The organism is Bacillus sp. SIMBA_008, assembly GCF_046535495.1.
Lineage (GTDB): Bacteria > Bacillota > Bacilli > Bacillales > Bacillaceae > Bacillus > Bacillus subtilis.
Genome location: NZ_JAWRWL010000007.1, coordinates 173,015 through 275,810 on the forward strand (window position 1 = coordinate 173,015; position 102,796 = coordinate 275,810).

Sequence of the window (102,796 nt, forward strand, 5' to 3'; positions counted from 1 at the left end):
GCTGAAATCATTATTAATTTCAACCTTCGATTTCGATGTTCATTCATATCCATTTCCCCTGCCTTTATTAAGAATACTTAATAAGCTCTTTCAGTGTGGATATTGAGTCAAAACTAAAGTCATCTCTATCTTAGATTTTCGCCTCTGGATTTGTAACCGTTTACATTTTTAGTCAATAGAATAAACCTAAGCTATTAATTGTTATGTTGTAGTAATGTTTTTGTCACATCATTGTCATTTCTCATATTATCATAATTCCAAAAGCATTTTCAGTCAATATTATTTTCAGGATTATTTATTTCCGCTATGTGATGGTGATGTTTTGATCATCTCGTTGTGAAGTTAACTATTGGCAATTTGAGTGTTATAAGTTCCCTTGAAGTTTTCCATTCACAAAAAATGTCCATATCGTTATAATGATGATGTTTAATCGCGAAAAGAGAAAATGATAAAGAGGGAATCAATATGAAGAAGATTTTGATCAGTATGATCGCAATCGTTTTAAGTATTACTTTGGCAGCTTGCGGATCACATCACGCAGCCAAAAACCATTCAGATTCTAATGGGACGGAGCAAGTCTCTCAAGATACTCAATCTAATGAATATAATCAGACAGAACAAAAGGCCGGCACGCCTCATTCAAAAAAGCAGAAGAAATTGGTCAATGTTACATTAGATAGAGCAATAGATGGAGATACGATTAAGGTTATTTACAACGGAAAGAAAGACACAGTTCGCTACTTGCTCGTTGATACACCTGAGACGAAGAAACCAAATTCTTGTGTTCAACCATACGGTGAGGATGCGTCGAAACGAAATAAAGAATTGGTCAACAGCGGTAAGCTACAGCTGGAATTTGATAAAGGCGATCGCAGAGATAAGTATGGAAGACTGTTAGCATACGTTTATGTTGACGGCAAATCTGTTCAAGAGACATTATTGAAAGAGGGATTGGCCAGAGTAGCATATGTATATGAGCCTAACACAAAATACATAGACCAATTCAGACTAGATGAGCAAGAAGCAAAATCAGATAAACTGTCAATTTGGAGTAAGAGCGGTTATGTGACAAACAGAGGATTTAATGGCTGTGTGAAATAGAAAAACACTGTTCGTTAAAAAAAGCAGCAAACCTAGCAGAATGCAGTTTCCAAAGAATGAGAAAGAGATGATGGCGTGTCTAGTTTCCATTCTGCTTATCAAGCTAAAATCATCAACTAGCCTGTAAAATTTCCGCTGTATAGTAACAATAAAAAACACCCCTTCACGTCAATGTGAGGGGGTTATTTGTGTGTAAACATCCTTCCTATTTCATCATAAATCAAGAGATCCCTCTACCGTCGTTAGCGCGGTTTCATACATCTTACCCATTGGCATTCCTAAGCTTTCCCACTTCTTGAAGTGTTCGCTGACAGAATACGGTTCCGCTCGTTCGTTTTGTCTGCTGGACACTCCAATACTGTTTAAAGGTTGCCATACCTTATTCTCACCATCTTTTCAAAAGAAGGCAGCCATGTCATCAAAGGCCTTTAATGATGATTGATCATTAATTGTTCTTCGGTTGATCTCCAGACAATAACATCATTAGTTTTTTCGAAAGCTCTTCAAAGCTGTATTGAGATCCTTTGTGTGAGTGTAAATGTTCTTATACAAATCAAATAGTGTTTTATATTTTTGTACATTTTGTGCCTTTGGATAAAATGCAGCAGCCTCACGAATGAACTGCTCTGCACATTCTTCAAGTGATTCAAACCAACCGCTTCCAAAAGCAGCCAGCATTGCAGCCCCCATAGCTGGCCCTTGTTCATTTTCTAACTTAATTACCCTCGCATTGAAAATATCAGCTTGCATTTGCAGCCACGTATCATTTTTAGCTCCCCCACCAATAGAAACAACAGTATGAACTGATTTTCCCGCTTTGCGGAATAGCTCAATTGATTCATCTAAAGAGAATGTGATACCTTCCATTATTGCCCTCAAAAAATGCTTTCTATTATGGGCTCCATCCATTCCGATCAAGCTTCCCCGAATAGAAGAATCAGCATGCGGCGTTCTTTCACCAACCAAATAAGGAGTGTATAGCAGTCCATTGGCTCCTATCGGAATAGCTTCCACCCCCTGCAATAATTGCTCAAACGATTCGTTTGGTGCAAACGTTCTTTTAAACCAGTCCAAGCTGTATCCTGCAGCGAGCGTGACGCCCATCGTATAAAAAGAATCCTTTTTTCCATGATTAAAAAAGTGGACTTTCCCTTTAAAGTCTCTTTCTTTTTCTTCTTCGTAGGAAAGTATGACCCCTGACGTCCCAATACTGCATAATGTTTTTCCGGAAGAAAGGATACCTGCTCCAATAGCGCCGCAAGCATTATCTGCTCCCCCAGCGTACACTTTTGTTTTTTCTAATAGCCCGGTCTTGGCGGCAACGTGCGGAAGCAGCGACCCTACACAATAATGAGATTCAACAAGCGGAGGACAAATATCTGCAGAAATACCAATTTGATTGCAAATATCATTGCTCCACTCCTTGCGAGTAATATGTAAAAGTAAAGTTCCTGCTGCATCGGAGTATTCGGTGTGAATGGCACCGGTCATACGGAATCGCACATAGTCTTTCGGAAGCAAAAACACAGCAGCTTTTTTAAAAAGTTCAGGTTCATGTTCCTTAACCCATAACATTTTAGGTAATGTAAACCCTTCTAAAACACGGTTTTTTGTGATGTCAAGAAGATGATCGCCAAATTTCTCGGTCATCCTTATACATTGAGGCGTTGTTCTGGTATCATTCCAAAGAATTGCATTACGTAACACCTGACGATCTTGGTCAAGCAGTACTAATCCATGCATTTGTCCCGAATAGCTTATCCCGTCAATATCCTTGGCTTGAACATTGGATATAGAAACCAATTCAGCCAATGCTTCAATTGTTTGCTGCACCCAGTCTTCAGGATTTTGCTCACTATATCCCGCCTTCTCTTGGATGAGCGGATACCTTTTGGACGTTTCTGCACAAACCTTGCCGTTTTGGTTAACTAAAATGGTTTTAACAGCACTCGTTCCAAGATCTATTCCAATGACATACTTCATTTTTTCACTCCTTGCCCTTTTAAAAAACCATTCACTCTAAATAAATCCTAATTATAGAAGTTACCCGTCATAACAACAAGCAATAGGAAAGGAATCATGACGGGTAATTCAGTGACTTGGTATTGATAGCAGGATCTGGAGCTTATCCTGTTATACTTCTAAAATGTATTGGTTCAATATCGCTTTTAATTTCTCCTGTCTTCCAGATTCGTTTTTAATTGATTTATGATTTAGCGCATATTGCTCAAGTGTGTGGAAATTAGCTCTTCCTTCTATAATTTCAAGACCAATCCCTTCAGTAAAGCTGCGGTAACGATGTTGAATCACATCTTCAAACACACGATCTTCGATTAATTTGTGGGCAACTTTCAATCCTCTTGCAAATGCATCCATCCCTGCAATATGGGCATATATTAGATCATCAGGCTCGAAAGAAGATCTTCTGACCTTCGCGTCAAAGTTTAATCCGCCGCTTCCAAGGCCGCCATTTTGCAGGATTTCGTACATTGCTAATGTCGTAGAATATAAATCCGTCGGAAATTCATCCGTGTCCCAGCCTAAAAGAGGATGACCCTGGTTTGCGTCAACAGAGCCAAGCAGACCATGTACTCTTGCCATGCGTAATTCATGTTCGAATGTATGCCCGGCTAATGTGGCATGATTGGCTTCAAGATTTAATTTAAAATGATTGTCTAAGCCATATTGCTTCAAAAAGGCAATGGTTGTTGCTGCATCTGTATCGTATTGATGGGTGGTCGGCTCTTTTGGTTTTGGCTCAATCAAAAACTGCCCTGTGTACCCGATTTCCTTCGCATAATCCACTGCCATATGCATAAATCTAGCCAAATTATCAAGCTCAAATTTTAAATCGGTATTTAACAATGTTTCATATCCTTCACGGCCGCCCCAAAATACATAGTTCTCAGCGCCAAGCTCTTTTGCTGTTTCTAACCCTTTTTTCACTTGTGCTGCAGCATACGCAAACACATCTGCATTGCAAGAAGTCGCGGCACCATGGACGAAACGGGGATTCGTAAACATGTTTGCGGTATTCCATAATAGCTTAACGCCGCTATTTCTCATGTAATCTTTAATCATGCCCACGATCATATCTAAATTTTGGTTTGTCTCTTTTAGCGTACTGCCTTCTGGTGCAATATCCCGGTCATGAAAAGCAAAGAATGGTGCATCTAGTTTTTCAAACATCTCAAATGCTGCTTCTACTCTCATCTTCGCTAGATCCATGCCTTTATAGTGATCCCATGGTCTTTGCATCGTAGCTGCTCCAAAAACGTCTGTTCCATCAGCGGTAAATGTATGCCAATAGGCAATAGAAAATCGCAAATGCTCTTTCATCGTTTTTCCGCCGATTACTTCTTGAGGATTATAATATTTAAATGCTAAAGGATTAGTCGAATCTTTCCCTTCGTAAACCACTTTGTTTGCGCTTCCAAAATAGTTGATTGAACTGGAATGAGATTGAGCCATGTGATTTCCCCCTTAAAAATAAATTCATTCAAATACAGATGCATTTTATTTCATATAGTAAGTGACCTGTTAGTTTGTTGTTTAAACAAACTAACTTATTTTCATCTTATATAACCTCATCAGTATTTTCAATATTTTTTTTAGTTTTTTATGAACACATTAGATATAATAAAGGGAAGATTCGCTATGTACTATGTTCATACTTAATTTAAAGATTAAACAAATGGAGTGGATGAAGTGGATATCGCTGATCAAACCTTTGTCAAAAAAGTAAATCAAAAGTTATTATTAAAAGAAATCCTTAAAAATTCACCTATTTCAAGAGCAAAATTATCTGAAATGACTGGATTAAATAAATCAACTGTTTCATCACAGGTAAACACGTTAATGAAAGAAAATCTGGTATTTGAAATAGGTCAAGGACAATCAAGTGGCGGAAGAAGACCTGTCATGCTTGTTTTTAATAAAAAGGCAGGATACTCCGTAGGAATAGATGTTGGTGTGGATTATATCAATGGCATTTTAACAGACCTTGAAGGAACAATCGTTCTTGATCAATACCGCCATTTGGAATCCAATTCTCCAGAAATAACGAAAGACATTTTGATTGATATGATTCATCACTTTATTACGCAAATGCCCCAATCTCCGTACGGGCTTATTGGTATAGGTATTTGCGTGCCTGGACTCATTGATAAAGATCAAAAAATTGTTTTCACTCCGAACTCCAACTGGAGAGATATTGACTTAAAATCTTCAATACAAGAGAAGTACAATGTGCCTGTTTTTATTGAAAATGAGGCAAATGCTGGCGCATATGGAGAAAAAGTATTTGGAGCTGCAAAAAATCACGATAACATTATTTACGTAAGTATCAGCACAGGAATAGGGATCGGTGTTATTATCAACAATCATTTATATAGAGGAGTAAGCGGCTTCTCTGGAGAAATGGGACATATGACAATAGACTTTAATGGTCCTAAATGCAGTTGCGGAAACCGAGGCTGCTGGGAATTGTATGCTTCAGAGAAGGCTTTATTAAAATCTCTTCAGACCAAAGAGAAAAAACTGTCCTATCAAGATATCATAGACCTCGCCCATCTGAATGATATCGGAACCTTAAACGCATTACAGAATTTTGGATTCTATTTAGGAATAGGCCTTACCAATATTTTAAATACTTTCAACCCACAGGCCGTAATTTTAAGAAATAGCATAATTGAATCGCATCCTATGGTTTTAAATTCAATGAGAAGTGAAGTGTCGTCAAGGGTTTATTCCCAATTAGGCAATAGCTATGAATTATTGCCATCTTCCTTAGGACAGAATGCGCCGGCATTAGGAATGTCCTCCATTGTGATTGATCATTTTCTGGACATGGTTACAATGTAATTTTAATGGAATGGACAGCTCATCTTTAAAGATGAGTTTTTTTATTCTAGGAGTATTTCTGAAGCAATAGTGACATAGGCACCTTCTCATATGAAAAAGGAGTTCTAAAATAGAAATCTCCTTTTTCATGTGCAAATTATTTTTCTTTATAACGAAAATATCTAAAGTCGGCCGGAATATGATTACCACTGGTATCTTGGCATTGCATCCCTACAAAGGCCCCTGTGAAGAATCCTCCCCCACGGATGTAATCATCTGATAATTTTTTCGATTCCAGTGCAATGTCAATTTTGTGCCAATCTTCTTTGTTAAAAGAATAGAAATAATAATATTTGTCCTTTTCAATATTTACTCTTAAATATACATACTTTACTTCACGAGGAATAACAATTTTATTGTGTAATGGCTGTGAAAAAGAAAAGTTGTCACATATTGTTAATTCAAGAATGCGGCCAAGTTCTTCATCATGCGTGACTTGAAGAGCCGTCCAGTTCTCTGTATTGTAGTAATTCACTAATCCAGCGGCTTGTTGAAAATTTTCCGGATAAAACTCAACAGCAGTTTCGGCTTCAAAATGGAGACTTTGCCAGCGTCTGGCTACAAATGCCTGAGTAAATGTCGAGGTCAATGATTCATGACCGAATAATCGTAAATGATTTGGCGCTTGAGTCAATGAACCTAATTCATTCGTGAATGGAATCCTTAAAGTTTGAAAATTTATATTTAATGTTGAATCCTCAAATTCATCAACTTCCGGGTACGTTGCTTCAAATATTGTTTCGGGTATAGAAGGTGCATCTACCTCCAAGCTTCCTTCTTTTCCACCTACTACATAGGGCCATTCATCTTTCCAGTAAAGTTTTTGAATAGCTGTTTCTCTGCCCAAAGGACAGTATCCTCTCTGCTGAAAAATTGAATCATCGTCAGGATGAATAGGACGTCCCGTTAAATGAGCTAAATACCACTCATCTGTATGTGTTTGAACAATGGATGCATGACCACATTTTTGCAATGAATTTCCTGGGTCATGCCATGACGTTAAAATTGGATTATCGGGATGAACTTCATATGGCCCCTCTATATTTGCAGAACGGGCAATTGTAGCAGCATGTTCGTACCGTGTTCCTCCTTCTGCAGTTAATAAATAATAATAGTTCCCGATATGATAAAGGTGCGGAGCTTCTGTCAGTTTTCTATCCGTTCCTTCAAATATGACTTTTGGTTTACCGATTAATTTTTGCTCTTTATCAGAATATTCCTGTATAACAATTCCTCCAAATGAGTGCCGATCAATACGGTGATCCCATAACATATTTAATAAATACTTTTTTCCATCCGTATCATGGAACAAAGAAGCATCAAACCCCGAGCTATTTAATTTAATCGGCTCACTCCAATCACCATTAATCGTTTCACAAGTAACTAAATAATTGTGACAATCTTTCCATGCGCCATCTACTACCTTAACATCCGTATAGATCAGCCAAAACTTCCCATCACTATAGCTTAAACATGGTGCCCAAACCCCACCTGAATTTGGATTTCCTTTCATGTCTAATTGTGAAACTCTCTGTAATGGATGTGCAACTAAGTGCCAATTTACTAAATCTTTTGAGTGGTGTATCTGGACTCCCGGGAACCACTCAAATGTAGATACCGCGATATAATAATCCTCTCCTGCCCTACAAATACTTGGATCGGGATTGAATCCTTTAAGTACGGGATTGATAATTTTCATATGGAATTCCTCCTCAGTTTATTTTCTTTTTTAAGCCTTGAAATCGTCAATATGATCCAAATAAACTTTGTCTCTATTTTCTAATTCTCGAACCATGTTTTTATATTTTTTCTCATCTAAGTTATAGAAATTAATATCAATTAAAGCTAGAACAAGCAAGAACACGGGAATAATGGTTGTTGTAATTAAAATCCCCATTAATGCCGTTGGGGTTTGTGCCTGATTTGCTACATATCCAAACTTATCAAGAACCAGACCCGGAACAACTCCTCCTAAGGCCATACCAAACTTAAAGAAAAATCCGATTATAGCGTAAATGAGCCCACCCATTCTTTTCCCAGTCCTGTACTCTCCATATTCTATTGTTTCAGGAATAAGCGCCCACATATATCCCCCGGCAGTGAGACTTCCAGCAGCAGCGATTAATCGACAGAAAAGTATGAGGTAAACATTACTTGGCGGAACAAACAGTAAAGCTAAGAGGCCGATAATATTCAGTAATAATGCATAGTTTAGTAATTTCTTTTTCCCCAAAAATTGATGAAGCCTTGGAATAAACGGTAAAATGACCAAAGCGGGCAAACTTCCTATCAAACCGTACCACTTCACCAAATCCTCTCTTTCTAAGTTATACGTTACGTAGTAAATGCCAACCGAATTACTGATGGAATTCACTCCAAAAATAATAATAAAGAAAATACTTAATACAACAAGTGGCCGATTAACACGAAACTGCTCAAATATATCCGTAAATTTAATTTTTTCTTCGGATTTTTGAAGAGTGACCCGCTCTTTTGTGCTTTTAAAACAAAAGATTAAAAGGCACCCGCCTATCATTCCCAAAATACCCATGGTTAGTTGCCAGCCAAGAGACTCGTTGCCGGAAGTATCGCTTAAATAAGCAGCCAGTAAGGGAACAAAAAATGCAACGACAAGTCCCCCAAGATTCGCAAATAACATGCGAACAGAAGTTATACTAACCACTTCTTGATTATTTCTAGTCATTGCAGAAGTTAACGCGCCATATGGAACGTTTATCGTTGTGTATGTAAGCGACAAGCCAACATAGGTTATATAGGCATATATTAATTTCCCCATATCCGTAAAGTCTGGTGTTGTAAAACAGAGTATTGCCAGTATGACAAATGGAAAAGCTCCGAATAAAAGATACGGTCTAAAACGTCCAAATCTGCTGTTCGTTCTGTCAACTATTGTTCCAATAAAAGGATCAGCGAGAGCGTCGATTATTCTAACCACTAAAAACATAGTACCGGCTGCTGCTGCCGATAAACCAAAAACATCTGTATAGAAGAACAAAAGATACGTAGACACTGTTGCATAAATTAAATTACAAGCAAAATCTCCAGACGCATATCCAACTTTTTCAACCATGCTAATCTTCTTTACATTTTCACTGAGCATGATTTCTCCCCTTTTCGATCCTTTAATATGGAACAGTGTGAAACGGTATAACAATTTCTCGAATTTACGGTCAGTAAACTTTTATAAAAGCGCTTTCAAAACAGTGCGAAAAAATATGGTGATCAGCAAGCAGAAAATTCATCTTTTTTCGTCATACCTTATATACCTGGAAAAGGATAAAAGCCTCATTCTTTCGTTTCTTATATTGTTTAGCTCCATTAAATCGATCCTCTTATCCCCCTTCCATCCATATTCAGTAAGACCTTATCTTGTGGACAATGAAATTTTATCTTATTAGTTTGTTGATCGAACAAACTAACTTGATTTAATATTATAAAATCCTTTCAACTTTTTCAACATCTTTTTCAGATAGTTTAAACAGAATGAATTAAATATTGATTTTTGACTGTTTCGTTATATTCAGTGTCTCAAATATTTGCGAATGTCATGTATCAGTTAACGACGATCAGTCCGAAAACAGATTCTTGTGTAAACACATGACAAAGATGATCTATGCGAAATAAAGAATTGGTTAGTGGTAAGTTGCATTTAAGAGTTTGATAAAGGTGATCACAGGATGTATGGAGACTGTTAGCCTAGATTTATGCTGATGGCAAGCCCGGTCATGAATTGAAAGAACAGGAATGGCCAGAATAGTTTATGTTATAAGTCCAACCCTACATACATATATCAATACAGGAAAGATAAATAAGAAGCAAAAATTGAAAAGCTTTCAACCGGAGTAGAAATGGCTTTTTGACTGTCTGAGGATTAATGGTTGTGTTAAACACTATGATTTATCCTTTCAAACTTATTTTAATCTTAAAAATTTTAATTGAGACTGGAAACAAAAGAGAATACAGAAATTAATTCCGTATTAATTTATTCAATATGTTAATTTTACTTTGGTCTTTATGATTCTTCTTCCTTCTTCTATAACCATCTAATAAAGACTTTTTATAAACCTTGAGGTAATCATCAATCGTTAGCAAATGATATTTCGCTCCGCCATCTTCAAAAACCTCTAGATTATTATAGTCTACATCTGCAAATGGTTTTAAATCCTCAATGTAAGCAATGCCTATTTTTGTATTAGTTTTCTTAAATTCATGCTCATGTAAATCAACCATTTTGTATCCATGCAGTTCCATCACTTTTTTTAGTTTTTCCCACTTTTCCTCTAAAAAAATTAAAGGAATAAGGATATCAATATCTTCTGGGGAAAAGTCTAACCCAGTTACCTTTTCAAGACCTAAAGATCCATATAATAATGGAATGATGTCTAACTCTTTATTAAACGTTTTAGCTATATTGATAAATTCATTATACAATTTCATTTTACATCCCCATTATTTGGTGATTAATTATTAAGATTCAACTAGTTCTTGAATTTTCATAAGTCCTTCAATACTTTCATGTGGTATATATCTCAAAGGGTTATTTTTTCAAACATCCTGAAAGTCATCTGTACAATATCTAAAAAGCCTTGAAAACTGAATTAAAGAAAAACATCAAAATGATAATGGCTAGCACAACAACAATTTCAAAAGTATGTGAACTGCCATCTTCTTTTTCTCGTTCTTTCTTCTCCCTCATTTGTTCCCTATATTTTCTTTGTATTTCATCCTTTTTCCTATCCACCTTACTCGACCCCTTTCAACATAAAGTAAAGCCAAGCAATTCTGAAGTTTTTTTATTCCTTCTTTTGACAAGCTCGAAAATACCAATGTATAAGCGTAATGCCTAATGGATTTTAAACTCCAAAAAACAAAGTCCCTCCGATAAACCAGAAAAAAGGAAATGGAAACATAATTGCATTTAAGACAATCCCATATACAGCACACCGTTTATTTGTCTTTATTGAAACGAACGCTAAAATGATTCCTATAGGAGAAAGTAATAATGGAAAAAACACCGGCATTCCTTGCCACGGAATTGACATAACTCCCGTAAAAAAATTAATAATTAAAATAGCTGAGATAATTGGAATCGTGATTGAAAAAATAGCTGCAGCTTTTCTAATATTCATATTGAAAGCAAGTCTCCGTTCTCCTTAAAATTGTAGTTTTATTTAGTCTTGAGAAAGTTTGTCAAAATCTCTTTCTTTCATTTCAGGCAGAGTTATATCAATCCCTAACATTTTTATTAATTCTTGTACGTAGCTTTTTATTTGCAAGCATATTAAATGGGAAATCGAAATCAAATTCCTCTTTAACGCTTAGAATATCCATTGCATACGAACAGTTATGCTTCATACCCAAAAGATCATCATTAAAGCTTAATACATCTTTATACGATTGATCAGATAACTCAAAGTGAGTAGCTAAATAAACACTAATATGGTTTCCACCTTGAGAATCAAAATCCACTAATCTTTTATCAACTACTAATAAAAATGCAGATCTCTCATCATCACATAATACCAACTGAAAAAATTCTAAGTTTCTCAGTTTCAATAACCGTTTAAATCTTGTATGTAAGGCCCTCATAATCTAATTCTGCCTTTCCTGATATAAATCGTTTTTAAAAAAGTATTACATTCACTTATACTCTTCTACCCAGTCGTGATACTTTTCATAAAGGTGACGTATTCGTTTGAAATCATGAGCTATGACTTCGCATCCGCGGTCATCATAGATAAAGAAAATAATGTCTTTTGTAATGTTCACAAAGAAAACATCAGGGTAATCAATAGAGTAACCTCCGAATTTCGGTTTTTGTGGAAAATCCTCATTACTGGCTGCTTTAAGTAATTCAGTTACACGTAAGTCTCGAGGTTTGCATAACAGGGAAAATTGTTGCATCTCGTATTCTTCAGCTTTATTGATTTCGAAAGGGTAGGGATATGTCTTCACCATAATTTGATTCAAATGATTTTTACATTTTAGAAACGGTTGATACACCTTTAATTTTCTTATACATTTCTCTTTCTTTTTGTGCTTATACATATTCGTCACAAGGAATATGTCATCATTTTGTTCAAATAATTCATTAAAAATGATTGAGGTTTGTTCATATACAACCCGAAACATCTTTAGATTCAATTCTTCATTTGCTTTGAGTTGATAGATATTTTCCCCAAGACAAAAATGGATTCCTGTGCCCCATTGATTATAGATGCTAGGAATTAATTCGAGGTTTTGAAACCTTTCCTCCATATACTCCATTATCTTCATTTAGACATTCTCACTTTAGGAATATGATCTTTTTGGAATATCAACAACTCATGCAGTTCGATGTTTTGATAGGGCCAGACTTTATCAAACAGCTCTCTCGGATACCGCTCCATTTCGTTATTATATAGCTTTCTGACAGTTGGATACTCATGATCAATATCTCTGGAAAGTTTCCGGATACTGATCTTTCTTTGGTCTATAATCGTTTTTACCTTTGATTTAATCATATTCTCACCTTTTAGTTATTTTTGATCACTTAAAATGATCATTAAGTTTATAATGGATCCTTGACCTCGCTGAATTTAATAATCCCGCTCTTCATGTTCAAATCCATAAGTACCTTTTATCCACACATCGCCGAAGCCTGAACTTTTTGTTATTTCCAACTGATCACCTTCTACTCGATCTGCTGCACTGTAGTCCAAATAACTTCCTGGAATTCTTTCTCGCTCCTTGAAAATATCCATCAGTTAGAGCTATTCTGCTAAGTTTCATATTTAGAGTACAGTCTTTATTATTGTGTATTGTGAATTTATAACCAAGTGCGGTCGGAATTCCGGTCGAAATTATCTGCCATGAAGACAATTGTTGATTCCTCGCTCAAAACAAAGTCTACATTTGTTTAATCCACCGTTAGCTTTGCTTCAGCATTCGGAAGATTAAAACTTGAGACTAAGCCTAAGCAAACCAAAGTTAAACGATTAACCCTTTTCATCCCTCTCTCCCTTTACCCGTTTATGGCGTAATTCGGTAAATGAAAGAGCTTTTTGACCGTGCATAAGGAAAAGGATTGTGATGATTTAAGCTACGCTGCTACCCTCCCAATGTTTTGCAGAAAAACCGAGTCCCAGATCCAAAATATTACAGCAAATGAGACGCTAAACAAGTATATTTCATATCCCATCAGAAAGTTTAAGGTGTTTTTTGGATCAGTAATGAAAGCGAAGAATAACCATACTAAGAAGGAAAAGAATATGTATATGAGTAAATATTTCGCGTTAAACCTTTTTGGATTGCGATTTAAGAAATATTGAACAGGTGCAGCAAAGATTAAATAAAAGATAAAGAGAAGAACACTTATTAGGAAGTATGGTATGTAGCCGTCATAACCAATGCCAAAAACATAAACAACAGCAGCTGATAACGCGGACAAGACATGAACAAATATGATCCTTAAAACTTGCATGTTTATAACCTCTTTCTTAATGAATGCTTCTTCAACATTGTCTAGATCCTCCTTAAAATCATTTTAAAACTACTGTTCTACTTAGAAATTAAACATCTTGGTCGCATTTCTCATTCTTCCGCCATTGAATAGTATTTCGGCGAGTTATCGCAACAGGTATTAAGAGTAGAGTACCGACAATAAGCAACATAAAAAAGATCACAAACAGCGCACCTGTTCCCGGAACAATTTCTTCATAGGTAATAAAGCGCTCCTTCCCCTGCAGGACGAAGAACCGAGAATTTTCGAGAAAGACCAGATGAAAAGCGATAGACGTCCATAAGCTTCCTGTTACAATACGCAGGAGTTGAAGGATGTATCCAAAAGTCAACAATAAAACGATGTAATCTAATGTGATAGCAGGTGATTCAATTCCAGCTATATATTGCAAAACACTTACAATTATTGGTGCAAGCACAAACAGGATTGGTTGTAGGAGTAAGGCAATAAAACAGTTCCAACGCTTATTTAGAGCATAGTACACCGTCCCCCGAAAAGTTAATTCCTCTGGAAAAGCTTCATAAAAGAAAGCGATAATCATATTTAAGAGCAATGCTGTCACTAAATGGACAGAGAAGTGAAATTGTGTAACTTTGATCCAGCCTAATAAATGGGCGATAGCGAAACCAGACCCGGATAATACAATCACATATATTGCTCCTATTATGGCTTTCGGAATGGCTTGCCGCCACCCAGACAGTCCTATAGAATAAAAGGGTCTACTAGACATCCGTTTAAGAAGAATGTAGAGCAACGGGACAGTTATTAATGTGACTAAACCTGCTTGGATGCCTTGCTTCAAAAGCTTAGAAGCTCCTGCTTGGCTAGCCATTGAACCGACTAAAGTAGCAAAAAACAAAGCAAATACGAATGTTCCCCAACTGAGCAAGACGGTTCCTAACCATTTGTGATGATTGTCTAGTTTTTCGCTTTTGGTAAGATGAATTTGCATTTGTGTATCCCTCTCACATCATTCATATTAAGCATTATAAGCCCTACTATAAACTATACGTTCTATAACTGTTATGGTTTCAATTTCCTGCATTACCCCTCTTACAATCCCACTCTTCCTCTAAAATAGCGTAATAATATTCATCCCACCATTCATTGCCTTTTGGAATACATTTTTTAAAAAATCCTTCTCTTCTCATTCCGATCTTCTCCATAACTCGGTATGAAGGAATATTCTCAGGTTGACACGTAGCTATAATCCTATGTAAGTTCATTTCTTTAAATCCATATTCCAAGATAGCTTGGGCTGCCTCAGAAGCATACCCTTTATTTTGATAATTGGGATTAAACACCCACCCGATTTCATATGTATGTTCACCAAAATACTTATAAAAAACAATATGACCTATTAGAAAGTCTTCATCTTCTAGTATGACAGGGAATTTTTCAGCGTTATCACCTTTGTTTTTATTTACAAATGCCTTTGCATCTTCTTCAGTAAAAACCCCTTCTGGTATATACTTCATCACATTACTATCTGATGTATACTCATAAACAGCCTGCCAATCTTTGAATTCAAATTTACGTATCAATAACCTTTTTGTTGTGATGTGCATTAAAGCAACTCCCCTCATGCTTACTTGATCTTTATTTCGATATTAAGACAACAATAACCTCTTTAAAACTATCCTTATTCAACAATATTGCCTCTTGCTAGAACAACTCAAGGATTTCTGACTATGAAGAAGCAAAGGAATATGATTCTCCAAAATAATTCCCTTACCCTTCTCTTAATTTAACAGGAGGCTTTTTTGTTTTTTAATATAACATTAGTCTTCCATATTCATTTAAATATGATAAAATATTACATATTTAATATAGGAGGGCTTGTGTTGGAGCAAATGATCTCTTCTTCTAAAGTTTGTGGATTTGCGACGCATCTCAAATAGTCTCGATAGCAATTCTTTGTTAAATTCAAGTGCCTCATAGACTAGAAGATCTAAATATATAACTCCTAATTCACCATTTAATACAGAAAGAATTAAATATAACTTTCATACAAACTGGTTAAGGCAACTTATCATCCCTATTTCCCTGAATTCCCCAACCTTGTTGATCCCCTTAAGGGAAAACTAAATGTAAAACAAATTCATCGAGTTTTTCTTTAAAAAACCATTCACATTTTTACGTTTAAGCAGCATTCTCCTTTTTACAGGAAAGAATCATTCCGTCTGAACATTACGATATACATATAGTATCCGAATGATATGGCGAAGGGCGGAGGTTATAGTGAAAACGAGTATTATTGTTCTGACTTATAATCAATTAGCTTTAACAAAACAATGCTTGGAGAGCATATGGAAGCATACGAATAATGACTGTATAGAAGTAATTGTTATAGATAACGGCTCTCATGACGGTACACGTGACTACCTCAAACAGATAACTTCAATTAAGGCGATTTTTAATAAAACGAACGAAGGCTTCGCAAAAGCCTGTAATCAGGGTCTTGAAGTTGCCTCAGGGGACAATATTCTTTTTTTAAACAATGATACTGTTGTAACAAATCAATGGCTGGAGCCAATGATCAAGCTGCTTTATCAGGATGATAAAATCGGCATGGTCGGGCCTGTAAGCAATTATGTCAGCGGTCCGCAGCAAGTTCCCGTTAACTACACAAACGTTGAAGAAATTGAAGATTTTTCTCGTCTTTACTGTTTGCAGCAGCGAGGCAGATCAAAAGCTGTATTGAGGCTGGTCGGATTTTGCCTGCTTGTCAAAAAGAAGGTGTTGGATGAAGTCGGCGGTTTTGATGAACGTTTTGTAGGCGGTTCATTTGAGGATGATGATTTAAGCCTCCGCGTACTGCAAGCGGGGTATCAGCTAAAAATCGCCCTTGATTCGTTTGTCCACCATCACGGTCATGCCACGTTTACAGGCAATCCAGATTTAAGCATCAGTCAATTATACGAAGAAAACCGGCAACGCTTCATCGATAAATGGAAGGTGGATGTAACAACATTCTTTGACTCCCAGCCCCAGCTGACAGCACTTGTGCCAGCGGAAGCCGACTCTATCTTACATATCGGTTGCGGCACGGGAGCTGCGGGGACAGAGCTTTTGAACCGGCAATCCTGTTTATTGTATGGGATTGAAAAGGATGAGTTATTGCAGACCATTGCAAGCCCCTATTACGAACAAGTCATTTCGGCAGATGTGGAAACATGCGACCTCCCTTACCCTGAGTCCTTTTTCGATGTCATTTTGATCGGTGACCTTTTAAACTGCTCAAAAAATCCCAGACATACAATTGAGACTCTTGCCGTTTATCTAAAGCCTTCTGGCTCGCTGATTTGCAGCATCCCAAATACTGCCTATGCAGATACATTTTTCTCTTTATTATGTGGTGCATCGACGTACACACATTTCATCACACCTCGCAACGTAAATACCCTATTTCCTGAATATCTTTATGACATAAAATCCATCACCTCCCATTCCTCCGATACTGAATCAAACATACAGCTCTTTTTACAAGAACTTCAATTCCTTGCCGGGCAATTTGGTTTGTCTTTGGATCACTTGTCAAAACATGCCCATATTGATTACATGTTTGTCCATGCCATAAAGAAAAAACAGAATAAAACGGAGGTGGCGATGTGATTTCAATCAGTTTATGCATGATTGTAAAAAATGAAGAGGCTGTTATTGGCCGATGCTTAGATTCTGTGCAGGAGATAGCTGATGAGATCAATATTGTGGATACCGGGTCAGTTGACAAGACGAAAGACATTGCTGCTCGCTATACAGACCGAATCTTTGATTTTAAATGGATTGACGATTTTGCGGCAGCCCGAAATTTTTCGTTTCAGCAGGCGACATCCGACTATATCTTATGGCTTGACGCCGACGACGTGTTTACCAAGAAAGATCAAGAGCTGTTATTGGATTTAAAAAGAACGCTTGACCCGGATATAGACGCGGTCTCAATGAAATACCATTTGGCTTTTGATGAAGAAAATAACGTCACATCCAGCTTAAGGAGATACCGGCTCGTAAAACGGGAAAAGAGCTTTAAATGGATCGGCGCGGTTCATGAATACCTAGAAGTATATGGGAAACTTCACCACAGTGATGCAGCGGTTTCTCACCTGCCACTTAGCCGTGACGCAGATCGCAACCTCCGAATTTATGAAAAAATGGTCTCGTCAGGAAAGGGTTTTTCTCCAAGAGATTTATTTTACTATGCGAACGAGTTGTGTGATCACGGAAAAATGGAGCAAGCGATTGAGTACTATTTACGTTTTTTACAAACGAAGCAGGGATGGGTCGAGGATAATATCAGAGCGTGCAATAAATTAGCAGACTGCTATCATTCATTGGGACTGAAGGAAAAAGAATTAAGCTGGGTGCTCCACACGCTCGTCTATGGACCGCCTAGAGCAGAAACCTGCTGCAGGCTGGGATACTCTTTTTTAGAAAAAAACGATTTTCAGAGTGCGGTCTATTGGTATGAAAAAGCAATAGAAAACAAAGGAGCAGAAAACCTGGCTTTTCAAAACCGCGCCTGCGCGAGCTGGCTTCCCCACCTGCAATTAGCCGTCTGCTACGATAAACTCGGCCAGCATCAGCTTGCCTATCAGCATAATGAATCGGCATTACAATACCGCCCCCATGATTCAAGAATGCTAGCCAACAAAAAATATTTTGAAGATATTCTAAAGATGCAGAACGGCTCCGGGGGTGAACATCATGGAAATCAATAAAAATTCACTTGCTGATTCTATGAAAGAGTATGAGCTAAAAGATAAAGAGTATTACAAAGGCATCAACTGGCAGCTATTTGATCTGATAGAACCGCATGCGAAAACCATTCTTGAAGTTGGATGTGCTGAAGGCTTGTTTGGCGCAGCTGTGAAGAAAAAAACGAATTGCTCCTATTATGGGATCGAGTCTTATCCACCAGCTTCCGAAAAAGCAACACATTATATTGACGAAGTAATAACGGGAGACATTGAAACACTGAAGCTGCCTTTTCAAAAAAACACATTTGATCACATTATCTTCGGTGATGTTCTGGAGCACTTAATAGACCCGTGGGCAGTTTTAGGTAACATCAAGCCTTACGTAAAAGAAACAGGGAGTATCTTGGCAAGCATCCCGAATATCGGACATATCTCGATTTTCGAAAGTCTGCTGTCCGGCAAATGGACGTATATACAGGCAGGGCTGCTCGATAAAACACACTTCCGTTTTTTCACCTTGGAGGAAATGAAAAAGATGTTTCATGAAACAGGCTACAAGATCAGCCAAATCGAGCCTATTGTTTTTACGACTCATTATTATGAAAAAATGATCAGCAAACTTGCTTATGTCAGATCATGCATGGGAATTCACCATGCAGATCTTGAGGAGGAGGCCAGAGCCTATCAATATGTCATAAAGGCAGAGAAAAGATGAATCAGCATACAAACGAAAATTCAATTAGCTTCATTACATGTGTGAATGACGATACCCTTTATGATCTCTGTCTAAGACATATTCAGTCTCTTTCTGTACCGCCGCATATGAAGGTAAAATTAATCAATATCCGAGACGCAGACAGTATGGCGTCCGGCTACCAGGCGGCAATGGAGGACTCTGACTCAAAATATAAAGTGTATTTACATCAGGACACATTTATCATCAATCGTTCCTTTATTTATGATATTCTCCATGTCTTTCAGCAGAATGATCAGCTTGGCATGATAGGCGTCATAGGAGCTGAAGAAGTGCCGCAAAGCGGGATTTGGTGGGAGGCTTCTAAAAAAGCCGGAAAAGTCATTGAATACCGCAGTACGTACAACTATTTATTATTTGATGAAATAGATGAAACTGTGAAAACAGTTCAAGCATTGGATGGTTTATTGCTAGCTACTCAGTACGATGTTCCATGGCGAAAAGATATTTTTGACGGATGGCATTTATATGATACTTCTCAATGTTTTGAGTTCAGAAAAAAAGGATATATAGTGGGCATCCCTCATCAGAAAGAGCCTTGGGTCTTACATGCATGCGGCAACGAGTTTGATACAAACCAGTATTCTTATTACCTTAAAAAATTTTTGGAGGAATATTCCGAGACATGATAAGATTTCAATACCACGACAAAGAAACCTACTGTTTAAAAGTAGGTTTCTTGTTTCATATGCTTGAAATTTTTTAAAAAAGTGATTTTTTAATTCTCTATTATTAAGGGAACCTAATAGCATTTATATCTAGGTTTAGTGCGTTGCTGCCACTCACATTACTTACTGTTGTGAAGATTATCCTAATCTCATAAGAAGTCGTGCCTGTGACCGTTGTAGCATCTACATACGTTGTAGCAATTGGAAATCTTGACGTAATTGCAGCGTTGATATTTCTTTGGACGGAGCGTGTATCTACTAATACTCCGTTTCTATAAATTCTGGTTTGAAAAGTAAAGTTTGAGTTAGCTGTCGTTGTAACATCTACAGAAATGGCAAGGTCTAATTTTATTAATTGTCCTGCGACTGTTGGCACACTTAAAGTACCAATCGACGTTTCAGTACCGTTAATAGCAAGCGGAACGGGGCCTGCTATTTCACTGTAAAACAGCTGTGGATTTGCCCCGGTTGAACCGGTTGCTCCTGTTACTCCAGTTGGACCGGTTGATCCTGTGGCTCCTGTTGGTCCTGTTGCTCCTGTGGCACCTGTTGCTCCGGTTACTCCGGTTGATCCTGTTGCTCCCGTTGCACCTGTTGGTCCAGTCGGTCCAATTCCCCCAGCAGACTCTATTAAAGAAACATCATCAATTAGAACAGACCCAAAAGTAGTTTTGCTTATTACCACTACTGCGTTTACTGCTTCAGCGGGGGTTTCAATTGTTCTATATATTTCATTCCATGTATTAAATGAGACATTTGGCAAATTTCCGGAAGCAATGATAATTTCCTGTCCGCCTTCAATCTCTTCGCCTTCACTGTTAACAAATAAAATTTGTATAGTTACTTGGGGACTTGAATTGTTTCCAATTCTCCCAAGCGAAACGATGAATATCAGAGATTGTCCAGAAACGACAGGCACGATCTGCCCTAAAAAAGCATACGGCTGGTTACTGAAAAACTGTGCGGAATATCTTCCAGAATGGGCAAAAGTATTAATAACGGACGTATTTGCAGAAGCCCAGCCCGTCAGATTGCCTGTTTCAAAACCTCCATTTACAATCACATCATTCACTCAACTTCATTCCCTGCCTTTTTGAATAGTTCCAGCTATTATATGCAGGAAAAATGCCATCGGTCTTTCACTTCGCTAGCTGAAATAAAAAAAGATGAATGCCCCGAATCACTTTTTCTCCCAGACACTGTAAAGACCGATACATGGAACCTGAAAAGAAGAAGCAGTAAATTAGCTTCTTAGACGGCCGAGAGAATGAAGTTTGGACTTGATTTAAAGACAGAAAAAGCTTTTCGGGAATTTGCAATGCGATTGAGGATTTCACATATCCTAGATTGAGAAGCGGACGCTAATGAAGAAGTTTTATCAGACTAAGAAAGAGCAACTCAAAGTCAAAAAAACGTTTTATAAAAGTTGCTGGCAAGGGTACCAACAGCTTAGCTACTATTATCACAAGATTGCTATTTTATTTATTTAATTAAAGTTGCGCCTAACAAATCTTTGCTTGTCCCATTTCTTATATATTGGTGACTAGGAGATATCATAGTTCTTTCCCCTATTAAACGGGACATTAAGGTTTTCTCTCTGGATTATCAAATGGATATAATTTTAAGTATAGACATAGTTATCACTAAACCTGAAAACAAATACTTAAACATTCATTTGGATTTTTAAATCTTTTGCAAGCGTTTTGGAGCCTAATAGCCCTTTTAAATATTTCAATTCCTACTTTTTTATCCTCTTAAGATATTTATTCAATTCTTTCATCGTTTTCTTTTGTTCAGACATATGAATTTTGATTTTGTGTAATCGTTAGCCAGCTCATGTTTTAAAAATGACTCTTCTATGTAAGTATCTTACATCTTTGCATCTACAAGTTTTGCAGAAATGATGCTTAAGAAAGCAATTTCCATGTCAATCCGATCGATACATTGATCTGTAATGCCGGCATGATCATGATAAAATGCTTTAATGTTGTCTGCACCCTTCCCGGAAAACTCGCTGTCACCCAAGTCAGCTAATTCTTAAACGCTTTTCTTAGCTTCATCAGTTGATTGAAAGCTCTTTGAGGCTTTCTTTTTTATTTCTCGAATTGTTTGTCATTGAGTAAAAATATTAGCGCCTCTTCAATTTCTTTTTCTAAGTCATTATTATTTAAATCGAATAAAGTTCCACAACCCGTCCCTTTATATCCACCGTAGTAATACCACAAATCCATTGTGAAACAGTCTAATTCTTCATCATCACAGACTATCGCAGGTTGATAGTAATTAATTGCTATTTGTGAACGGTACTCTTTTTCAAAACATCTCTCAGCTGTAAAATCATTTAGCACATCTCCATCTATGTCTCTACAAATTTTGATGCTAAGGTTTGGTTTACCCTGTGCTTCAAAAACATCTATATACTTATTCTGCAGCTTTTTCGATACTACTTCCCCCTGGCTCTCCAACTCAAATATCATTTGTTTTAATTCTAGATTAAAATCCTTTTCTGGAATCTGTATATAATCTTCATCGCTTGGGCTTTGATTTTTCTGTTTCTTGAGTAATTGACTTAAAGCTTTCCACACATTGTTGTCCTCCTATGATAGCTTCTTTAGACGTGCCTCTATGAAAATGGTCATTTGGTGATCAGCTTCACGAAATGCCTCAGCAAATGTTTCAATTCCGGTATCCTAGAGATATGGCGTTCGATAATCATGCCCACGGATACCCCAGCTGTGTGGTCCAGTTGCAAGCATAAGCGTTCTGCCCCTAATTCCATTGTTCAGATTCATCACCGACCTTGTCAAAGGGATGCTAAATAAAAAAGAACCTTTATTTTACTATTGGCTTACTTTTGAAAATTTATAAATTATTATTATATTGAACAGTGTTGGTATGATGTATATAAGACCAGTTCCAAGTAGACCTATTATTGAACTAGTAATTAATAATATGTTGAAGACTGGTTTATTATTTGTCTGGATTGAAGCAAGCATGGTTATAATTCCCGCCAAAGCACCTAAAAACCATAAATTCCCCAAAGTGTAAGAGTCATCTATAACCGCAAACAGTTGAGCCAGTACAGAAAAAACCGCTCCTAATCCCTCGGAAAAGATAGTCAATTTTTTCATAGAAATCTCCTTTTTGAAAATTGATTTAGATTTCAACATAATTATGGATTTATTTGGTTATAGTGTCAATGTTCACTCATCTATTGCTGGTAGAAGTATTGAACAAAGAAACTACCACAGAATTTGTCGAATTATTTATGCGTATTGCTTTCCTTAAGCATAAAATTATTTTCCTACTTGAAAATTTAGTACATTGTCTTATTAGTGACATAAATAAAAGTGACCTGCTTTTAGCAGTGCCGCTCCATAATATATTACCTATTAACATAAAAAATCCCTTGACACCAATAGTGCCAAGGGATTAAAAGATTAATACTGAGACATATACTGTTCGCGTTCTAAAGGATGTACTTGCGTGCGGAACATGATTCTTTAGATAAAATAGCTAATCTATAACAATCAAAACCCTTACTTATCAAGCGTCTCAGCAAATTCATTCGTTTAGATTTGTAATACATTAAGTATGATTAGTTAATTTTTTTGGTCAAATTTTGGTCTTAATTTTGGTCAAAAGCATGTTTTATGAATAATATGCTTACTACCTAGGAAAGAGTATAGATACTCTTTATAACAGTGATTTAATAGGAATGATGACTATTATTGTGCAAAAACATATGAGTTTTTTGTTATTGTGTATTTATGGTTGCAGCAAAAAAGCTCTCTAGATATAATTGTAATTAAATGCACCTGAGTTTTAAGAAAGAAGTGAATATAAATGAAATTAGTATGTGATGCGCCAGTAGCTATATATTACATTCTTCCTGTTGGTATGAGATGAGAGTAAAGAAGGCAGAAAACACAAGAGCATGACAGATTTCGAAGAAAGTTATATCAGGTTTTTGTTAATTTGCGTCTTTATGGGAAAAATCCGACCTTCCTGAACTCAAAAGAAAAACCGGGAAATGCGAACAGGAAATACGTGAAACCATAAAAAACCTTATCCGAAAAGGTGTTCTTTCTTGGGATAAAGAATAGAGAATATATGGATTATCTAAAAAAGCCCAGCTCATATGAGCTGGGCTCCTCTTTCTTTAACGAAACAAAAGAACAGCTAATATCCCTAGATTAATTATCCCTAAAAGGAAGGAAACGACCGCTATCCCTTTGTTTTTCTGCATAAAATAAAGACCGTTTATAATCAATATACAGCTGATCAAAGCATCAAATAATCGGAGAGCCATAACGTTAAAATCAACTTCAGGTTCAAAAAAGCTAAATACCGATACTGCTATTAAAAAGATTACTGATACTGTGATATAAATTAACCAGTCCCTAGATGCATTGCTCTTTTCAGTTTCTTTTTGAATACTGTTCATGAGTTGTTCAAAACCACCTTATAACAATATTTCCTAAATCTTATAATATGCACCTGATCATTTTCAATGCATCTTTATTACAATAAAAAAGAGGGTATTTCTTCCCCCCTCTCTTAATTATCCGCAAATTAATTTTATTGCTTTGCTTTTTGAGTTGTTCTTAATAATAACACAAACTGTTCCGCAACCAATGCCAATTGCTAGATTGATGGCCGCAATTCTTAAGCAAGAAAGAGCACAAGAGCCTCCATTTGCTATATCATATAACCAAGATACAGCCGTTCTGCAGCTCATCATAGTTGATGCTTTTGTTTCTTCCGTAGAGTCTTTTGAATCCTTTAAGTAATCTTCTACAGAAACTTCTGTTCCATTATCCAGTTTGACTTTTCCGCCTTCTGTTAAGTTTACATCTTCGACAACTTTACCAGATTGTTTTATTTGTAAATTAAGAAGTTTTTCTGATTCATCAAATGTAATGTAAGTTTCAATGGTATCGAATATTTGTTCAGTTTTCAGATCAACAAAATATTGTGCTGATGTTAATCCAGACTCCATATCATCAACAGGAATTGTTACCACAGCCATGCCTTCTTTTACATTTACAATCTCTTCATCTTGTTCATTTGAAAGTCTAAAGAAGCTGTTTTTTGGTTTTTTCACCAACTTGTTTTGTTTAAATTCCTTTGAGGCATAGACAATTTCTTTTGCTTTTTGTTGATCTTCTAATGGTCCCGATGACTCAGGAACCCCTGATTGGCATGACGTACAATTTGTTTTTACATTCCCTAAAACATTTGAGTTAGCTTTAACACTAGTATTAAAAGAGAAAATCGTTACTAATGTAAGTGTGAAAGCCATTAACAGTGAAAAAAAGCCTTTCTTCCCCATATTAAATACCTCCTACTTTTCCATATTTTGGGTCACCCCATAAAGAATGTAACTTATTTCTAATGTGAAATCAACAAAAAAACAGATAATTCTATTGAATTATCAAAAAATGTCTCTTTAAAAATAAGTGGACTTTATTTTCACTGTCAAAAAACTGTCTAATTGCACTTTCTTTTCGTTCATAAATACAATTACAGAAATCCCATACATCAGGTGAAATTGTTGAGATATCGGGCCTGTTTCAAAACAAAAGATCGCAATAGATAAAATGACACGGAACAAATTGATCATTTCACACTTTTGTATCACATCTAATCTATTTCTTCATTTTCCCATGGTAAAATCTTGTTGGAGCTATTCTAACGAAAGGATATGATCATGAAAGTATTTGAAGCCAAATCGCTGCTTTCCGAAGCAAATAAACGCGCAAAAGAATACAAGGAATTAAGAAGTCAGATGGTCAATCTAAAAAAGGCTTTTAAAGCTGTAGCTGATTTAGATGACAGTGAGTTTTCCGGCAAAGGCGCTGACAACATTAAAGCATTTTATCAAGACCACGCAGGTGTAGCTGACAATTGGATTGACTTACTTGATATGAAAATTGCTTTCTTGACGAGCATTTCAGGCACTTTAGAGGACGCCAGCTTATCTGATGCATATATAGAAGAATCCTTCTTAGAACACGAACTGGCTAACGCCTACACAAAATCAAAATCCATAATGTCTGAACAAAAGAAAGCGATGAAAGATATCTTACATGATATCGATGACATTCTCCCACTTGATTTGTTCTCGACAGAAGACTTTAAAGACGAACTCGCCGATGCGGAGGACAAACGCAAAAAAACAGTCGATAAACTAGGCAGCGTGGACGAAGCACTTGTTACTGAATATGCCCAGTCAGAACCAAACGAGCAATTCATCAAGAAGGACTTTCAAAAGCTTGAGGAATCCACAGGCAAAGGCAAAAATGCTACGCCCATTCATTACAACGCCAAGGCGTACCGCGAAAGTGACATACATAAGAAACAAGGCGATATTGAAAAACAAACTGAAGCTTATTTGAAGATCAAGAAAGATGCAGCGAAAGAACGGGAAATTAAAGATTTAAAGAAAAAGCTAGCTGACGGAGTGACTGACCCGGATGAATACTTAAAAATTGCCAAGAAGGTCGGCTATGAGAATCTTACCCCTGCACAGCTTGAATTTGTTTCATTTCTTGAACTAGCGTAAAGCTTTCATGGATAACGGAAAAGAAGTGTTGCGAATCATAGGTGATAGCGCCAAGGGTGCGATTGTTGGTATATACGATCTTGCCAAGGATACCGGTGAAGGAGCCATTCAATTCGGATGGAATATCGGTTGGACAATTGACAATCTTAACAAAGATCCTCAAAACGTGCTGGAGACCGTTTTGGAATACGACTATCAAGCTGCCTTTCAAAGTATGGTTGACACATTGAAGGATAATTGGGATACAAAAATGATTCACGGGGATGCATACACACGGTTGCACTACGTTACTTACTTGGGCGGAAGTCTTCTGTTATTGAAAGGTGGAAAGTCCTCTGTCTCAACAGGCTCGAAAGATCTTGCTAAAGTTGGGAAAGCAGCTGGTGGCACAATTAAGAAAGGTGGAAAGTCTGTAAAACAGTTTGTCAATTCTCCTGTAAATCGATATACTCCTGCATTAGAAGGAATCCTTCAAGATGCTGAGAAAACCATTAACGTGAAAAATACTCCGCTGCTAAAAAGTATTGCGGAAGATAAAAAAGAGAGTGTTCTCAGAAGATCTGAAAGTTCTAACAACATGGGTACAGGTAATGTTAAACAAGGTGATAGTACCCCTCTCGCACCTGGCGGCGGATTAGCTGCTCATGAAGCAAAAGGCGGGCATCTTATAGAAAGACATGTTGGGAAGACTGATGGCGGACTATTTCAACGTTTAATAAAAGATACAAAAATCTCTGGGTCTTCTTCATTTAAAGATAGAGCTACTGCAGAAAAAGTCGCCAGTTCAGTTCTAAGTGATCCAAAAAACATTACTAAAATAAAAAATGGCTCTCTAATCCTAACAGTAGACGTACTCTTCCTTTAAGATACAAAGGTGATGGAGAAGTTCTCGGCAGAAGAGTAGAAAAAGGTTCAAATGTTGCTAAGGATGCTACCAACGCTACAATAGTATTGAAAAAGAGTAAAAATGGGGAATTTATTTTAACTGGCTATCCTACAAAATAAAAGGAGTTCTGAATAACAATGTACGAGAATTATGATACTCTGGAAGAATTAAGTGATTTTTTAGAAGGAACATTTCATCAGGACATGGGTTCACCAGAACAAGCTCTGAAAGAATTTATAGCTGAATCAAGTAAAGAATGCTTAGTTTTCACAATAAAATTTTGTGAAGAGTTTTTAAATGAAAACATATCTGATCAAGAGAAAGAAAGTTTTATAAAATCATATACGGAGATTTATTTTCCGGCAATCGATTTAACTCCTTTACAATGGTTGAAAAAAGTAATTATAGAAATAAAAGAGGCTATATAAGCAATGATTGAAATTAAAGTTTCTGATCCTGTATTTAGATTTCTCGGCGGACATTTCCACCAAGATATAGAATCTCCTGAAGATGCTCTTAATGAATATCTAAATGAAGCATCACAAAAATTAAAAGAAAGAGATTTAATAGACTAACTGAGTTTTTAAATAGTGATTATTCAGAAGAAGACAAGAATGAATTTATAGAGGAAGCAGCGGATGGTATATACTTTCCTGAAGATGATATAACACCCTTGGAATGGCTTAAGCAAGTCACTGAACAAATTAGAAAACACCTTAAAACAACATAGCTAGAAAAAGAGCCCTCTTTTAAGAAGGGCTTCTTTTATTAATTCAATTTCGCTTCAATTTTCGCTTTAGTCTTAGGTCCATAAATACCGTCAGCAGAAAGGCCACATACTGACTGGAACCGTTGGACCGCGTTTGCTGTTCTCGGACCATACACGCCGGCAATGCCGTTATTCTTCGCCCTTTTGTCTGGTGTTACATGATCTATATTAAATTATTAAATTGTTTAATTAATCAAAAAATCCCCTGACACCAATAGTGCCAAGGGATTGAAAGATTAATACTGAGACATATACTGTTCGCGTTCCCAAGGATGTACTTGTGTGCGGAACATATCCCATTCGATTTCTTTTGCTTCGATGAAGTGTTCGAATAGGTGCTCGCCCAGCGCTTTGACCATGACTTCGTTTGATTTGAATTCTTCTAGTGCTTCCGCAAGTGTTGCTGGAAGGTCAACGATTCCGTTTTCCATGCGCTCTTCTTTGCTCATCACATAGATGTTGCGGTCGATTGGAGCCGGCGCTTCCAGTTTGTTTTTGATTCCGTCTAATCCTGCAGCAAGCAATACGCTAAGTGCAAGGTATGGGTTTGCAGCTGGGTCTACGCTGCGTACTTCAACACGTGTGCTGATGCCGCGAGAAGCCGGGATACGGATAAGCGGGCTTCTGTTTTGCGCGCTCCATGCTACATAGCAAGGTGCTTCATAGCCAGGAACAAGACGTTTGTAAGAGTTTACTGTCGGGTTTGTTACTGCTGTAAAGCTTGTTGCGTGCTTCACGATACCTGCGATGAAGTGTTTCGCTGTTTCACTTAACTGAAGATCTGCGCTTTCATCAAAGAATGCGTTAACACCATTTTTGAAGAGTGATAGATTGCAGTGCATACCTGAACCGTTCACACCGAACAATGGTTTTGGCATAAATGTCGCATGCAGGCCGTGTTTGCGGGCAATTGTTTTGACAACTAGTTTAAATGTTTGGATGTCATCACAAGAGCGGACTGCTCCAGCATATTTAAAGTCGATTTCGTGCTGACCAGGTGCTACTTCGTGGTGAGACGCTTCGATTTCAAAGCCCATCTCTTCAAGCTCAAGTACGATATCGCGGCGGCAGTTTTCTCCTAAATCAGTTGGAGCTAAGTCGAAATATCCGCCTTTGTCGTTTAGTTCAAGCGTCGGCTCGCCTTTTTCGTCCAATTTGAATAAGAAGAATTCAGGCTCAGGTCCAAGGTTAAAATCACTGAAGCCGAGGTCTTCCATTTCTTTCAGAATCCGTTTTAAGTTGTTTCGCGGGTCACCTTCGAAAGGTGTGCCATCCGGATTGTAAATATCACAGATGAAACGTGCTACTTTACCTTTTTCAGCTGTCCATGGGAAGATAACAAATGTATTTAGATCTGGATACAGGTACATGTCTGACTCTTCGATACGAACGAATCCCTCAATAGAAGAACCGTCAAACATGACTTTATTATCAAGCGCTTTTCCAAGCTGGCTTACAGGAATCTCAACATTCTTGATTGTTCCAAGAATGTCAGTAAATTGAAGGCGGATATACTTCACGTTTTCTTCTTTTACTAATTTTTCGATATCTTCTCTAGTGTACTTTGCCATTTGGTAAAATTCCTCCTCTTAAAAGGTAAATGTATATAGCAAAACAGTTGCTAACGGATTAATGAAAGAAGCGGGACATGTCGCCTTGACGGAATGTATTCCCTCTTTGAAAACGGCCGGCTTGCATGAGCTCGTTTTTCAGGAGTTGTCTCAGTTCGTCATCGGACAGATCATGTTTCATTGGTTTTTTCGTCTTCTCGCTTTGTTTTTGTTCTGGCTCGGCTTCGGCTTTCGCCAGAATCTGTTTAATTCCTGCCATGTTTACACCTTGTTCTATCAGGTGCTTGATTTCTAACAGTTTATCTACATCATGAAATGAAAATAATCGTCTATTCCCTTCACTTCTGGCTGGAAATATCAGTCCATTTTCCTCATAATATCGAATTTGTCTTGCTGATAACTCAGTTAACTGCATGACAATTCCTATTGGAAATAAAGGCATTGAGCGGCGAATATTATCACTCATCTCAATTTCCTCCTTTTCTTAACTTAGTTTCATTATAGGTGATGTTATATTTTGTGTCAATAAGATGTAAGGATTCTTAACATCGAATCCAGAGAAATTTTTAAAAAATTTAAATTAATTGCTTTTCCATCAATGAATCCACTGCACTGCATATGGCATTCTTCACATGCGAATAGGTTAATCCTCCCTGAACATACGCTACATACGGCGGGCGGATAGGGCCATCAGCTGATAATTCGATGCTTGCTCCTTGAATAAAAGTGCCTGCTGCCATAATGACATCATCTTCGTATCCCGGCATGTAGGCTGGATAAGGCGTCACATGAGCATTGATTGGCGATGCAAATTGAATAGCCTGGCAAAAAGCAATCATCTTTTCTCTGTCAGAAAACTCAACGGATTGTATCAAATCCGTTCTTTTCGCATCCCATTTCGGGTTTGAAGTGAAGCCCAGTTTTTCAAGGAATCTCGCTGTAAACACCGCTCCCTTTAAACTTTGAGACACAACGTGAGGCGCCAAAAAGAAGCCTTGGTACATTTCTTGGAGCGAGTAAAGAGATGCCCCCGCTTCTCTGCCGATGCCTGGTGACGTCATACGGTATGAGCAAGCTTCAATCCATTTCGCTTTCCCGACGAGGTAGCCGCCTGTTTTCGCAAGGCCGCCGCCCGGATTTTTTATGAGAGATCCCGCCATCAGATCGGCTCCAACATGGCAAGGCTCAAGCTCTTCCACAAATTCTCCGTAACAGTTGTCCACAAAGACGATCAGGTTTTCATTGATTTCTTTTACAAAACGGATCATTTCTTTTATTTCACTAATTAAGAAAGAAGGGCGATTCGCATATCCTTTTGAGCGCTGAATGCCGATTACTTTTGTCTTCGGATTGATCGCAGCGGCGACTGCATCATAGTCTATCTTTCCGTCTTTCGTCAGATCAACCGCATTATAGCCGATTTGAAAATCCTTTAACGAACCAGCGTTTTCTCCACCCCTGACGCCCACAATTTCCTCGAGTGTATCATACGGCTTGCCCGTGATATAAAGGAGCTCGTCCCCCGGTCTGAGGACACCAAACAAAGCAATCGAGATGGCATGTGTTCCTGAAATGATTTGCGGCCTTACAAGCCCCGCTTCTCCGCCAAACACATCCGCATATATGCTTTCAAGCGTGTCTCTTCCGATATCATCATAGCCGTATCCAGTAGACGGCGTGAAATGAGTGTCGCTTACTTTGTGTTTTCTATAGCTTTGAAGCACTCTCCACTCATTTCGCTCGCTGATTTCTTCTATTTGTTTATGAATGCCGGCAATGTCCGCTTCCACTTCCATTGCCGTTTTCTTCAATAATTCTCCGTGTGTTAATGTGTCAAACATGTCTTTATATTTCCTTCCTACATATACTTCTTTAATTCACCGATGATACTTTGCTCTTCTTGGACATAGCCGGATATGTCATACTGTTCATTTTCTTCATTAAAATAGAAGCGGTCTACCATCGTTTCCGATTTGATTCTGGAAAGGAGCTTCCCTTCACTTGCCGGCACATGTGCTTCAAAAGACGTTAACAGTTCTTCGCGCAAATAGCGCTGAATCGCTTCTTTAAAGGCTGCAGCGTCGTCCTCAAATTTCGCACTGACCATAATGTGATCCCTTCCGGCGGTCGGTATAAAATCAGGCAGTTTTTGATCACGTTTATTGTAAGCCGTCAGCATCGGGATATCATCTGCTTCAAGCTCCTCAAGCAGCCGAAGCACTGTTTTTTCATGTCCCGCATAATCCTCATTTGAAGAATCAATTAAATGCAGAATTAAATCCGCTTCTTTTACTTCCTCAAGCGTTGAGCGGAATGCAGCAATCAATGTCGTCGGAAGATCCTGAATAAATCCTACTGTATCTGATAGAAGAACACTGTAGCCGCTTGGCAGGACCATTTTTCTGGTCATCGGATCGAGCGTGGCAAACAGGAGGTCTTCTTCATAGCTGTCAGCACTCGTCAGACGGTTGAACCATGTTGATTTCCCTGCGTTTGTATAGCCGACAAGCGCAATTTGAAGCACACCGTTTTTCTTTCTTCTTTCACGGTATCGGCTTCTATGGCGAATGACAGTGGAAAGCTGTGTGTTGATTTCATGAATGCGATTTCTGATATGGCGGCGGTCGGTTTCCAGTTTCGTTTCCCCGGGACCTCTTGCCCCAATTCCACCGCCTTGCCGGGAAAGGTTGATCCCTTGTCCCGTCAGACGCGGCAGTGCATATTGCAGCTGAGCCAGCTCAATTTGAAGTTTGCCTTCTCTCGTTCTCGCCCGCTTTGCAAAAATATCTAATATCAATTGCGTGCGGTCAATCATCTTCACTTCAATTGCTGTTGCCAATGACTTCAGCTGACTTGGCGACAGTTCATCATTAAAGATGAGGAGATCAGCTTCAAGCTCTTCCACCAGTGCCTTCAGCTCTTCTACCTTCCCTTTTCCTATATATGTAGCGGCGTCAGCCCTGTTCCGTTTTTGTGTGACGCTGGTCAGTACTTTTCCGTCTGCTGTTTTCGTCAGAGATGCTAGCTCTTCCATAGAATTTTCAAAATGCTCATCCGTGATATGCGGCAGCTGACATCCGACTAAAATGGCTTTCTCCTGAATCGTTTCTTGTTCGTTCAAATGGATGTTCCTTTCTTTTGCATATTGGGCAGTAGTATTATCATACCAAACCCTGCATGTGTATACCACAAATCGATTGCTTTGAAAAGCGGAAATACGAGCAAAAAAACAGACCTCTCAAAAACTGAGAGGTCTATGCAGATCCAGATGCTTCTTCTTTAATGGAAAGATCTTGGCTTTTGATGGTCATCAAGTCGCTTTTTAAGTATTGGTCTCCCATTAAAAGCCTCATGGCTTGTGCTCTGATCGATTTTTCGATCACATTTCTGACAAAACGTCCATTGCTGAATTTAATGGGACTTGTCGTGCTTTTCACTGTCATTAAGTAATCTTTCAATTTCCATTCAGCTTCTTGACTGAGCTGGTATTCCCTTTCATCGATCATTCGTTTCGCAATCTCCATGAGCTGGGTCACAGAGTAATCCGGAAAATCAATGGAGATGGGAAATCTTGATTGGAGACCGGGATTTAACGAGAGAAAATGATCCATTTCCCGTGAATATCCGGCGAGTATCAAAATAAACTCATGCTGTTTGTCTTCCATATGCTTGAATATGGTTTAGTCTTTTATGCGAGTTTATAAACTCCCCTCCCTGCTCGCCGTTAAGAAAATCCACATGGCTGTTTTCATTATTAAGTGAAGAACTTTTCCATACAACTTCCATGTGATCATCATCAAACAGAGTTACTTTTTCAATGAAGAAATCAAGGAATTGCCGTTTTTCTTCTATTGTAATTTCATTTTTAATCATTTTAGAGAACGAGCCAATATACTCGATCATTTTTTGTTTTTTGTCTTCAGTTTGTTTATTTGCAGCCAATTGTGAATTAATTATTTTAATCTCATTCTCAATATGCTCTTTGTTCTGTTCCAATGGCTGAGACAGTTGGTCGAACATACTTTCTTTAATTTTCCCTTTCCCAAAAAGAATTACATAATTTGCTATTTCTTCATCTATCTCACCGAGTTGTTTTTCTAGTCGACTTGCTTTTGCTTTGAGTTCATCGATTTTCTTTTGATCAGACGCTTCCTCTAAAAATGATTCTAGAAATTTCTCTGGATTCTTCAGGAGTTTTATAAACCAGTTCCAAAAAACTTCATCAACGATATCGACTCTCCAGTTCTTACCTTCACATGAAACAACTTTCTTGCCATTTTGATATCCTTTTGCAGTCTTTGCTCTACAAGAATAATACTTATATACGCCTGATTTAGTTTTAGAAGTTATTCCTGAGCCACATGCCCCTCCACAACGGCCGCATTTCGCCTTGTTTTTCAGCAAATAGTCTTTAGTAGCTCGACTTCTTCCCTTAAAGTTGCTCTTCAATCGCTCAATGATTTGCTCTCGTGTAGCTTTATCCCACATTGGAGGAATCTTTATCAATATCCATTCGTCTTTGTTTGTCGGCACCTGTTTCTTCTTACCGTTAATTTGAACAACTTTTGACTTTCCATAATAAAAATCACCTGTGTAATCTTCATTCTGCAACATTCTACTTACAGTTGCCTGATACCAAGTCTTTCCGTTAGGAGCAGCAACTCCCCTTCTTGAAAGTTCTTTAGCAATTTCATTCGAGGACATTTTTTTGTTTAAGAGCATATCCTTCATTTCAAGCAATATTTCTTTTTCTTCTTCGTTATACTCAGGAAGATCTGTCACTGTATTAAATTTGTACCCATACAACCTTTTAAATGAAGGAAATTCACCTTTCTTTGCTTTAGCCAATCTTCCTCGCTTTGAGTTAGCATGAATTTTCGCCTTATTGTACTGTGCAATTGAACCTTGAATGTTGTACATCAGCATTGATTCAGGATCATGAGGATTTACTTCAAATTCAATAAACTCGATATCAACACCCATACCCCATATTCTTCTTGATACCACACCCTGTAAGGTGTTATCTCTAGTTAGACGATCTGGGTGTAATACTATGAATTTTTTTCCTAGTCCTTTTTCTAATAAATATAAGGCGTGATTAAGAGCTGGCCGGTTTGGATCATCTCCCATGCCCCCCGGTTCAACTAACGCAATTATTTCGCTTTCCTTGTATCCAAATTTAGAGATTGCTCTTTCTTTACACCTTTCTATTTGTGACTCAATTGAAAAACCCTTATTAGCTTGATCTGTTGTTGATACTCTGGCATAAATCAATGCATTAATTTTGCCAATCAAATGCATTATATTGTCCGTACTTAGCTTTTGATCTCCCTTTAATATAAGCAATAGATCATAACCTCCATATTGCTTTATCTTTTATGTCTGTATATAAGCACAAGTATACCATGGGAAAAACAGGTATACTTGTTTTACCTTATGCTTTTTTATACTTGTACATTAATGTAGCTGCAAAATCATAAAATTCTTTAGTTGATATCACCTCTTCAACCCAATTTTCTACATCCTGATTAATAACTGTGGTTACCTTATAGTTTTCTGCGCATTCTCTTCTTTTGCTCATTGATGCACCACTCCCATAGATGACTTGTCATCAATGTATGAATTAAGTGGTTTGTCCAATAACTTGGATTTCTTTATCAATTCATCGCAAAGTTTGTTTAGATAATATGTATAATTCACTTTCTTTTTCATCCAGCGCACTTCTGTACCGATCTCTTCACAAATTGCTATCGGGATACTGGACTTGTTAACTTTATTATTATATGTGTGTTCTAACTGCTTTTCGGCTATGTTTTTGTATTTCAAAAATTCATCAATATGTACGAAATAAACCTTGTTCTCAGGCTCTCTAAACTGAAACAGAAAACCAGGAATTATGTTTGGGTACTGTGCTGCCTCTTTTAAATGTTTAATCTGCTGCCCTTTTATGATCTTCTCACTGAAGGAAATGGACTTGTTCTTTGTCGACTTAAGCTCAAAGGGGAACAAGTATCCATTAAAATGCAGGAAACAGTCATATTTGTTTTTTGATACTGATGCTCCTCTTTTCAAGAACATCGGATTAACGTCTTTAATCCGGTAGAAGAATAACTTCTGATCTATTGCAGATTTTTCAATATTCGTTTCAAAAACTTTCCCTTGATTGTTTGCTCCCAATCAATCACTCTCCTAATCTATATTGAAGGTAAATTCTGTATGTGCTAAAATCGTTGCTGAAAGAGGTGTACTAAGTGAAAAAACAATGGAAACCAGTTGATTCAAGACTCAATGAGCTCATGCATGAACATAGCGTTTCAATTGATGATCTTGTTGAACGTACTGGATTATCAAAACAACTTATTAATGATTATGTAGTTGGTTTTAAATCAAATATGAATATTGGAACTGCAATGACAATTGCTGATGCTATAGGTTGCTCTATCGAAGAGCTTTATGTATGGAACTTTAAAGAGCGCAGACAATTGGGTCAAATAACTTACAAGGTGGTTCCCTTTTTGATCCACCTGATTTCTTGCATTAATTCCTCATTATTGTCAGCTAAGTTAATTAAGTTACGGTGCGCTCTTTGCAAATCTTTTTCTTCAATGGCCTCCTTTACGGTTTTCATTTGTCTATCCATTTTGTTATACAGTGTATGAATTGAATGATAAGTCTCGTTAATTTTTCTCACTTCTTTCTCATATATACATTCACAAGATTTCTGACCTCACTCCTTATTTGATTGGATTATAATTAAATGTGTTATGTACATGAATGGATGTTTCATGGCTTTTTGCAAAAAAATATTCTTTAATTGGATTAACTTTATTTGCTGGTGATTCTTGATTTTCTTTAATATAGATACCGACTAAAGAATCTATAGTATCAGCACAATAATTAGATGCACCACTTTGTAAATTGATTAATTTCAGCATTTTATTTTTATCTTTATAAATCAGATAAGGTGTTTGAGTCCCATTCTTTCTAACAACAAAAAAGATATCATTTGGTTGCACCGAGTATGTCTTTTTGTAGCGACTTTCATCAATATTTTTTAAATTCATTTGACTCTCCTTTTTAAATTAAAGATTTATTATGGTATCAATATTATGCATTATGTATATCGTTTCTTGATTAGTATTTGTCTTTAATTAGTTAATGGGCAACAAGTATATCAGGCTCATTCACTCTATATGGGAATTCTAAGTGATCATCAAAGTAATGTACTGTGGTATGCGGACTATGGAAATTTCTATTATAGTCACTAGTTCTCATTTTTATTGTGCTACGGCTATACATCTCTTCCCACTTTAAATAAGCAACTTTATTGTTTACAGTGTCAACTAATGCTAGAACATCAAAACTATTTTCTGAATACACATTGTTAGATCTTCGAATATCAAATACCAACTTATCATTTAAAATCTTATTAGAAGCTTTTACTTGAATTTTAAAAGATTTATCATTTTTTATAGCTACAATATCAATTAAACTTCCGTTGTTCATTGGTGCAAAAAGCTCAAACCCCTTTTTAGTTAAGTCATATAAAACTAGAAACTCTCCACAATCACCAGTTTTTCTTTTTTCATCTTTTAACATCCCCACATATTACCTCCACTAATTTTATTTTATATTTGTATAAAAGACCGATTTTATTTAGTTGTTTGACTTAACTCAACTGGCTCATAATTAGTCAATTCATGAAATTCTTCCTTCTGATGTTGGCTCATTTTTATTGGTTTTACCCACTTCATCTTTGAAGGCTTAATCTTGTAGTCGCTGCTTACATCTTCTAAAAGTTCATGTTTACCTCCTTTCATTGAAATAACCCTCCCCAAATTACTCCTGCAGCTATGGCAGCTATAAAAACAGAAACGAATTTCAATATTATGAAGAACTTGATATGCTTTGTTTCATCTTCAGTTAAGTTCAAATCTGATAAAGCGAATAAACCAAACATAATCAACAAAATCCATGCTGTAACAATCATCTACTTTGAACCTCTTTCGACTGTATGTCCGCCGGTAATGTCATTTAAGATCGTGCTACTTGAAGAAAGCTTGTTGCTCTCACTATCTTTATTTTTAGTGTAATTAATAAAATCATCGAACTGGATCAAATACACTCCGTAAGCTGTGTTATTCAATCTTTCAATGGTATCTTCACTAGGTTTAGAAAACCAGCTGTCAGTACCTTGGCCATACACTTCAAAAATCTGAATTATCTCGTCCTTATACTCAAAGTAAGCCAGTTTATTTTCAAATTCACATTCCTCATCAACTGGATTCCCCACATGATTTGTCGCATATTCCATCATTGAAGTAAGCATGTAACCTAATTCAACGTCCGAGAAACTTAGTTGAGGCTTAGGTGTTCCATAATAAATATCAGCCTCATTTAGAGATCCCCTCTGATTAACTTCTTTCATGATCTCTTCGATAGCAGTGTAGCCTTCATGAATAATAAAATCTCTTCGCATCTCGTCTCTTCGTTTATATTCCTGTAAGAAACTTGTTATCTTAAACTCTGTATTCTTCATTTAACTCCTCCTTGTATGAACCGATTATTTCTGGTATCCGTTGAAAGAAAGTAATAATGCAATCCCTAGCATCAAAGGGATATTCGCAATCAATTTCAGCACTGGATATGTAGTTTTCGTATTCGATGCTCGATATTAGTTTAGGATTATAGGGTAACTCGAATTGCAAACACCTTTTCAGTATAGGTAGTTGCTTATTGATAAAATTCAAGAACTTCTTCTCATACTCAGGAACCTGTTCATATAGTTTGTTTACAAGCTCTTCAATTGTATCTGCTTGCACCTTGTAGAGATTCTCGAACAGTTTTTTGTTGATGTCCATCAATTGGTATAAAGTCTTAACTGTTTTATACTTACCAGTTAAAGTCACTCCCCACCAATCAAACCGCTCAACTGCGTTCTTCATATACGCAACCCCTTTATAAAATTAGGCAACTTCTATCTTAATTTTCCCACCCTTATAAAACCCAGAATTTTTATAAGATCTTCTTTCAACCTCTAATTGTTGCACAGTTGGATATCCTCGCCATATCCCTTCCAGAAAACATCGTTTATGAAAAGGCGATAGTTCCATTTCAAATTGCTCCAACTCCTTTTTCAAATGAAATCAACATTTTATTTAAACTATTCTTAAACAACCTAGCTCGCTTGATCAGATCCCCTTACAATCTTTACTGCTGTAGTTAGTTCATTACGATACTCCTCTTCTTGTACAAACTTCTTTCTCACTAAATTCATAAATTTGTTGAACTCACTTTGCCCCTGACTCCCCCACTTAAAGTCATTTAATAAGTGTGCATTTGTTCTTGATAAATAATCATCTAATTTAACCATCGTTACCACCCCTCTTTCTTTTTTAAATAAAATTAGAATTTTAATTCCTCTTACCTTAAATTAATAACATCAACTTTTGGTATGTCTCTTAACCTTGATACGCTATCGTGATAAACAACTCCAACAGTTTCACCTTGAAATTGCTTTCCAATGAAATCTTCAACCTTCTTGAGTGCCACTCTAAAATTTCCTTTACGCAAAAAGCGGAATTCGATTTGTCTTGAACTTACAGTTAGAAATAAACCGATGTCTTCCTGTATCCCAGAGGAGAATCCCAATACTGGTTTACCCAATTGCATCTTGAAGTCAATTTCACAAAGTTTAATTAACATTCTTAAGGGAAGCCTCTTGCTAAGAACTAATGAAAATGAATGTGGCAATATGTATCCCCCTATCTAAACCTATGATTCAGTCCATGCTAATTTATGCTCCATGGCCAATAGACATTAAAATCACCCTCTCTTTGTAAAAACGTGTATAATCCCTGAAAAAGTCTCCATAATATGATTCAAACAAGCTTGTTTTCATTACACTTTAGGAGATGAATAAGATGGCTCAACAAAGTAGATCAAGATCAAACAACAATAATGAGTTATTAGTTCCTCAAGCAGCTTCAGCTATTGAACAAATGAAACTTGAAATAGCTTCTGAGTTTGGTGTCCAATTAGGTGCTGAGACTACATCTCGTGCAAACGGTTCAGTTGGTGGAGAAATCACTAAACGTTTAGTTCGCTTAGCTCAACAAAACATGGGCGGTCAATTCCATTAATTTATGAGGGGAATAATTCCCCTCTCTTTTTAAGTCTCTCTTCTAAACCATACAGAACTAATGGTATTGTTTACACCCCTTTTTATGTTGCTACTATTATTAAGCTCCTCGACTTGCACTGTATAATGTCTGTACCATTTTATTACCTCCTTTGATTGCCACTCGATAAATTGCATTCTCTTTAAAATACAGATTTTATATTAATTTAAAAGTAATAACTAATTTCTTTTTTATCCATAACTTTTCGGATTGTTCGCTCATGTTTCGATCGTTTTCTTTTATCACTGCCTTTCACTCTTGTTTTTTCAAACATTCCGTCGTAAGTCCAATCATATCCGCTATACTTTTTAAACACCGTCGTCTTCAGGCGTCTATGATACGTCACTCACCGCCCGCCTCTTCGCGTGAGTCGTCGATGATTTTATAGCCGTATTTACGCGCATCTTTCAAGTATATTGCTGCACCACCGGAAAAAGGCGGCCAACTGTCGTCTTCAATAACTAGTGCTTTGTGAACCCCGCTATCATCCGATATAAAATCGCCCACCCGAACCTCAGTCGGCTGCGGCGCGTTCAAGTATTCGTCCGGCACCGCCAGGCTTAGCGCACGTCTTAGCGCGATTGCTTTACCGATATGAACGTTGAAGCAGTCGTCAGGGGCGGCTTTGGCGATGCCCCGCGCTAAGACGACCGTACCGCTATAAGCTCCCTTTAATAAGGCGACTACTGTCCGCTTTTCTCGATTTACTATGAACTCCGCATTCGCACCAAAGAGATCGACTTTGTAATCCGAAGTATTTCCGTTCACCATTCTTCCCGGCGATTTTAAAACTTCGATATCCGCCTTCGCCTGCTCAACGATTTCATCACGGCGGGCTTGGACGCTTTTCTCTGGCTTCCATAAACGTTCCTCTAGCGTCGTACAAACCGGAGTCGTTACCGTATTTACATCGCCAGGTACAATAACAACGTCTTGATTCGTTTTTGCATAGTGAACTACGAATCTATAAGAATATGCTCCGCCAATAACGATATCTCCAAAACGAGATTTATAACCGAAATATTTATCGTCCTTCTTTTCAAATACCGTATTCGCATTATTAATCAGCAATTTATTTTCCAATTCGCCAACTCCTTAGATATCATTTAATTTTTGCGTCAGATGAATAAATTGATCATTTAACTCTTTGAATTTTTCCTTATTTATGTATGCTTTATTTTCCCTAAACAAAAATAGATCCCGATATGCTTTTCTATTCCTGTTAATAATTTTAGTCGCAATAGTTGAGCTTACCCATTCTTCATTTACTATCTGGTTTAGGATTTCACCAAGTTCGAATAGAATTTCTAGTTTCTCTTTGTTTTGCTGTGTTTCAAGTCTTAACAATTTCCTCTGTGTTTCAAGTTGCATTGTTTCAAATTTGTATTTCTTTTTCTTCAAGGCTGCTATCTTTTCATATGCATGTGTTTTATTTCCCGTCTCCAATAAATCACCTCCTTAAAGTTTGAATAAAATATTAGTTTTATCAAAATGCATATTTTTTGTTTTTGTATTTTAAATAAAAAACTGTTATTTCATCAACCTCTTGTTATTATATTATACATATTTTTTATTTTTGTCTATATTTATTTTCAAAAGTTAGGAAGGAATAATTGTATTTGTTCTTTTCATCGGCTTCATTATGTTGTTTATTAGTCACTTTCCAATGATCATCTAACATTGGGAAATATGAATCTGCTTCATTTGACTCTGAATCAACAATTGTCAAATACACTTTATCAGCGTAGGGCAAGAATGCTTTGTAAATCATACTTCCCCCTATCACCATCACTTCCTCATCAGTGTTAACTTGACCTTGAATGAGCTTTAAGACCTCCTCAATTGAATGATACACAAAGGATGAATAATCTGGCTTAAAGTTCTGATCCCTAGTAAGTATAATATTCCTTCTATTCTGTAGAGGCTTACCTGTCATACCGATAATTGATTCGTATGTTGATCTTCCTTGAATACATATTTTCCCCTCAGTTTTTTCTTTGAAATGTTTCATGTCAGCAGGCAAATGATACAGTAATTTGTTTTGATGTCCAATGGCCAGAGTTTTATCACAGCAAGCAATAAGAGATAGCATTAAACCGCTACCTCAAATGAAAGCTTGTCTCCATGCTTATAGTTGATTAACTTGAAATCATCGATTGTAAAATGATAAAAATCTTTCACTGCAGGATTGATCCATAGTTCAGGTGCTTCAAACTGTTCTCTTTCCATTTGAATTTTCAAATTGTCTATATGACGTGTGTACACATGGCAATCCCCAATGTTAAAGATATATTCACCAAGCTCATAACCAGTCACTTGAGCAATCATGCGCTGCAACACATTGTACTGGAATACATTGAATGGATTTCCCAATGCCATGTCATTGCTCCGTGCTCTTACCTCGAGGTGGAGCTTACCTTGCTTCACATACCATTGAGTTTCGTATACACATGGCGTTAAGGACATTGCGTCTAAATCATCAGGATTCCACAGCATTGTAATATGTCTGCGTGAAGACGGGTTGTTCTTCAATTGATGAAGAAGATAGTCTACCTGATCCACTTTTTCTCCATTTAGATTCCTGTTTTTCTTCCCCAGCTGAAATCCATATGCATGTCCGATGGTGCCGTCTTCTTGTTTCCACTGATCCCAAATATGTACGCCCATCTTGTTTAAATCATTAACATCATTAGATTTCAGCTGCCAAATCCAGAGCAACTCTTTAATGGCTGTTTTCCAGGCAACCTTTTTTGTCGTTAAAATCGGAACCTCTGAGTTGTCGAATCTCATTTGCTTACTCATTACACTTAGAGTATGTGCCGGTGTTCCATCTGAGTCCCACTTGGTTCTTACATCAAACTCTTCGTCTGAGATTCCATTATTGATAATATCCTTTATAATTGAATTGTATTGTTTATCGAATTGAGTCATGTTTCTCAGTCCTTTTTTGAATTATATATGAAAAAACAAAGCATTAATTAAATATTTTATAAGAATACACCTGCCAAATAAAATACAACAAAAAGGAAATTCCCACAAACAAACAGCCAGTAAATATATGTATTTTGCTTAGTTTTTTCACCGTCTAATACATCTAAAACTTTAAACATACTAAGGACAACATAAATAAGTGAAACTGCTGTCCAAGCAAGCATTAGAATGTTATCATGCATAATTAATCCGATATAAGCCAAAGGGACAATGAAAGATATCCCCTTAAGCAAAGTGAACAGGTAAATCAAATTCTTATTTCGTTTCATATTTTCTAATGATGAATTATCGACCACATTCTTTACTTTTCTATACGCATTACCTTCTCCTCGAACAATCAATCTGACCTCATTAATGTTTAATGCAATTAGATAAGCTGCTAGAAATAAAGTTACATATGTTATAATAAACATCTCCTTATTTTATATTTGTCTTTTGATTTATTACTACTCTAATCAAGTGATAATTAAGCATTTAGGCGAGTCATGGAAATCATAACCCCCTACTTTAAATAAATTAGTCGGTCTTGATCTATTCACTCGGCTATGCTGGTCAGAGTTCCTCATTAATAAATCATCTTGCAGCATATTCTTATATCCATGTAAATTAATCAATTCATTTATTTCTTCGGGCGTACCCTCAAATTCAATACCATTAATATTTGCTTTCATCCAAAAAGCTCCCCTTTAATTCATTCACTTGATCAGCAATGTTTTCTTTAATTGTATATGGCAACTGATCGATCCCTTTTCCAATTCGTTTCTGACCAGTTTTCCTGATTTTTGTTGTCATCTCTTTAAAACACTCTAAAGCAGTATCTGCAATTTCATCATATAGCCCCTGAATTTTCACTAATACACTTAAATACTCTTCGTCACCTTCTTCAAATAGTGCCAACCCTTCTTCAAGTTTATTGATCTTTTCAATACTCTTTATTATTTTATTTTTATCCTTAAACAATTAATCACCCACCCAGTTTATTTTGGTCATGCATCTTCATGAAGTTAGCTGCTGCCTTCTTGTATCTCAGGTCTTTCTCGTACTCAGCAACTTGTCTCATATGTTCAATAAATTCATCTTCAAGTCCTTGCAACTGAAGAAATCCAAAGCAAAGACCATTCCTATAAAGCATGTCGTCATATTTTGCTTGTAAAGCTCTTTCTTTGCTGTTAATGATCTCTTTCCTCCTTAAATATTAGATAAAAAAATCTGTTTCATCTCCTTTTCTCTAAATATGTTAAAATGAACCAAAAAGGAAATTGTGGTGTATTTATGCTAGACTCAGCTTTTTTCTTGCAATACTTTATGGTTCTTTATTTTTGCTTCATATTTTATAGACTCATTAGACGATTCCTTTACAAAAAAGGTCGGCTGCCAGTACATAAACATATCGTTATCCTCTGTTTATTGGTTTACTTTTTCAACTTGATAAGTGTTACACTTTTCCCTATGCCAATAGATGCTAATTTAATTAAGGATACGAAGGATGACACTTATATCCCTTTTGTATCAGGAAATAACTTTATCCCGTTTTACTTTTTTGTAGACGTTTACCATGAAGGACTGCAATATTATGTAATTAGATCACTTGGAGGAAACCTAATATTATTACTGCCAATTGGCTTGTTGTTTCCTTTTTTATTCGCGAAGTTAAATAACGTAAAAAGGATTTTGCTAACTGGATTTTTCATATCTCTATTTATTGAACTAATACAGCTTTCGTTTTCAGTGTATATAGGATCGATTTACAGAAGTTTTGATGTAGATGATTTAATCCTTAACACAATAGGTACTTTAATAGGGTATTGGTTCTTTTACATTTTAAGAATGCTCTATGAAAAATTGAGTTATAGTATTAAAAATAACTCGTCATCAATAAATATTGAATAATTTATGCATTCTCTCATATGATAATATGTACCTTGGCTGAAACCTCCATTGTTCAGATCACAGCATGAATACAGCCAAGGTTTTTAATTTTACTTACTTCGTCCCCGTTGAACCGTGTCCGCCACGATCTTCATTCCCTAAATGCTCAACCTCTACCAATTCAACTGCCGGCATTTTCTTCATAATTCTAAATTGACAAACCCGATCTCCCTTTTTAATTTCAGTATCACGCAATGCATAAGCAGGAAAGAACCAGAAATCGTTGTCTCCCTTATATGACTCATCGATAACACCCATTGAATTTGTTTGAATAACGCCAAAGTTCTTATATGTACTTGAACGAGGGACGACATGTGCTTCGTAACCTTCAGGCAGCTCCATTGCAACACCTAATGGGACAAGCTTAAATTCATCTTTTTTGATTGTTACATCTTCAGCTGCCCGAAGATCAATCCAATCTCCTTGCTCAATTTTGCGGATTCTTGTTTGTGTATCATCTAAATATTTGATTTTAATTTGCATTATATATTAACTCCTTTAGTTTTAGTTTTTTTATGTGTAACATTTGCTATCCAAAAATTAAATAAGCAGCCCAATCTGAATACCGTTGAATAATCCAGTCTACACGTTTAATCTTACAGAAAGTTATCCAATCAATTATCCATAAGGGTATTATAGTGATTAAAAAAATCAACAACAATATGTACTTCCACCATAAAAGCCTGTTAAAATTCCAACCGAGTATGGTCAGCCCTCCTTTTAATTACAATAAAATTACCCTTTTATCGTAATTCGTTTAGTAACTCATCAAGTTCATTAGGCTTAAAACCAACACTTCGGTTTACTTCTTCTCCTTGATCATTCAGCAAAATGGTTACCGGTACTCCCATGACACCAAATCTTGCTGCTACTTCTGGTTCCTGTGTAACGTCAACAGTCTCAAATTGAATATTTACTTGTTCTAAGTAATTGGACACCATTTTACATGGATTGCAATTAGGCTGCTCTAATTTAATTAATCTCATTGAATACATCCTTTCTCGGTAAAAATGAAATCTGAATCCTTTAAAGGCTCCACTGTTGCTTTTTTGTATCCATTCCCTTTAGTTGAAAAGAAGTCATGGGATTTGGTCTTAGTGCTCAATCCATTAATAACAATTGGGTTAACATCTTCTTCCTCAAACAGATGATCGAATCCCAGGTTGTTTAAAGCTTTATTAGCATTGTATCTGATGAATTTCTTAACATCTGGAGCTAAGCCAACTTGATCATAGACATCTTCTGTATACTCTAATTCATTTTCGTAAAGCTCCTGCAGTAAGTTTAATGCCCATTCATACAATTCCGTTTGCTTCTGTGGTGTTTGGTTCTTATATATCTCTTGAGCTAGCAATCCGATGTATGTTCCATGTATCGCTTCGTCTCTAATACCCTTAGTTCAACCGAGTTCGCTACTATCGGTTCGTTGCCCTGTCGCAACCGCCTTACGTTACCGTAAGGAGCAGACTATATCATCATCCCTGTAGGATGCCTCCCGTTTCGATTTAAGGGGTTCTCACCCACGCCAATAGCTTGCGCCCTACTCGTTTTGCGGAATTTCGCCGCCTATGCGATAGTCGTTGAACGTTCTATGCGATCCCATAAAGTCTTCCATCTTCTTTTATGGCGAATTAGACTAACGTAACGAGGATGAAGGCTGTATTTTTCACCAGCTTCAACATTGTTCATTCCAGCAATCAAATCATAGATTAAATTTGTTGCCTCCATATTAGTGAGCTTTGACATTGAATTACTTTCTCCAGGTTGTCCTGACATTAATCCAATTTTCATTGCATGTAGAGTATTTTCTTTAGGTGTAACTATTTCTAAGTTCCGAACGTGGTTGTTTAGTTTATTTCCATCTATGTGGTTTACAAACATTCCTTTTGGTATATCATGAATAAAATATTTTGCGACTAACCTATGTACTAAATAGTTCTGTGTTCCTTTTTTCGGATGCGTGTATCCTATCATTTCATAGCCATGTGGAGTAATAAATGTCTTTCTTGGTTTCTTTAATTTTTTTGATATGATAACTCCCGTTTCCGTTATCCACCAAGGTGCTTCTTCGACTTCTTTCCTTATCATTTTCACCTCCTTTGGGTTCGCATAGCTTCGCTGCTGATTGTCCTAATAAGGATTTTCCAGCAATTAGAGAGGTTCACATTTGCCGTTGCCGACAAAAGGGACTATTAAATAATCAGGTTAATGATCTCTCCACTTTGCATTAACTTTCCTTGTCCATAAAAATAAAGTGGGTAATAAAATCCTGAGTAAAAAAGAAAACTCTCCAGAAACACAGATGCAACCATTGCTCTGAATAAGGAAATTTCATCGTTCTTCTCAACTGCTTTATAAATTGAAACAATTGTTCTAGCCTTCTTTTGAAGAAACCTATTGTTTTTCACCCATTCGAAGACTTCATTGATCTTCTCGGTTGGAGCCAAAGTTAGAAAGATGTTGCTGTACGACTTCGCATGGACAGCGTTCTCCATCATCGCCATAAAGTTCAGCACCGCTTTCCGCTGGTGGCCGTCTACGTGTTCAGCCACGATCGGCATCCCCGTATTCCCCTGCTCTGTATCAAGAAGCGTAAGTCCGGCCAGTACCTTCATATAAGTATCCTGCTCATTTTTTCCGAGGTACTTCCATGTGAGAAGATCTCCGTTTAAAGCAATCTCTTCCGGAAGCCAGAACTGTTTCACGTTTTGGTTATAGAACATTTGGGTAAAATCGTCTTCATGCTTTGACCAGTTTGCTGCAGTATACAGCTTGTTTTTGTTGAGTTGTGACAAAAATGTGACCTCCTAAATATTTTTTCCTCCCTCATCACCTGTAAAAAGAAGGGAATATTTTATAAATGTTGTAAATTTTATAATGCAACATATTCACTATTAAGGGAGGAATAAAAAATGAAAAAGAAATTTATTGCTGGTGCTTTAGTTTTAGGTCTAATACCTACTATTGGTAGTACTGCTGTTTCAGCGAAGTCGATTCAAAATCCTGTGAAAGTCATAAATCCTTTAGAAGATCCTAGATGTGACCGTGGCACTTTAATTTGTGAAACTGGTTATTTTACAGCTGCAGGAAACTTATATTTCGATTATTTTGGAAGTGAAGACGACAAAATAAGAGTTTACATTGCAAATGATGGAGACTACCCTTTTGAGTACAGAATTACGAACCCTGACGGCAAGAGAATAGCAGACGGTATTACAGTGAAACCAGGAAAGTTCAAAGAAACAACCTTTTACGTAAAAGATATAGAAGGTACTTATAAAGTCCGTGTAACAAATAAAGATGGTGAAGATATCCAAGCATTTGTAAAAGCAAGAGGACTTTAATTTAGAACCCAGGAGTCAGGCAGCATTACAGAGTGCCGACTCCTCTACTATTTAATTTAAACTACACAAGACAGACACCCTTCCTGCCCTGTATCTTTTGTTCTCGCATAGTACAAAGTCTTAATTCCTCGATGATGAGCATAGAGATCAATTCGGTTCAAATCTCTTGTTGTCATCGTATCCTTTAAGAACAATGTAAATGAAATTCCTTGGTCAACGTGCTGCTGAATTGTTGCAATAAGATCAACTACCTTAAACATATCCATGTCGTATGCTTCTTTGTAGAAGAACCAATTCTGAGCCGATAAACCTGGCATCGGATAATATGTCTTACTGTTTCCGTATGTACGTTCCTCAATTCTCTCCATAATCGGCATTACACCTGCTGTAGATGATTGAACATATGAGATGCTTCCCGTAGGCGCAATAGCTTGTCTATAGGAATGATAAAGACCATATTTCATTACATCCTCTTTAAGCTTCACCCAATCTTCAATATTAGGAATATGTTGATCTCCAAATAGCATTTTAACCTTTACAAACTGAGGGCTATAATCATTTGTTACGTACTTTTCGAAATACTCACCTGATTTGTAAGTCGAACCATCAAACTTGTAGTATGTCTCCCCTGTTTCTCGTGCAATTTCCATTGAACGTTGCAGAGAGTAGAAGTTAACCATCATAAAGTATGTATTTGCAAAATCCTTAGCTTCTTCACTTTCATAAGCAATATTATTTTGAGCTAGAAATCCATGGAGGTTCATCTGCCCTAGACCAATTGATCTCATTAGTGTATTTGCTCTTGCAACTGCTGGAGCATTTACAATGTTTGTTTTCCTTGTGACAGTTGTCAATGAGTCAATTGCTATTCTTACTGTTGAAGCAATTGATTGATTACTCATTACATTTACAATGTTCATTGAGCCAAGATTGCAGGAGATATCTAAACCAATTTCATCCTCTTTATCGTAATCCGTATACACTGATACTTGTGATGATTGGAGGACTTCAGAACACAAATTTGAAAACTTCACTTTTGAAATATGTTCATTTGGATGCACTTTATTTACATTGTCAGCAAACATGATATATGGATAACCAGATTCGCTTCTTAGAATGGCCAATTGCTCTAACAGCTTTCGAGCATTTCCCTTTGATTTTCTAACTCTTGGATTTTCAACAAGCTCATCATACATTTCATTAATGTCTAACTCATCAAGATACTGTCCATATTCCTTGTATACTGAATGCGGATAGAACATGTAATAATCCTTGTCTTCCCTTGCAAGTTCAATAAACTTATCAGGAACAACTACACCAATGGATAGTGTTTTAACTCGGACATCTTCATCAGCACTTATTTTTTTGGTCAACTATCCCCTTATTTCTAAGGGGGCTGGACTATATCTTCATCTTAGTAAGATGCTTTGCGCTTCAACCGGCGCTAATCTCCGGCTTACAATTAGTCTCTACACCTTCCGAGCACCTGAAATAATTTTTAAATTTTGGGTTGTTTACACGACTATTTATTGTGTTTCTACTAATATTTAGTCGCCTACCGGCTTCTGACATAGAATGATAGTAAACTCCATCTACAATAATCCCGACCCTATTTCCGTTGTTAAGACTAAGCTTAAGACAAGTTTCTTTTGTCTTTTTTCTTCCCTTACGAGATAAAGACATTTTTCGCTTAGTTTCCTCAGTGTGCTTCCTTCCATCAAAACGCTTCGTTATCTTGCTCCGCATTTTCTCCATATGTTCAGGCTTATCGTACCAATAATTATTTTTCCCTGAATTAATTTTGGATGAGTTACGTCTAACATCCTCTGAATGAGTCTTCCCAAACATTGGATTTTTTTCTCCCCTGTAGGACATTCCATATGCATTGTCATAAAGATTGTACAATTGTTCTTTGTCAAAATTAGATAAGAATTCTTGTTCCTTTTTATATAGGTCAAAGCGATTTATGTTATCAGAGTGATATAAAACTTCAAACAGAAAATTATTCTCTCCATATGTATTAAAGTCTTCTTGTAATGGCTTATTGTGGTGTGAACCAGACTTTAGCAATCTTAAATGCGCTGTCTTCCTTTTTCTAAAATTTGCGCTACTTCCTATGTAGAACTTGCCGTTTTTAATATTTCTTATTTTGTATACAGCCTTCAATGTTTCACCTCCTTTCGTGCTCGGCTTGGCACGGGATTGCCACCACCCTTGTGTGCTGAGGTTCCCCCGTTAGCCCTGATCCAGGACACCGCTTTTGCTTGCGTTCACAAAGTTTTCACTGCCATATTGCTATAACAGGCGACTACCAATTAATCGAGAAAATCAATAATATCTGGGTGAAAAACACTGAGATAAGCAGCTCCACTTCCTTGCCTTTGTCCCATCTGATCTGCATATCTAAAAGCATTATCCAATAGCTTCATAACACCTACGACACCTTTAGTCGCATTCTCTACGTCTTTAATCGCTTCACCTTTGGCTCTTAGTTTGTTTAGATTTAATGCTACTCCTCCACCTAGCTTAGAAAGCTGCATGGAGATATCAATAGCACGTGAAATATCATTCAAACTGTCGCCTACTTCAAGTAAGAAGCAGCTCACCATTTCACCTCTTCGCTTACGTCCAGCATTAAGGAAAGTAGGTGTTGCCGGCTGATACTCTTGTTTCATCATAGTATGTACTTCCTCAACAGCTTTCTCATAATCGCCATCAGCGCAATATAAAGCCACAATTGAGACACGATCCTCATACCTTTCCAGGATCTTTGTTTTATCGTTTGTCTTCAATGCGTAGTCATTGTAGAACTTAAACGCGCTCATAAAAGATGGGAATCTAAATTTGTAACTGTAAGCAATCTTATAAATTGATTTAATCTGTTCAAATGTATATTTGCTTAAGAATTCTTCTTCGTAATAATCATTTTTAATCAAATAATCAAGTTTCTCTTTTAGATCATGGAAAAAGACTGTGTTTTGATTTATGTAATCAACAAAGTAACTATGTACGGCCTCCTTATCCTTTTCGAATTGATACTTCCCATCTTTCTGAATCATGATCTCATTATTAAGCTTGATCCACTTTGGTATTGTGTTTGTCAATAAGTTGTACCTCCTGAATGAGCTTCTGTAAGTCTTGTTTCGTTCCACTAAGTTCAAACTTTAATAACAATGGTGTGTGGAACTTAGCTGAGAGCTTGTCTCCAGCTAAACCATAGTTATCACCCCAAACCTTGTTTCCACTAACAGCAACTCCTCTTATTTTATTTTTATTCTTATTAATAAAATTCAATGTCCTTTCAGGTACTTCCCCAAAGCCAATCGTGTATGTAATATGTATGAACTCTTGATTGATGATGGTATCATCTGTTATATCAATTGCCTTAATATCTGATTTGTGTTGCAGCGCTTTTACAAACCTTTTTACATTGCCTGTTTTACTCTCATATGTAATGATCACTAATCGTTATATGCTCCTGTAATTAATCTTGTAGTTGCAGATTCAGCTTCATTTTCAACATGGTAATATGCTTCAGCTATTTCACTATTAATAGCTCCCATTTCAGCATAACCTTTGGCCATTTGAGCCTCATATGGAGACAACTCCTCTAATTCAACAGGGATATAGTTATCCTTTTGGCTTTGAGGAATAACCATTTGGTGTCCTTCTAAGTCAGTTGCAATAAGTTCTCCCTTAAATACTGTAAATGACTCACCATTTTGCATATGTATCTTCTTATTTTCTTTTGCTTCTTCCATAGTCACCAGATCATTACGCTTTACGTATAACTGTCTAGCTGCCCCCATTTTACATCTCCTTATTATTTGTTTTTATTTTGAATAAAGCTGTGATTTTATCTAGATTTAAGCAGTACCTATTCGTCCTTCTTAGGAATTGTCACTCTTCTTCGATCGTCCATCCATTTAATCTTGCGTACTTTAATTTTCTTGAATATCTACGCTTCCACTCGTCCCAGTCCTTCTTCTCTTGACCTGACGTTAGTGAGCCTCTGTACTGATTTTGTCTTCTTTTCTTGTCTAGCTCTAGTATATCGCCAACCCATCTAGGAACTGACGGCCTATAGTTACTTTGCGACATCTATTCGTCCTCCAATTGTTTCTGTATAAATGTCATTGTGTCTTCTATTGTTTCGGCCACCCTTCTCCAAGGAGTTTTTTAGCCTCTTCAACATCTGTGAATCTTTCAATCTTGTGTCTATAATCATCGATCCACCGGTAAACACATACTGCATTTTCTTCAACTTTCATGACGGTGTACTGCTGCATAGGATCTTCTAGAAGATGAAGTTTCTGATCTTTATAAAACCCTTGAATCATATAATATCCTCCTCTTATTTTTATTGAATTTCTCTTACTTCATGCGGTACTCCGCTTTCTTCTTGAGCATATACAGCATCATTATGAGCCTCAATTGCATCATCATAAGTATTAACAAGTGATCCCATACAATAAAGACCATATTTCATTTTCATCTTCATCATCCTCTTAATTTATTTTTATTCTTTAAAGTAAACTGCCATCAATAAGCAATACCATCTCTTCGTCATTAGAAATCTCCTCAAGAACCTGTTTAAACGGCATGAGCTCTTTATCTTCTCCTGGCGCCCTTCCATGTTGTATTGCCGCATAAACTTGCCCAACTTCTGTCATTTCATCACTTAACTCTCCATCATCATCTGTAACAGTATCTGTGTACAGTTCCATTGCCTTTTCTTTTGTATAAGCCTTAATCAATGCATAATAGGGGTCAAACACTTCAAAATACTTCATAATGGGTTTTTCGACTTCCAATTCCTCAACGTAATCGCCTTTAATTTTCACATCATCAACTCCGTTTTCGAGCAAATGATCTACCATATCCTTGCCTAGTTGTTCTAACGCTGCTCCTTGAACAGATGGACTTTCGTCATTAAATCCTTCATGGGCGTAACAAGTTGCTTTTATTTCAAAAACTGCTGCTTTAATTCCCATAGCACAATGCTCCTTTTAATATTTATTTTTTAGATTTAGAATCCACTAATCTCTTTAAAATCATCCTTTTAACTTAATACTTCATCTAACATTAAAGAGTTATTTAAGTACAAAACTTTCATAGTCTTTATTTCCTTGTTCATTACAATGTCAATTTGTTCATCTTTTAGCGAAAGAAATAAATCAAATATTTCCACGTTGTCCTTTCTGTCTTGAAAGCAATATCGCTTAGTTTCAAGAACTTTCTTTCCAGAAAGATAGCTCCAACTTGTAAACTCATAAAGGAATTTAACAATCCCTTCAAATCCATTCATTTTCAAATAATATGTTATTTCCTCCACCAACCTTTCATTCAAATAGAACTTTTATTTAGCCTTATTGTCGTTTTACAAAATGGTGTCAGCAGGTAAAGTTGTAACTTTCATTTCGCCGACTATTTCACCAGTTGATTTCTTTTTGAAAATAATCTTTGCAGCATTATCATTACTCATCTTGAGTGCCTCCTTAGATAAACAATGAGCTAACATACAGAACAATCAATGCGAAAGCTGAATGAAGCAAAGACTTACCAGCTTTCTTGAAAATGTTCTCATCTTTTTCCTGATCTGACCGTTTTACACCTTTGACAAATACGTTGAGTAAAACACCGATTACAAATGCATGAGGTAAAGTGACATGGACATTTTGAATGTTGTATGTATCGATGAGTAAAGGATTTAGCACATGATTTAATCCGTAATAAACAATTAGTGACATAGTCAACGCTTCAACAAAAATAAGTAATCCAACTACAATTAACGAACCTGACCCCATAAAGAATCCACTCCAAATATCTTTTGTATCCTTATTCAATAAATATCTCTCCTTTAGTCTTTTTTAGTTAGCCTCTTCCACCAGGAAGTTTTTATCTGTCTTTGATTTTGAGTATCATTGTTTTTTGCTTTCTTATTATTGTGTTCTTCACATTCCTTCAAGCTTTTTTCATCTATAATTGTCTTAACCACTCTGTCAGTTTGATATGTCCACTCATTATGTATGTTTCGCTGCCTGTCAGTCACTATGACATATTCATTAAGTCCAGGGATATAAACTTTACCTCCAATTTCTATAGGCTCAATATCTATATAGCCCTCGAAGATTGGTTCAGTATGAGTTACCTTACATACTGGCTGAATAATCCACCTCTCTGTACCTGGGGCACGGTGTGAATAATAACTTTCTTTCATAACCAATCCTTCAATCGATGCTTTATGGCGTCCCACTTATTCACCTCCTTATATGTCTCTTTAAAAATTGAATTTTATTTATAATTGATTGCTTTAAATAGTCTCTTACAGCCTAGGCTCAAAATTTTCACGTCCTAGTGGAATTGATTCCAAGAGTGTTTTGCTCCCGTCTTCATTCCACTTATAAAGATAAACACCATAATTCAACCCATTTTTGAAATATCTTTTACTTGCATATTCATATAGCTTTTTCTTTGCTTTTTCCTCTTTTTCAAATTGCATTGAGTAATGCCCACTATATGCTGAGACATTTGCTACATAAGGTTTTTGCATATTATTAATTTTAGTAATATTAGACTCAACATCTTTCAGTTTCTCTTCTAAAATCCTTTTCTCTTTCTCTAGCTTTTCTTTTTTCTCTTTTAAAGATTGTGTGTTGGCCATTTACTCCACCCTTTCTTAAAACAGTGATCTCTGATTGTTCTAATTTGTCGTATACTGCGCTTGCCCGGGAAATTATGAATATTGCCGTTGATTATAATTTCCCTCTAACTCTTCATATGTAGCCCTAAACGGTGAAGTAACTTCTCGCTCCCCAACTTGTAAATACTTAAACCCTGTTACATATCCTTTCTTATATACTCTATCTACATAGACGGTTTCATTTGCATCTAGCCGATTATCCCAATAACCGTTTAATCTTGATTTAGCCATTTATTATCCCTCCATTTCATTCCAAACTCTCGATAAAAGGAATATTTTATCCGCTTATTTTGTATTTGTTGTTTATCCTTAAATATTCTAATGTCTTTTTAACGCTTAAATTACTGCATTCCTTCTTCACTTTCTCGGAATAACCCTTTGCACAACCTTCACAACAATTGAAGTCTACATAAGTTTTATCATCGCTGATTCTAAGACAAATTGTTTTTCCGTTTATGTACTCTTTACAGATGTCACATATATGATTCATTAACCCTCTCCCTTCACTCTAAGTTATTTTAATTATATACATATTATTTGTATTTGTCTATTGTTTTTTTATTTATTTTTCAAGAAGAGTAGGAGAGTTTCCTCCCCTACAGTACAATACGGCTGCTGCTAATGGTCTTCAGCTCGTTTATGAAATACACGAACAATTATTGCCGCTATGAAGAATAAGGCAAACAAACCAAAAGCCATTGATCCATTCTTTAAAATTATCCCAAAGATCAACAATGCACAACCAGACAAAATAAATAGTATTTTACTTAAGATATTGATCATTTACACTTCTCCATACAATCAAAGAATGCATTTACACCAATAATACCTGCAGTATTTACACAAGCATAACAAGCAGTTCCTGCTGTTGCTGGAACACCAGCTGTGCATGCAGCTCCACATAAAATAGCTAAACCAGTAATTGCCCATTGGCTAATATTCTTATCACCTAAACAATCTGATACGCATCCAGTCCAACTCTGAGTACTCATCATGTTAGATGAGCTACCTTTGTCTTTTGAAGTTTTTTCTGTTTCAAAGACGCCAGACTTGTCCTCATCTTTAACGCCATTAACCCAATAAGTCATTTCGTTTTGAGTGCTGCTGATTTTCTTCATATCAACTTCATAGTACTCTTCAATATTCATATCATTATTAAACGAAACATTAAATGAACTAACTCTGTCTACTTTTTCAGTGTCCACGTATAAATAAGAAACTGAATAAGTTACTGTACCATCATCATATTTGATAGCTCTAACTGATGCGTTATCAAATACCTTTTCGTTTGATTTATGATACTTAATGTCTCCGTCTTCAATTGCTTTTTCTGCCTTTGATAGAAGTTTTTCCTTAGTCTTTTTACTCACATCAATAGTGTGATCTGCAATAAACTCTGCTTCTGATTTCACTTTATCCTTATCGATATTATCTGTTGGGATTGTACTCTTTGCATCACTATTTTGAGGAAATGTTGCAAAGGCCAATACAAATACGGCAACTAATGCTAAGATCGTTCGATAAAAAGACTTGTTCATTAAAATATCCCCTTTGTAAAAATATAAATCTCATCTGGCATCAATACTTATCAAACAGACAATCTCATAAATCACCCTCTTTCTTTAATAAATGCTACCAATCATATAAATAATTGTTAAGAAACAAAGGCGATTTTGAATAATAAGTATCACAGATATCATTAACTCAAAGGGATATTGCTCACCTCTATAAACAACTTATGTAATTTTGTAATTCGTTAGATTTAGTAAAAACCTCACCGAATTTTTTGTCTATCGTTTTCCATTGCCTTTCAGTTGTTGAAGGCAACTCATTTTCAAGGTATATGAACAACTCATCGATTTTACTGCTAAGTTGATCCACATTTTGCACGAGAGTTTCTTTTATTGGATCAGATATTCGCATGGAGCCGTCCTCCCTTATGAAAAGATAGTTATAGCCTTGCCGTTGTCATTTTTTATGTATGGAGAATATTTTCGTTCAAGATAATTCCTTGATCTTCCTTCTCCCAGACTTACATTATAAATATCCCTTACCTCATTTACTTCGTATGCTTGTTCTTTTGCATGCTCAGGTGATAGCGCCTCAATAACTAGAGACGCATTTTCACCTTTGCTGTCTTTACACCTTACATAATACTTTTTCAATAAACATCCCTTTATCCTTTCGTTTTTTCTTGAAACAATTTAATGAATCAAGCCTCGATATGTATTTGGTTTAATATTGTGTAGATCCATTTGGTTAGTTAACCGCTCGATTTCCTTACTCATCGCATAACATTGATCAACATAAAATTTCTTTGGCATAATCACAAACTGGCCATCTTTAAATCCTTCCGCACCGGCTTCTTGCATTGCTGCTGGAAAGATATCAATTAGACTCCCTTTCTTAAAGCTCTCAATATACTCATCTACTGAAATAGTGTGCAAAACCTTAGCTAATACTCCATTGGTCTTTTCATCGTTATGTACGTAAATGCTTTGTGTATGTGGTTCAATAACTACAAATTCAAGAGCGTTTATCAAGTCAATTTTTTCTTGATCAGTTAGCATATTCACTCTCCTTTTAGATACGATTTGAAAAACTCACTTAAGTTATCAGCCATAGCTGCAGCAACTTCAGAAAAGTATTTATGTCTTTTCTCCTCTGATTTCAAAAACTCAACTGTCGTTTCTGCAATTTCTTTAATCCTGTCTTCTTTGATATTTCCATTCCTAACACGCTCTTTAATCTCCTCTGTCTCTTTTTTTAGGGACTCTGGGTAACTATCCAATTGATCTACTCCTCTAATTTTAAATTTGTATAAAAGACAAATTTTATTCAGATTCTTTATTAACGTATGTATGTATTAATTCCTTGAATATTGATTCAAGCACAGTTACAGTAATTGAATTACCGGCTTGCTTATATAATTGTGAGTTACTTATTCCCGCTGCAAAAGCTTTTTCAAAATCTTCATCATCGAAAGCTTGTAGCCTAAAGCACTCTAACGGTGTTAATTTTCTAATTCTGTATTTTGGATATTCTCCAATTGCTACCCCGTGCCTGTCAATAGTATTTACCGTAAATGCCGGTTCCCCATCGTCTTTAAATCTTCTTCCATTTTGTCGCTTTTCTTGCCTTTCAGGAGTTAAAACTGGTCGAACCTCAACTACAGCATTTTGTTTTTGATTTCTGTTCAACCCTCTCCAGTCAGAAGCAGAAAGTGTATGAGATACCTCAAGTTCTTTCCCAATCCCTGTTCTTCTTGAGTACTCTCTAGTCATTATTTCTTTCTCAATAATGTGTGTTCTTCTGCCCTTCCCAACTTCTCCTGGTGATGTTCCTTTTGTATAATTTGCATCTAAACAACAAGATACTCCGTCCCCAAAGGAAAATTGTTCTATTGCAATTTTAGGTTCTCTGTGGCCGCCTCCCATAGTTGTTAAAGTCGGACTAACTCCCTCAGGTGAGTAAACTCTTTTGATTGCATCGTGCCCTTTTATATCCACGTGTCCGACCATTAACGGCTCTTTTGTTTCATATTCTTTCTGTTGTGAAACTCCAAGTTGCTCAACAAGTCTCTTTGTCTTTTCTTCACTTAAGTAGTATTTCTCATCAACATACTCTTCAAGAATTTCTTTTAATCTCTTTTGGACAATACCTTGCAAGGGCCAATTAAATTTAAACCTTTTTATATTTAAATCTTTTAATCTCTTTTTTCCTTTAATTAGAACATCTTGTCTTGTTTTATCTATAACCCAGTCATCATTTTCAATTAAATCTTCTCTAATGCCAATTATGTATATACGTTCACGATTTTGAGGGACTTTAAAGAATTTAGAATTAAGTAATTCCAGATCAATTCTGTAACCGACCTCGCTAAAAGCCTCTGACATCACATTTAGGGTATTGCCTTTATCATGATTAATTAACCCTTTGACATTCTCAAAAACAAAGAACTTTGGTTGCTTCTCCTTTAGAGTCTCAATGTATTGAAAAAACAATGTCCCCCTTGTATCTTCAAATCCCTTCCGATGACCGGCTACACTAAAGCTTTGACAAGGAGACCCTCCAACTAAAAGATCAAAATCAGGCAGTGTCTTCTTATCGATTTTACTTACATCACCGTAGTTACATTGCTCATCAACGTTGTGAATTGCGCAATATGACTTAATAGCATATTTATCAATTTCACTAAAGCCAACTAGTTCATATTCAACCCCAATGTTTCTTAGTGCAGCTTCAAATGCACCGATTCCACTAAAAAGACTCATTACTCGTAGTTTATTCAATAAATAACCTCCGTTTATTTTATTTTTATTCTAAATAAAATTGATCTTTTAATTAGAAATTAGATATACTATGTAATTCTTTCAATCTGTTATTCGCAATTTCTATGTACTTACTTTCAGTTTCAAATCCAATCCATTTTCTATTTAAGTTTTCACAAGCTACTGCAGTTGTTCCAGACCCCATACAATTATCAAGAACTGTATCACCTTCATTTGAATATGTTTTAATTAAATACTCAAATAAAGCTACCGGTTTTTGAGTAGGGTGGTATTTCTTTTTATCGTATGCAAATTGTTGTATTGTTCTTGGGTAATTAGTGTATTCCTGAAAATTGCTTGTATTAGAACTGTTGTAATTACCGCCATTTCCCCCTCTTCTTGTTACTCTATTGTAGGGAACAATTCCTTGCGGATTATAAGTAGGCTGTTTCTTGTAAAACACTAGTATACTTTCATGATCTTTCATGGGCATTCTTTTAGCATTTAAGTGCCCAGTACCATTAGACTTTTTCCAAATCCATTCATATTTAAAATCTTTCACATTGCTCATTATTAGTGCACTCGTAAAAGGTTGCGCAGCTGTTAAAACGATTGCACCATTGTCTTTGATGATTCTTTTGTATTGCTCCCACAGTTTGTCGAAAGGGATAATTGAATCCCATTTATTACGTGTTGTTCCATATGGTAGATCGCATAGAATCATATCAATTGATTTGTCTGGAATAAGCGGCATTCCTTCCAAGCAGTCCATTTGATAAATTCTCTTTTTCTTAAGCATGGTTGTTTGTTCTGTAATTTGCACTTAATCTCTCCTTTTTTGACATTCTTTTCTTTCTCTTTAAAAGAGATATTTTAAAGTAATTTTCGTTCAATCTCTTCCCAGTTCATAACACGAATAAATCTGTTGTCATTCCTGTTATGGGGAGCATCAAAAAGAATCTTCATTCCTTCAAATGATTCTAAGTTATGTATTCCGTCATCTATCATGATGTCTGCTTTAATTATGCTTTTATTGCCACAAAGCACTACATTGCTATGTGGGATAAATGAAAAATGCTCAGTAAGCCATTCAAGCTTTGCTTTAAGGGACTCTGGATGGTTTGTTGCAGTAGTCACAACATATACTTCATATTTCTTCATCAGCTCTTTTACTACTCTTTGGCTGCCTTCTATAACATCAAGATTTCTGAACAAATTGTAATCTAAATGTCTATAAACATTATTGTTGGTATTTGTATATTTTTTTATATCCCAGCACAGGATGTCCTCCTCTTTGAGAAAAGGATCATCGTGTGTGTTAATGTTAGCTACCCAATCACTTAGTAAATCAGCTAAGACCTGATCCATGTCAATTGCAATTACTTTTTTCATAAATTCCCCTATTCCACTAAAAAGATTATGTCTTTAGCAATTTCGTCACTTGACCATTGTCCAGTATCCCATGAATATGTATGTAATCCCGCATTGCTCATAACTTCTCTATACAACTCTAAAATTGAATCAATGTCTTTTCCTTCTATATACTCATCTCCCCGTACGTTTAACCGTTCCTTAATAATGCTTTGATCAGCATGTAAGTACACTACCTTCGCCTTTGCTTTAATTTTATCTTCAATAAATCGAAGCTGTTGCTCTGTAAGGATCGAGTAATCTTTAAATTTCTTTGCATATACCAAGTTAGAATAAACAAACCTGTCAATAATCACGTTGTCTTCGTCAGCTAATTTGTTGAAGTGCTCAAATAATCTCTCATTCCCGCTTGTGGCCAACTCAAAGCTTGAACCTTTAATAATTGGATACTTCAGTTCTTTGCTTAGCTTCGCAGCAACTGTGGATTTAAAACAACAATCAGGCCCCTCCAAGATAATTAATGTCATTAATCCTCCACCTTTCTTATTTTATGAAATCCAACAACCTGGTAAGTGCCATCAGGGTACTTTACTTCTACCTGGTTGTATCGATAATCAACTTTCGCAACAGCCCCGATCTCATCTGTAAAATCCACAATTACCTTTTGACCTTCTCTAAACATAAGTTAATCCTCCCTTTAGTGGCGTTAATTCATGTTCTTTAAAGTAAGTAATGTCACCTGTTTCATCGCTAACTGCATAGTCATATGTAGCTGAATGTAAATGCTCGATAATCTTTCCTTTTCTCCCCACATGATGTGGGCATCCGTATCGTGCATTATTGTTAATTTCTACAGCTAGTCCAACAGGATAACTCCAGTATTTAGGCAATTTAATACCACCTCCCCTCAATAAAAAACCTCTTAATCTTCTGTTACTATTCTAGAAACCTGTTTTTCATTAAACCCAAGGGACGACAAGAACCTCTTAAAATCATCTAACAACAATCCAGGGATTTCCCCTTTATGTTCTTCAATAATCGACGGTTTATAAGTCTTATTTAATTTGGTTACCTGTCCATATTCGTCTGTGAATGACATTTCAATTTGAATACACTTCAATTATCTCACCCTATTTTTTATTTTTGTCTTGAATTTTAACTACTTGATGCCATAACAACATCATCAAAACTCCTTTCATCATAAGTTCCATCATAATAACAAAGTTCCACTGTCTTTGTTTCAGGGTAAATGGCTTCAATAACCCCGCACTCCCCAGTTGATTTGACCTTGGCCTCTTTATCTAAAATGAACATCCTCTTCACTCTCTCTATGTAATAGTTTTCCTTGGGATAAATTTCATGTTATGTATTGCATCGAACGAATTGTTGAAATGTTTATACCTTTCTGTTATTTGGATCGATTTACCAGCTTACTCTAACATTTTTACGACCAAATGCATTTGCTTCTTGCTCACTGTCCATCAGAATATCTATACGATTGTTTTTAATATCTCCTCCTGTATCTATTGCATATGCTTGAAAGCTATTCCCTTCATATGAAACTTGCACTAATGAATACAAAGGAATTATTTCTGGATCAACAGCGATTATTCTTTTTCCATTGTAATAGGATGTGTTTGATACATCATAGCCGGTTTTTGTTTTCCCTGTGCACCCTGTAGAACAAAACGCTGTGTAAGCAGTGGCAATCACTTCATGACTCTTCACTGCATTTACATTAGTACTTTTTGAAGCTGGTTTATCTTCACTTCTCTTTTTATTGGTTTTTTGCACTTTTTTTGTCTTTGTATGTTTTGCTGCTTTTTTATTTTCTTCTGTTAGATATGTAATCGTCGTATTAAGATACTTTTTTCTACTTTCAGCTTGCTTTTCTTCCTGACTCTTTAGCCTGGGAAGGATTCTTGGAACGTCAATTTCATGAATAAGTTTTTGTCTCACCTCTTTCTTATTTAAATAAAATGACTCTTTTATTGAGACTTGATTGTCTTGATGTGTATACAAGTTTTTAGCGCTATAAACGAGCCCTACTCCTAACAAACCAATTGTAGCAAAAAGTGTCATTTTGTTAATTCTATAATATACATATTTTTTATGTTTGTCTATAAGTTTTTTGAAAATTTTCATCTCTCCTATCAGTTAAGATTTATATTTCTGCCCTTTTAGTTGTCAAACTCATATTTCCTTCATTATCAACATTGTCTATTCTGCAGACAGTGTGATTATATATGCTATCTTTATAGACCTTCGGAATAAAATTGTTACCTCTTCTGAAACCAGTAAACATGAGCAATGTTCCTCTGGTATACCAAGATTTCTCGACTACCTCTTTCTTTCCGCCACCAATGGATCTAGAAATCTGTTTATTGTAATGACTAAAGCTACCCGACCACTGTTTAACTGTAACCACCCCTGTAGGTGTTAGAAGAGTAATTGTATGTTTGTTTTTATCCCTATCTAAAACAGTCCCTATAATCCGTGTGGTCTCGTATTCATATAGAGTTTTCCCTCTCCATTGATAAGGCTTACCTTTAACCGGATCTTCTGGCAACTCATAAAAATCAGCAATGTCATACTTAGCAAAGTTGACACCAGAAAGCTCATGATCGTTATAATAATAACTCAATGAATCCATTTCCCACTTACCATATGTACCCCTAGCATATTTAATCCACTCATTATTGAGTAGTCTTCGATTTAAAAGATTTAGAGCCTCATCAGTTCCCAGCCATTTTTTTAATGCAATCATCTTTTTGTCATATTCTTTTTTAAATACATTCTCTGAGATTAAGAGATGTTCATTGTGAAAATCAACAACACAATTTTCATCAAAGTTTTGATTAAAGAACTCAGACGCTGCATCATCTAACAAATAAAGTTTATCATTAGGTGATTCGATTGTTTTAAAGACTTTCTTTGAAATATATTCTTTAAATTTAAAGTACCTAATTTCTAAGGCAAATTGTTCAGGAATCAAATCGTTTTCTAGCATCATACTTATATTTGCCATGGTTAATTTCTTTTTAGGTTCGGTAATTATTGTAATGTACTTTTTCATGATTTCTTTTCGATCATCAAAGGTATCAAAGCAGCCCCCTTTAATCAATTGTATTACTTGGCCTTTTTTTATTTTTCCTGTATAGAATAATTTATCAAGGAATTCTTCAAAAGACTCGTATGGTCTATTTGAAATTATTCGATGAACTATTTCATCACCAATTCCATTCATACCTTTCATTCCAAAGATAATTGAATTGTTTTGAATATCTGCCTTAAAACCAAAGCCAGCTTTATTAACATCCGGTAAATCAACCTTAATATCTCGATGGCGTATGCTTCCTATAGCTGAGGCAACTTTTCCATAATCTGTTTTCTGAGTCTTCTTGTTTTCATCTTCATCTCCTATTTCTTCTTCGGTTTCAACTCCCCCACTGTTTACCGTTAAACAGGCAGTATTCCAGTATAAAGAGTTATATCGGTAGTTTAAGTTCAATTCCTGTAACGCAATAATTGAATACGCTAAAGTATGAAGTAAACTGAAACTGTAGCCAAACTGTCTTTTAAATTGAACATTCCAGACATAATTCAAAAGGTTATCTGAACTGCCAATCTCCTTTCCTTTTTTGAAAAACAATTCTTTTACATCTTTTAGTACATCTTCTTTCTTTTTTGCTATGGATTTCCTAAGATAGTTAGATTCTTTAATGTCAAAGTTAGCTATATCTTTATCCATAACCATCTGCATAACCACTTCTTGAGTATCAGCAACACCATAAATATCCTTAAGGTGCCTCTCCATTACATTGATTTCCTTTTCGTTTAGGCCGTGCTGCCTCATTTCTTCATACCATTTATCTAGATCATTTTTGTATTTAACATATGTATCTACAGGCTGTTCTTCACTGTCTGACATAAGCCTCATTAAAGAATTGGTTACTGCTGCTTCAAGTAAGTTCTTAGGTTTTACTTTGACAACTGATTGATGACCGACTTCAGTTGAGAACTGGAACAAATCCATGATCTCCCCATTACCAGCCATTTCCCATAGTTGTTGATCTTCGTACTCAATTACGTCTGGATGGATGTATTTGTTGTATGTTTCCTTTAAGCTTCCTTGCCATTCAATTTCTTTATTCTCAATTAATTGGTCTAAGGTTACTCGAATCTTATCTAAAGCCTCGATCGTAAGAAGATCAAACTTTACTGAGCCCATGGCTTCACTGTCACCCATATTAAACTGTGTAATATAAGCTCCTTTGGGAGTTTTCATCATTGCATTTGACTTTGTATATTCATCATTAAAAATAATTACCCCGGCTGCATGAGAAGACCGCTTATTAGTTAATCCTTCAATTTTTAGAGCTGTTTCTTTAAGATTAGGGTATTGTTCAACCTCCCTAATAAACTCTTTAATCGGCTTCCTGTCAGTTTCTTTGTCACCATAAAAACAATGCGTTAAAGGCCAGTTAGATCCTCTTTCAAATGGAATCATACCACTTAAATACTGGGATATATCATTATCGATTCCTAAGCCTCTACATGCTGTCTGAAGTGCTGATTTTGAACCCTCAGTTCCAAAAGTAGCAATTTGAAGAACACGTTTGTCTCCAAACCTTTCTCTAAGTGCCTTTAGAATTTTTTGTCTTTTTGATCCTTCAGTATCAATATCGATATCTGGAAGGTCGGGTCTCGATTTATGTATATGTCTCCAATGTGGTAAATCATATTGCATTGGATTAATTTGAGTGTTGTCGAGTAGATAATTAACTAAGTAACCTGCAGCACTACCCCTGGCTGCCCCAACTAAACTATCTCCTCCACACTCATCATCCCAAATAATATTAATGATTTCTCTGACTGTTATGTAATAAGAAGGCATAGACTGGTTCAGCTTTTGGCTGATTTCCCAAAGTTCACCCAGCTCAACATTAATCCTGTTCAATATTTTATGAAAAGCTTCACTCGTTAGTTCGCTTGTCTTTAATTTCTCTTCAAATCCGTCTTCAATTAACTTAAGAAGATATCTATCTTGTTCATCTGCTGATTCAGACATCTTTTTTATATATTCATATTGATCATATGCTGGTTTAAATAAATGTCTTAATTTAAAGTTTGGGAGCTCCATCTTAGGGATAATTGGTTCGTGCTCTATAGTATAGTCTTCAATCATTTCTCCAATAAGCAATGTATTTTTTATTGCCTGATCAATGACTTCTTTATCAATGTAGTCCATTCTCTCATGAATTTCATCAACGTTTTGAACGAAACAGGCTTCATAAAAGGAATCAACTTCTCTTTCTCCATCCTTAGCGTTTAAAAAGGCTTGATGAATTGCTCTATCTTCTGGTCTTAGATAGTGAGCATCTGTGGTAACAATCATTTGCAAGTCATACCCGTTGGCTATATCTATCAGCTTCTTGTTACAGTAAATCTGTTCTTCACTCAATGCAGGTTGAAGCTCGATAAAAAACTTATCCTTCCCAAAAACCTCTATACACCAAGTTATAAACTCATGAATCTTTAGTTTGTGCTGCTTAATTGACTGAGAATCACCAGTTTCTTCAAAAGCCTTTATCTTTAACAGGTGAATGTTTACCTCAGACCCCAAGCAAGCTGTGGTAGCAATGATGTGGCCTGGATCTTTACTTAATAGCTCCTCTACATCCTTTTTTACTGTCGGCACTCTTTCCATTGTTCCTGTATAAAATGAGTTTTCCCAGGCTTGAGAAGACAGTATTCTTAACTGCTCATGTCCTTTTGGATCAATTGCCAACATCAAGAAATGCGGAAATTTTGTCACTCCCGATTTATAGTTATCTCGAACTTCCTCTAAAGAATCGACTAGGTACGCTTCATTGCCTAATATCAGTTTAAAATCTTCTGGCATATCCCCCTTCTTTTTCATTTCTCTAACTGTTCGAATAGCATCTAAATGTGCTGAGAGGACTTCATGGTCTGTTATGGCCAATCCCTTATATTCCATCTTTACTGCAGTTTTGAGCAGTTCTTTAACTGAGTTTGTTGAGTCTAGAAGCCTTATGTTACTCCTATCTGTGTGGCAGTGACATCCTATCAACTTTCTTCCCCCTTAAAACACAAGTTCTTTTTGTTTTGTGCGAACCACCTCCAATTCATAAATCTCGATTTGAGGTGTTTTCTTGCCTTTGTATTCATTCGCCTTTGCTTTACCAATTACATTAATGATTAATGTTCCATTTGTTTCTGTAAGCTGATTAAAGTAATTCTCATCACTTTTAAATCTTATGTATTCAATATCGTCATGCTTAAATTTAACAGTTGTCTTATTCTTTTTCCCTAAATGCTCAATTTGTTCGACATCAATTTCAAGATCCGTTATAGCTATTAAGGGTTCTTCAACTTTGTAACCCCAATAGTCTTTGTAACCATCAAGTTGAAGGATAAATTCTTTTCTCAATCGTTTTGCTGGGATCTCAAAATCAACATTCTGAATACCTTCTTCGATATCTATGTCTTTAAATTTTTCATTCAGCACTTTGTTCACCAGGATTAAGTTCTGTCGTTTAATTGCAAAGCCAGCTGCATTTGGGTGACCTTCAACAAACTCAAATAATCCAGTATCTATAAGCTCTTTCTTAAAATCCTTAATAAACCCTTTATCATATCCTCGTATAGAGCCACTCAAAATATCTTTACCTTTTTCGGGATCGTTTCTGGCTAACAAGACCGGCTTTTTATATTCTTCTGCAAGCTGATTGGCCACCAGTCCAGTTAGGCTTTTATCTAGAATTCCTTCAACGTAAACAATCAGTACTTTATTCGCTGTTAAACTTTTCTCCTCTATTCTATTTTTAATTTCCACTCCAGCTGCATCTGCAATCCGTTTCTGCTTTGCTTTTAGATTTCCTAGAATCCTAACTGTGTCATCATGTATTGACACAAGATCAGTTTCATTTTGCCCACGTTTTTTATAGGGTACCTTTTCTTTAGAAAGGAGGAATGCTCTCATCATTTGATTTTTTTCTTCACTGCTTCCAACCCTAATGGCAGCGTTAATTAAAGGGTTAATAAAGAATTGTGTATTCTGTATGTTCTTGTCACCCTTGGTTGAAAACTCTTGCTTCTTAAACAGCTTCTTTAATAATGGATGCTTAATTTTCTTCAAGCCTTCATTCATAAAATACCTGGTTTCAAGGTTTCTTGAATCAGCCGAATCAGCAATGTTACCAATTGATACAAGGTCTAAGAATTGTTCGGCTTCATTTTTATTTAGTTTTTCATCAACTGCCTGGCAAAATTTATAGGCCATTCCTGCACCTGTCAGAGTTTTATTCGAATAATTAGGCGAAAGCTGATTATTTACTACGATCGCGTGTTCAGACACTCGTTCACATTCATGGTGATCAATAACAATTATTTCTGTGCCTCTCTTATTGAGAGCCTCATGTTCCTCAAATTGACTTGAACCTGCATCTGGGATTATGACTAAGTCAACATCATTAGGAATTGTATCAATAAAAATCCCATGCTCTTTCCCATCTTGAATTCTGTAATGTATATTAGCTTTCGGACAAATCTTTTTTATGTAATTTATAATGATTGAGCTGGATGTGTATCCATCAACATCACTGTCTACCTGAACAAACAATTTATTTTTATTATTTAAATGCTTGATAAGACAATCTGCAGCTTTATCAATATTATTAAGCTTTGAATAATGAATAACTGAACTGCGATCAACATTAACAAACAACTTTGGATCTTCTATGCCTCTATTTTTTAAGATAGTAGCTAAAGGATCGAAATTATAATCATTGTCGCCAATTAGTCTATACTCCATTAAATTCCCCCTTCATCTGTGCCAATCTCAATTTTCCTTCTCATTAGCTCCTCTAGAGTTTCCTTTCCCTTGTCCGCTGGGCTGTCCTTATAATCCAGTAAGCCTTCATAATCCCACAAAACATATACACGAACATAAGGAGTAAATTTTGCTGCGAGCTTTAGAATTTTCTTCTGATATTCAACCAGTTTTTCTTGATATTTCTCCTCTGTTTCATGTTCTTTTGGTGGTCGATATTTATCAAGAGCAATAAAAACTTCTTCAACACCAAGAGACAATAAAATGTCACGGTGAAAATTAGAAATATTACTTGAACAAACAGCACAGGTGAAGTTTGATTCACCGTAAAAGTCTTGGCATTTTAATACTGATTTTTCTGATTCGAAAATCAATACTTTCTTGAACCTTTCTATCGAATTTTTTGTTTTATGTAATCCATATAGATTCATCATTGTTTGATGGTTATATAAGATATTGCCTACTTTTAAAGGCATATATTTATAGCCTGCATCAACTTCTTCTTTAATCATTGAGCGCCTACGTATACCAATCAACCTATTATTTAAATCTCGATGAGGAATGGTAATCCCTTCTGTATGAGGTCTAAAATAATACCCAATCTCAAACTCTTTTAATGTCTTGTGACTTATTCCCTCACCTAGCCACAATTGGTGAGGGTAAGGCACAAATACATCTAGAACCGTTTCATTAAAGCTGGGGAGCTCAATATGTATTTTTTTCTTCTTTTTGAACTTCCCCATCCATTCCCAGTCATCAATCAAATCATTGTTTATGTATGTCTCTCTATTCCCAAATCCAAATGTTCTTCCTGCTATTTTGGCAACATATTCGATAGCCTGATTAAAAGAGATATTAATTCCTTTTTGACTTTTTGCTCTTATAACAAGTTCGAATACATCAAAATTATCCCCACACTCTGTATAACAGTGAAACTGTTTTGCTTCATGATAGTAATACAGCTTATAGCTCCCACCAGAAGCATTGTGACAAACGGTTCTGTAAATTGGATTTCCTTGTTGATCCCACAGATTGTTCTCGCTACCTAAATCTTTTAAAATCTTATGTATATCCTCAATGGTTAGGCTTTCTTTTACTCTGTCTTTATCATACTTCAAAGGGCGCTACACCCCTCATCCTGCTTTTATATTCAATTTCTCAACTGTGATTAGTTCATTGTCAAGATTTGTTGTGAAACAGTCCTTTATCCGCATGTTGCCCATATTGATATGGGAGAAGACTTTAACTTTGTCATACTCATTTCCCCTATTTTTAAATACATGTGTAACAAAATTTGGCTCTGGATAAAATCCTTCTTTTAAAATTGGATCAATTGCATCCTTCTCTTTTTTACTTAAAGGAAGAATTATCATTGCAGCATCTGTTTTATCTGCGATGGCCTTACTTCCTCTCAAGTAAGAAGCATCTATTACTTGTCCTTTTAACCATGCTTCTTTCCAATCACCATTCAGCTGAGTTGCACTCATCATATAGACATCGTATTTGTTACATAAGCCTTTTAACTTATCCGACATAAGTAAAAGAATTTGGTCTTCCCTCAAGTTGACACCACTTTTTTTGCTCATCTCTGAAAAAATGGTTACTGATGAGTGAATATAATCGAAATAAACGTACTCTACATTGTTTTTAATGACGTTCTTTTCAATTGTTCTTTCAATCTCCTGAATATTAAAATCAGGCAGATGTTCGAACCATATGTTAGACTCTTGAAGAACCTTAGCAGCCTTACGCACAAGTTGTTTTTCTTGTTCATTGATTGTGTTTCTAAGGATTTTTTTCTCTTCTACACCACTAATGTAGGCAAGTGCTAAGCTTTGCAATTCTTCGGCCATCATTTCTGTTGAAATAACCGTAGAACTTTCACTCCATGGATTTGATACCCATTCCTTCTTTTTAGGATCATAAAGTTCGGTTGCACTTAAGCGACAAGCGTCAGCGACCATGTTTCTTGTTTTACCGCCACCTGTAATACTTGAGCGCAGATAGAACTTTTTCTTCCGTGATCCACGAAAAATTGAGGTGAGCATTTCGCTATTTAATGGAACTCCAATATCCGGGGATTCTTCGAATGAATCCAATAATTCATTAATACCTTCTCCCCCCTGGATTCCTACACTTTCAGATGAAGTTCTGAATTTTTCTTTTATGTCTACAATCTTCATTTCATAAGCTGCTAAAATCTCATCAATCGACTTCTTATCAAACTGTTCTTGCATCTTTTCCTGTTCTTTTGGGTCAATCAGAGATTCATCATATATTTCCTTAATATCGAATCCCAATCCATCCATTTCTCTAAGCAGACTAAACTTTTTTAATCTTTTATAGTGGTAATCAAAGTTTTCGACAACTGCCAACTCTTGAATTCTTTCTATATATTCAAGACCGTTATTATCATGGAAAATTTTATACTGAATATCGTAATCCTTTAGATATCCATCTATTTCAACCTCATTCAATACTTCAGTTCCTTGATGAAATAGATTGCTCATAGCAAAAAACAATATTGAATGAAACCTTGAAGGAAAATCATCCGAAGTTATCTTATATTTATTGCTCTCTGACAAGATTGTGGGATCTTTTAAAATGCTCCCTAAAACTTGAATTATTGCCTGTTTGTCTTGTAGCAAATGGACTCTCCTTCCTATAGCGTTGAGATATCAACTAGCCCTCTTTTCTTTCTCATTCCTTTTTTTATGACTAACGTAATTTCTTCTCTTTTATGATTCTTTGGATCTTCAGCTGATTTTCGGATGGCTTTTTGTCTAATGTAATGCCGCTTTGCTTCATCATAAACAAATGGAACGATTCCAATGCCATCACCTTCTCTGGGTTGATTATCCAAAGTTTCATAAAAGTACCTAAGCGCTAGTTCAATGCCTTTAAGCTTATACCCATATTCCTCTTGAAACTCTTTAATTTGTTTCAACATCATGCCAGTTGGAGATGTAAGACCATATAAATTGCATATGTATTGAATTAACTCTTTTCTGTGATCTGATTCTTGCTTCCAGGTATTAAAACACTTTTCATGGTAATATCTTTTTTTATAGGGAATTGCTGAATCTTTGTCTAACTTGGTCTCGCAATAAGGACATTTAACTTGTCTCCCCAAATAATCACTCCTAATAAGGAGGAGAGAATAATCCCTCCTCTTTTATTCTGCTAGAAGGTCTTTTAGATCATCTAGAATTACAGACATGACACCTACTTGCTTACGGCTGCACTCAGTAACTTTTACACCCTTACCTAAATGTTTCTCTGTAATCTCATTAACTTCTTCTAAACGGCCTTCTTCATTAAGCTTCATGCCAATTTCTTTAATTTGATCCATTAATGAGTTGAAATCAAGTTCTTCTGAAGCGTTGTTTTGTTTTTGCTCTTCGTATGTAACAGCAACAATTCCTTCTGCTTGCTCCTGTCTTTCGACTGCCTCAATAATTGCTTTTTCTAAGTTTTCTGCAGTAAATTCAGGAAGGTACGTGTCAATGTAATCAAATCGGCTACGAGCAAAATGCTCTTCAGTTTCAGCTAACCAAGCACTTGATTTGATTACTTTTCTATCTTCATCAACACCATTAGAACTTAGATAGAGAACAATATCGCTGTTATCAATTACTGGAGCTAAAACTCGTTTATCCCCCTTCGGATATACTTTGCCTTTTTTGTCTTCAGCAGCATGAGCAATAAAGATAACCGTAAATCCTACGCCAATTAATTTATTGATTTCTTCCCATACTTCAGTTTCATACTCTTTCCAAAGGCCAAACCCATCATTACCATCTTTAATCCGTTCTACATCATATTGCTCGCATACATATCTAGTCGCATATTTAGCAAAAGCGTCTACTTCATCAACAATGATTGTCTGATACATTTCTTTGGCTTTTTCAGCATTTTTAGTTAACTGTTTGTTTACCTTTTTAAAATCAGCCCAACTATTGATAGGCATGAATTGGACACCGGCAATGGCATTTAATCCTTTTTCGAATGGCAGATATAATGGTTTCTTCATACGAGTGCTTTGCTTAGTTTTACCTAAGTTGTTAGAACCGTAGATTGTGATAACTTTTCCTTCTAATCCTTTTGCTACTACAGAAACTTGTGGGTTGAAAATATCGATTGCCATTATAGTTCTCCTTTTATTTTGAATTTGTTGGGTGAGTCGGAGCTCACCCTAGTTATGTATTAGATTAATGATCTATTTTATTTTAGAAAGGGAGATCATCATCTGAAATTTCAACCGGCTTTGAAGGCTTGTTATTAGGAGCACTTCCACCAAAGCCAGACTTTTTATTGTTTTCATTGCTGCTTTCGTTCTTAAGTCCTTCTAGATAAGTCTCTCTTTCAGTCAATGCTTTTTTAATTACTTCTGGATTAAAAGCATTTTTACTATCTTCATCATAAGGATCGTTCCCACCTGTAACTAGATACTCTCTTTTTGTAATGGAGGTGATTTCTTTTTTGTCTTCTCCAAATGCAGCAGTTTTGGTTGTTACTTTTTGTTCTTTATAATTAATAATCTTTCCGAAGACATTAACCGTAGATCCTTTTTCATAATTGTTTTCAACATATTGAGAACCTTCCTTAGTCACTACAAATGTAAAAGGAATGACTTTCCCGCCATACAAAGGGATATAACCATTTAAATTAACTCTTCCTGTTTCTTCTCCTTTTACTTTTTCTTCAGTTACATTTTTAACAAACAGTTCAACATCAAATTCAGCTTTAGGATTAAATTCTTCATTAGCATCCAGTCTGTTTACAAAGTTGGTGGTTAGCTGTGGGTACGCCTTTAATGCTCCTTGAGAGTAATATTCATTTAATCCAATCTTACCTTGAGTGATTCTCACTTTATCAGCTTGATCTCTTCCATGTTCTGCGATGGACTTATAATCACTTATGATAGTTTGATACCCTTTGGCAATAGCATTATCTGTACCATCAGCTTTCTTATATTTTGAAAAGCCTTTAACTGTATGCACTTCGTTAGGTGCAACCTCAATATCTAATTCAATATTTAGTCCATTTCCATTTTTCCACTCAGTGTGTCTTACTTCTGCCAGAGTTCCTTCAAGTGTTACAACGTTTGATGCTTCACGTAATACCGTTTTGTTTTCTGTCATATTTTTAATCATCCTCTATTTTTATTTTTGTCTATTGTGATTTTTCTTTGAATATGTAATTTTGCTAAACTTGCAGTCTTTGATTCCAAGTTCTTTACTAAGTTCTATGTACCTTCTTTTTGGGAACTTCCAATCATTTTGGTCAGATAAGCATCCTGATTTATTTACAATTTCAAATACCTGCTTTTTTCTGTTAACTTTGATTATCATATTTCCGTAAGCGTACTCTGTGCAAAATAAACGTTTTTTCACTCGCTCAGGATGAGTTTCTTTGACAAGTAGGACATTCCTTATCATCTTTAACAGTGCCTGATCAGGCGTAATGGTCTTGTTGTCTTTAACGTTTTCTCTGTAATAGTTTAATGCTTTCTCTGTTATCCCAAGTACCTCCAAGTAATTCGCCTCCTTCCCTTTAACTTGATTTTATTATATACATATTTTTTATCTTTGTCTACATGTTTTATAAACTTTTATATTTTTTATTTTTGTATTTCATTTGTGATCTTTCTAATTCGAATAAAATTATCATTTTATTTAGTATTAGTGTCAAAGAGCCACACAATGGTAGCTCCTAGAGTTGATCAACCTCCGACTCTTACTTCCATATTAGCTCATCCTCCAATAATATTAATCACTTTTTAACCCCCAAAACCATTACCATTTTAATTCTCTCCCTTAGGATTAAAGAGAATTATATCATGGATTTATAATAATTAAACAATTTCACTCCATAACCATACATCCATTGTTTGCAATGTAAATCCGTCGGGTAGCTGCTTCATTTTCACATTTACATTGAACCTTTTGCCGGTTGTTTTATGTACAACAGCTAGTTCTTCACCATTAAAGAAACGTACAATGGCCTCATCAAATTCAATTGGCTGATTAACCACATAACCTTCCTTTAAAGCTCTAATAAATAAATAGGGATCATTTTTATACAGCTCATAAAGAATGTTCGCATATTGTTCGTTCTTGTCTCTAAGTAGTTCAAAATTAATCAACGGTATGTATAAGTCTTTGTCTGATAAATTTAATTTGTTTCTAAAGTATTTAATTGCTTCATCTTGCTCTTTAGAAATGATGTTTGACATTCAGTTAACCCCTTTATTCGTATGATAACTAGGCTAATCTTAGAGACTAGCCCAGCATTGCCTTATAAATATTCTACTAGACCATCGTCTTTAGCCCCTTCTGCTATTAGACTATAGGCAGCCAGAAGATGCTCTTTGATTTTCTCTTTTGTTTCTTCCCCGAATGCATCAAAACCAATTTTAACATCGCTTGAGTAATTAATTTTCCTATTCCCTACTTGAACTACATTTTCCTTTTTAATTTGAGCAATAAAATAAGCATTTGCTAGGTTCTTTCCCAAATACTCCTCTGTTAATGGATCATAATCATCGAAAACCTCATACCGTATTTCTCCGATTCTAAGCTTCTGCTCACTCATACTCTCATCCCCTGTTTTGAAATTTTTGGTACTACTAAATTATATACCAAAACCCATAAAGGGAACAAGTGTTCTTGTTGAGATATTTTATTTATAATCGATTACTGTATCATCTAATGCTAATCTAGGTGTGCCGCTGTCGTATGTATTATGAATTAAAGTTGTACTGGAAGCATTAAACGTTGCATATGGATGTGAAAGCACTCTTGTGCCAATACCTTGAACATCATTCCTAATTAAACGAACCTTTTTTGTCCCGTTTAAATATATCCCATAGCCTTGATCTGAATCTCTGTTAAACATAATTTCATTTCCCCTTACCATATGCTCAGAACCACCTATTAAGTGGATTGCAATAATTGCTTTGCAATTATATATCTGGTTATCACTTATTCTGATATTGTACATATCAGCTGCACCCATAATTGCAACATTTCTTGGTTCAAATATCTCATTCCTTGTTAGGAAGACTTCTGAATCTTTATCCCAATATATCCCGTAACCTTTTCCACTCAATAAGAAATCGTTTAGCTTAATTCTGACTGCCTGAGATCTCTCACAATATAGACCTCCGTAAAGATTGGAGAACGTATTATTTAAGAATTTAACGTCATTCGAATCCATCACTTTAATTGCATATGTTGAGGTTGTCCCTTTCCCTTTATTATTGCTTACTTTAATATCTGATGAATTCCTCACCTGGATCTGAATACAATCGCTGTCCTGTATTCTGTTGTTTGAAATGGAAACATCTTCGGCCATATGTGTTGCTATCGCACAATTTGAAGCGTTCTTTACGGTATTATTATCAACCGATACGCCTTTTCCTCTAATCATCATGCCTATTTTAAACCCTTGAATATTGTTATCAGTTATTTGAATTCTGTTGCTAGTCTCAGTGCTCGAAACGCCTACAGAGTCTATTCCATACTCTTTAGATTCCCCTTCATTTATTATCTTGTTACCCTTAATACTCACATCTGTACTGTAGCCATATGAAATAACATTGTCACAGTAGTTATCTTTGATGGAAACTTTACCGCTTGTATGAGCAGTAACCGAACCACGACCATTTTTTCTAAACCTGCAATCCGATATCGTTAACTCATAAGGATGATCATATTTTCTTCCGTTTTCTCCGTAGCCCTCTAAATCAATACCTAGTTGAGGGCCAATTGTATCTCCTCCAGCTTCCTCTATATCACAGTCTTCAACCAATAATCCTTCACAACCGTTAGTAGCTAAATTGTTCCGTCTCCCTCTTTTTAGTTCGCATTTTCTTACGGTCACACTTTTGGAAGGCGTATAAACCATCCCTGGGTAATTCATCATTCCGTGTGCTGCAATCCAAATGTTGTCTCCAATACAATCTGAAATTTTTACATTTTCAATCAAAACATTTTTGCTCCCATGAACATGTATTCCAAATCCCCATTCATGTGTTTTTCTATCGGTATCAATTAGAGAATAATCATGTTGATATCGGTCACCTATAATACGACCTCCTCTAATTATTACGTTCTCTGCAAGCCCAATATAAAAACAAGAATAGCCCTGATACCCATTGGGGTTAACTTGAAACACTGCTTCTGGATCTAAAAGGAGCTCCATATTTGATGGGATTTTAATTCCCCCACCTATTTCAGGATTGCGTTGATTTAATGTATTTACTGAATCAATAATAAAATTGCCTTTTGGAATTTCCACAATAGGGAATTTATTTTTTGATGCGTATAAAAGAGCCTCATTAAACCCTTTAGTTGTTTCATTTGGATTCGAGTTAAAGGCATTTATTCCCCACTGATCAAAGTCAACAAAGTATCGTAAGGTATTATTCAACAATGTCATGGTGCTACACCGGCCATACAATACACATTTTCATTAATGAATTTAGTGAGAACAGCAATATAGTCATAAAAAACTTGATTCTGCGTTCCATTCCTTCCAGCCAGTGTAAAAGTATTAAACATTTCTCTTCGTTGTTCAGTACTTATTTCAAGTTGAATACTCATTCCAGTGCTATTTTTATTAGCAATGTTCTGTATATCTGTACCGGCTAATCGGGAGCCTTCAGGCAGTAATTCTGCAGTAAAGCCTGCATCGTTAAGTAATGAGGTAATCTTTGCTGCTTTTACTCTGTCTGTCCCACCGACTAAAGTATGTTTTTTACTTGATGCATACCCATGAATAGAGATTGTAAAATCATGCTTACTTAATAAATCTAAAGCTTGAGGTTCATCAAAATTGGTACTTGTAATATGCAACTCAGAAGCTCCTGGTATCCTTAAACCTTCAAATAGATAGGTAGAGTAAGACTTACTTAATTCTCTTGCAAGCTCACTAGTCCCTCCTTCAATACCTCCACCATGGGGTGCCAGAATAAGCACTCTCCTATCAACATTGGCAGTTAAAATGTTGTAGCTCAAAGGTGACTCATTTGCTTTCAATTCTTCAAAATTACTATACTTATCTGCAGCTAGAACTGAACTGGGATTACATAACGCAAACAATGAAGTAACTAGGATTGGAAAAGACTTCTTGGCTGTGATATACTTATATAGCTTCGTAACCTTGCGAAGTGTGCGGTAGAGAAGGTCAGGCCCGCCAAAGCTAGCCTTCTCTGCCCCCTTAATCTCTTTTTCCTCTATTCTGTTTTTGAACTTCAACAATTAACAACTCTCCTTATATAATTTTATATTTATTCCCTATTTTCATCTTATAAGCAGTCACATTAGTACCACCCCCTTATCCGAATAAAAAATTACTTTTAACTGATTTGTCTTAACTGTTCACTCATATAACCAACCCATTCAGTAAAAGCACTAATTATAGGTTGCCTATTGCCTGAATCTGCCCACCCTGCGAAACCAATAAAACCATCTGGATTAAAGCTAATTGCTTCTCTTTGAGTAAAATAGTGACTGTTTATGTAAAGATAACAACTTTTTAAAGTTCCATTTGTTTTGTATTTGCTTTTTATTTTCTGACTCATTCTCATTGTATCAACAGACATTGTATGTGCTTTAACTGCCTGTTTAATATGCTTATTGAGCAGCATAACTAAAGCACAAATATCTCCCTCCGTAATGTCTTCATAACTAATTCCCTTTTGTATAAAATAATTTCTTGCTTCTTCTGAAGTCATTTAAACATCTCCCTATCTGGTTAAAATATCGTTTTTATTTAGACTCTAGCTCAGGAGTTTCATAAATATTGCCGTACACTACTGAATATCTTGCAGTCACCTTTAACCCTTTCCATTTATGCCCAATCATTGGGCCTTTACCGTTATTCTCAATGACTTCGTATCCCCAACCATCGTCAATCCAAATCACTTTAATGTACGAAGTGTGGAACTTTCCTGTAGGTGTTTTCCCATAATTGGTGTATAACTCAGAAGTTTTTTCTAAAATGTCTCCCTCATAAATCTCCCGACCGTTCTTGTCCTTTAATCCGGTGTATTGTCTTAACCAAACATCACCATACCCGCTTGGTTCTAAAGAGAAATGACACCAGTCGCCTATTTCCCCATCAAAATCTCCCACGACTGTTTTGCTATTAAAATTGATATTGTGCGGAATAAACTTTTCTTTTGTTGGCTTATAGATACCTTGAAACTTGATTTCCCTCATTGTACAGCCTCCATTTTATTTTATTTTTTCTTTATAAAATCTCTGTTTTATCTAGATCTTCTAATTTTATTTTTATCCAACAAATCAATTATGTAAGTCTCATACATGTCATCCCAATAAGGATTTGTTCTTGCTATGTACTTCTTTACTCTCCCATTCTCCTCAATCTTAAAGGTTTGCCCCTTTTGAATATCAGTGAACATTTTCTTCCTCCAGATTCCCCTGATCAACACTTCAACTTCTTTAACCTCAACTGTTTGCTGCTGCATCACATTCCTCCTTTTTGATTTTCGTGTATCAAGCCTGTACAATATTCAAAAACCCTAAAGGATGATGAACATGTGTGGCAGGTTCACTTTATTTTCTGAGTTTGATGACATCATCGAGCAATTCAACATAGATCAATTCTTACCCGAAGGTGAATATCACCCAAGCTATAATGTCGCTCCTTCACAAAACATCCTGACAATCATCAACGATGGATCCAATAATCGTCTGGGCAAACTTAGATGGGGTCTTATCCCTCCTTGGGCTAAAGACGAAAAAATCGGTTATAAAATGATTAATGCTCGAGCTGAAACATTGGCCGAGAAACCAAGTTTTCGAAAGCCACTCGTCAGCAAACGTTGTATCATACCCGCTGACAGTTTTTATGAATGGAAGCGTCTTGATCCAAAGACTAAGATTCCTATGCGGATTAAACTTAAATCATCCAATCTCTTTGCTTTTGCTGGTTTATATGAGAAGTGGAATACGCCTGAAGGCAATCCTTTATACACTTGTACAATCATCACGACAAAGCCTAATGAACTTATGGAAGACATTCATGATCGGATGCCGGTTATCCTTACTGATGAGAACGAAAAAGAGTGGCTCAACCCTAAAAATACTGATCCTGACTATCTACAAAGTTTACTGCAACCATACGATCCCAATGACATGGAAGCATACCAGGTTTCATCTTTAGTGAATTCGCCTAAAAACAATTCACCTGAGCTAATTGAATCCCATTAAGTACCACTGCCATATCGCTTTATATATCACCTTCTCTTAGCTAATATGTTCTAAGTAGGAGGTGATATTTTGTTTGTATCGCCAATGCTATTGCATTCAATAAAAGAGCCATTTGACGACGAGAACTATATCACTGAGCTCAAATTTGATGGAATCAGACTCATCCTTTCTAAATTTGATAATCAGATTAAGCTATATACTCGTCACAACAACGAAGTAACAAGCAAGTTTCCTGAACTCCTGGATTTAGATATCCCAGATGGAACAGTACTCGATGGTGAAGTTATTGTAGCTGACCCAGGCGGTGCTCCTGACTTTGAAGCTGTTATGGAACGTTTTATGTCCAAAAGATCAGTCCATAAAGTTGTTTACTGTGTCTTTGATGTTATTTACAAAGACGGTCAGTCAATAGCAGCTAAGCCGCTCACTGAGCGTAAGACAGTTCTAAACTCACTTGAGCTAAATCATCCTAATGTCTTTGTAATTGAAGGAATTCAAGGTAACGGTCTTGCTTACTTCAACCTGGCCAAAGAGAAGAATTTAGAGGGAATCGTAATCAAGAAAGCTAACTCCCCTTATGAGATCAATAAACGTTCACATAATTGGCTGAAAGTGATCAATTACGATTACACCGAAGTTCTTATTACCGGCTACACCAAAAAGGATATAAAATTCCTTCTGTCTTATCCCGATGGAACTGCAGCTGGTTTTATGGAATTTATGCCCCATGCAGAACGTGGTAGGTTTCATTCTATGAAACAAGTAAAGTCTGAATCTGATGAATATATATTTATTGAGCCTATTTTATGTAAGGTTAAGCACAGATTTAAGACTAAGCACGGCAAACTCCGCATACCTTCCTTCGAATCTTGGAGAGTATAATCTCTCCGTTTACATAATTCCTTAGTGACTCGCTATTACACACCAAATGAAAATTTAGTACATTGATCAATTAGGTAATTTATTGTTAAAACAACTATTTTATTTTGACTCTCTGATCGTAAGACAGAATTGGATTCTTTGTAAAAATTATGCTATATTAGTAATATATTCGAATATTCAAGGCTGCTCCTACACCAAAAACAAGCCAGCGATAAAATACTTCTTCTTATTATTTTTTATCTTAGTATTAAATTTTTTCACTGGAGCTGATTTTATGTTTTTATTAAACAATCCTATTGAATTAATGAGTAACGTAACAACACTTTTTGATTTTGCTGGCATTGTAGGCGCGGTGGGCTCTGCCTTGAGTATTTGAATAATAACTATCTTTTATTCAATCTCTATATTCAACCCAGTTGCTCCCACTTTAATTTCCTTCATCTCTCCAATCTGTGGCATATATAAATGTTTCTTTTCATTCACCGAAACAATTTCACCCTTCCAACAACCGTTTTGCACAAAGAATTTTGTCCCAATTGGTAAAGTTCGAAGATCTGCGTTATCTATGTATTCTCCTTCCTCTCTATACACCTCTCCTTGTTCAGAAACCCTCCTTTTAGAAACTTTAATATCGATTTTGTATAGTGAATTTTCATCTTCAAGCATTAATTTATGTAACCAATCAGTTACTTTTGATTGCCCATCAATAACGTTAACCGTATCGAAAATCTTCCTGTACATGTCATTCCTCTTCTCTTGAAAAATACTTGTCTACCACTTGTTTTTCTAAGTAAACGACATCATCTATTAATATGCCTTTATGTACATCTACATCTTCAACAGTAACGGTTCCGCCTTTCCAGAAGTTATTTAGGCAATCTTCTTTAACAGTTAATGTTTGACCCTTATAATAATCTTTCGAATCTTCTTTATTACTATTCAATTCAAGAATTTGGCCATTAAATTGAATTGTCACACCATCAGCAATTATCTTATCTCGCCCAACTTTACTTAGCGATTCCGCTAAAATAACAAACTCCTGATTATATTCTCCTCCATTAACATTCACTGTAATTGAGTATTGATTTCTTTTATTCATTGATTTCCCTTCCGACTTCATTAGCTTGCCTAATAGTATCTAACAGTTCTTTCTTCTTGAAATACGTCTTTTCCAAACGATCCACTTCCTTTTGCAATTCAGTAGCAGCATCATACTTCAGAATCCATTCTCCTACTCCACAGACTTCTCTTTGTTCTTTTTCAAATGTTTTTATGTGATTGCCTTCGAACCAAACTCTAACTCTTGTTCCATTTTCAAAATCATTGTCAAAAGCAGATTCTTTGTTAGTTCCCGCATAAATGCATTTATATTTACTGTTGTCGACTACGTATGTATTCATTTTGCCACTCCCTTGTAGATTCTATTGACTGTCTTTAATTGAATCCCAATCAAACGTTTCAAGTATGTTAAGCAGCCGCTCAACTTTTGGTGCTCTCCAAGCTGTCATTGCGTAAGTATGAGCTTCTGAAGTGTAGTGATGCCTATTTAATTTGATATGCGTCTTCGCTTCTGCTTTGGTCAAAAACATTGTATCCGGCCGTACAATATGAACCTTTCTTTCTGGAATTAATTCTGCTTCTTCATCAATGTATTTTTGAATCCACTCAATAGGATCGTCAAAGTCGTCTTTTTTCAACTCTGTTAAGGCTTCCTTAGACAGCTCACTATCTTCTTTTAAATCTTCTAAATAATCATCTAAAACATATGCTTCTGCAATATATGGCAGGTATACAGAATACCGTTCTGCATTTTCCGCTCGAGCTTCGACCCATTCATAATCACCAACTGTCCAGAAACGTGTTGCAGCTTGACCGTCGCTGTCTTGATTTTTCAACTCTTGCTGAAGTTCTTTTAAAAATTGAATATCTTGATTCATTCGCTTCCTCCTATCTGTTTAAAAACAAGATTTTATCTAAACTCTAATGGTTCATTTCTTTCATGTGCCAGTCTACATCCCTCAATAAACTGCTTTGTAACCGCTACCCATCCGCCATCACGCAATATATGACCATATGATGGTTCTGATTTAGCTAATTCCTCTACTTGTGGCAAAATGGCTTCCAATTCATCAGCAACAACTTTACACATTTCAGGTGTAATTACACCATCACAATCTGAATGACCGAAAAACTCTGTTAGTCCCTTATGGGTTATTGTTGAATAGCCTTTACCAAAGTACCAATAGCCATCTTTAAATTTTTGGTTATCATGAGGTGGCCAACTACCTCCAATTGATTTTAATAAAAATCTTCTAAGATTATTGAATGACGAGTATGCCCCATCGAATGCTCCGTGTGTTACATATAAGCCCATGTATCAAGGCCTCCTATTCTGTTTAAAATCACGATTTTAAGTTAACTTTAAAGTACATCGTCTTGAGAAAATCCCCTGTAATTGGTAAACTCATACCTAACTTGCATAAGAGTGGGTGATTCTTTGAGTAAAACAATCGGTATTACTGGATTTATCATCAGCATAATAGCGCAATCATTTTCGGCGAATGATTCGCTATCCCATAAGATCGCTACGGGTTTATTATTTGTATCAATAGCAATTTATAATTTTGACCATGCTAAAGATTATTCCAAAGCATCCCTTGTCGTAATATGCCTTTCCTTTTTCATACTTGCCTTGGGTATTCATAAGCTTCTTTCCTTTTCCAGTGACTTATTTGACAATGTGAATGTAAATTTCGGAGTAATATTCATCCTTCAAATCATATTAATAATTGGATCTGTTGCAATAGCTATCAGTATAATGAAATTTATCTGTGATCGTCTAAAAAAGAAACCTAACGGTAAAGAGTGTTAATCCCTTTTTGCCCTTTTTTATGCTAAACGCTTCTTCCTGTGCGATCTTTTATGTATGAAATCAAATGCGATATCAACTTTTGCCGGTTCCTTCTCCTCTGTCACTCGCTCTGTAACTACAATCAGTTGCCCATTTTCCTGGCGGTCAATGCTATGGACTGAATATCCTTTTCCAGCGTAATATTCACCAATAATCTCATCAACGTGGTTGCTAAGCAGATTCCTCTTTATCATCCTTACAACCTCCACTTATTTTATTTTTATTCTTTAGTAATTCCATCCTCAACACCTCCTATAATCCATCTCTCCATTTGCCTTCTCATCTATGACGACATTAACCGACACACAATTTCCATATATATGGGAGTAATTTCGCTATTTTCCCCTCCTTTAAAAACCATATAATGTAATTGTAATACATTAAAAGGAAATGGAGATGGTTCAAATGAAATTAAGAAAAGTATTGACTGGTTCTGTTTTATCTCTTGGATTACTCGTTTCTGCTTCTCCTGCATTTGCTACTAGCCCATCTACTATGGTTAAAGAGAATAACATTGTTCAAGACGAAATAAGTGTAAAAGCATTGCATACAAAGTATATTTACCATCACAATATTAGCGATTTTAAAAATATTGAGCCAGACGATAACGGTATAAACTGGTACCTAAAAGGCATTGAATATAAAGATGGATGGTATGTAGGGAAGTACCAAGCAAATTATTGATTTATTAAGGGGGGGAACCCCCTCTTTCATTATTAGGAGATTTTTTGTGCTCATTGTTTTCAAATACCCCATAAAACACCACAGTTATAAAATATACTTATGTCTTATATCACCCTAAGTTAAACCATACAGTATCAGTTATATATTATTTGATGTAGCCTGCTCTTTTGTCCTCCGTTCTGAATAAAATAATCCTTTTATTGTGATTCTGTGATCTTAATTAGAAATCTCATCCTTTCCTTCTTTGTTCTTGTTGAATTGTAGCTTTCCCTTAAAAAGTCCTGAAACCTGTGAAATGGGATAGGTTTTAAACCAAGGTTTCTCACTTGATTACAATAACCCCCATAGTATTCTTGCTCATATCCTCTTTGTTCAGATCTGTAGTTAAAAGGATTCAATGCTTTATTACCTCCCGCTGGGTGATTAAGGTGTATATGATATATCTAATTCAAAATCACATTTTGGATGCAGCCTCCAAATTTGATGTCCTAAGTATGTTTTCTTAGCGTAATACAGACAATTCCTTGTCCCACTTTTACTTCCGTCATAAACAGCTACTATTGCTTCACTGTGATCAATCATGTATTCATTTCGCTTTTGCATCTTAGCCGGCGAAAACTCTCCGGGTTTATCTCCACTAACTTTATATTTATCTAATTCTTCAACATTAACAATCTCATCTGCCACATCAAGCATACGTTTGTACCACATTTTTTGGTCTGCAGACCAAACTTTATCTTGTTCCTTGAAAGGTGTTGCAATTATGTTTTTGATATGGGGAAATTTCTTCTTTAGAATATGTACACACCAGCAAGCAGCCTGATCAGTTCCTAACGCTCCTCCAGTTATAAACCTGGACTTCTCTTCTTTTATGATTAACTCCTCAATCACTTCAAGCAGCTTATCTTTGAGTTTGAGCATTGTGGGATTTTTCATATCATAGCCACCCAATTTAGTTGGTCTATGACCGGTAAAGCAAACTGTCTTCTTTCTCAGTGTTTCGTGTTCTTCTAATAGCCGCTCACGTTCTTTTCTTTCATCTGCCCACTGCTTTTTCCATTCTGGATCATTTAACTTTGCAAAATCAATTGCCATAGTTCAGCTCCTTTCTCTTTAAAACAGTCTTTTTATTCAACCATTATTAACAGACCTATTCATACTCAACAATGACTTCATGGTTATCTACAAATAGATCATTCCCATTTGATAAGTGTACCCAGAAAGCTTCTTCTGGTTCTTCTCTATAGTCATAAATAGCAATTACCTTTGTATTCGATTCATCATTTATCGGTTTTCCTACAGTTATTTTTGTGTTTTCTTCAGGTAAAATAATCGATTTAATCATTTACATCAATCCAATCCAGGTTTGTTTTACACTGTTGCCCCAAGACTTTCAATAACAAGATTCAATATTTTTCGTTAATACACTTGGCCCCAACCGTTGAGTTCTAGAATTAGAAAGACGTACTTGAACTTTAACATTCTTTATTTTGGCTGTAATTAAGTCAAATCTTCCCGCCCAACTAGGGCTCTCTTCCTCAGGAGTTGGATAAAGTTTAAACCGCCAACTAATCTCACCTGGTTTAGTAGCAAAGCCTTCGTAACTGTCGTAATTTCCAAAAGAAGATGGTGCAGGAAGATGGACAGCAAGAATGCTTATATTGGTTCTTGGAGCACTAGGCGGGTTTAATTGCACCTTATAAATTAATGCCACACCTTTTGCATTTCTAAGGCTTTGATCAACAGGTTCCATTACTACACTACAAGGCATTGTACTTGCATTTACTTGAGTTGGATAGGCAACAGCAACAGCCAATAAGGATAAAACCAAAATAAATCGTGGCATTGAGAATTCCTCACAAATTTTTTATTTAATTTCCCTTATTTCTGGATTGATTATTCATATGTATTTAATTAAAACTTCAATTTTATTTAGTTTTCTAATGCTGCAATAATCTCTTCTAATTGATCTCTACTGATCCGGTAATATCTAGTGCCATCTGTTCCCCTTTGTGAAATGTTATTTTCAATCATTTCTTTTAAATCAACAACCAATATTTTATTTTTCATTCTTGAGGCCTCCTATCTGATCGTCAGAAAGCTCTTTAATTAACAACTGTCCGAGTTCATCACTAATATATCTCCAGTCAGCTCCTTCAGGCGTTCTAATACCAAGAGAAAAACCGCCACACAGTGTATCTTCAGCCAACCTTAAAACACCATCACTTGTTTTAAGTAGCTCATGTTTAACCATCCCTTTAATCATTTCTCCTCTTCCTTTCTCTTTAAAATTTTACTTTTATCTAGAATTTATTTGGCTTCCAATACCACAGTTTCTTTTTCAAAATCATTTCTCAATTTGATAATGGAAGTTGATTTTAGATACCCTCTGTCCTTTGTCTTAGCCCATGCAAAAAATCTATTATGCAAAGGAGTGTAAAGGCTTCCTGTGTTAACCATATGCTCATGTTTGTTGCTGATCTTATGCTTTACTCCCCTCATTTGTTTCCAAAAGTTATAGTAAGGGAGCTTAAGTTTTGTCATGAAGCCAGCAGCATCTTCAATTACATAACCCTCTTCCTCAATTGAAAAATCTTGTGACACGTCCAGATACCATCTATAGAAATCTGTCCAGTTACTAAACTCCGCAACTTGTTTTTTGCACTCAATGGATAAACACTCTGCAGTAGCTTTCACTTCACTGTAAGGGAGTTTTTCATATGTCATCTGTCTTTTTACTATGTCTAAGAGGACTAGTTTGTCTTGATTGTATTCAATGATATGTGGATCTTTTTCTGGAAGTATTACTTCGAAAACAAATGAAACATTATTTAGCTTCAGATAATATTTAATGGCATTTACCGTAAATTCATCAAAGGTCTTGAAGAACAACTCCTCGACCCATTTCGCATGGTCATTTGATAATTGAGATGTAAAGGATTTAGAAGTGAATACCAACTGATCTGACAAAGAGTCATACCCCACAGTCCCTAAATATCCATTTGCCTTATCGAACACCGTTACAGGAAACTTCATTGTATCTACCAGATGATGCATTCTTGTTTCAGATCGTTCTCCAATGTTAAAAAATTTATCATAGCTTCTACTTACAATTTCATTATTCTGGGTGTTAATAAACAAACCCCTTGCCTTAATATTTGTTTCATCCCACTTTTTCTTTCTAAAGGCTTGCTTTGTAAAATTAAATGATGAGATATTGTTTGGCATCTTGTTCTCTTGGACATATTCATGATCACGTAAGTGGGAAACCAAATCATCAATTGTTCCAACAGTTACACTATTACTCTGCACATCACTTGAACTTTGTTTAAAAACTTTATTCTTCACTTCATGCGTTTCAATTCCGTTCTCAGACAGTGTAACGACTCTAAGATGACCTCCTCTTTCCACTTGCCCTTCCAGGTTATAAGATCTTTCTGCTGCTAACACAGGTAAACGGTACATGTTTCTATGTCCATGAATCTGTACAACATTTTGGCCAGCCGTATTTTTTGCAAATTCATAATCAATATCGTCTGAATAATCTCCAACTCCATTGATGAATTGTGTTGTTGCGGTCATCAAGAGATTTTCAGGTACGGTTGAAACTCCTCCATGAGTTACAATGTATGTAGTGTTTTTATATGTAAAGTAAGCTAACTGATGAAACTTCCTGGCCAACTGTCTAATGTCTTTTTTATCAATGTTGGATTGTTCGATTTCTGGCTTAGTTTTGTTGTTAAATGTGTTGCTAGGTGTTTCTTCATCATTCCCATACATATTGATATATCTATCATGATTTCCTTCGAGAATAATCACATTTTTATAATCTTTAATTTTGATCATGAATTCTAACAGCTGTGCATTTTCAATACCTCTGTCGATAAGATCTCCTACAAAAATGTATAGTTCATTTTCATTCAAATCACCGTTTAAGTACTCTTGAAGCACAGTATTACACCCATGAACATCTCCGAAAATATGTATCTTTTTATAATCGTCAAAACATCTCGGCTTATAAGTCATCGTGTTTTCAAACTCATCTGGTTTTAGAACAGTTACCCAAGATGGCACTTTTTCTGTTGTCATTCTTTCATAAATATTTAGAATACTGCTTTCAGGAACATGTTTATGTTCAGCCCTCATTTTATTTCTTTTTAAGATTCTCAGAACATCCACATCAGAAAAATCAACTACATATACACGGTATCTATATTTTTGAGCTAGTGGCTTATATCTTGAAATCATGCTTTGCTTTGAATGAGTTGCATCGATAATTGTGAATTCACCGCGATCCATCCTATCTTCAAGCAACTTTAGTAATAAATCCCACACCTTGTTGTCGTGTTTTGGAGAGATTTCATATTTTCCACTTTTGTTTAATACAGGCGACTGAAACAGCAGTCTAATGTTGTCTGCAGAAAGAGTGTATTGCTCAAGTCCATTTTCCTTAATCCAAGTTGATTTCCCCACTCCTGGGCAGCCTCTTAATAACACTAATGTTCTCAAATTCTATCAACCTTTCTGATTTTTATTTGTTTAAAATGCATCTTTTATTCACTTCTTTGTAGCATAGCTTTCAAAGAATTCTTCAATTGATCTTAGGTAACGGTATTTATTTGGATCTTCCGGATTTCTGAATCTTTTCGATAGCACCAATGACCAATTAAACATCAACGGTGAAAACCTCGCCCATTTGTTAAAGCTTAACTGAAGACCTTTCCATTCTCTTCCCGCTAATTCTGCTAATTCCAGAATTTGATCTTCTTTTAAATTCACTTCTTCTTCAAACATCACTTGAATTTCTTCGTATGGCTTATGCCCAAAACAACAATGACGTGTTTTCAATCCCATCTTAAAATTTAAAATATCAATTAAATTAATCATTTGTGTATCAAGCTCATCATATGGAATACCATTTTTGAGGAACTTTTCTCTTTGGTTTAGTTTCATATTATCTTCAAATAGCAAATTAATAGAATTCATACTCACTCCGCGCCCTCCTTCAAAGTCCTTTGATAAAAATAGTTTCTGTGGGGCTCCGCTTCTGGAAATGCAACACAGAAAAATGACAATGCTTCATCCAAAGACGTGGCAGGATTAATCTCTCGGAGTGACTTAAACTCCTGATAGTACTTCTCTAAAAATTGTTTTCTTTCTTGGAAGTCATTCATTCCGCGCCCTCCAATAAATCGGGATTTTGATAAACGTCGCCGATGACTTTAAGTTCATATCTCGCTAGCCCATAGTTTATTAGCATGTGAAAAAGATATTTCGTATCTTCGTCAACTCTAAAGGCACCATAATAGTCAGACCACTCAACCAATAATGGGTGAGTCATTCCTTTACCGATAAGCATATCCCTATCGTAAATCTGACGACCGTTCTTATCATTCAACCCTGTTCCCCACATGAGAACGGATTTTCCGTCTCCGCTGTGTGCGATCACGCCATAACCTTCTAACCATAAAGACCACCCAAAAACTTTCCCGTCAATCGAACCAAGTTCACCGATGGAAAGGCATATGCCTTCATCGCCGTAATGATACATCTGCTCGCCGTCCCAAACTCTGTATGCTGTGTTCATTGTGCATCCTCCTCCAATGCTTTTCCTTCAAGAAGTTCCTTTGCATATCGGGAATATCTTTGGATTACTAACTCAGGTGCCATTCTAACTGTTTTCATATTTACGAACAAATGAAAGGCTTTTCTTAACCTGTCATTCTCATTTGTAAGTCGCTGAATTTTTTCCTGGGTCTGCCGGAGTTCCTTTGTATTTGCTTCCTGTATGGCTTTGGCTTCACCTTCATGACTCCAAGTTTCATATGAAATTAACTGCCCTTCATTAATGTTTAAATCAGGTCTATTTCTTTTTATATATTTAGCGAAACCTCCACACAAAACCGTCTCATCGCTATGACAAGCCCAATTATGTCCACTCTTTTCCTTCATCTCTACAATTTGCTGGGGTGTGGGCAAACATCCATAATTTTGAGCCATTTCAGCTTCATCACTGTGCGAGAAGGGACAACTCATACATCCTCCACTTCCACAAAAAGAACGTTCAATCATATTTATTTCTTTCAACATATATCCCCCTTATCTGAATCTCGATAAAACTTACATTTTATCCACTAATTTTAATTTTGTTTCCTTAGTGAAAATTACACAATTCAATATGTACTTACTTCTTTGCCCTTACTTTCTTCTTCTCTTAACATATCTTCAGCTATATACATCCCCTCGTAAGCATAATCAATTATTGAATGAAATTCTCCGATGACTCTTCGTAAATTTTCCTCTTCTTTGTATGCTTTTAATCGCAGAATCGTTTTCATTAATTTATCGAGCTTTTCATCAAGCAACATAGCTCCTTTTATCATCTCCTATATACATATTATTTGTATTTGATTAAACTATAACCCATCATTTAATATCTGTCAATTAGATTCGGCCAATTTATGTGACCGAATCTAATTTTAATCTGAGAACATAAAGATCAATTCATTGATGTCATCCCTAAGCTTAACGAGGCTTTGTGGTGTAACTGAAATTGTAACATCTAATTTCTCTCCCTTGAAACCAAGTAGGAATTGATAATGTTCTGAAGTCAGCAATTTTTTTGTAAGTTTCAGACTAACCTCTTTGTAATTATCTTGATCAACAAATATATTCAAAACAATACCTTCATTCTCCTCTTGCTGCTGATTACATTATGTTTAATGGAGTCTTTCTTTTTTTTATTTTTACTCAGGCAATTCTTCTGTATTTGTTATTTCATATTCCATATCACTTAATTTAAAATTTTCAACTGATCCGTCAGCTTTTAAAAACGAGACTTCTTTAGATAAAAGTAAATTTTCACAAATCCTGGTTACCAATGTTTCAGAGACTTCTGGACTATCTGCTTTGTTTTTGAGTACAATCTCCAGATTCAGTTCAATATTGTTTAAATAACCTGCCATCCTCATTCTCCTATGTTCAATTTTCTGTGATAAACCCTTAAGGTGTTAAGGGAACGTGCGTTCTGTTTTGTATAATCATTATACATAGAAAGTAGGTGTTATGCTAGTGGTTATTTATCGGCTTCGTATGGTATGATATGTATTATGTCTTTCCATAACAGAACGCAGGAGGATGTCCGATTATGATTAAAGTTGAGATCGGGCAATGCTTGATACCTGAATTATGTAGAAAGAAAGACATTACAATCAATGAACTTTCAGAGATAACTGGGATTAAGAAACAGCAGCTGAGCGACTATAATCGATTAGTTAAAGTAGATATGTCTATTCGAACTGCAAAAAGAATTGCTGCTGCTTTAGATTGTAATGTCGAAGACCTCTATGAATTCAAGGTTGAAAGGCATTGAAACGACTAAGACTTTGGTCTTGGTCTCCTCCTTAGTAAACCATATGGTTTACATGACCATCTTACTACATTTAAACATGTATTTAAAGTGATTATTTTGTCTATTTTTGTCGAAATGCGAATTTTTTCACAATTTTTTGAGATAAAAGAAAAATCCATTTAACCAAAATAGTCAAATGGATTTCATATTTAAATGGTCGTCTCTTTTAGACCTAGTTCTTCTGCGTAATATTTATTAACTTCTTCCTCATTAATATAATCTTGCATTGAATAAACTGCTCGATATTTGGATTTCACTCTTAAATTAAAGTCATCTATAATCTGATACCTTACAGAGTTATCAATAACCCCTTTTTCTTTATAAAGCTGATATGCTCTATACAAATGACCAGATCTAACAATAGTATTTGGTGTTAAAAAGTTAATTTTAAAGAACTCAGATATATCAGTAATTAGATTAGTTATGACAAATTTACTTGCTTGGCCGTCTCCTTTGTTGGACGTTCTTTTTGTTTTAACTACATAATCATTTTCAACTAAAAAGACTTCTTTTGTTTGGCCTTTTGCCTTCCCATTCTTTAATTTATATTTAGTTTCCTGAGCTGCATTTAAGGCAATAACAAGACATTCACTACTAACTTTTAGTTTTCGTTCACCGTGCTTTGAATCATAGAGGGTTAAAACGTTACCATTTAGCATCGCATCCTCAACTTGCTTTTTCGTTAAACTTAGCAATTCAGAATGAGCTAAACCTGAAACCCCTTCAAACAACAGCCTTAATACAGCCTTTGATTGATAATTAACTAATTGACTTTCCATTTCTTCTAATTCACTATAGGTAATATATAATTTTTTATCCCCAAGACACTCATAAAGCTCTTCTTCTGAAATAGTTCTTGCTAAATTGGTTAATCCTTTACTTAACTTATATGAAATTGCCCAATCAATATACAATGACAATAATGCTAAGGTTCTCCGAACACTACCGATAGTGGTTTGATCAAATGATCGTATAAGTTCTAAAATTTGCATTGATGTGAAATCATAAATGTCCTTATTATATAAAGTCTCAGTAATCTCTGCTTTAGCAAAAATAGGCCTCATCTGCAAAACCATACCCTCAGATAAGGTATCTAAATATTTTTCCTTAATCTCACTATTGAACATTGCAACAAACAACTCCTAAGTAATTACTCGTCTATTTTTAAATTATTGAAGAAATTCCATATCTTTTGTGGTGATTTAGCATTTCCATTCTTGTCTACTACACCTAATTCATCCCACAACTTATTTTTCTTACTAAAGTCTATAGAGCCTAAAACATCAGTAATCTTACTTTCCAACTCGTCCAGGCTTACCCCATCTAATTGCAATTTCTTAGCTAATCCCACATAACCATTAAAGAACAAATAGTTGTTTACAAAACTTCTCTTCCGTTCTTTTGCTATATCACCTAAGAACTCATCTACATATTGTGTAGCTAAAGCATCAAAGAAAGATGTAAGGTATCTTGCAGTTTTTAAGATGTCTGCCTGAGTAGAAAAATCTTTTTTAGAATAGCTTCTTTCAATTGCCTTTTTGAAGTCAGAAAAAGTTATAAGTAAGTTCTGATTCTGATTTATCCAGTCTCCATTTGTCTTTATATAATCACCAATTATGCTATTATCCTGAATGAACTTAACAATTTTATTAGAATAAACATTTTGACTCATCTCAGCTACTTTAGATTTCTTCACTGGATTTATTGTATTTTGTTGCCCAAAATGCTCTCTCGCCCTTTTTTGAGTGTAGTTATAGATGTCCACTTTAAAGGTTTCTTCAAACAAATGATCTAACTCAGGATGCTGTCTTATAGCCATAGTAATGCCTATTAGCCGGTGATACCCGTCTAAAACGTCTAAAATGGTGTCTTCAGTCACTGTAAGCGACATAGTGTCGTCATCATATTTTAATTCTTCGCCACAACTTGCGCTTCCAACACGTGCATTAAACGTAAAAACTGATTTAATTAATTTCCCATCTAAGAACAGTTCCTTTATTTCTTCAACCGATTGTTTATTGAGCTGCGGTACAGGTATCTCAATATCTGAGCCCTCTAGTTTTTTCGTTTTGTTCGTTCTTTGAGCATTAGGATTATAGTGCAATAACTTATTTTCAAATAGCATAAACAACTCTTTAGCAGTGATGGGGAAGAAATAATTATCATCCGAATACTTTACAACTTGTTTGAATGTATACGGAAATTTTATATCTTCCTCCACAGATCCTTCCCATAACGTTTCAATTTCTCTCATATCCGTTTTTGTGAAGTAATTTCGTGGATTAAACCTTTCACTTTCAAGAACTGAGTATAGGGACTTGGCTAAAAAGTACATATATTCTTTAGAAATTTCGACTTCTGGATTTTCTATATCATAAATTAATTTTTGTGTTGTCCCTGGAGTAATTTTATTTTTAGCCATCTCTAATTGAATATCGTTAATAAAAGATCTTATGTGTTTATTTTTCGAGATAGCATCTTTCATTTCTGAAAGCAGTTTCTCATTTGCAGACTGATCAAAGATCACTGTCATATAGCCTTTCACCTCATGTCATGTTGCTAAATTTAAAGTTACCAAAGGCAATCTGGTTAATCAAGAAGAATTATCATTTGAACTGAGTAATATACCGAAAAAATGATTATCGCTCATTTACATGCTTTATAAACTTTTTTAATGTAACAAGATCAGCGTTTTCAAAAAAACTAATAAAATCCTCTTGGGTTGCTTCATATAGTGGATTTAAATCGATTTTTTCATCCATTGTTACACCAGCAGAGTTCGCTATGTTAATCTTTCTGCTCATATATCTCTCTGTTGTTAATGTGTTTTTATGATTTCCTTGTTCTTTTGCTGCAAGTAAATCGTGACCAGAATTCTCATAGACATAGTCAATTCCTACACCCTTAAATGAGTGTAAGACTAATTCTCTTTCAGGAGGTATTCCTAACCTTTTTTTCGACCTTTTTAAGGAGTGTCGTAAAGATTGTTCCGAAAGACCCTGAAAAACCAATTCAGTTTCGCTGTCATCCTCTTCCTTCAGCTGCAACAATTCCTCATAAAATACCTGGTTAATGCCTGTAGACACAACCTGAGATCCTTTATCAATAACTGTTACTATATAATGGCCTGTACTTTCATCAAGCTGTATGTCTTTCCATCTTACTCGCAAAATCGCACTTACACGAAAAGAAGTTCTGATGGCGAATTTAACAAACAGCTTTTTCATTAAAGGTTTCTGTCTTTCATTTATATACATATCCTGAGCGATTCTTTCGGCTTCTGTCTGGGTTGTTTTATCCCAGTTTTTAGTTACTGTTTTAAGCCTTTCGACAGTATTAAACACCGACAAGTCAATATAGTCCTTATAATCATGCTCCAAATATGTATAGAGCATCTTCAGGGAGGTCATTTTTCTGTTAATACTATTATTAACTAATCCCTTTTCCTGAAGATACTTCACATAGTTGCTTAATTCGCTTTTACTTACAACTAAATCATCGGGAACTAAACTTTTGACATCTTTACCTTTAATCACACTAAAGAACTGCTTAATATCCCCTTCATAATTCTTTCTGGTGTTCGACACCCTTCTAGTTGATGAAGGCATCATATAGTTAGAATTCCCTGAGCTACTTCTTATATCTTTATTGATTAAAAAGCCCTCGATATCATCGTAAACCGCATAATTTTTTAATTGTTTAACTTTATTTTGCATTATCTTCTCCTCCTTTCTCATCCAATAGCTCATCAATAGAGACATTCAATACCAGAGCGATAAGCTTTATGGTTGTAACATCTGATTCATCTGGCATTTCAATGATTTTGTTTAATTTTTGAATATCAATCATTGTCTCCCTCGACAATTCCTCTATTGTGATGCCACGTTTGACCAATAGCTGTTTTATTCGCTCTGACATGTCAACCTCCTACTTTTTATGTATACTATAGACTGCAGTGCGTATATGTTATGGTTGATAAATAAACTCTTCAAATTCAATTGCAATGTGTCGTTTTAAATTCTTCACAAAATGTATTAGGGATATAAAATGCGGATTATTTTCAATGCTTCTTTTTAATCCATCTCCACCTAATAATACTCTATTTAGATCTTTTAATAATGCTGCTATCTCTATTTTTGCACCATGTAGATCATCTTCAGTTTTTGCATTAACAATCATTTTCCTAATGTTTAGTACATTCTCTATGTAAGTTTGTTTAGCACTTAAAACAAAATCGGCATCAATATCTTTATGATTTGTAGACCTAAGTTCTACAACATGCATCATTAATCCTCCTTGTATTCGCTTAGCAATTTCATGTATCCTTTAGTTAGTTGTTTTCGAACATTTTCATTCTTCATTATTTTTGACTTTTCAATGCTTTTTTCATGAAAAAACAAATCATTTTTAACTAAGCTTTCAACTTTCTTTTGGTAAATGGTTTTATGCATTGTCATACTGTTTTTTAAGTAACTAATTGCGGACATACCACCAACCTCCTATATACATATTTTTTATCTTTTGCATCTATAGCAATTGTAATGCATTACAAAAGGGAAGTAAAGATTTTTTTAACGACAAATAGCACATTCTACGCAATTTTTTTTTGCGAATGTGCTGCTTTGTAATGCATTTCATTTAATTAGGGTGTATGTATTTGAAGTTGATCACTAGATGTTATTAAAACCTAATATTTAAGTGATGGCCTTAAAACTACAAAAGACGCTTAGCTCAAAAGAGCCAAACGTCTTCCTTTTCTCTGTTTAATTTAATTAAATAAATAATAATACTAATAACTTTATGTGTCAATGGATTTTATGCTCCACGTGGCATTCCAGCAACCTCATAATCACCTGAAGCTTGTTGGATTGAAGAATCTGCACTTATGTAAGAAGTGCCTAGTGCGCCCAAGATAACTAAAGCCATAATAAGTTTTTTCATTGTCTCACCTCCTTTAAAGTAAAAGTAATTCTAAAAGTTTTTGATTTTCACCCATCTTTTGCAGTTCTAACAGTGGCAGCCTAATAAGGAATTTGTCATTAGACTTTTTAAAATACTCGATTGAAGAATAGAAACATGCTTTATTTTGTTCGAGTCTTCCTTTCAAATAATAATGCATTGCAAGCTCATTATCGTTGTGAACTAAAAGATCTAGTTTATCCAAAACTTCTTTTGCTTTGGAATTTTCATTAAAGTTGATAAAACAATGAGCTTGCTCCTGCAAATCCATAATTGAATCAGCTTCAAAATTAATCCACTTATTTTCTTTGCGCCATACATTATTTAAGAAGCACAAAGCCTGCTGGAAAATCATGTTGTAATTTTCATTTTGAACAGAAACGCTTAGCCCTTTTAAAAAGTTTTCTTGAGCCAATTCATAATTCGAAAATAATAGAGAGTTGCCAATAGTTAAGTAGCTGAAAACCTGAAATCTCAGGATATTTGTACTTTCCAATGCCTTTTTAGAGTACTCTCTGCACTCCTCTAATGAATTTTCATTTAACTTTATATTAGACATTAGAACATGAACTCTTGTTTGATATGTATTTCTAATGTACATGTTCTCAGAAATCTCACTTAGGTCAATTTGTTTTATAAGTTGGGCCATCGGAGAAAAGTTACCAGTGCTTAAATAATGATAAAGCAGCAAGAGTCTTGAGAAAGAATTCATTTCAGGTGTTTTTATATTTAATTTGCCGAGTCTTTTCACTGCCTCAAATTCAGTAATAACACTGTTAGACAGTTCTCTATGTATTTTATACACTTTTCCATATTCTTTACTTTTCATATTGCTGCAAGAAATCATTGAATCTATTAAAACATCTTCTATTTCAAAAAACATATTTGCATCAGCATACTCCAATGCACTTCTAGCTGCCTTTGTCTTAACATCTAGGTTAAAACAGTAATCTTTCATTAATTCATATTCACGGTCTGGATACTGACTCTTAACAATGTTGACTATTGAAGAAAATTCATTAAATGTTTTCCCATCATGGTTTAAGAAGTCATAAAGAGGATTGGGGTTTTTAAGGCCAGCTACTGTTGCCCATTTATTCATTAAAGAGTTGTCATTTTCCAAGTCTTTCTTCATAGCTATCCTTATTAACTCCATTATTTCCCCTCATTTCTTTTTGTTGTCTTTATTGGTTAACTTAATAATACTATAGATCACATTACGAGTCAATTATTTTATACATATTTTTTGTATTTGTATTCTCTTTAAAATTCCTATTTTATCGAGACACAATGAGGATTAACCCTCATTGTGCATAATTGGCCAAATACAGCTTTCCACCTTTATTTTAAGTTCTTCTTGTGCTTTATCATCTAATTTGTTATAAAGCTCTCTTATAAGCTTTCTTTGGTATTGAATATGTTCAATTAAATAGTCTTTTTTGTAATTCTTTTTTAACCCTTGTTTAGTCAGTAACCATTCGTCTTCATACCCAATAAACTCAAGCAAAAGTGTCTTAAATGACTCGTTTTCTTTTTCCAGAGTCTTAAGACGCTTTTTTGTTATATGATCAGTAGTCATTTTCAACTCTCCTTAATATTTAACTATTTGTATAAATCAAGCGATGACTTCCACTACAAAAATTGCTGGTAAAGATAAAATACTGTTCTTTTTAATTCCATCTTTGGAGAGCCAGAGAATTTATCTAGCAACTCTTTAACCTCCGCTTTGCTTATACCAAGGTGATAATGCAAATCAAACTCCTGGTTTCGCACTTTCTCAGAACCAATATCATTGAATCCAAATAAATTCACTTTAAAACACAACTTTTTTTTTAGATTTGTTTTTTACGATCTAAGGTAATCATTATTGTATTAAGTTTATTATCTACCTCAATGGATGTACAAAATGAATGATCTTCATCAGTTTTTATCTCGATCATGCAATTGTGTTTTTCTTTTAAATGTTCAGATAGCATAGTAGACAAGTTACCATCTGGAATTTTTGCCTGTAATTGCCCTATCTTACTGATGTCATAAGTAACAATATCTTCATGAAGAACAATAGGCACAGATTCAATTTTACCTTCGTTTAAGCTATACTCTATATATCTAACCTCTTCTTTTAAAGATCTATCTTTCAAGATATTTCCCCCTTCAATTGGACAGTTTGATTCTTTTAACTAATTTCATTCAAACAAAGTTCTTTATTCGAACCCAATCTTGTCTTTGTTTATCTAAGGGTCTTGAGCTTTGTGCCAATTTTCCAATATGATAAACAGGAAACCACTTTGCCTCATTTATCATTATTGGTTCCTCATATTTCACCACATCTCTTAAATAATTTGAGCATTTTATGTTATATACTCTTTTAACAGTCCTAAAGGCTTTTACTCCTAAGGTAATAATGATTTTAGGGTTAACAATTTTAATTTCCCTTTTTAAAAAATGTTCACCGCAATTTCTATACCAAGCAGATTTTGTTTTCCCGGACAAATTTTTTGTTTCTTTCATACAAAGTATTGCATTTGTCAAGTAAGTATCTTCCACCTTAACACCAATAAGGGATAGCATTTCAATTAGTTTATTGTTTGTTGTATTTAACGGATTAACTTGTCCTTTGTTTCTAATAAATGCCTCAACATGACCCCAATCTTGACCTACAACCATCACCTTAGCATTTAAATTGCCACACCATCTAGTCCAAGGATTAATGTGATTTGAGTCATATCTTCCATCTAAAATCACAGCTGGGTTTTTAACTCCTTGACATAAAGTACATTGTTTCCGTTGGTGAACTAATTCTCTATACTTCCTATTTTTTGAAACTGGGTCTAGTATAAGAGACAAAATTTTTACGCCCCTTTTAAAATTGAGTATACTCTTCTTTAAATAAAATGATTATTTTATTACTATTATACTACAATTTTCCATGGTCACACTAAACAAAAAGCAGTCTATTCAGATCTGCTCCTTAGTGTTTTCTTCTTTTAACTTTTTGTTTAGTTTGAAGCCAATTAAGACATTGACAATAGCTGCTGGAAGATATAAAATCCCTGCACCTATTATTCCTAGTGCAGTACTTAAGCTCACAATAAATGTCTGCATTTCTGTGTTTCTTGACTTAAAGCAAAGTAATATTAGGAGTCCAGCTAAAACCCCCATAAGCCGGGCGATACCTGGAATAAAGAAATCTGTTAGGACTCCAAATAATTGCCCAATAATTGATAGCATAATCCCTAAAAAACTGGACAATAAAACCAAATTTTTAATGGCATTTTTCCCCCTTTTCAAAGCCGCTTCCATTCCACATACTCAAATCGCTTTTGATACAAGTCTTCAAGTATAGCAGCCCATTCAATCCATCCTTCAGCAACAATGCTCTTCTTTTCCCCACCTTCAATCCACTCTATCCAATACACCTGAGCACCCCTAACGTTTTATGACTTGGATTTCCCTTACCTCACATTGGACATTACACTTTGTTTTGAGCTCACTTGCTACCTCAATGACTTCATACATTGTTTGCAATTTAGAAGCGCCGTGGAGGTTGCTAGATGTCAAATAGCCGTCCTCATCTAATTTAAATGATTTGAAGTATTCCTTGTTTTCAAACTGCAGTACATAAAAATAATCAAGCAAAGGCATAAATCAACCTCTTTTAAATAATTTTGTAATCCTCATTGCCAATGGCAGTATGCCAATTAACATGAAAAAAGCAATAACGTTAAGCTTATTTTTGAAAAACAGGCTGGCCAAATTCCTTTCCATGCCCGCTGCTGTTTCTTAATCCATGAGTTCTTTAAACTTTTCATCATAAACCTGATCAACAAAAATAAACTTCATGCTAGTCAACAATCCAACTCCAAGCCAAATAATTAAAAAATAAGCTAAACCAATCATTTGTTCCCTCCCTATATCGAACGAAATTTGCTATTCTTGAGTATGTTGAATAAATTTTGTAGGTGATCAAATGGAAGAGAAATTCGAAACAAATGGGTATGATACTTCAATCGTTTATGATTACAAAGAATATCCAGATGTAAAATACGGTCGCTGCGACAATTGTGATTACACTTTGTTCAAAAGCTCTGTGAAGAGTGGAATATTCTTACGTGAATGCCGGCGTTGCGGTATGAAAAAGAGCATTTAGATTAATGCTCTTTTTGTTTAAAACACTTCTTTTATCTTGATTCTTTATGCTCTCGGATTAAGACACGTAATGTGTTATGTTAATGCATGACTGTATAAGGAGTGATACATTGCTAAAAGTTGCAAAAATTTCGGTTTCTTGCATTGCATTAGTCTTGTGCGTATACTCTCTGTTTAATCAAAATGAATTATTGTTGCTGGTAGTTCAATTGTTTGTTGCAGCCCTTTTATCAGTAGTCGGAGTTGAAGCGATATTAAGCAAACAAAAACTGTCTGGATATTTACTGTTTGGATCAGCAGCCTTCTTACTTGTTGTAAACGTTGTGAAATTCATGATTTAATTTAATGTGTTAATTTCGTAGGAATATGGAGTCCCAAAACCAATAAATAAGACCTGCAACAATACTCATAATGTAATAATTTAAGCTTCTGAATACAGTAAGAGCATTTGGCGGATAATCAACAGTCCAGAACAAAAACACAGCTAAAAAGGCTACTGCAATATAAATTAAAAAATTGTTCAAACTGAATTTTCTGGGCCTTCTTCTAAGCCACACTTGCAAAGGGACAGCAAATACCAAGTAAGTGATTAAAGCATAAAATCCTATGATACCAATAGTGACTAATGCGATTGCCATAAAACCAGAGTAAGCAAACATATACAGACCAAAGATTAGACCAAATGATAAACTAGAGATTATTAGAGTATAAACATAACTGTTTAACAATCTATTAGGTAGCAAAAGTCTATCCTCCTGTCTTCAAAAAACCTTATTAATACAAAACTTTACTTAAGCCAAATAGCCTTAGTCGCATCAACTACTCTAGATTTTTCATCAAGATATGCATATTTTCTCTCCCACTCGCTTTTTCTCCAAGCTTCTTGATCTGCAAACGATGATTTAATTGGTTTTGGGTACTCATTCTTTGACCAGCCGTCTTCAATATGGTTTAATTTAGGGTCATTATCATCGTAATACTTATACCAAACAGTAATCATTTTTAACATTATTGCCCCCTGCTTCTCTTTAAAATTTATTAATTAGAAATGATTATAATGAAGATCAAATATATCTCTTATAGTCCTCAACAATATTACGAATTATATTGTATTCTTCAGGTGTAATAGCATCTTGGGGTACTGAAAGCTGTAGAGTGTCATCCATATAACTGTTTACCAATCTCCGATACATCTCGGATATTAAATTAACAATCCCTGAAATTCTCTTAACAGTTTCTAAATTAACTTCCTCACTGGCTGTAATTATAGGGGTTGCAAGTTGTGAGCTTTCAAATTTGTCTTTTTCTTCTGAAGACCGTTGACCTGCCAGTTTATCATGCATTATATATACTGTATCCATTGTTTTTTCAATAAGTTCGTGGTAACTTAATTCTTTTTGTGTTCTAAATGTTAGAATATTAGGTTCTGCAAAAGGATAAATTGGTGCAAATCCATGTTTCAATTTATTATAAAAATCAAAATAGGTAAAATCATGTTTTTCTTCTGGGATTACAGCAGTTGAGATATCTTTTATAAGCGAGGTGATATATTTAGTTGTGGCTTGAACCCCTTTCCACAGAACCTCTGTTTCTTCGTTTGTTAGTTTATTAAATGTTTTATTTAAATCTCCTTTAGATTCAGGTAACTTAAATACCCGTTTAATCATTCTTGAATTTGACACCGCAGAATAGTAGAAACTTTTCGGATCTTTGTAAGCTAAAAAGACCTCTGCAATATCTTTACTATTAACGTTGTATTCCTTACAGGCGTGACAGATCCCAGCAAAATCTTCAAGCATAGTTCCTAATCGAATAATCATATCGCAATATAATGCTTGTAATGTCAGATGATCATTAATTACTTTATCCTCCTTTAAAAAAAGATCTTCAAAGGTATTAAATAAAACCTCGAACATTTGTTGACGATGATTTATTCCAAAATAAAGTTTATTCCACAAAAGACTAAAACTGTCATCCCCTAATTCGTTTTTTTTATTTTTTATTTTTTCAACTAGATCTGGAAGGACGGTTATGTTTATACCGCTATTTTTGTTATCGTTTTGCACATGAAATTTTAAATTTTCTATTTGTATTTCTTCCAATTTTAATCTCTCCCTTATTCCGTTAAAAGAATGATTTTATTTAAACACCTTGAGTATAGCCTGATTTGTCAATAGTTACGAGATGTTCAATGTCATCATAGTGTTCTGCATTCATAACCTCATAAATATCAATTCCAAGATTTTTCTTCAAATTGCTTTTAGCATGTAAAACAATCATATTATCTGCATTAATGCCATTAGGCATTTGTGGTACACCCGCATCTGTTTTGATTTCTACACCGTTTACATTGAAAGTTACTTTTACTGTATTTTGCATTATAACCTCTCCTATTCCCTATAAAAGTACGATTTTATGTAGACCTAGAAAACTTGTAATTACTTCCTATCCTTGTAACTTTAGTATACCATTTT

At 35.5% G+C, this 102,796-nt stretch carries 141 protein-coding genes and 14 pseudogenes (1 of these 155 only partly in view); 21 read left to right on the top strand and 134 right to left on the bottom strand.

Annotated elements, in window-relative coordinates; genetic code table 11:
* Positions 1 to 53 carry the 5' end (the start) of a sugar porter family MFS transporter gene (locus tag SB658_RS20240; protein WP_031314948.1) on the bottom strand. Its footprint begins 1,363 nt before the window's first position, so 53 of the gene's 1,416 nt are visible here — the first part of the coding sequence; the start codon lies at positions 51 to 53; its stop codon lies off the left edge, out of view.
* 412 nt (positions 54 to 465) lie between these two features.
* On the opposite strand from SB658_RS20240, the gene yncB reads away from it, so the two are divergent.
* Positions 466 to 1,101: an endonuclease YncB gene (yncB, locus tag SB658_RS20245; protein WP_017697666.1), complete on the top strand. Its 636-nt coding sequence runs from the start codon at positions 466 to 468 to the stop codon at positions 1,099 to 1,101.
* Positions 1,102 to 1,314: 213 nt separating this feature from the next.
* Here the strand turns inward: yncB and SB658_RS20250 are convergent.
* From SB658_RS20250 to xylA, 3 genes and pseudogenes are all read right to left on the bottom strand, one after another.
* Positions 1,315 to 1,480 (bottom strand): annotated as a pseudogene (locus tag SB658_RS20250) (glycoside hydrolase family 11 protein); the annotation flags it as partial.
* A 104-nt stretch (positions 1,481 to 1,584) separates the two neighbouring features.
* A complete protein-coding gene (xylB, locus tag SB658_RS20255; protein WP_085187689.1) occupies positions 1,585 to 3,084 on the bottom strand; it encodes a xylulokinase in 1,500 nt (499 codons plus the stop codon).
* Positions 3,085 to 3,234: 150 nt separating this feature from the next.
* Positions 3,235 to 4,572, bottom strand: coding sequence for a xylose isomerase (xylA, locus tag SB658_RS20260; protein WP_015383743.1), 1,338 nt, complete (start codon positions 4,570 to 4,572; stop codon positions 3,235 to 3,237).
* Positions 4,573 to 4,809: 237 nt separating this feature from the next.
* On the opposite strand from xylA, the gene xylR reads away from it, so the two are divergent.
* Complete coding sequence (gene xylR / locus SB658_RS20265) at positions 4,810 to 5,964, top strand: transcriptional repressor XylR (RefSeq protein ID WP_085187692.1); 1,155 nt, start codon at positions 4,810 to 4,812, stop codon at positions 5,962 to 5,964.
* 136 nt (positions 5,965 to 6,100) lie between these two features.
* Here xylR and xynB read toward each other — a convergent pair whose 3' ends face one another.
* The 12 genes and pseudogenes from xynB to SB658_RS20325 form a co-directional block, all read right to left on the bottom strand.
* Positions 6,101 to 7,702, bottom strand: a complete 1,602-nt coding sequence (xynB, locus tag SB658_RS20270) for a xylan 1,4-beta-xylosidase (RefSeq protein WP_038827889.1) — start codon at positions 7,700 to 7,702, stop codon at positions 6,101 to 6,103.
* A 30-nt stretch (positions 7,703 to 7,732) separates the two neighbouring features.
* Positions 7,733 to 9,124 (bottom strand): MFS transporter, encoded by a 1,392-nt coding sequence (locus SB658_RS20275; RefSeq protein WP_144500750.1) that lies wholly within the window; start codon positions 9,122 to 9,124, stop codon positions 7,733 to 7,735.
* Between the two features lie 866 nt (positions 9,125 to 9,990).
* A complete protein-coding gene (locus SB658_RS20280; protein WP_042975853.1) occupies positions 9,991 to 10,461 on the bottom strand; it encodes a hypothetical protein in 471 nt (156 codons plus the stop codon).
* Between the two features lie 139 nt (positions 10,462 to 10,600).
* Entirely contained in the window at positions 10,601 to 10,765 is a 165-nt protein-coding gene (locus tag SB658_RS20285) for a hypothetical protein (RefSeq protein WP_003245467.1), read from the bottom strand.
* 112 nt (positions 10,766 to 10,877) lie between these two features.
* Entirely contained in the window at positions 10,878 to 11,153 is a 276-nt protein-coding gene (locus tag SB658_RS20290) for a hypothetical protein (protein WP_144500751.1), read from the bottom strand.
* Positions 11,154 to 11,195: 42 nt separating this feature from the next.
* Positions 11,196 to 11,550 (bottom strand): annotated as a pseudogene (locus SB658_RS20295) (hypothetical protein).
* 114 nt (positions 11,551 to 11,664) lie between these two features.
* Complete coding sequence (locus SB658_RS20300) at positions 11,665 to 12,300, bottom strand: DUF3885 domain-containing protein (protein ID WP_032725792.1); 636 nt, start codon at positions 12,298 to 12,300, stop codon at positions 11,665 to 11,667.
* Positions 12,297 to 12,527, bottom strand: coding sequence for a helix-turn-helix domain-containing protein (locus SB658_RS20305; protein WP_032725791.1), 231 nt, complete (start codon positions 12,525 to 12,527; stop codon positions 12,297 to 12,299). Before SB658_RS20305 ends, SB658_RS20300 begins: the two co-directional genes overlap by 4 nt.
* A 75-nt stretch (positions 12,528 to 12,602) precedes the next feature.
* The gene (locus SB658_RS20310; protein WP_154213091.1) at positions 12,603 to 12,767 is read right to left on the bottom strand and encodes a hypothetical protein; all 165 of its coding nucleotides are present in this window, start codon (positions 12,765 to 12,767) and stop codon (positions 12,603 to 12,605) included.
* 338 nt (positions 12,768 to 13,105) lie between these two features.
* Positions 13,106 to 13,486, bottom strand: a complete 381-nt coding sequence (locus tag SB658_RS20315) for a UPF0715 family protein (RefSeq protein ID WP_029726895.1) — start codon at positions 13,484 to 13,486, stop codon at positions 13,106 to 13,108.
* Between the two features lie 88 nt (positions 13,487 to 13,574).
* Positions 13,575 to 14,477, bottom strand: coding sequence for a CPBP family intramembrane glutamic endopeptidase (locus tag SB658_RS20320; RefSeq protein ID WP_144500752.1), 903 nt, complete (start codon positions 14,475 to 14,477; stop codon positions 13,575 to 13,577).
* 79 nt (positions 14,478 to 14,556) lie between these two features.
* On the bottom strand, positions 14,557 to 15,093 hold the full coding sequence (locus SB658_RS20325; protein ID WP_144500753.1) for a GNAT family N-acetyltransferase: 537 nt from the start codon (positions 15,091 to 15,093) through the stop codon (positions 14,557 to 14,559).
* Between the two features lie 646 nt (positions 15,094 to 15,739).
* Here SB658_RS20325 and SB658_RS20330 point away from each other — a divergent pair.
* The 4 genes from SB658_RS20330 to SB658_RS20345 are packed head-to-tail and all read left to right on the top strand — an operon-like array spanning position 15,740 to position 19,605.
* Complete coding sequence (locus tag SB658_RS20330; RefSeq protein ID WP_003231695.1) at positions 15,740 to 17,140, top strand: glycosyltransferase; 1,401 nt, start codon at positions 15,740 to 15,742, stop codon at positions 17,138 to 17,140.
* Complete coding sequence (locus tag SB658_RS20335; RefSeq protein ID WP_015713975.1) at positions 17,137 to 18,243, top strand: tetratricopeptide repeat-containing glycosyltransferase family 2 protein; 1,107 nt, start codon at positions 17,137 to 17,139, stop codon at positions 18,241 to 18,243. The genes SB658_RS20330 and SB658_RS20335 overlap by 4 nt, the downstream gene beginning before the upstream one ends.
* Entirely contained in the window at positions 18,230 to 18,937 is a 708-nt protein-coding gene (locus SB658_RS20340) for a class I SAM-dependent methyltransferase (protein WP_003231699.1), read from the top strand. The genes SB658_RS20335 and SB658_RS20340 overlap by 14 nt, the downstream gene beginning before the upstream one ends.
* Positions 18,934 to 19,605 carry a glycosyltransferase family protein gene (locus SB658_RS20345; protein ID WP_015713974.1) on the top strand — a complete coding sequence of 224 codons (672 nt, stop codon included), beginning with the start codon at positions 18,934 to 18,936 and terminating at the stop codon, positions 19,603 to 19,605. The genes SB658_RS20340 and SB658_RS20345 overlap by 4 nt, the downstream gene beginning before the upstream one ends.
* 103 nt (positions 19,606 to 19,708) lie before the next feature.
* Here SB658_RS20345 and SB658_RS20350 read toward each other — a convergent pair whose 3' ends face one another.
* From SB658_RS20350 to SB658_RS20375, 6 genes and pseudogenes are all read right to left on the bottom strand, one after another.
* Entirely contained in the window at positions 19,709 to 20,716 is a 1,008-nt protein-coding gene (locus tag SB658_RS20350) for an NTTRR-F1 domain (RefSeq protein ID WP_144500754.1), read from the bottom strand.
* A 696-nt stretch (positions 20,717 to 21,412) separates the two neighbouring features.
* Positions 21,413 to 21,713 (bottom strand): annotated as a pseudogene (locus SB658_RS20355) (T7SS effector LXG polymorphic toxin); the annotation flags it as partial.
* Between the two features lie 24 nt (positions 21,714 to 21,737).
* Entirely contained in the window at positions 21,738 to 22,229 is a 492-nt protein-coding gene (locus SB658_RS20360) for a hypothetical protein (protein WP_144500755.1), read from the bottom strand.
* 255 nt (positions 22,230 to 22,484) lie between these two features.
* Entirely contained in the window at positions 22,485 to 22,775 is a 291-nt protein-coding gene (locus tag SB658_RS20365; protein WP_144500756.1) for a hypothetical protein, read from the bottom strand.
* A gap of 1,031 nt (positions 22,776 to 23,806) precedes the next feature.
* Positions 23,807 to 24,091, bottom strand: a complete 285-nt coding sequence (locus tag SB658_RS20370) for a hypothetical protein (protein WP_070549034.1) — start codon at positions 24,089 to 24,091, stop codon at positions 23,807 to 23,809.
* 117 nt (positions 24,092 to 24,208) lie between these two features.
* Positions 24,209 to 24,979, bottom strand: coding sequence for a putative immunity/bacteriocin fusion bifunctional protein (locus tag SB658_RS20375; RefSeq protein WP_144500757.1), 771 nt, complete (start codon positions 24,977 to 24,979; stop codon positions 24,209 to 24,211).
* Between the two features lie 378 nt (positions 24,980 to 25,357).
* On the opposite strand from SB658_RS20375, the pseudogene SB658_RS28365 reads away from it, so the two are divergent.
* The 4 genes and pseudogenes from SB658_RS28365 to SB658_RS20395 form a co-directional block, all read left to right on the top strand.
* Positions 25,358 to 26,666: pseudogene (locus tag SB658_RS28365) on the top strand (ribonuclease YeeF family protein); the annotation flags it as partial.
* Between the two features lie 123 nt (positions 26,667 to 26,789).
* Positions 26,790 to 27,217, top strand: a pseudogene (locus SB658_RS20385) (RNase A-like domain-containing protein).
* 18 nt (positions 27,218 to 27,235) lie between these two features.
* On the top strand, positions 27,236 to 27,526 hold the full coding sequence (locus tag SB658_RS20390; protein ID WP_069839412.1) for a contact-dependent growth inhibition system immunity protein: 291 nt from the start codon (positions 27,236 to 27,238) through the stop codon (positions 27,524 to 27,526).
* A gap of 3 nt (positions 27,527 to 27,529) precedes the next feature.
* Positions 27,530 to 27,828 (top strand): annotated as a pseudogene (locus SB658_RS20395) (contact-dependent growth inhibition system immunity protein).
* A 38-nt stretch (positions 27,829 to 27,866) separates the two neighbouring features.
* On the opposite strand, the pseudogene SB658_RS20400 reads toward SB658_RS20395, so the two are convergent.
* From SB658_RS20400 to SB658_RS20440, 9 genes and pseudogenes are all read right to left on the bottom strand, one after another.
* Positions 27,867 to 28,019: pseudogene (locus SB658_RS20400) on the bottom strand (peptidoglycan-binding domain-containing protein); the annotation flags it as partial.
* An 84-nt stretch (positions 28,020 to 28,103) separates the two neighbouring features.
* Positions 28,104 to 29,438 (bottom strand): type I glutamate--ammonia ligase, encoded by a 1,335-nt coding sequence (glnA, locus tag SB658_RS20405; protein ID WP_015252037.1) that lies wholly within the window; start codon positions 29,436 to 29,438, stop codon positions 28,104 to 28,106.
* Between the two features lie 58 nt (positions 29,439 to 29,496).
* Positions 29,497 to 29,904 (bottom strand): transcriptional repressor GlnR, encoded by a 408-nt coding sequence (gene glnR / locus SB658_RS20410; protein WP_014476884.1) that lies wholly within the window; start codon positions 29,902 to 29,904, stop codon positions 29,497 to 29,499.
* Between the two features lie 109 nt (positions 29,905 to 30,013).
* The gene (locus SB658_RS20415; protein ID WP_029317829.1) at positions 30,014 to 31,279 is read right to left on the bottom strand and encodes a methionine gamma-lyase family protein; all 1,266 of its coding nucleotides are present in this window, start codon (positions 31,277 to 31,279) and stop codon (positions 30,014 to 30,016) included.
* Positions 31,280 to 31,296: 17 nt separating this feature from the next.
* Positions 31,297 to 32,559: a GTPase HflX gene (gene hflX / locus SB658_RS20420; protein ID WP_049140071.1), complete on the bottom strand. Its 1,263-nt coding sequence runs from the start codon at positions 32,557 to 32,559 to the stop codon at positions 31,297 to 31,299.
* 133 nt (positions 32,560 to 32,692) lie between these two features.
* Positions 32,693 to 33,118 (bottom strand): annotated as a pseudogene (locus SB658_RS20425) (stage V sporulation protein K); the annotation flags it as partial.
* Positions 33,084 to 34,784, bottom strand: a complete 1,701-nt coding sequence (locus SB658_RS20430) for a recombinase family protein (protein WP_032721885.1) — start codon at positions 34,782 to 34,784, stop codon at positions 33,084 to 33,086. The gene SB658_RS20430 and the pseudogene SB658_RS20425, both read right to left, overlap by 35 nt.
* A gap of 88 nt (positions 34,785 to 34,872) precedes the next feature.
* Positions 34,873 to 35,019 (bottom strand): hypothetical protein, encoded by a 147-nt coding sequence (locus SB658_RS20435; RefSeq protein WP_160171069.1) that lies wholly within the window; start codon positions 35,017 to 35,019, stop codon positions 34,873 to 34,875.
* Positions 35,016 to 35,615 carry a Holliday junction resolvase RecU gene (locus tag SB658_RS20440; RefSeq protein ID WP_144500949.1) on the bottom strand — a complete coding sequence of 200 codons (600 nt, stop codon included), beginning with the start codon at positions 35,613 to 35,615 and terminating at the stop codon, positions 35,016 to 35,018. Before SB658_RS20440 ends, SB658_RS20435 begins: the two co-directional genes overlap by 4 nt.
* A 74-nt stretch (positions 35,616 to 35,689) precedes the next feature.
* On the opposite strand from SB658_RS20440, the pseudogene SB658_RS20445 reads away from it, so the two are divergent.
* Positions 35,690 to 35,923 (top strand): annotated as a pseudogene (locus SB658_RS20445) (helix-turn-helix domain-containing protein); the annotation flags it as partial.
* Between the two features lie 11 nt (positions 35,924 to 35,934).
* Here the strand turns inward: SB658_RS20445 and SB658_RS20450 are convergent.
* From SB658_RS20450 to SB658_RS20490, 9 genes are all read right to left on the bottom strand, one after another.
* Positions 35,935 to 36,120, bottom strand: coding sequence for a hypothetical protein (locus SB658_RS20450; RefSeq protein ID WP_113712938.1), 186 nt, complete (start codon positions 36,118 to 36,120; stop codon positions 35,935 to 35,937).
* 52 nt (positions 36,121 to 36,172) lie between these two features.
* A complete protein-coding gene (locus SB658_RS20455) occupies positions 36,173 to 36,502 on the bottom strand; it encodes a hypothetical protein (protein WP_116316033.1) in 330 nt (109 codons plus the stop codon).
* A 91-nt stretch (positions 36,503 to 36,593) separates the two neighbouring features.
* Positions 36,594 to 37,037, bottom strand: a complete 444-nt coding sequence (locus SB658_RS20460) for a group I intron-associated PD-(D/E)XK endonuclease (RefSeq protein WP_250628985.1) — start codon at positions 37,035 to 37,037, stop codon at positions 36,594 to 36,596.
* Between the two features lie 53 nt (positions 37,038 to 37,090).
* Positions 37,091 to 37,258, bottom strand: a complete 168-nt coding sequence (locus tag SB658_RS20465; RefSeq protein ID WP_186437844.1) for a hypothetical protein — start codon at positions 37,256 to 37,258, stop codon at positions 37,091 to 37,093.
* Positions 37,255 to 37,428: a hypothetical protein gene (locus tag SB658_RS20470; protein ID WP_144500950.1), complete on the bottom strand. Its 174-nt coding sequence runs from the start codon at positions 37,426 to 37,428 to the stop codon at positions 37,255 to 37,257. Before SB658_RS20470 ends, SB658_RS20465 begins: the two co-directional genes overlap by 4 nt.
* On the bottom strand, positions 37,429 to 37,977 hold the full coding sequence (locus tag SB658_RS20475; RefSeq protein ID WP_144500951.1) for a hypothetical protein: 549 nt from the start codon (positions 37,975 to 37,977) through the stop codon (positions 37,429 to 37,431).
* The gene (locus tag SB658_RS20480; RefSeq protein ID WP_144500952.1) at positions 37,958 to 38,383 is read right to left on the bottom strand and encodes a hypothetical protein; all 426 of its coding nucleotides are present in this window, start codon (positions 38,381 to 38,383) and stop codon (positions 37,958 to 37,960) included. The genes SB658_RS20475 and SB658_RS20480 overlap by 20 nt, the downstream gene beginning before the upstream one ends.
* A gap of 233 nt (positions 38,384 to 38,616) precedes the next feature.
* The gene (locus tag SB658_RS20485; protein WP_144500953.1) at positions 38,617 to 38,811 is read right to left on the bottom strand and encodes a hypothetical protein; all 195 of its coding nucleotides are present in this window, start codon (positions 38,809 to 38,811) and stop codon (positions 38,617 to 38,619) included.
* A 50-nt stretch (positions 38,812 to 38,861) separates the two neighbouring features.
* Positions 38,862 to 39,191 carry a hypothetical protein gene (locus SB658_RS20490; protein WP_144500954.1) on the bottom strand — a complete coding sequence of 110 codons (330 nt, stop codon included), beginning with the start codon at positions 39,189 to 39,191 and terminating at the stop codon, positions 38,862 to 38,864.
* Between the two features lie 170 nt (positions 39,192 to 39,361).
* On the opposite strand from SB658_RS20490, the gene sspC reads away from it, so the two are divergent.
* A complete protein-coding gene (gene sspC, locus SB658_RS20495) occupies positions 39,362 to 39,580 on the top strand; it encodes an acid-soluble spore protein SspC (protein ID WP_041336474.1) in 219 nt (72 codons plus the stop codon).
* A 205-nt stretch (positions 39,581 to 39,785) separates the two neighbouring features.
* Here sspC and SB658_RS20500 read toward each other — a convergent pair whose 3' ends face one another.
* The 9 genes from SB658_RS20500 to SB658_RS20540 all read right to left on the bottom strand — a co-directional run bounded on the left by SB658_RS20500 (position 39,786) and on the right by SB658_RS20540 (position 43,742).
* The gene (locus SB658_RS20500; RefSeq protein WP_068947577.1) at positions 39,786 to 39,965 is read right to left on the bottom strand and encodes a hypothetical protein; all 180 of its coding nucleotides are present in this window, start codon (positions 39,963 to 39,965) and stop codon (positions 39,786 to 39,788) included.
* Positions 39,962 to 40,702: a hypothetical protein gene (locus tag SB658_RS20505; RefSeq protein WP_181456320.1), complete on the bottom strand. Its 741-nt coding sequence runs from the start codon at positions 40,700 to 40,702 to the stop codon at positions 39,962 to 39,964. The genes SB658_RS20500 and SB658_RS20505 overlap by 4 nt, the downstream gene beginning before the upstream one ends.
* 12 nt (positions 40,703 to 40,714) lie before the next feature.
* Entirely contained in the window at positions 40,715 to 41,065 is a 351-nt protein-coding gene (locus tag SB658_RS20510; RefSeq protein WP_068947575.1) for a hypothetical protein, read from the bottom strand.
* 124 nt (positions 41,066 to 41,189) lie between these two features.
* On the bottom strand, positions 41,190 to 41,711 hold the full coding sequence (locus tag SB658_RS20515; RefSeq protein ID WP_017697111.1) for a dihydrofolate reductase: 522 nt from the start codon (positions 41,709 to 41,711) through the stop codon (positions 41,190 to 41,192).
* Positions 41,711 to 42,550, bottom strand: coding sequence for a thymidylate synthase (locus SB658_RS20520; protein WP_213386187.1), 840 nt, complete (start codon positions 42,548 to 42,550; stop codon positions 41,711 to 41,713). The genes SB658_RS20515 and SB658_RS20520 overlap by 1 nt, the downstream gene beginning before the upstream one ends.
* Positions 42,551 to 42,606: 56 nt before the next feature.
* Entirely contained in the window at positions 42,607 to 42,951 is a 345-nt protein-coding gene (locus SB658_RS20525) for a hypothetical protein (protein WP_153912230.1), read from the bottom strand.
* Between the two features lie 114 nt (positions 42,952 to 43,065).
* On the bottom strand, positions 43,066 to 43,281 hold the full coding sequence (locus SB658_RS20530) for a hypothetical protein (protein WP_144500603.1): 216 nt from the start codon (positions 43,279 to 43,281) through the stop codon (positions 43,066 to 43,068).
* Complete coding sequence (locus SB658_RS20535) at positions 43,265 to 43,570, bottom strand: hypothetical protein (protein ID WP_144500602.1); 306 nt, start codon at positions 43,568 to 43,570, stop codon at positions 43,265 to 43,267. Before SB658_RS20535 ends, SB658_RS20530 begins: the two co-directional genes overlap by 17 nt.
* 4 nt (positions 43,571 to 43,574) lie before the next feature.
* Positions 43,575 to 43,742 (bottom strand): hypothetical protein, encoded by a 168-nt coding sequence (locus SB658_RS20540; protein WP_116316022.1) that lies wholly within the window; start codon positions 43,740 to 43,742, stop codon positions 43,575 to 43,577.
* A 173-nt stretch (positions 43,743 to 43,915) separates the two neighbouring features.
* Between SB658_RS20540 and SB658_RS20545 the strand changes: the two genes are divergently transcribed.
* Positions 43,916 to 44,500, top strand: coding sequence for a VanZ family protein (locus SB658_RS20545; RefSeq protein WP_282213127.1), 585 nt, complete (start codon positions 43,916 to 43,918; stop codon positions 44,498 to 44,500).
* A gap of 93 nt (positions 44,501 to 44,593) precedes the next feature.
* Here the strand turns inward: SB658_RS20545 and dutA are convergent, their stop codons facing one another.
* The 5 genes and pseudogenes from dutA to SB658_RS20570 all read right to left on the bottom strand — a co-directional run.
* The gene (gene dutA / locus SB658_RS20550; RefSeq protein WP_144500600.1) at positions 44,594 to 45,022 is read right to left on the bottom strand and encodes a dUTP diphosphatase DutA; all 429 of its coding nucleotides are present in this window, start codon (positions 45,020 to 45,022) and stop codon (positions 44,594 to 44,596) included.
* A gap of 260 nt (positions 45,023 to 45,282) precedes the next feature.
* Positions 45,283 to 45,525, bottom strand: coding sequence for a thioredoxin family protein (locus SB658_RS20555; protein ID WP_327820786.1), 243 nt, complete (start codon positions 45,523 to 45,525; stop codon positions 45,283 to 45,285).
* A pseudogene (locus tag SB658_RS20560) lies at positions 45,522 to 45,929 on the bottom strand (ribonucleotide-diphosphate reductase subunit beta); the annotation flags it as partial. The gene SB658_RS20555 and the pseudogene SB658_RS20560, both read right to left, overlap by 4 nt.
* A gap of 176 nt (positions 45,930 to 46,105) precedes the next feature.
* Complete coding sequence (locus tag SB658_RS20565; protein WP_041052703.1) at positions 46,106 to 46,627, bottom strand: HNH endonuclease signature motif containing protein; 522 nt, start codon at positions 46,625 to 46,627, stop codon at positions 46,106 to 46,108.
* Positions 46,628 to 46,734: 107 nt separating this feature from the next.
* Positions 46,735 to 47,334 (bottom strand): annotated as a pseudogene (locus SB658_RS20570) (ribonucleotide-diphosphate reductase subunit beta); the annotation flags it as partial.
* 117 nt (positions 47,335 to 47,451) lie between these two features.
* Here SB658_RS20570 and SB658_RS20575 point away from each other — a divergent pair.
* On the top strand, positions 47,452 to 47,883 hold the full coding sequence (locus SB658_RS20575; RefSeq protein ID WP_019712228.1) for a hypothetical protein: 432 nt from the start codon (positions 47,452 to 47,454) through the stop codon (positions 47,881 to 47,883).
* A 56-nt stretch (positions 47,884 to 47,939) separates the two neighbouring features.
* Here the strand turns inward: SB658_RS20575 and SB658_RS20580 are convergent.
* The 43 genes and pseudogenes from SB658_RS20580 to SB658_RS20790 all read right to left on the bottom strand — a co-directional run.
* Positions 47,940 to 49,253, bottom strand: a pseudogene (locus tag SB658_RS20580) (ribonucleoside-diphosphate reductase subunit alpha); the annotation flags it as partial.
* Between the two features lie 64 nt (positions 49,254 to 49,317).
* A complete protein-coding gene (locus SB658_RS20585; protein ID WP_153912232.1) occupies positions 49,318 to 50,049 on the bottom strand; it encodes an NUMOD3 domain-containing DNA-binding protein in 732 nt (243 codons plus the stop codon).
* Between the two features lie 152 nt (positions 50,050 to 50,201).
* Positions 50,202 to 50,987, bottom strand: a pseudogene (locus SB658_RS20590) (ribonucleotide reductase N-terminal alpha domain-containing protein); the annotation flags it as partial.
* Positions 50,953 to 51,345: a class Ib ribonucleoside-diphosphate reductase assembly flavoprotein NrdI gene (nrdI, locus tag SB658_RS20595; RefSeq protein WP_289400332.1), complete on the bottom strand. Its 393-nt coding sequence runs from the start codon at positions 51,343 to 51,345 to the stop codon at positions 50,953 to 50,955. The gene nrdI and the pseudogene SB658_RS20590, both read right to left, overlap by 35 nt.
* A complete protein-coding gene (locus SB658_RS20600; RefSeq protein ID WP_032721808.1) occupies positions 51,345 to 51,692 on the bottom strand; it encodes a hypothetical protein in 348 nt (115 codons plus the stop codon). The genes nrdI and SB658_RS20600 overlap by 1 nt, the downstream gene beginning before the upstream one ends.
* A gap of 91 nt (positions 51,693 to 51,783) precedes the next feature.
* Entirely contained in the window at positions 51,784 to 51,984 is a 201-nt protein-coding gene (locus SB658_RS20605; RefSeq protein WP_009967463.1) for a hypothetical protein, read from the bottom strand.
* A gap of 44 nt (positions 51,985 to 52,028) precedes the next feature.
* Complete coding sequence (locus SB658_RS20610; protein WP_004399360.1) at positions 52,029 to 52,223, bottom strand: hypothetical protein; 195 nt, start codon at positions 52,221 to 52,223, stop codon at positions 52,029 to 52,031.
* 20 nt (positions 52,224 to 52,243) lie between these two features.
* Positions 52,244 to 52,378: a hypothetical protein gene (locus SB658_RS20615; RefSeq protein ID WP_004399476.1), complete on the bottom strand. Its 135-nt coding sequence runs from the start codon at positions 52,376 to 52,378 to the stop codon at positions 52,244 to 52,246.
* A gap of 31 nt (positions 52,379 to 52,409) precedes the next feature.
* Positions 52,410 to 52,877: a hypothetical protein gene (locus tag SB658_RS20620; protein ID WP_113712904.1), complete on the bottom strand. Its 468-nt coding sequence runs from the start codon at positions 52,875 to 52,877 to the stop codon at positions 52,410 to 52,412.
* A 386-nt stretch (positions 52,878 to 53,263) separates the two neighbouring features.
* Entirely contained in the window at positions 53,264 to 53,368 is a 105-nt protein-coding gene (locus SB658_RS20625; RefSeq protein WP_108490819.1) for a hypothetical protein, read from the bottom strand.
* Between the two features lie 13 nt (positions 53,369 to 53,381).
* On the bottom strand, positions 53,382 to 53,729 hold the full coding sequence (locus SB658_RS20630; RefSeq protein ID WP_108490818.1) for a hypothetical protein: 348 nt from the start codon (positions 53,727 to 53,729) through the stop codon (positions 53,382 to 53,384).
* Between the two features lie 14 nt (positions 53,730 to 53,743).
* On the bottom strand, positions 53,744 to 54,139 hold the full coding sequence (locus SB658_RS20635; RefSeq protein ID WP_327845589.1) for a hypothetical protein: 396 nt from the start codon (positions 54,137 to 54,139) through the stop codon (positions 53,744 to 53,746).
* A gap of 69 nt (positions 54,140 to 54,208) precedes the next feature.
* The gene (locus SB658_RS20640; RefSeq protein ID WP_021493493.1) at positions 54,209 to 54,547 is read right to left on the bottom strand and encodes a hypothetical protein; all 339 of its coding nucleotides are present in this window, start codon (positions 54,545 to 54,547) and stop codon (positions 54,209 to 54,211) included.
* Between the two features lie 72 nt (positions 54,548 to 54,619).
* Complete coding sequence (locus tag SB658_RS20645; protein WP_327845590.1) at positions 54,620 to 54,817, bottom strand: hypothetical protein; 198 nt, start codon at positions 54,815 to 54,817, stop codon at positions 54,620 to 54,622.
* Positions 54,818 to 54,863: 46 nt separating this feature from the next.
* Positions 54,864 to 55,076 carry a hypothetical protein gene (locus SB658_RS20650; protein ID WP_144500593.1) on the bottom strand — a complete coding sequence of 71 codons (213 nt, stop codon included), beginning with the start codon at positions 55,074 to 55,076 and terminating at the stop codon, positions 54,864 to 54,866.
* A 289-nt stretch (positions 55,077 to 55,365) separates the two neighbouring features.
* On the bottom strand, positions 55,366 to 56,124 hold the full coding sequence (locus tag SB658_RS20655; protein WP_144500592.1) for a hypothetical protein: 759 nt from the start codon (positions 56,122 to 56,124) through the stop codon (positions 55,366 to 55,368).
* A 399-nt stretch (positions 56,125 to 56,523) separates the two neighbouring features.
* Positions 56,524 to 56,751, bottom strand: coding sequence for a hypothetical protein (locus tag SB658_RS20660; protein WP_019712331.1), 228 nt, complete (start codon positions 56,749 to 56,751; stop codon positions 56,524 to 56,526).
* Between the two features lie 39 nt (positions 56,752 to 56,790).
* Positions 56,791 to 57,156, bottom strand: coding sequence for a hypothetical protein (locus tag SB658_RS20665; RefSeq protein ID WP_144500591.1), 366 nt, complete (start codon positions 57,154 to 57,156; stop codon positions 56,791 to 56,793).
* A 2-nt stretch (positions 57,157 to 57,158) separates the two neighbouring features.
* Positions 57,159 to 57,377 (bottom strand): hypothetical protein, encoded by a 219-nt coding sequence (locus tag SB658_RS20670; RefSeq protein WP_003231092.1) that lies wholly within the window; start codon positions 57,375 to 57,377, stop codon positions 57,159 to 57,161.
* A 43-nt stretch (positions 57,378 to 57,420) separates the two neighbouring features.
* Positions 57,421 to 58,878, bottom strand: a complete 1,458-nt coding sequence (gene dcm / locus SB658_RS20675) for a DNA (cytosine-5-)-methyltransferase (RefSeq protein ID WP_244251292.1) — start codon at positions 58,876 to 58,878, stop codon at positions 57,421 to 57,423.
* Between the two features lie 52 nt (positions 58,879 to 58,930).
* Positions 58,931 to 59,656 (bottom strand): DNA-methyltransferase, encoded by a 726-nt coding sequence (locus SB658_RS20680; protein ID WP_041352125.1) that lies wholly within the window; start codon positions 59,654 to 59,656, stop codon positions 58,931 to 58,933.
* Between the two features lie 74 nt (positions 59,657 to 59,730).
* The gene (locus SB658_RS20685; protein ID WP_032721774.1) at positions 59,731 to 60,249 is read right to left on the bottom strand and encodes a 5' nucleotidase, NT5C type; all 519 of its coding nucleotides are present in this window, start codon (positions 60,247 to 60,249) and stop codon (positions 59,731 to 59,733) included.
* Between the two features lie 8 nt (positions 60,250 to 60,257).
* The gene (locus tag SB658_RS20690; protein WP_144500590.1) at positions 60,258 to 60,755 is read right to left on the bottom strand and encodes a deoxynucleoside kinase; all 498 of its coding nucleotides are present in this window, start codon (positions 60,753 to 60,755) and stop codon (positions 60,258 to 60,260) included.
* Positions 60,755 to 60,910, bottom strand: a complete 156-nt coding sequence (locus tag SB658_RS20695; protein ID WP_144500589.1) for a tudor domain-containing protein — start codon at positions 60,908 to 60,910, stop codon at positions 60,755 to 60,757. The genes SB658_RS20690 and SB658_RS20695 overlap by 1 nt, the downstream gene beginning before the upstream one ends.
* Positions 60,903 to 61,118 carry a YorP family protein gene (locus SB658_RS20700; RefSeq protein WP_019712328.1) on the bottom strand — a complete coding sequence of 72 codons (216 nt, stop codon included), beginning with the start codon at positions 61,116 to 61,118 and terminating at the stop codon, positions 60,903 to 60,905. Before SB658_RS20700 ends, SB658_RS20695 begins: the two co-directional genes overlap by 8 nt.
* A 32-nt stretch (positions 61,119 to 61,150) precedes the next feature.
* Complete coding sequence (locus SB658_RS20705; RefSeq protein ID WP_041336515.1) at positions 61,151 to 61,348, bottom strand: hypothetical protein; 198 nt, start codon at positions 61,346 to 61,348, stop codon at positions 61,151 to 61,153.
* A 35-nt stretch (positions 61,349 to 61,383) separates the two neighbouring features.
* Positions 61,384 to 61,542 carry a hypothetical protein gene (locus SB658_RS20710; protein WP_017697077.1) on the bottom strand — a complete coding sequence of 53 codons (159 nt, stop codon included), beginning with the start codon at positions 61,540 to 61,542 and terminating at the stop codon, positions 61,384 to 61,386.
* 108 nt (positions 61,543 to 61,650) lie between these two features.
* Positions 61,651 to 62,367: a 3D domain-containing protein gene (locus SB658_RS20715; RefSeq protein ID WP_144500608.1), complete on the bottom strand. Its 717-nt coding sequence runs from the start codon at positions 62,365 to 62,367 to the stop codon at positions 61,651 to 61,653.
* 25 nt (positions 62,368 to 62,392) lie between these two features.
* Positions 62,393 to 66,322, bottom strand: a complete 3,930-nt coding sequence (locus SB658_RS20720; protein ID WP_144500588.1) for a DNA polymerase III subunit alpha — start codon at positions 66,320 to 66,322, stop codon at positions 62,393 to 62,395.
* Positions 66,323 to 66,334: 12 nt separating this feature from the next.
* A complete protein-coding gene (gene recJ / locus SB658_RS20725; protein ID WP_144500587.1) occupies positions 66,335 to 68,065 on the bottom strand; it encodes a single-stranded-DNA-specific exonuclease RecJ in 1,731 nt (576 codons plus the stop codon).
* Positions 68,065 to 69,201: a hypothetical protein gene (locus SB658_RS20730; RefSeq protein ID WP_009967477.1), complete on the bottom strand. Its 1,137-nt coding sequence runs from the start codon at positions 69,199 to 69,201 to the stop codon at positions 68,065 to 68,067. Before SB658_RS20730 ends, recJ begins: the two co-directional genes overlap by 1 nt.
* A 15-nt stretch (positions 69,202 to 69,216) precedes the next feature.
* On the bottom strand, positions 69,217 to 70,731 hold the full coding sequence (locus tag SB658_RS20735; RefSeq protein ID WP_032721755.1) for a replicative DNA helicase: 1,515 nt from the start codon (positions 70,729 to 70,731) through the stop codon (positions 69,217 to 69,219).
* A gap of 14 nt (positions 70,732 to 70,745) precedes the next feature.
* Entirely contained in the window at positions 70,746 to 71,216 is a 471-nt protein-coding gene (locus SB658_RS20740) for a hypothetical protein (RefSeq protein ID WP_129137724.1), read from the bottom strand.
* A 42-nt stretch (positions 71,217 to 71,258) separates the two neighbouring features.
* Positions 71,259 to 72,230 carry an ATP-binding protein gene (locus SB658_RS20745; protein WP_004399537.1) on the bottom strand — a complete coding sequence of 324 codons (972 nt, stop codon included), beginning with the start codon at positions 72,228 to 72,230 and terminating at the stop codon, positions 71,259 to 71,261.
* 82 nt (positions 72,231 to 72,312) lie between these two features.
* On the bottom strand, positions 72,313 to 73,227 hold the full coding sequence (locus SB658_RS20750; protein ID WP_144453833.1) for a hypothetical protein: 915 nt from the start codon (positions 73,225 to 73,227) through the stop codon (positions 72,313 to 72,315).
* Between the two features lie 21 nt (positions 73,228 to 73,248).
* Positions 73,249 to 73,620 carry a hypothetical protein gene (locus tag SB658_RS20755; protein ID WP_144453831.1) on the bottom strand — a complete coding sequence of 124 codons (372 nt, stop codon included), beginning with the start codon at positions 73,618 to 73,620 and terminating at the stop codon, positions 73,249 to 73,251.
* A gap of 320 nt (positions 73,621 to 73,940) precedes the next feature.
* On the bottom strand, positions 73,941 to 74,321 hold the full coding sequence (locus SB658_RS20760) for a hypothetical protein (protein WP_144500586.1): 381 nt from the start codon (positions 74,319 to 74,321) through the stop codon (positions 73,941 to 73,943).
* 62 nt (positions 74,322 to 74,383) lie between these two features.
* Positions 74,384 to 74,680 (bottom strand): hypothetical protein, encoded by a 297-nt coding sequence (locus SB658_RS20765; protein ID WP_019712320.1) that lies wholly within the window; start codon positions 74,678 to 74,680, stop codon positions 74,384 to 74,386.
* 87 nt (positions 74,681 to 74,767) lie between these two features.
* Positions 74,768 to 76,528, bottom strand: coding sequence for a right-handed parallel beta-helix repeat-containing protein (locus tag SB658_RS20770; RefSeq protein ID WP_144500585.1), 1,761 nt, complete (start codon positions 76,526 to 76,528; stop codon positions 74,768 to 74,770).
* Positions 76,525 to 77,349, bottom strand: a complete 825-nt coding sequence (locus tag SB658_RS20775) for a poly-gamma-glutamate hydrolase family protein (RefSeq protein ID WP_144500584.1) — start codon at positions 77,347 to 77,349, stop codon at positions 76,525 to 76,527. Before SB658_RS20775 ends, SB658_RS20770 begins: the two co-directional genes overlap by 4 nt.
* 98 nt (positions 77,350 to 77,447) lie before the next feature.
* Positions 77,448 to 77,825: a hypothetical protein gene (locus SB658_RS20780; RefSeq protein ID WP_128751187.1), complete on the bottom strand. Its 378-nt coding sequence runs from the start codon at positions 77,823 to 77,825 to the stop codon at positions 77,448 to 77,450.
* Positions 77,826 to 77,859: 34 nt separating this feature from the next.
* Positions 77,860 to 78,312, bottom strand: a complete 453-nt coding sequence (locus SB658_RS20785; RefSeq protein ID WP_144500583.1) for a YopX family protein — start codon at positions 78,310 to 78,312, stop codon at positions 77,860 to 77,862.
* A gap of 47 nt (positions 78,313 to 78,359) precedes the next feature.
* On the bottom strand, positions 78,360 to 78,581 hold the full coding sequence (locus tag SB658_RS20790; protein ID WP_144500582.1) for a hypothetical protein: 222 nt from the start codon (positions 78,579 to 78,581) through the stop codon (positions 78,360 to 78,362).
* Positions 78,582 to 78,651: 70 nt separating this feature from the next.
* Between SB658_RS20790 and SB658_RS20795 the strand changes: the two genes are divergently transcribed.
* Together SB658_RS20795 and SB658_RS20800 are read left to right on the top strand one after the other, a co-directional pair.
* Positions 78,652 to 79,326 (top strand): SOS response-associated peptidase, encoded by a 675-nt coding sequence (locus tag SB658_RS20795; protein ID WP_144500581.1) that lies wholly within the window; start codon positions 78,652 to 78,654, stop codon positions 79,324 to 79,326.
* A 69-nt stretch (positions 79,327 to 79,395) separates the two neighbouring features.
* Positions 79,396 to 80,208 (top strand): ATP-dependent DNA ligase, encoded by an 813-nt coding sequence (locus tag SB658_RS20800; protein WP_144500580.1) that lies wholly within the window; start codon positions 79,396 to 79,398, stop codon positions 80,206 to 80,208.
* Between the two features lie 390 nt (positions 80,209 to 80,598).
* Here the strand turns inward: SB658_RS20800 and SB658_RS20805 are convergent, their stop codons facing one another.
* From SB658_RS20805 to SB658_RS20825, 5 genes are read right to left on the bottom strand one after another with little or no spacing between them, the layout of a single operon-like run.
* Positions 80,599 to 80,949 carry a hypothetical protein gene (locus tag SB658_RS20805; protein ID WP_144500579.1) on the bottom strand — a complete coding sequence of 117 codons (351 nt, stop codon included), beginning with the start codon at positions 80,947 to 80,949 and terminating at the stop codon, positions 80,599 to 80,601.
* A 1-nt stretch (position 80,950) separates the two neighbouring features.
* On the bottom strand, positions 80,951 to 81,307 hold the full coding sequence (locus tag SB658_RS20810; RefSeq protein ID WP_144500578.1) for a hypothetical protein: 357 nt from the start codon (positions 81,305 to 81,307) through the stop codon (positions 80,951 to 80,953).
* Positions 81,300 to 81,608, bottom strand: a complete 309-nt coding sequence (locus tag SB658_RS20815) for a hypothetical protein (RefSeq protein ID WP_144500577.1) — start codon at positions 81,606 to 81,608, stop codon at positions 81,300 to 81,302. The genes SB658_RS20810 and SB658_RS20815 overlap by 8 nt, the downstream gene beginning before the upstream one ends.
* Positions 81,609 to 81,629: 21 nt before the next feature.
* A complete protein-coding gene (locus SB658_RS20820) occupies positions 81,630 to 82,145 on the bottom strand; it encodes a hypothetical protein (RefSeq protein ID WP_144500576.1) in 516 nt (171 codons plus the stop codon).
* A gap of 32 nt (positions 82,146 to 82,177) precedes the next feature.
* Entirely contained in the window at positions 82,178 to 82,582 is a 405-nt protein-coding gene (locus tag SB658_RS20825) for a hypothetical protein (protein WP_032721716.1), read from the bottom strand.
* A gap of 123 nt (positions 82,583 to 82,705) precedes the next feature.
* Here SB658_RS20825 and SB658_RS20830 point away from each other — a divergent pair, with 123 nt between their 5' ends.
* Entirely contained in the window at positions 82,706 to 83,080 is a 375-nt protein-coding gene (locus SB658_RS20830; protein ID WP_144500575.1) for a YoqO family protein, read from the top strand.
* Positions 83,081 to 83,097: 17 nt separating this feature from the next.
* Here the strand turns inward: SB658_RS20830 and SB658_RS20835 are convergent, their stop codons facing one another.
* Entirely contained in the window at positions 83,098 to 83,313 is a 216-nt protein-coding gene (locus SB658_RS20835; protein WP_144500574.1) for a hypothetical protein, read from the bottom strand.
* A 211-nt stretch (positions 83,314 to 83,524) separates the two neighbouring features.
* On the opposite strand from SB658_RS20835, the gene SB658_RS20840 reads away from it, so the two are divergent.
* On the top strand, positions 83,525 to 83,803 hold the full coding sequence (locus SB658_RS20840; protein WP_144500573.1) for a hypothetical protein: 279 nt from the start codon (positions 83,525 to 83,527) through the stop codon (positions 83,801 to 83,803).
* Positions 83,804 to 84,226: 423 nt separating this feature from the next.
* Here SB658_RS20840 and SB658_RS20845 read toward each other — a convergent pair whose 3' ends face one another.
* From SB658_RS20845 to SB658_RS20900, 12 genes are all read right to left on the bottom strand, one after another.
* On the bottom strand, positions 84,227 to 84,898 hold the full coding sequence (locus tag SB658_RS20845) for an SLOG family protein (protein WP_144500572.1): 672 nt from the start codon (positions 84,896 to 84,898) through the stop codon (positions 84,227 to 84,229).
* Between the two features lie 55 nt (positions 84,899 to 84,953).
* Complete coding sequence (locus tag SB658_RS20850; protein ID WP_004399432.1) at positions 84,954 to 85,148, bottom strand: hypothetical protein; 195 nt, start codon at positions 85,146 to 85,148, stop codon at positions 84,954 to 84,956.
* 48 nt (positions 85,149 to 85,196) lie between these two features.
* On the bottom strand, positions 85,197 to 85,649 hold the full coding sequence (locus tag SB658_RS20855) for a YoqH family protein (RefSeq protein WP_144500571.1): 453 nt from the start codon (positions 85,647 to 85,649) through the stop codon (positions 85,197 to 85,199).
* Between the two features lie 86 nt (positions 85,650 to 85,735).
* Positions 85,736 to 85,873 (bottom strand): hypothetical protein, encoded by a 138-nt coding sequence (locus SB658_RS20860; protein ID WP_160171066.1) that lies wholly within the window; start codon positions 85,871 to 85,873, stop codon positions 85,736 to 85,738.
* On the bottom strand, positions 85,863 to 86,069 hold the full coding sequence (locus SB658_RS20865) for a hypothetical protein (RefSeq protein WP_032721704.1): 207 nt from the start codon (positions 86,067 to 86,069) through the stop codon (positions 85,863 to 85,865). Before SB658_RS20865 ends, SB658_RS20860 begins: the two co-directional genes overlap by 11 nt.
* Positions 86,070 to 86,113: 44 nt before the next feature.
* Positions 86,114 to 88,312, bottom strand: a complete 2,199-nt coding sequence (locus SB658_RS20870) for an RNA ligase (protein ID WP_144500570.1) — start codon at positions 88,310 to 88,312, stop codon at positions 86,114 to 86,116.
* A 48-nt stretch (positions 88,313 to 88,360) separates the two neighbouring features.
* Positions 88,361 to 88,789 carry a hypothetical protein gene (locus SB658_RS20875; protein WP_144500607.1) on the bottom strand — a complete coding sequence of 143 codons (429 nt, stop codon included), beginning with the start codon at positions 88,787 to 88,789 and terminating at the stop codon, positions 88,361 to 88,363.
* Positions 88,790 to 88,973: 184 nt separating this feature from the next.
* The gene (locus tag SB658_RS20880) at positions 88,974 to 89,390 is read right to left on the bottom strand and encodes a YopX family protein (RefSeq protein WP_144500569.1); all 417 of its coding nucleotides are present in this window, start codon (positions 89,388 to 89,390) and stop codon (positions 88,974 to 88,976) included.
* Positions 89,387 to 89,893: a hypothetical protein gene (locus tag SB658_RS20885; RefSeq protein WP_410602224.1), complete on the bottom strand. Its 507-nt coding sequence runs from the start codon at positions 89,891 to 89,893 to the stop codon at positions 89,387 to 89,389. Before SB658_RS20885 ends, SB658_RS20880 begins: the two co-directional genes overlap by 4 nt.
* Positions 89,894 to 89,976: 83 nt before the next feature.
* The gene (locus SB658_RS20890) at positions 89,977 to 90,171 is read right to left on the bottom strand and encodes a hypothetical protein (protein ID WP_003231036.1); all 195 of its coding nucleotides are present in this window, start codon (positions 90,169 to 90,171) and stop codon (positions 89,977 to 89,979) included.
* 111 nt (positions 90,172 to 90,282) lie between these two features.
* On the bottom strand, positions 90,283 to 90,480 hold the full coding sequence (locus SB658_RS20895; RefSeq protein ID WP_032721690.1) for a hypothetical protein: 198 nt from the start codon (positions 90,478 to 90,480) through the stop codon (positions 90,283 to 90,285).
* A 69-nt stretch (positions 90,481 to 90,549) separates the two neighbouring features.
* The gene (locus SB658_RS20900) at positions 90,550 to 90,768 is read right to left on the bottom strand and encodes a YopT family protein (protein ID WP_017697044.1); all 219 of its coding nucleotides are present in this window, start codon (positions 90,766 to 90,768) and stop codon (positions 90,550 to 90,552) included.
* 182 nt (positions 90,769 to 90,950) lie between these two features.
* On the opposite strand from SB658_RS20900, the gene SB658_RS20905 reads away from it, so the two are divergent.
* Positions 90,951 to 91,175, top strand: coding sequence for a helix-turn-helix domain-containing protein (locus SB658_RS20905; protein ID WP_004399410.1), 225 nt, complete (start codon positions 90,951 to 90,953; stop codon positions 91,173 to 91,175).
* Positions 91,176 to 91,363: 188 nt separating this feature from the next.
* Here the strand turns inward: SB658_RS20905 and SB658_RS20910 are convergent, their stop codons facing one another.
* The 15 genes and pseudogenes from SB658_RS20910 to SB658_RS20980 all read right to left on the bottom strand — a co-directional run bounded on the left by SB658_RS20910 (position 91,364) and on the right by SB658_RS20980 (position 100,073).
* Positions 91,364 to 92,341 carry a phage lytic cycle repressor MrpR family protein gene (locus SB658_RS20910; protein WP_032721688.1) on the bottom strand — a complete coding sequence of 326 codons (978 nt, stop codon included), beginning with the start codon at positions 92,339 to 92,341 and terminating at the stop codon, positions 91,364 to 91,366.
* Positions 92,342 to 92,364: 23 nt separating this feature from the next.
* On the bottom strand, positions 92,365 to 93,747 hold the full coding sequence (locus SB658_RS20915; protein ID WP_032721686.1) for a DNA sulfur modification protein DndB: 1,383 nt from the start codon (positions 93,745 to 93,747) through the stop codon (positions 92,365 to 92,367).
* 106 nt (positions 93,748 to 93,853) lie between these two features.
* Complete coding sequence (locus SB658_RS20920) at positions 93,854 to 94,930, bottom strand: tyrosine-type recombinase/integrase (protein WP_019712297.1); 1,077 nt, start codon at positions 94,928 to 94,930, stop codon at positions 93,854 to 93,856.
* Positions 94,920 to 95,132: a helix-turn-helix domain-containing protein gene (locus tag SB658_RS20925; RefSeq protein ID WP_019712296.1), complete on the bottom strand. Its 213-nt coding sequence runs from the start codon at positions 95,130 to 95,132 to the stop codon at positions 94,920 to 94,922. The genes SB658_RS20920 and SB658_RS20925 overlap by 11 nt, the downstream gene beginning before the upstream one ends.
* 48 nt (positions 95,133 to 95,180) lie before the next feature.
* The gene (locus SB658_RS20930; RefSeq protein ID WP_032721685.1) at positions 95,181 to 95,498 is read right to left on the bottom strand and encodes a hypothetical protein; all 318 of its coding nucleotides are present in this window, start codon (positions 95,496 to 95,498) and stop codon (positions 95,181 to 95,183) included.
* Positions 95,499 to 95,500: 2 nt separating this feature from the next.
* A complete protein-coding gene (locus SB658_RS20935) occupies positions 95,501 to 95,701 on the bottom strand; it encodes a hypothetical protein (RefSeq protein WP_004399418.1) in 201 nt (66 codons plus the stop codon).
* 328 nt (positions 95,702 to 96,029) lie between these two features.
* Entirely contained in the window at positions 96,030 to 96,155 is a 126-nt protein-coding gene (aimP, locus tag SB658_RS20940) for a lysogeny pheromone peptide AimP (protein ID WP_009967508.1), read from the bottom strand.
* Positions 96,156 to 96,168: 13 nt separating this feature from the next.
* Positions 96,169 to 97,329: an AimR family lysis-lysogeny pheromone receptor gene (locus SB658_RS20945; protein ID WP_032721683.1), complete on the bottom strand. Its 1,161-nt coding sequence runs from the start codon at positions 97,327 to 97,329 to the stop codon at positions 96,169 to 96,171.
* 141 nt (positions 97,330 to 97,470) lie between these two features.
* Positions 97,471 to 97,752, bottom strand: coding sequence for a hypothetical protein (locus SB658_RS20950; protein WP_113712877.1), 282 nt, complete (start codon positions 97,750 to 97,752; stop codon positions 97,471 to 97,473).
* 253 nt (positions 97,753 to 98,005) lie between these two features.
* Positions 98,006 to 98,314 carry a hypothetical protein gene (locus SB658_RS20955; protein ID WP_144500567.1) on the bottom strand — a complete coding sequence of 103 codons (309 nt, stop codon included), beginning with the start codon at positions 98,312 to 98,314 and terminating at the stop codon, positions 98,006 to 98,008.
* A 49-nt stretch (positions 98,315 to 98,363) separates the two neighbouring features.
* Positions 98,364 to 99,020, bottom strand: coding sequence for a uracil-DNA glycosylase family protein (locus SB658_RS20960; protein ID WP_113712875.1), 657 nt, complete (start codon positions 99,018 to 99,020; stop codon positions 98,364 to 98,366).
* A 111-nt stretch (positions 99,021 to 99,131) separates the two neighbouring features.
* Entirely contained in the window at positions 99,132 to 99,476 is a 345-nt protein-coding gene (locus SB658_RS20965; protein WP_250621126.1) for a hypothetical protein, read from the bottom strand.
* Complete coding sequence (locus tag SB658_RS20970; protein WP_042976227.1) at positions 99,461 to 99,592, bottom strand: hypothetical protein; 132 nt, start codon at positions 99,590 to 99,592, stop codon at positions 99,461 to 99,463. Before SB658_RS20970 ends, SB658_RS20965 begins: the two co-directional genes overlap by 16 nt.
* Before the next feature lie 10 nt (positions 99,593 to 99,602).
* Positions 99,603 to 99,818 carry a hypothetical protein gene (locus SB658_RS20975; protein WP_144500566.1) on the bottom strand — a complete coding sequence of 72 codons (216 nt, stop codon included), beginning with the start codon at positions 99,816 to 99,818 and terminating at the stop codon, positions 99,603 to 99,605.
* A gap of 3 nt (positions 99,819 to 99,821) precedes the next feature.
* A pseudogene (locus SB658_RS20980) lies at positions 99,822 to 100,073 on the bottom strand (hypothetical protein).
* Positions 100,074 to 100,143: 70 nt separating this feature from the next.
* Between SB658_RS20980 and SB658_RS20985 the strand changes: the two are divergent.
* Entirely contained in the window at positions 100,144 to 100,323 is a 180-nt protein-coding gene (locus tag SB658_RS20985; protein WP_019712287.1) for a DUF8096 family protein, read from the top strand.
* A 109-nt stretch (positions 100,324 to 100,432) separates the two neighbouring features.
* Positions 100,433 to 100,663: a membrane protein gene (locus tag SB658_RS20990; RefSeq protein ID WP_029727207.1), complete on the top strand. Its 231-nt coding sequence runs from the start codon at positions 100,433 to 100,435 to the stop codon at positions 100,661 to 100,663.
* 9 nt (positions 100,664 to 100,672) lie between these two features.
* Here the strand turns inward: SB658_RS20990 and SB658_RS20995 are convergent, their stop codons facing one another.
* The 4 genes from SB658_RS20995 to SB658_RS21010 are packed head-to-tail and all read right to left on the bottom strand — an operon-like array spanning position 100,673 to position 102,701.
* Positions 100,673 to 101,065, bottom strand: coding sequence for a UPF0715 family protein (locus SB658_RS20995; RefSeq protein ID WP_029727206.1), 393 nt, complete (start codon positions 101,063 to 101,065; stop codon positions 100,673 to 100,675).
* A 44-nt stretch (positions 101,066 to 101,109) separates the two neighbouring features.
* Positions 101,110 to 101,331, bottom strand: coding sequence for a hypothetical protein (locus tag SB658_RS21000; protein ID WP_144500565.1), 222 nt, complete (start codon positions 101,329 to 101,331; stop codon positions 101,110 to 101,112).
* A 55-nt stretch (positions 101,332 to 101,386) separates the two neighbouring features.
* Positions 101,387 to 102,424, bottom strand: a complete 1,038-nt coding sequence (locus tag SB658_RS21005) for a hypothetical protein (protein ID WP_144500564.1) — start codon at positions 102,422 to 102,424, stop codon at positions 101,387 to 101,389.
* Positions 102,425 to 102,464: 40 nt separating this feature from the next.
* Positions 102,465 to 102,701 (bottom strand): hypothetical protein, encoded by a 237-nt coding sequence (locus tag SB658_RS21010; RefSeq protein ID WP_061187748.1) that lies wholly within the window; start codon positions 102,699 to 102,701, stop codon positions 102,465 to 102,467.
* Positions 102,702 to 102,796: the final 95 nt, after the last annotated feature.

Excerpts from the sequence above, each read along its gene's own strand:
- SB658_RS20975 (WP_144500566.1), bottom strand. The coding sequence starts at position 99,818 with ATGCCTTTGCTTGATTATTTTTATGTACTGCAGTTTGAAAACAAGGAA.
- SB658_RS20575 (WP_019712228.1), top strand. The coding sequence starts at position 47,452 with ATGAAAAAGAAATTTATTGCTGGTGCTTTAGTTTTAGGTCTAATACCT.
- SB658_RS20860 (WP_160171066.1), bottom strand. The coding sequence starts at position 85,873 with ATGAAAAATAAAATATTGGTTGTTGATTTAAAAGAAATGATTGAAAAT.
- SB658_RS20620 (WP_113712904.1), bottom strand. The coding sequence starts at position 52,877 with ATGGGAATTAAAGCAGCAGTTTTTGAAATAAAAGCAACTTGTTACGCC.
- SB658_RS20345 (WP_015713974.1), top strand. The coding sequence starts at position 18,934 with ATGAATCAGCATACAAACGAAAATTCAATTAGCTTCATTACATGTGTG.
- SB658_RS20790 (WP_144500582.1), bottom strand. The coding sequence starts at position 78,581 with ATGCAGCAGCAAACAGTTGAGGTTAAAGAAGTTGAAGTGTTGATCAGG.
- SB658_RS20840 (WP_144500573.1), top strand. The coding sequence starts at position 83,525 with ATGAAATTAAGAAAAGTATTGACTGGTTCTGTTTTATCTCTTGGATTA.
- SB658_RS20455 (WP_116316033.1), bottom strand. The coding sequence starts at position 36,502 with ATGAATTTAAAAAATATTGATGAAAGTCGCTACAAAAAGACATACTCG.
- SB658_RS20930 (WP_032721685.1), bottom strand. The coding sequence starts at position 95,498 with ATGCATGTTGTAGAACTTAGGTCTACAAATCATAAAGATATTGATGCC.
- SB658_RS20290 (WP_144500751.1), bottom strand. The coding sequence starts at position 11,153 with ATGAATATTAGAAAAGCTGCAGCTATTTTTTCAATCACGATTCCAATT.
- SB658_RS20855 (WP_144500571.1), bottom strand. The coding sequence starts at position 85,649 with ATGCCACGATTTATTTTGGTTTTATCCTTATTGGCTGTTGCTGTTGCC.
- SB658_RS20370 (WP_070549034.1), bottom strand. The coding sequence starts at position 24,091 with ATGAACAGTATTCAAAAAGAAACTGAAAAGAGCAATGCATCTAGGGAC.
- xylA (WP_015383743.1), bottom strand. The coding sequence starts at position 4,572 with ATGGCTCAATCTCATTCCAGTTCAATCAACTATTTTGGAAGCGCAAAC.
- SB658_RS21000 (WP_144500565.1), bottom strand. The coding sequence starts at position 101,331 with ATGTTAAAAATGATTACTGTTTGGTATAAGTATTACGATGATAATGAC.
- SB658_RS20435 (WP_160171069.1), bottom strand. The coding sequence starts at position 35,019 with ATGAGCAAAAGAAGAGAATGCGCAGAAAACTATAAGGTAACCACAGTT.
- SB658_RS20555 (WP_327820786.1), bottom strand. The coding sequence starts at position 45,525 with ATGAGATTAATTAAATTAGAGCAGCCTAATTGCAATCCATGTAAAATG.
- SB658_RS20325 (WP_144500753.1), bottom strand. The coding sequence starts at position 15,093 with ATGCACATCACAACAAAAAGGTTATTGATACGTAAATTTGAATTCAAA.
- recJ (WP_144500587.1), bottom strand. The coding sequence starts at position 68,065 with ATGGAGTATAGACTAATTGGCGACAATGATTATAATTTCGATCCTTTA.
- SB658_RS20780 (WP_128751187.1), bottom strand. The coding sequence starts at position 77,825 with ATGACTTCAGAAGAAGCAAGAAATTATTTTATACAAAAGGGAATTAGT.
- SB658_RS20625 (WP_108490819.1), bottom strand. The coding sequence starts at position 53,368 with ATGAGTAATGATAATGCTGCAAAGATTATTTTCAAAAAGAAATCAACT.
- SB658_RS20690 (WP_144500590.1), bottom strand. The coding sequence starts at position 60,755 with ATGACATTAATTATCTTGGAGGGGCCTGATTGTTGTTTTAAATCCACA.
- glnR (WP_014476884.1), bottom strand. The coding sequence starts at position 29,904 with ATGAGTGATAATATTCGCCGCTCAATGCCTTTATTTCCAATAGGAATT.
- SB658_RS20320 (WP_144500752.1), bottom strand. The coding sequence starts at position 14,477 with ATGCAAATTCATCTTACCAAAAGCGAAAAACTAGACAATCATCACAAA.
- SB658_RS20810 (WP_144500578.1), bottom strand. The coding sequence starts at position 81,307 with ATGAATAAAAGAAATCAATACTCAATTACAGTGAATGTTAATGGAGGA.
- SB658_RS20915 (WP_032721686.1), bottom strand. The coding sequence starts at position 93,747 with ATGACAGTGATCTTTGATCAGTCTGCAAATGAGAAACTGCTTTCAGAA.
- SB658_RS20655 (WP_144500592.1), bottom strand. The coding sequence starts at position 56,124 with ATGAACAAGTCTTTTTATCGAACGATCTTAGCATTAGTTGCCGTATTT.
- SB658_RS20545 (WP_282213127.1), top strand. The coding sequence starts at position 43,916 with ATGGTTCTTTATTTTTGCTTCATATTTTATAGACTCATTAGACGATTC.
- SB658_RS20880 (WP_144500569.1), bottom strand. The coding sequence starts at position 89,390 with ATGAACACAGCATACAGAGTTTGGGACGGCGAGCAGATGTATCATTAC.
- SB658_RS20460 (WP_250628985.1), bottom strand. The coding sequence starts at position 37,037 with ATGTTAAAAGATGAAAAAAGAAAAACTGGTGATTGTGGAGAGTTTCTA.
- SB658_RS20820 (WP_144500576.1), bottom strand. The coding sequence starts at position 82,145 with ATGAATCAAGATATTCAATTTTTAAAAGAACTTCAGCAAGAGTTGAAA.
- SB658_RS20515 (WP_017697111.1), bottom strand. The coding sequence starts at position 41,711 with ATGCTATCTCTTATTGCTTGCTGTGATAAAACTCTGGCCATTGGACAT.
- xylB (WP_085187689.1), bottom strand. The coding sequence starts at position 3,084 with ATGAAGTATGTCATTGGAATAGATCTTGGAACGAGTGCTGTTAAAACC.
- SB658_RS20480 (WP_144500952.1), bottom strand. The coding sequence starts at position 38,383 with ATGAAGAACGCAGTTGAGCGGTTTGATTGGTGGGGAGTGACTTTAACT.
- SB658_RS20835 (WP_144500574.1), bottom strand. The coding sequence starts at position 83,313 with ATGATAAAGAGGAATCTGCTTAGCAACCACGTTGATGAGATTATTGGT.
- SB658_RS20280 (WP_042975853.1), bottom strand. The coding sequence starts at position 10,461 with ATGAAATTGTATAATGAATTTATCAATATAGCTAAAACGTTTAATAAA.
- SB658_RS20650 (WP_144500593.1), bottom strand. The coding sequence starts at position 55,076 with ATGAATCATATATGTGACATCTGTAAAGAGTACATAAACGGAAAAACA.
- SB658_RS20315 (WP_029726895.1), bottom strand. The coding sequence starts at position 13,486 with ATGCAAGTTTTAAGGATCATATTTGTTCATGTCTTGTCCGCGTTATCA.
- dutA (WP_144500600.1), bottom strand. The coding sequence starts at position 45,022 with ATGCAAATTAAAATCAAATATTTAGATGATACACAAACAAGAATCCGC.
- SB658_RS20825 (WP_032721716.1), bottom strand. The coding sequence starts at position 82,582 with ATGGGCTTATATGTAACACACGGAGCATTCGATGGGGCATACTCGTCA.
- SB658_RS20615 (WP_004399476.1), bottom strand. The coding sequence starts at position 52,378 with ATGAAAATGAAATATGGTCTTTATTGTATGGGATCACTTGTTAATACT.
- xynB (WP_038827889.1), bottom strand. The coding sequence starts at position 7,702 with ATGAAAATTATCAATCCCGTACTTAAAGGATTCAATCCCGATCCAAGT.
- SB658_RS20640 (WP_021493493.1), bottom strand. The coding sequence starts at position 54,547 with ATGGCCAACACACAATCTTTAAAAGAGAAAAAAGAAAAGCTAGAGAAA.
- SB658_RS20765 (WP_019712320.1), bottom strand. The coding sequence starts at position 74,680 with ATGAGTGAGCAGAAGCTTAGAATCGGAGAAATACGGTATGAGGTTTTC.
- yncB (WP_017697666.1), top strand. The coding sequence starts at position 466 with ATGAAGAAGATTTTGATCAGTATGATCGCAATCGTTTTAAGTATTACT.
- SB658_RS20850 (WP_004399432.1), bottom strand. The coding sequence starts at position 85,148 with ATGATTAAATCGATTATTTTACCTGAAGAAAACACAAAAATAACTGTA.
- SB658_RS20310 (WP_154213091.1), bottom strand. The coding sequence starts at position 12,767 with ATGGATATTTTCAAGGAGCGAGAAAGAATTCCAGGAAGTTATTTGGAC.
- SB658_RS20485 (WP_144500953.1), bottom strand. The coding sequence starts at position 38,811 with ATGGTTAAATTAGATGATTATTTATCAAGAACAAATGCACACTTATTA.
- SB658_RS20520 (WP_213386187.1), bottom strand. The coding sequence starts at position 42,550 with ATGACTCAATTCGATAAACAATACAATTCAATTATAAAGGATATTATC.
- SB658_RS20665 (WP_144500591.1), bottom strand. The coding sequence starts at position 57,156 with ATGCTAACTGATCAAGAAAAAATTGACTTGATAAACGCTCTTGAATTT.
- SB658_RS20300 (WP_032725792.1), bottom strand. The coding sequence starts at position 12,300 with ATGAAGATAATGGAGTATATGGAGGAAAGGTTTCAAAACCTCGAATTA.
- SB658_RS20770 (WP_144500585.1), bottom strand. The coding sequence starts at position 76,528 with ATGACATTGTTGAATAATACCTTACGATACTTTGTTGACTTTGATCAG.
- SB658_RS20275 (WP_144500750.1), bottom strand. The coding sequence starts at position 9,124 with ATGCTCAGTGAAAATGTAAAGAAGATTAGCATGGTTGAAAAAGTTGGA.
- SB658_RS20375 (WP_144500757.1), bottom strand. The coding sequence starts at position 24,979 with ATGGGGAAGAAAGGCTTTTTTTCACTGTTAATGGCTTTCACACTTACA.
- SB658_RS20340 (WP_003231699.1), top strand. The coding sequence starts at position 18,230 with ATGGAAATCAATAAAAATTCACTTGCTGATTCTATGAAAGAGTATGAG.
- SB658_RS20935 (WP_004399418.1), bottom strand. The coding sequence starts at position 95,701 with ATGTCCGCAATTAGTTACTTAAAAAACAGTATGACAATGCATAAAACC.
- SB658_RS20565 (WP_041052703.1), bottom strand. The coding sequence starts at position 46,627 with ATGATAAGGAAAGAAGTCGAAGAAGCACCTTGGTGGATAACGGAAACG.
- SB658_RS20965 (WP_250621126.1), bottom strand. The coding sequence starts at position 99,476 with ATGGAAGCGGCTTTGAAAAGGGGGAAAAATGCCATTAAAAATTTGGTT.
- SB658_RS20865 (WP_032721704.1), bottom strand. The coding sequence starts at position 86,069 with ATGATTAAAGGGATGGTTAAACATGAGCTACTTAAAACAAGTGATGGT.
- SB658_RS20465 (WP_186437844.1), bottom strand. The coding sequence starts at position 37,258 with ATGAAAGGAGGTAAACATGAACTTTTAGAAGATGTAAGCAGCGACTAC.
- SB658_RS20875 (WP_144500607.1), bottom strand. The coding sequence starts at position 88,789 with ATGAATTCTATTAATTTGCTATTTGAAGATAATATGAAACTAAACCAA.
- SB658_RS20365 (WP_144500756.1), bottom strand. The coding sequence starts at position 22,775 with ATGAAAAAATTGACTATCTTTTCCGAGGGATTAGGAGCGGTTTTTTCT.
- SB658_RS20750 (WP_144453833.1), bottom strand. The coding sequence starts at position 73,227 with ATGACAGAAAACAAAACGGTATTACGTGAAGCATCAAACGTTGTAACA.
- SB658_RS20950 (WP_113712877.1), bottom strand. The coding sequence starts at position 97,752 with ATGACTACTGATCATATAACAAAAAAGCGTCTTAAGACTCTGGAAAAA.
- SB658_RS20695 (WP_144500589.1), bottom strand. The coding sequence starts at position 60,910 with ATGTTTAGAGAAGGTCAAAAGGTAATTGTGGATTTTACAGATGAGATC.
- SB658_RS21010 (WP_061187748.1), bottom strand. The coding sequence starts at position 102,701 with ATGCAAAATACAGTAAAAGTAACTTTCAATGTAAACGGTGTAGAAATC.
- sspC (WP_041336474.1), top strand. The coding sequence starts at position 39,362 with ATGGCTCAACAAAGTAGATCAAGATCAAACAACAATAATGAGTTATTA.
- SB658_RS20415 (WP_029317829.1), bottom strand. The coding sequence starts at position 31,279 with ATGTTTGACACATTAACACACGGAGAATTATTGAAGAAAACGGCAATG.
- SB658_RS20885 (WP_410602224.1), bottom strand. The coding sequence starts at position 89,893 with ATGTTGAAAGAAATAAATATGATTGAACGTTCTTTTTGTGGAAGTGGA.
- SB658_RS20900 (WP_017697044.1), bottom strand. The coding sequence starts at position 90,768 with ATGGCAGGTTATTTAAACAATATTGAACTGAATCTGGAGATTGTACTC.
- SB658_RS20760 (WP_144500586.1), bottom strand. The coding sequence starts at position 74,321 with ATGTCAAACATCATTTCTAAAGAGCAAGATGAAGCAATTAAATACTTT.
- SB658_RS20905 (WP_004399410.1), top strand. The coding sequence starts at position 90,951 with ATGATTAAAGTTGAGATCGGGCAATGCTTGATACCTGAATTATGTAGA.
- SB658_RS20925 (WP_019712296.1), bottom strand. The coding sequence starts at position 95,132 with ATGTCAGAGCGAATAAAACAGCTATTGGTCAAACGTGGCATCACAATA.
- SB658_RS20805 (WP_144500579.1), bottom strand. The coding sequence starts at position 80,949 with ATGTACAGGAAGATTTTCGATACGGTTAACGTTATTGATGGGCAATCA.
- SB658_RS20685 (WP_032721774.1), bottom strand. The coding sequence starts at position 60,249 with ATGAAAAAAGTAATTGCAATTGACATGGATCAGGTCTTAGCTGATTTA.
- SB658_RS20945 (WP_032721683.1), bottom strand. The coding sequence starts at position 97,329 with ATGGAGTTAATAAGGATAGCTATGAAGAAAGACTTGGAAAATGACAAC.
- SB658_RS20845 (WP_144500572.1), bottom strand. The coding sequence starts at position 84,898 with ATGGCAATTGATTTTGCAAAGTTAAATGATCCAGAATGGAAAAAGCAG.
- SB658_RS20985 (WP_019712287.1), top strand. The coding sequence starts at position 100,144 with ATGGAAGAGAAATTCGAAACAAATGGGTATGATACTTCAATCGTTTAT.
- SB658_RS20530 (WP_144500603.1), bottom strand. The coding sequence starts at position 43,281 with ATGAAAGCAAATATTAATGGTATTGAATTTGAGGGTACGCCCGAAGAA.
- SB658_RS20920 (WP_019712297.1), bottom strand. The coding sequence starts at position 94,930 with ATGCAAAATAAAGTTAAACAATTAAAAAATTATGCGGTTTACGATGAT.
- SB658_RS20710 (WP_017697077.1), bottom strand. The coding sequence starts at position 61,542 with ATGTTCATTTTAGATAAAGAGGCCAAGGTCAAATCAACTGGGGAGTGC.
- SB658_RS20815 (WP_144500577.1), bottom strand. The coding sequence starts at position 81,608 with ATGAATACATACGTAGTCGACAACAGTAAATATAAATGCATTTATGCG.
- SB658_RS20390 (WP_069839412.1), top strand. The coding sequence starts at position 27,236 with ATGTACGAGAATTATGATACTCTGGAAGAATTAAGTGATTTTTTAGAA.
- SB658_RS20605 (WP_009967463.1), bottom strand. The coding sequence starts at position 51,984 with ATGTCGCAAAGTAACTATAGGCCGTCAGTTCCTAGATGGGTTGGCGAT.
- SB658_RS20745 (WP_004399537.1), bottom strand. The coding sequence starts at position 72,230 with ATGGCAATCGATATTTTCAACCCACAAGTTTCTGTAGTAGCAAAAGGA.
- SB658_RS20795 (WP_144500581.1), top strand. The coding sequence starts at position 78,652 with ATGTGTGGCAGGTTCACTTTATTTTCTGAGTTTGATGACATCATCGAG.
- SB658_RS20610 (WP_004399360.1), bottom strand. The coding sequence starts at position 52,223 with ATGATTCAAGGGTTTTATAAAGATCAGAAACTTCATCTTCTAGAAGAT.
- SB658_RS20305 (WP_032725791.1), bottom strand. The coding sequence starts at position 12,527 with ATGATTAAATCAAAGGTAAAAACGATTATAGACCAAAGAAAGATCAGT.
- SB658_RS20475 (WP_144500951.1), bottom strand. The coding sequence starts at position 37,977 with ATGAAGAATACAGAGTTTAAGATAACAAGTTTCTTACAGGAATATAAA.
- SB658_RS20645 (WP_327845590.1), bottom strand. The coding sequence starts at position 54,817 with ATGGCTAAATCAAGATTAAACGGTTATTGGGATAATCGGCTAGATGCA.
- SB658_RS20890 (WP_003231036.1), bottom strand. The coding sequence starts at position 90,171 with ATGTTGCTTGATGAAAAGCTCGATAAATTAATGAAAACGATTCTGCGA.
- glnA (WP_015252037.1), bottom strand. The coding sequence starts at position 29,438 with ATGGCAAAGTACACTAGAGAAGATATCGAAAAATTAGTAAAAGAAGAA.
- aimP (WP_009967508.1), bottom strand. The coding sequence starts at position 96,155 with ATGAAAAAACTTATTATGGCTTTAGTTATCTTGGGCGCACTAGGCACT.
- SB658_RS20910 (WP_032721688.1), bottom strand. The coding sequence starts at position 92,341 with ATGTTCAATAGTGAGATTAAGGAAAAATATTTAGATACCTTATCTGAG.
- SB658_RS20540 (WP_116316022.1), bottom strand. The coding sequence starts at position 43,742 with ATGCTTTATAGGAATGGTCTTTGCTTTGGATTTCTTCAGTTGCAAGGA.
- SB658_RS20330 (WP_003231695.1), top strand. The coding sequence starts at position 15,740 with ATGATATGGCGAAGGGCGGAGGTTATAGTGAAAACGAGTATTATTGTT.
- SB658_RS20680 (WP_041352125.1), bottom strand. The coding sequence starts at position 59,656 with ATGCTTAAGAAAAAGAGAATTTATCAAATGGACTGCTTGGAAGGAATG.
- SB658_RS20470 (WP_144500950.1), bottom strand. The coding sequence starts at position 37,428 with ATGATTGTTACAGCATGGATTTTGTTGATTATGTTTGGTTTATTCGCT.
- SB658_RS20600 (WP_032721808.1), bottom strand. The coding sequence starts at position 51,692 with ATGGGGGCAGCTAGACAGTTATACGTAAAGCGTAATGATCTGGTGACT.
- SB658_RS20785 (WP_144500583.1), bottom strand. The coding sequence starts at position 78,312 with ATGAGGGAAATCAAGTTTCAAGGTATCTATAAGCCAACAAAAGAAAAG.